This is a genomic window from Thermodesulfomicrobium thermophilum DSM 16697 (assembly GCF_059568695.1).
The window spans coordinates 110,053-223,680 of the sequence record NZ_JCANTW010000012.1 but is presented as its reverse complement, the minus strand read 5'-3'; the positions used below and the strand labels follow the sequence as shown (position 1 = coordinate 223,680).

General features: G+C 63.3%; 108 protein-coding genes and 4 tRNA genes (2 of these 112 cut by a window edge). 54 read left to right on the top strand and 58 right to left on the bottom strand.

Annotated elements, in window-relative coordinates; genetic code table 11:
• Positions 1–510, bottom strand: partial view of a response regulator transcription factor gene (locus tag BR00_RS04715; protein ID WP_496476644.1) — the 5' portion only. The gene continues 189 nt to the left of window position 1, outside the view; the window shows 510 of its 699 coding nt (coding positions 1–510); it begins with the start codon at positions 508–510; the stop codon falls past the left edge of the window.
• A gap of 192 nt (positions 511–702) precedes the next feature.
• Between BR00_RS04715 and BR00_RS04710 the strand changes: the two genes are divergently transcribed.
• Entirely contained in the window at positions 703–2,502 is a 1,800-nt protein-coding gene (locus BR00_RS04710; RefSeq protein ID WP_496476462.1) for a bifunctional diguanylate cyclase/phosphodiesterase, read from the top strand.
• Positions 2,503–2,566: 64 nt separating this feature from the next.
• Here BR00_RS04710 and BR00_RS04705 read toward each other — a convergent pair whose 3' ends face one another.
• Positions 2,567–3,295: a complement resistance protein TraT gene (locus tag BR00_RS04705; RefSeq protein ID WP_496476461.1), complete on the bottom strand. Its 729-nt coding sequence runs from the start codon at positions 3,293–3,295 to the stop codon at positions 2,567–2,569.
• A 209-nt stretch (positions 3,296–3,504) separates the two neighbouring features.
• Between BR00_RS04705 and BR00_RS04700 the strand changes: the two genes are divergently transcribed.
• The 4 genes from BR00_RS04700 (at position 3,505) to BR00_RS04685 (ending at position 8,159) form a co-directional block, all read left to right on the top strand.
• Complete coding sequence (locus BR00_RS04700) at positions 3,505–4,515, top strand: PstS family phosphate ABC transporter substrate-binding protein (RefSeq protein ID WP_496476460.1); 1,011 nt, start codon at positions 3,505–3,507, stop codon at positions 4,513–4,515.
• 49 nt (positions 4,516–4,564) lie between these two features.
• The gene (pstC, locus tag BR00_RS04695; RefSeq protein WP_496476643.1) at positions 4,565–5,797 is read left to right on the top strand and encodes a phosphate ABC transporter permease subunit PstC; all 1,233 of its coding nucleotides are present in this window, start codon (positions 4,565–4,567) and stop codon (positions 5,795–5,797) included.
• A 4-nt stretch (positions 5,798–5,801) separates the two neighbouring features.
• On the top strand, positions 5,802–6,962 hold the full coding sequence (pstA, locus tag BR00_RS04690) for a phosphate ABC transporter permease PstA (protein WP_281750736.1): 1,161 nt from the start codon (positions 5,802–5,804) through the stop codon (positions 6,960–6,962).
• A gap of 231 nt (positions 6,963–7,193) precedes the next feature.
• The gene (locus BR00_RS04685; protein WP_496476459.1) at positions 7,194–8,159 is read left to right on the top strand and encodes a calcium/sodium antiporter; all 966 of its coding nucleotides are present in this window, start codon (positions 7,194–7,196) and stop codon (positions 8,157–8,159) included.
• Positions 8,160–8,244: 85 nt separating this feature from the next.
• Here BR00_RS04685 and BR00_RS04680 read toward each other — a convergent pair whose 3' ends face one another.
• Both BR00_RS04680 and BR00_RS04675 read right to left on the bottom strand, forming a co-directional pair.
• Complete coding sequence (locus BR00_RS04680) at positions 8,245–9,702, bottom strand: catalase (protein WP_496476458.1); 1,458 nt, start codon at positions 9,700–9,702, stop codon at positions 8,245–8,247.
• Positions 9,703–9,747: 45 nt separating this feature from the next.
• Positions 9,748–11,931 carry an amino acid permease gene (locus tag BR00_RS04675; RefSeq protein WP_496476457.1) on the bottom strand — a complete coding sequence of 728 codons (2,184 nt, stop codon included), beginning with the start codon at positions 11,929–11,931 and terminating at the stop codon, positions 9,748–9,750.
• A gap of 172 nt (positions 11,932–12,103) precedes the next feature.
• Here BR00_RS04675 and BR00_RS04670 point away from each other — a divergent pair, with 172 nt between their 5' ends.
• The 6 genes from BR00_RS04670 (at position 12,104) to BR00_RS04645 (ending at position 20,640) form a co-directional block, all read left to right on the top strand.
• Positions 12,104–13,462 carry an alkaline phosphatase family protein gene (locus tag BR00_RS04670; protein WP_496476456.1) on the top strand — a complete coding sequence of 453 codons (1,359 nt, stop codon included), beginning with the start codon at positions 12,104–12,106 and terminating at the stop codon, positions 13,460–13,462.
• A gap of 14 nt (positions 13,463–13,476) precedes the next feature.
• Complete coding sequence (locus tag BR00_RS04665; RefSeq protein ID WP_496476455.1) at positions 13,477–15,564, top strand: ATP-dependent helicase; 2,088 nt, start codon at positions 13,477–13,479, stop codon at positions 15,562–15,564.
• Positions 15,561–16,538, top strand: coding sequence for a TrmO family methyltransferase domain-containing protein (locus BR00_RS04660; RefSeq protein WP_496476454.1), 978 nt, complete (start codon positions 15,561–15,563; stop codon positions 16,536–16,538). The genes BR00_RS04665 and BR00_RS04660 overlap by 4 nt, the downstream gene beginning before the upstream one ends.
• Complete coding sequence (locus BR00_RS04655) at positions 16,535–17,341, top strand: LytR/AlgR family response regulator transcription factor (RefSeq protein ID WP_496476453.1); 807 nt, start codon at positions 16,535–16,537, stop codon at positions 17,339–17,341. Before BR00_RS04660 ends, BR00_RS04655 begins: the two co-directional genes overlap by 4 nt.
• Positions 17,342–17,473: 132 nt before the next feature.
• Entirely contained in the window at positions 17,474–19,225 is a 1,752-nt protein-coding gene (locus tag BR00_RS04650; protein WP_496476452.1) for a LytS/YhcK type 5TM receptor domain-containing protein, read from the top strand.
• Complete coding sequence (locus BR00_RS04645) at positions 19,222–20,640, top strand: carbon starvation CstA family protein (protein WP_496476451.1); 1,419 nt, start codon at positions 19,222–19,224, stop codon at positions 20,638–20,640. The genes BR00_RS04650 and BR00_RS04645 overlap by 4 nt, the downstream gene beginning before the upstream one ends.
• A 70-nt stretch (positions 20,641–20,710) precedes the next feature.
• On the opposite strand, the gene BR00_RS04640 is transcribed toward BR00_RS04645, so the two are convergent.
• Positions 20,711–21,493 (bottom strand): inositol monophosphatase family protein, encoded by a 783-nt coding sequence (locus BR00_RS04640; protein ID WP_496476450.1) that lies wholly within the window; start codon positions 21,491–21,493, stop codon positions 20,711–20,713.
• 117 nt (positions 21,494–21,610) lie between these two features.
• Here BR00_RS04640 and BR00_RS04635 point away from each other — a divergent pair, with 117 nt between their 5' ends.
• The 9 genes from BR00_RS04635 (at position 21,611) to BR00_RS04595 (ending at position 29,440) form a co-directional block, all read left to right on the top strand.
• A complete protein-coding gene (locus BR00_RS04635; protein WP_496476449.1) occupies positions 21,611–22,267 on the top strand; it encodes a lactate utilization protein in 657 nt (218 codons plus the stop codon).
• A 26-nt stretch (positions 22,268–22,293) separates the two neighbouring features.
• Entirely contained in the window at positions 22,294–23,952 is a 1,659-nt protein-coding gene (locus tag BR00_RS04630) for a hydantoinase/oxoprolinase family protein (RefSeq protein WP_496476448.1), read from the top strand.
• A 9-nt stretch (positions 23,953–23,961) separates the two neighbouring features.
• A complete protein-coding gene (locus tag BR00_RS04625; RefSeq protein WP_496476447.1) occupies positions 23,962–25,275 on the top strand; it encodes a histone deacetylase family protein in 1,314 nt (437 codons plus the stop codon).
• Positions 25,276–25,401: 126 nt separating this feature from the next.
• Positions 25,402–25,566 (top strand): hypothetical protein, encoded by a 165-nt coding sequence (locus BR00_RS04620; RefSeq protein ID WP_496476446.1) that lies wholly within the window; start codon positions 25,402–25,404, stop codon positions 25,564–25,566.
• Between the two features lie 106 nt (positions 25,567–25,672).
• A complete protein-coding gene (locus tag BR00_RS04615; RefSeq protein ID WP_496476445.1) occupies positions 25,673–26,485 on the top strand; it encodes a transporter substrate-binding domain-containing protein in 813 nt (270 codons plus the stop codon).
• A gap of 77 nt (positions 26,486–26,562) precedes the next feature.
• Positions 26,563–27,570 carry an amino acid ABC transporter permease gene (locus BR00_RS04610; RefSeq protein WP_496476444.1) on the top strand — a complete coding sequence of 336 codons (1,008 nt, stop codon included), beginning with the start codon at positions 26,563–26,565 and terminating at the stop codon, positions 27,568–27,570.
• A gap of 9 nt (positions 27,571–27,579) precedes the next feature.
• Positions 27,580–28,317 (top strand): amino acid ABC transporter ATP-binding protein, encoded by a 738-nt coding sequence (locus BR00_RS04605; protein ID WP_496476443.1) that lies wholly within the window; start codon positions 27,580–27,582, stop codon positions 28,315–28,317.
• 71 nt (positions 28,318–28,388) lie between these two features.
• A complete protein-coding gene (locus tag BR00_RS04600) occupies positions 28,389–29,138 on the top strand; it encodes an ATP-binding protein (protein WP_496476442.1) in 750 nt (249 codons plus the stop codon).
• 98 nt (positions 29,139–29,236) lie between these two features.
• Positions 29,237–29,440, top strand: a complete 204-nt coding sequence (locus BR00_RS04595) for a hypothetical protein (protein WP_496476441.1) — start codon at positions 29,237–29,239, stop codon at positions 29,438–29,440.
• 12 nt (positions 29,441–29,452) lie between these two features.
• On the opposite strand, the gene BR00_RS04590 is transcribed toward BR00_RS04595, so the two are convergent.
• A complete protein-coding gene (locus tag BR00_RS04590) occupies positions 29,453–30,322 on the bottom strand; it encodes a DMT family transporter (RefSeq protein ID WP_496476440.1) in 870 nt (289 codons plus the stop codon).
• Between the two features lie 145 nt (positions 30,323–30,467).
• On the opposite strand from BR00_RS04590, the gene BR00_RS04585 reads away from it, so the two are divergent.
• Positions 30,468–30,544: transfer RNA gene (locus BR00_RS04585), tRNA-Met, on the top strand.
• 93 nt (positions 30,545–30,637) lie between these two features.
• Here the strand turns inward: BR00_RS04585 and BR00_RS04580 are convergent.
• From BR00_RS04580 to BR00_RS04565, 4 genes are all read right to left on the bottom strand, one after another.
• Positions 30,638–31,297 carry a phosphoadenosine phosphosulfate reductase family protein gene (locus tag BR00_RS04580; protein ID WP_496476439.1) on the bottom strand — a complete coding sequence of 220 codons (660 nt, stop codon included), beginning with the start codon at positions 31,295–31,297 and terminating at the stop codon, positions 30,638–30,640.
• Between the two features lie 3 nt (positions 31,298–31,300).
• Positions 31,301–31,663 (bottom strand): hypothetical protein, encoded by a 363-nt coding sequence (locus tag BR00_RS04575; protein WP_496476438.1) that lies wholly within the window; start codon positions 31,661–31,663, stop codon positions 31,301–31,303.
• Positions 31,664–31,730: 67 nt separating this feature from the next.
• A complete protein-coding gene (locus BR00_RS04570; protein ID WP_496476437.1) occupies positions 31,731–33,104 on the bottom strand; it encodes a PFL family protein in 1,374 nt (457 codons plus the stop codon).
• Positions 33,105–33,188: 84 nt separating this feature from the next.
• Positions 33,189–33,740 (bottom strand): glycine cleavage system transcriptional repressor, encoded by a 552-nt coding sequence (locus tag BR00_RS04565; protein ID WP_496476436.1) that lies wholly within the window; start codon positions 33,738–33,740, stop codon positions 33,189–33,191.
• A gap of 153 nt (positions 33,741–33,893) precedes the next feature.
• Between BR00_RS04565 and BR00_RS04560 the strand changes: the two genes are divergently transcribed.
• Complete coding sequence (locus BR00_RS04560; protein ID WP_496476435.1) at positions 33,894–34,412, top strand: DUF2059 domain-containing protein; 519 nt, start codon at positions 33,894–33,896, stop codon at positions 34,410–34,412.
• 53 nt (positions 34,413–34,465) lie between these two features.
• On the opposite strand, the gene BR00_RS04555 is transcribed toward BR00_RS04560, so the two are convergent.
• The 16 genes from BR00_RS04555 to rimI form a co-directional block, all read right to left on the bottom strand.
• On the bottom strand, positions 34,466–36,154 hold the full coding sequence (locus BR00_RS04555) for a sensor domain-containing diguanylate cyclase (RefSeq protein WP_496476434.1): 1,689 nt from the start codon (positions 36,152–36,154) through the stop codon (positions 34,466–34,468).
• 9 nt (positions 36,155–36,163) lie between these two features.
• On the bottom strand, positions 36,164–37,564 hold the full coding sequence (locus tag BR00_RS04550; protein WP_496476433.1) for a phosphomannomutase: 1,401 nt from the start codon (positions 37,562–37,564) through the stop codon (positions 36,164–36,166).
• A 97-nt stretch (positions 37,565–37,661) separates the two neighbouring features.
• Positions 37,662–38,741, bottom strand: coding sequence for a protein translocase subunit SecF (gene secF, locus BR00_RS04545; protein ID WP_496476432.1), 1,080 nt, complete (start codon positions 38,739–38,741; stop codon positions 37,662–37,664).
• Between the two features lie 13 nt (positions 38,742–38,754).
• The gene (secD, locus tag BR00_RS04540; protein ID WP_496476431.1) at positions 38,755–40,350 is read right to left on the bottom strand and encodes a protein translocase subunit SecD; all 1,596 of its coding nucleotides are present in this window, start codon (positions 40,348–40,350) and stop codon (positions 38,755–38,757) included.
• A gap of 48 nt (positions 40,351–40,398) precedes the next feature.
• On the bottom strand, positions 40,399–40,752 hold the full coding sequence (gene yajC / locus BR00_RS04535) for a preprotein translocase subunit YajC (protein ID WP_496476430.1): 354 nt from the start codon (positions 40,750–40,752) through the stop codon (positions 40,399–40,401).
• Positions 40,753–40,822: 70 nt separating this feature from the next.
• Positions 40,823–42,229, bottom strand: a complete 1,407-nt coding sequence (locus BR00_RS04530) for a beta-barrel assembly-enhancing protease (RefSeq protein WP_496476429.1) — start codon at positions 42,227–42,229, stop codon at positions 40,823–40,825.
• A 2-nt stretch (positions 42,230–42,231) separates the two neighbouring features.
• Entirely contained in the window at positions 42,232–43,116 is an 885-nt protein-coding gene (gene nadE / locus BR00_RS04525; RefSeq protein WP_496476428.1) for an NAD(+) synthase, read from the bottom strand.
• Between the two features lie 14 nt (positions 43,117–43,130).
• Positions 43,131–44,378 (bottom strand): transcription termination factor Rho, encoded by a 1,248-nt coding sequence (gene rho, locus BR00_RS04520; RefSeq protein WP_496476427.1) that lies wholly within the window; start codon positions 44,376–44,378, stop codon positions 43,131–43,133.
• Between the two features lie 119 nt (positions 44,379–44,497).
• Positions 44,498–45,037: a CarD family transcriptional regulator gene (locus tag BR00_RS04515; RefSeq protein ID WP_496476426.1), complete on the bottom strand. Its 540-nt coding sequence runs from the start codon at positions 45,035–45,037 to the stop codon at positions 44,498–44,500.
• An 84-nt stretch (positions 45,038–45,121) separates the two neighbouring features.
• On the bottom strand, positions 45,122–45,715 hold the full coding sequence (gene pth, locus BR00_RS04510; RefSeq protein ID WP_496476425.1) for an aminoacyl-tRNA hydrolase: 594 nt from the start codon (positions 45,713–45,715) through the stop codon (positions 45,122–45,124).
• Positions 45,716–45,736: 21 nt separating this feature from the next.
• Positions 45,737–46,312: a 50S ribosomal protein L25 gene (locus tag BR00_RS04505; RefSeq protein ID WP_496476424.1), complete on the bottom strand. Its 576-nt coding sequence runs from the start codon at positions 46,310–46,312 to the stop codon at positions 45,737–45,739.
• Between the two features lie 32 nt (positions 46,313–46,344).
• Positions 46,345–47,289, bottom strand: a complete 945-nt coding sequence (locus BR00_RS04500) for a ribose-phosphate diphosphokinase (RefSeq protein ID WP_496476423.1) — start codon at positions 47,287–47,289, stop codon at positions 46,345–46,347.
• A gap of 57 nt (positions 47,290–47,346) precedes the next feature.
• Positions 47,347–47,422, bottom strand: a tRNA-Gln gene (locus tag BR00_RS04495).
• A gap of 4 nt (positions 47,423–47,426) precedes the next feature.
• Positions 47,427–48,281, bottom strand: a complete 855-nt coding sequence (ispE, locus tag BR00_RS04490) for a 4-(cytidine 5'-diphospho)-2-C-methyl-D-erythritol kinase (RefSeq protein WP_496476422.1) — start codon at positions 48,279–48,281, stop codon at positions 47,427–47,429.
• A gap of 4 nt (positions 48,282–48,285) precedes the next feature.
• Positions 48,286–49,686, bottom strand: coding sequence for a DegQ family serine endoprotease (locus tag BR00_RS04485; RefSeq protein WP_496476421.1), 1,401 nt, complete (start codon positions 49,684–49,686; stop codon positions 48,286–48,288).
• An 88-nt stretch (positions 49,687–49,774) separates the two neighbouring features.
• A complete protein-coding gene (gene rimI / locus BR00_RS04480; protein ID WP_496476420.1) occupies positions 49,775–50,242 on the bottom strand; it encodes a ribosomal protein S18-alanine N-acetyltransferase in 468 nt (155 codons plus the stop codon).
• Here rimI and BR00_RS04475 point away from each other — a divergent pair.
• Positions 50,234–50,683, top strand: coding sequence for an NUDIX hydrolase (locus BR00_RS04475; RefSeq protein ID WP_496476419.1), 450 nt, complete (start codon positions 50,234–50,236; stop codon positions 50,681–50,683). The two genes, rimI and BR00_RS04475, sit on opposite strands and share 9 nt — an antisense overlap.
• A 324-nt stretch (positions 50,684–51,007) precedes the next feature.
• Here BR00_RS04475 and BR00_RS04470 read toward each other — a convergent pair whose 3' ends face one another.
• Together BR00_RS04470 and BR00_RS04465 are read right to left on the bottom strand one after the other, a co-directional pair.
• Entirely contained in the window at positions 51,008–52,033 is a 1,026-nt protein-coding gene (locus tag BR00_RS04470; protein ID WP_496476418.1) for a rod shape-determining protein, read from the bottom strand.
• Between the two features lie 11 nt (positions 52,034–52,044).
• Entirely contained in the window at positions 52,045–53,028 is a 984-nt protein-coding gene (locus BR00_RS04465) for a GAF domain-containing protein (protein WP_496476417.1), read from the bottom strand.
• Positions 53,029–53,117: 89 nt separating this feature from the next.
• Between BR00_RS04465 and BR00_RS04460 the strand changes: the two genes are divergently transcribed.
• From BR00_RS04460 to BR00_RS04425, 8 genes are read left to right on the top strand one after another with little or no spacing between them, the layout of a single operon-like run.
• Positions 53,118–54,833, top strand: a complete 1,716-nt coding sequence (locus tag BR00_RS04460) for a hypothetical protein (RefSeq protein WP_496476416.1) — start codon at positions 53,118–53,120, stop codon at positions 54,831–54,833.
• Positions 54,834–54,844: 11 nt separating this feature from the next.
• On the top strand, positions 54,845–55,927 hold the full coding sequence (gene gcvT, locus BR00_RS04455; RefSeq protein WP_496476415.1) for a glycine cleavage system aminomethyltransferase GcvT: 1,083 nt from the start codon (positions 54,845–54,847) through the stop codon (positions 55,925–55,927).
• Positions 55,924–56,673 (top strand): RsmE family RNA methyltransferase, encoded by a 750-nt coding sequence (locus BR00_RS04450; RefSeq protein ID WP_496476414.1) that lies wholly within the window; start codon positions 55,924–55,926, stop codon positions 56,671–56,673. Before gcvT ends, BR00_RS04450 begins: the two co-directional genes overlap by 4 nt.
• Positions 56,670–57,074, top strand: a complete 405-nt coding sequence (locus BR00_RS04445; protein WP_496476413.1) for a 4Fe-4S dicluster domain-containing protein — start codon at positions 56,670–56,672, stop codon at positions 57,072–57,074. The genes BR00_RS04450 and BR00_RS04445 overlap by 4 nt, the downstream gene beginning before the upstream one ends.
• Complete coding sequence (locus BR00_RS04440; protein ID WP_496476412.1) at positions 57,071–58,819, top strand: aldehyde ferredoxin oxidoreductase N-terminal domain-containing protein; 1,749 nt, start codon at positions 57,071–57,073, stop codon at positions 58,817–58,819. Before BR00_RS04445 ends, BR00_RS04440 begins: the two co-directional genes overlap by 4 nt.
• Entirely contained in the window at positions 58,816–59,187 is a 372-nt protein-coding gene (crcB, locus tag BR00_RS04435) for a fluoride efflux transporter CrcB (RefSeq protein WP_496476411.1), read from the top strand. The genes BR00_RS04440 and crcB overlap by 4 nt, the downstream gene beginning before the upstream one ends.
• A gap of 30 nt (positions 59,188–59,217) precedes the next feature.
• Complete coding sequence (locus tag BR00_RS04430) at positions 59,218–59,547, top strand: DUF190 domain-containing protein (protein ID WP_496476410.1); 330 nt, start codon at positions 59,218–59,220, stop codon at positions 59,545–59,547.
• A gap of 39 nt (positions 59,548–59,586) precedes the next feature.
• On the top strand, positions 59,587–59,919 hold the full coding sequence (locus tag BR00_RS04425) for a heavy metal-binding domain-containing protein (protein ID WP_496476409.1): 333 nt from the start codon (positions 59,587–59,589) through the stop codon (positions 59,917–59,919).
• Positions 59,920–60,073: 154 nt separating this feature from the next.
• Here the strand turns inward: BR00_RS04425 and BR00_RS04420 are convergent.
• Positions 60,074–60,150 (bottom strand) — tRNA-Met (locus BR00_RS04420).
• Between the two features lie 62 nt (positions 60,151–60,212).
• Between BR00_RS04420 and BR00_RS04415 the strand changes: the two genes are divergently transcribed.
• Positions 60,213–60,956, top strand: a complete 744-nt coding sequence (locus BR00_RS04415; protein ID WP_496476408.1) for a glycosyltransferase family 2 protein — start codon at positions 60,213–60,215, stop codon at positions 60,954–60,956.
• Between the two features lie 6 nt (positions 60,957–60,962).
• Entirely contained in the window at positions 60,963–61,244 is a 282-nt protein-coding gene (locus BR00_RS04410) for a lipid-A-disaccharide synthase N-terminal domain-containing protein (RefSeq protein ID WP_496476407.1), read from the top strand.
• On the opposite strand, the gene BR00_RS04405 is transcribed toward BR00_RS04410, so the two are convergent.
• Positions 61,210–61,791, bottom strand: coding sequence for a phosphatase PAP2 family protein (locus tag BR00_RS04405; RefSeq protein WP_496476406.1), 582 nt, complete (start codon positions 61,789–61,791; stop codon positions 61,210–61,212). The genes BR00_RS04410 and BR00_RS04405 overlap by 35 nt on opposite strands.
• A gap of 186 nt (positions 61,792–61,977) precedes the next feature.
• Here BR00_RS04405 and rpmH point away from each other — a divergent pair, with 186 nt between their 5' ends.
• Genes rpmH through mnmE form a run of 6 tightly spaced genes read left to right on the top strand, consistent with a single transcriptional unit; the run spans position 61,978 to position 66,504 of the window.
• A complete protein-coding gene (rpmH, locus tag BR00_RS04400; RefSeq protein ID WP_281750826.1) occupies positions 61,978–62,112 on the top strand; it encodes a 50S ribosomal protein L34 in 135 nt (44 codons plus the stop codon).
• Positions 62,109–62,528, top strand: coding sequence for a ribonuclease P protein component (gene rnpA, locus BR00_RS04395; protein ID WP_496476405.1), 420 nt, complete (start codon positions 62,109–62,111; stop codon positions 62,526–62,528). The genes rpmH and rnpA overlap by 4 nt, the downstream gene beginning before the upstream one ends.
• Positions 62,477–62,710, top strand: coding sequence for a membrane protein insertion efficiency factor YidD (yidD, locus tag BR00_RS04390; protein WP_496476404.1), 234 nt, complete (start codon positions 62,477–62,479; stop codon positions 62,708–62,710). The genes rnpA and yidD overlap by 52 nt, the downstream gene beginning before the upstream one ends.
• 3 nt (positions 62,711–62,713) lie before the next feature.
• Positions 62,714–64,321, top strand: coding sequence for a membrane protein insertase YidC (yidC, locus tag BR00_RS04385; protein ID WP_496476403.1), 1,608 nt, complete (start codon positions 62,714–62,716; stop codon positions 64,319–64,321).
• A 9-nt stretch (positions 64,322–64,330) separates the two neighbouring features.
• Positions 64,331–65,146, top strand: coding sequence for a Jag family protein (locus BR00_RS04380; RefSeq protein WP_496476402.1), 816 nt, complete (start codon positions 64,331–64,333; stop codon positions 65,144–65,146).
• Positions 65,119–66,504, top strand: coding sequence for a tRNA uridine-5-carboxymethylaminomethyl(34) synthesis GTPase MnmE (mnmE, locus tag BR00_RS04375; RefSeq protein WP_496476401.1), 1,386 nt, complete (start codon positions 65,119–65,121; stop codon positions 66,502–66,504). Before BR00_RS04380 ends, mnmE begins: the two co-directional genes overlap by 28 nt.
• Positions 66,505–66,674: 170 nt before the next feature.
• Here mnmE and BR00_RS04370 read toward each other — a convergent pair whose 3' ends face one another.
• Positions 66,675–67,049, bottom strand: a complete 375-nt coding sequence (locus BR00_RS04370; protein WP_496476400.1) for a type II secretion system protein — start codon at positions 67,047–67,049, stop codon at positions 66,675–66,677.
• Between the two features lie 293 nt (positions 67,050–67,342).
• Between BR00_RS04370 and BR00_RS04365 the strand changes: the two genes are divergently transcribed.
• Genes BR00_RS04365 through BR00_RS04350 form a run of 4 tightly spaced genes read left to right on the top strand, consistent with a single transcriptional unit; the run spans position 67,343 to position 72,491 of the window.
• On the top strand, positions 67,343–68,044 hold the full coding sequence (locus BR00_RS04365) for a Bax inhibitor-1/YccA family protein (RefSeq protein ID WP_496476399.1): 702 nt from the start codon (positions 67,343–67,345) through the stop codon (positions 68,042–68,044).
• A complete protein-coding gene (gene lpxK, locus BR00_RS04360; protein ID WP_496476398.1) occupies positions 68,044–69,096 on the top strand; it encodes a tetraacyldisaccharide 4'-kinase in 1,053 nt (350 codons plus the stop codon). Before BR00_RS04365 ends, lpxK begins: the two co-directional genes overlap by 1 nt.
• Positions 69,093–71,270 (top strand): ribonuclease R family protein, encoded by a 2,178-nt coding sequence (locus BR00_RS04355; RefSeq protein WP_496476397.1) that lies wholly within the window; start codon positions 69,093–69,095, stop codon positions 71,268–71,270. The genes lpxK and BR00_RS04355 overlap by 4 nt, the downstream gene beginning before the upstream one ends.
• An 18-nt stretch (positions 71,271–71,288) precedes the next feature.
• On the top strand, positions 71,289–72,491 hold the full coding sequence (locus BR00_RS04350; RefSeq protein ID WP_496476396.1) for a trypsin-like serine protease: 1,203 nt from the start codon (positions 71,289–71,291) through the stop codon (positions 72,489–72,491).
• Between the two features lie 4 nt (positions 72,492–72,495).
• Here BR00_RS04350 and BR00_RS04345 read toward each other — a convergent pair whose 3' ends face one another.
• The 3 genes from BR00_RS04345 to BR00_RS04335 form a co-directional block, all read right to left on the bottom strand.
• Positions 72,496–73,356 carry a YitT family protein gene (locus BR00_RS04345; RefSeq protein ID WP_496476395.1) on the bottom strand — a complete coding sequence of 287 codons (861 nt, stop codon included), beginning with the start codon at positions 73,354–73,356 and terminating at the stop codon, positions 72,496–72,498.
• Positions 73,357–73,457: 101 nt separating this feature from the next.
• Positions 73,458–75,179 (bottom strand): aldehyde ferredoxin oxidoreductase family protein, encoded by a 1,722-nt coding sequence (locus tag BR00_RS04340; RefSeq protein WP_496476394.1) that lies wholly within the window; start codon positions 75,177–75,179, stop codon positions 73,458–73,460.
• Positions 75,180–75,410: 231 nt separating this feature from the next.
• Complete coding sequence (locus tag BR00_RS04335) at positions 75,411–76,592, bottom strand: iron-containing alcohol dehydrogenase (RefSeq protein ID WP_496476393.1); 1,182 nt, start codon at positions 76,590–76,592, stop codon at positions 75,411–75,413.
• Positions 76,593–77,032: 440 nt separating this feature from the next.
• Here BR00_RS04335 and BR00_RS04330 point away from each other — a divergent pair, with 440 nt between their 5' ends.
• The 3 genes from BR00_RS04330 to BR00_RS04320 are packed head-to-tail and all read left to right on the top strand — an operon-like array spanning position 77,033 to position 80,786.
• Positions 77,033–78,175, top strand: a complete 1,143-nt coding sequence (locus BR00_RS04330) for an iron-containing alcohol dehydrogenase (RefSeq protein ID WP_496476392.1) — start codon at positions 77,033–77,035, stop codon at positions 78,173–78,175.
• A complete protein-coding gene (locus BR00_RS04325) occupies positions 78,175–79,383 on the top strand; it encodes a two-component system sensor histidine kinase NtrB (protein WP_496476391.1) in 1,209 nt (402 codons plus the stop codon). The genes BR00_RS04330 and BR00_RS04325 overlap by 1 nt, the downstream gene beginning before the upstream one ends.
• On the top strand, positions 79,380–80,786 hold the full coding sequence (locus BR00_RS04320; protein ID WP_496476390.1) for a sigma-54-dependent transcriptional regulator: 1,407 nt from the start codon (positions 79,380–79,382) through the stop codon (positions 80,784–80,786). The genes BR00_RS04325 and BR00_RS04320 overlap by 4 nt, the downstream gene beginning before the upstream one ends.
• Positions 80,787–80,839: 53 nt before the next feature.
• Here the strand turns inward: BR00_RS04320 and BR00_RS04315 are convergent, their stop codons facing one another.
• From BR00_RS04315 to BR00_RS04280, 8 genes are all read right to left on the bottom strand, one after another.
• Positions 80,840–81,277: an Hsp20/alpha crystallin family protein gene (locus BR00_RS04315; RefSeq protein ID WP_496476389.1), complete on the bottom strand. Its 438-nt coding sequence runs from the start codon at positions 81,275–81,277 to the stop codon at positions 80,840–80,842.
• Positions 81,278–81,485: 208 nt separating this feature from the next.
• Entirely contained in the window at positions 81,486–82,397 is a 912-nt protein-coding gene (locus BR00_RS04310; protein WP_496476388.1) for a phosphate acyltransferase, read from the bottom strand.
• Complete coding sequence (ilvN, locus tag BR00_RS04305) at positions 82,397–82,876, bottom strand: acetolactate synthase small subunit (RefSeq protein WP_496476387.1); 480 nt, start codon at positions 82,874–82,876, stop codon at positions 82,397–82,399. The genes BR00_RS04310 and ilvN overlap by 1 nt, the downstream gene beginning before the upstream one ends.
• A 93-nt stretch (positions 82,877–82,969) precedes the next feature.
• Complete coding sequence (locus BR00_RS04300) at positions 82,970–84,004, bottom strand: hypothetical protein (protein WP_496476386.1); 1,035 nt, start codon at positions 84,002–84,004, stop codon at positions 82,970–82,972.
• On the bottom strand, positions 84,001–85,098 hold the full coding sequence (locus BR00_RS04295; RefSeq protein ID WP_496476385.1) for a phosphatidylserine decarboxylase: 1,098 nt from the start codon (positions 85,096–85,098) through the stop codon (positions 84,001–84,003). Before BR00_RS04295 ends, BR00_RS04300 begins: the two co-directional genes overlap by 4 nt.
• Positions 85,088–87,385 carry a hypothetical protein gene (locus BR00_RS04290; protein ID WP_496476384.1) on the bottom strand — a complete coding sequence of 766 codons (2,298 nt, stop codon included), beginning with the start codon at positions 87,383–87,385 and terminating at the stop codon, positions 85,088–85,090. The genes BR00_RS04295 and BR00_RS04290 overlap by 11 nt, the downstream gene beginning before the upstream one ends.
• Positions 87,386–87,554: 169 nt before the next feature.
• On the bottom strand, positions 87,555–87,911 hold the full coding sequence (locus tag BR00_RS04285; RefSeq protein ID WP_496476383.1) for a sirohydrochlorin chelatase: 357 nt from the start codon (positions 87,909–87,911) through the stop codon (positions 87,555–87,557).
• A gap of 8 nt (positions 87,912–87,919) precedes the next feature.
• Positions 87,920–90,250 carry an ATP-binding protein gene (locus BR00_RS04280; protein WP_496476382.1) on the bottom strand — a complete coding sequence of 777 codons (2,331 nt, stop codon included), beginning with the start codon at positions 90,248–90,250 and terminating at the stop codon, positions 87,920–87,922.
• 168 nt (positions 90,251–90,418) lie between these two features.
• On the opposite strand from BR00_RS04280, the gene BR00_RS04275 reads away from it, so the two are divergent.
• From BR00_RS04275 to BR00_RS04265, 3 genes are all read left to right on the top strand, one after another.
• Positions 90,419–90,494 (top strand) — tRNA-Asn (locus BR00_RS04275).
• 376 nt (positions 90,495–90,870) lie between these two features.
• On the top strand, positions 90,871–91,170 hold the full coding sequence (locus tag BR00_RS04270; RefSeq protein ID WP_496476381.1) for a hypothetical protein: 300 nt from the start codon (positions 90,871–90,873) through the stop codon (positions 91,168–91,170).
• A gap of 11 nt (positions 91,171–91,181) precedes the next feature.
• Positions 91,182–91,622, top strand: coding sequence for a pyrimidine dimer DNA glycosylase/endonuclease V (locus tag BR00_RS04265; RefSeq protein ID WP_496476380.1), 441 nt, complete (start codon positions 91,182–91,184; stop codon positions 91,620–91,622).
• A gap of 82 nt (positions 91,623–91,704) precedes the next feature.
• Here BR00_RS04265 and BR00_RS04260 read toward each other — a convergent pair whose 3' ends face one another.
• The 3 genes from BR00_RS04260 to BR00_RS04250 form a co-directional block, all read right to left on the bottom strand.
• Positions 91,705–92,433 (bottom strand): amino acid ABC transporter ATP-binding protein, encoded by a 729-nt coding sequence (locus tag BR00_RS04260; protein ID WP_496476379.1) that lies wholly within the window; start codon positions 92,431–92,433, stop codon positions 91,705–91,707.
• Between the two features lie 6 nt (positions 92,434–92,439).
• On the bottom strand, positions 92,440–93,111 hold the full coding sequence (locus BR00_RS04255) for an amino acid ABC transporter permease (RefSeq protein ID WP_496476378.1): 672 nt from the start codon (positions 93,109–93,111) through the stop codon (positions 92,440–92,442).
• Positions 93,112–93,232: 121 nt separating this feature from the next.
• Positions 93,233–93,973, bottom strand: coding sequence for a glutamine ABC transporter substrate-binding protein (locus tag BR00_RS04250; protein ID WP_496476377.1), 741 nt, complete (start codon positions 93,971–93,973; stop codon positions 93,233–93,235).
• Between the two features lie 247 nt (positions 93,974–94,220).
• Here BR00_RS04250 and BR00_RS04245 point away from each other — a divergent pair, with 247 nt between their 5' ends.
• Complete coding sequence (locus BR00_RS04245; protein ID WP_496476376.1) at positions 94,221–94,568, top strand: cupin domain-containing protein; 348 nt, start codon at positions 94,221–94,223, stop codon at positions 94,566–94,568.
• A 52-nt stretch (positions 94,569–94,620) separates the two neighbouring features.
• Here the strand turns inward: BR00_RS04245 and BR00_RS04240 are convergent, their stop codons facing one another.
• The 8 genes from BR00_RS04240 to BR00_RS04205 form a co-directional block, all read right to left on the bottom strand.
• Positions 94,621–95,553, bottom strand: a complete 933-nt coding sequence (locus BR00_RS04240) for a magnesium transporter CorA family protein (protein ID WP_496476375.1) — start codon at positions 95,551–95,553, stop codon at positions 94,621–94,623.
• Positions 95,554–96,161: 608 nt separating this feature from the next.
• Positions 96,162–97,319, bottom strand: coding sequence for an ABC transporter substrate-binding protein (locus BR00_RS04235; RefSeq protein ID WP_496476374.1), 1,158 nt, complete (start codon positions 97,317–97,319; stop codon positions 96,162–96,164).
• 45 nt (positions 97,320–97,364) lie between these two features.
• Positions 97,365–99,449, bottom strand: coding sequence for an ATP-binding cassette domain-containing protein (locus BR00_RS04230; protein WP_496476373.1), 2,085 nt, complete (start codon positions 99,447–99,449; stop codon positions 97,365–97,367).
• Positions 99,449–100,213, bottom strand: a complete 765-nt coding sequence (locus BR00_RS04225) for an ABC transporter ATP-binding protein (protein ID WP_496476372.1) — start codon at positions 100,211–100,213, stop codon at positions 99,449–99,451. Before BR00_RS04225 ends, BR00_RS04230 begins: the two co-directional genes overlap by 1 nt.
• Positions 100,200–101,210, bottom strand: coding sequence for a branched-chain amino acid ABC transporter permease (locus tag BR00_RS04220; protein WP_496476371.1), 1,011 nt, complete (start codon positions 101,208–101,210; stop codon positions 100,200–100,202). The genes BR00_RS04225 and BR00_RS04220 overlap by 14 nt, the downstream gene beginning before the upstream one ends.
• Before the next feature lie 64 nt (positions 101,211–101,274).
• Positions 101,275–102,129 carry a branched-chain amino acid ABC transporter permease gene (locus tag BR00_RS04215; RefSeq protein ID WP_496476370.1) on the bottom strand — a complete coding sequence of 285 codons (855 nt, stop codon included), beginning with the start codon at positions 102,127–102,129 and terminating at the stop codon, positions 101,275–101,277.
• A gap of 61 nt (positions 102,130–102,190) precedes the next feature.
• The gene (locus BR00_RS04210; RefSeq protein WP_496476369.1) at positions 102,191–102,826 is read right to left on the bottom strand and encodes a molybdenum cofactor guanylyltransferase; all 636 of its coding nucleotides are present in this window, start codon (positions 102,824–102,826) and stop codon (positions 102,191–102,193) included.
• On the bottom strand, positions 102,826–103,695 hold the full coding sequence (locus tag BR00_RS04205; RefSeq protein ID WP_496476368.1) for a formate dehydrogenase accessory protein FdhE: 870 nt from the start codon (positions 103,693–103,695) through the stop codon (positions 102,826–102,828). The genes BR00_RS04210 and BR00_RS04205 overlap by 1 nt, the downstream gene beginning before the upstream one ends.
• 130 nt (positions 103,696–103,825) lie before the next feature.
• Here BR00_RS04205 and BR00_RS04200 point away from each other — a divergent pair, with 130 nt between their 5' ends.
• The 3 genes from BR00_RS04200 to BR00_RS04190 are packed head-to-tail and all read left to right on the top strand — an operon-like array spanning position 103,826 to position 107,416.
• Positions 103,826–104,218 carry a winged helix-turn-helix domain-containing protein gene (locus BR00_RS04200; RefSeq protein ID WP_496476367.1) on the top strand — a complete coding sequence of 131 codons (393 nt, stop codon included), beginning with the start codon at positions 103,826–103,828 and terminating at the stop codon, positions 104,216–104,218.
• A 7-nt stretch (positions 104,219–104,225) separates the two neighbouring features.
• Positions 104,226–105,491 carry a molybdopterin molybdotransferase MoeA gene (locus tag BR00_RS04195; protein WP_496476366.1) on the top strand — a complete coding sequence of 422 codons (1,266 nt, stop codon included), beginning with the start codon at positions 104,226–104,228 and terminating at the stop codon, positions 105,489–105,491.
• Complete coding sequence (locus tag BR00_RS04190) at positions 105,488–107,416, top strand: molybdopterin biosynthesis protein (RefSeq protein ID WP_496476365.1); 1,929 nt, start codon at positions 105,488–105,490, stop codon at positions 107,414–107,416. Before BR00_RS04195 ends, BR00_RS04190 begins: the two co-directional genes overlap by 4 nt.
• Positions 107,417–107,569: 153 nt before the next feature.
• On the opposite strand, the gene BR00_RS04185 is transcribed toward BR00_RS04190, so the two are convergent.
• Positions 107,570–108,886, bottom strand: a complete 1,317-nt coding sequence (locus BR00_RS04185) for a M23 family metallopeptidase (RefSeq protein WP_496476364.1) — start codon at positions 108,884–108,886, stop codon at positions 107,570–107,572.
• 166 nt (positions 108,887–109,052) lie between these two features.
• Here BR00_RS04185 and ftsH point away from each other — a divergent pair, with 166 nt between their 5' ends.
• Positions 109,053–110,879, top strand: a complete 1,827-nt coding sequence (gene ftsH, locus BR00_RS04180) for an ATP-dependent zinc metalloprotease FtsH (RefSeq protein WP_496476363.1) — start codon at positions 109,053–109,055, stop codon at positions 110,877–110,879.
• 67 nt (positions 110,880–110,946) lie between these two features.
• Here ftsH and BR00_RS04175 read toward each other — a convergent pair whose 3' ends face one another.
• The 4 genes from BR00_RS04175 to BR00_RS04160 form a co-directional block, all read right to left on the bottom strand.
• Entirely contained in the window at positions 110,947–111,210 is a 264-nt protein-coding gene (locus BR00_RS04175) for a HypC/HybG/HupF family hydrogenase formation chaperone (RefSeq protein WP_496476362.1), read from the bottom strand.
• 8 nt (positions 111,211–111,218) lie between these two features.
• Positions 111,219–111,704 (bottom strand): HyaD/HybD family hydrogenase maturation endopeptidase, encoded by a 486-nt coding sequence (locus tag BR00_RS04170; RefSeq protein ID WP_496476361.1) that lies wholly within the window; start codon positions 111,702–111,704, stop codon positions 111,219–111,221.
• Between the two features lie 77 nt (positions 111,705–111,781).
• Positions 111,782–113,458: a nickel-dependent hydrogenase large subunit gene (locus BR00_RS04165; protein ID WP_496476360.1), complete on the bottom strand. Its 1,677-nt coding sequence runs from the start codon at positions 113,456–113,458 to the stop codon at positions 111,782–111,784.
• 38 nt (positions 113,459–113,496) lie between these two features.
• Positions 113,497–113,628: the end of a hydrogenase small subunit gene (locus tag BR00_RS04160; RefSeq protein WP_496476359.1), read on the bottom strand. 828 nt of this gene lie beyond the right edge of the window; 132 of the gene's 960 nt are visible here — the last part of the coding sequence; its start codon lies off the right edge, out of view; its stop codon occupies positions 113,497–113,499.

Genomic DNA, 113,628 nt, shown 5'->3' with positions numbered 1-113,628 from the left:
GTGCACAAGCTCGGCCAGCAAGGCGAACTCGGTGCGGGTCAGGTGCACATCCTCGCCATCCACGTAGAGGATGTGCGCCTCGAAATCGGCCACCAGCCCGTCGCGCTCCCACCGCTGAGGCGCCCCGGTATGGACAGCACGGCGGCGCAGCACGTTTTTGATGCGCAGCATGAGCTCCCGCGGGCTGAAGGGCTTGACCACATAGTCCTCGGCCCCCAGTTCGAAGCCCAATACCCGGTCCACCTCGTCCCCCCGAGCGGTGAGCATGATGATGGGGATATGATCGGTCTCCGGAGAACTCTTGAGTGTTTTGCACACCTCAAGGCCGCTCATACCCGGAAGCATGAGATCCAAAAGAATGAGACTCGGACGCTCGCTTTGCGCCAGACGCACGCCGGTCTTGCCGTCGCGGGTAACGGTGCACCCATAGCCTGCGGCCTTGATATGGAAAGCCAAGAGGTTGGCGATGTCCGCGTCGTCCTCAATCACCAAAATATTATCGGCCATGATCCTCCCCTATGTGGTTGCGGCCGCTGTGGTGCCATATTCTCGTCACGAACCCGAGGCGGTTTTGTGACAGGCCTGCAACAAAGCACCTTGTGACGCAAGCGTCCTGAGGTCTTCGTGTCCTGAGGTCTTCGCCAAAACGTCACACTCCCTGACCGAAGCACACACGTCATCTTTGCAGGAGGTCTCTTTCCGATGCTCGCATCCACCTTTACCGGTACAAACCAGGCCCTGTCCGTTCAGGTGCACATCCCCCAGCACAGCCTCTTTCGCCGCATCCTTCATGGGCGGCAGATCCACTGCCTGTACCAACCCATCTTCGATCTGCGCACTGGCGCGGTCTTTGCCTGGGAGGCCCTCGCCCGCGGCCCCAAGGACAGCCCCCTCCATTCTCCCATGGAACTCTTCTGCGTTGCAGAAAAATGCGGCCAGCTCTTTGCCCTGGAGCAGGTGTGCCGCGCCCAGGCCATCGCCCAGGTCGGAAGACTGGCCCCCAACCAGAATCTCTTTCTCAACATCCATCCCCGCACCATCGCAGACCCCCAATTCACCCCAGGCACCACGCGGGAACTCTTGGACGCCGCACACATCGCTGCCGAGCAGGTGGTCTTCGAGATCACCGAGCGCCATGCCATCCAGGATGTGGAGCTCCTCCAAAAGACTCTGGAGCACTACCGCAGCCAGGGCTTCCGGGTGGCGGTGGACGACGCCGGCGCCGGACACTCGGGGCTCGCCACCATCGCCGCCTTGCGGCCGGACTTCATCAAGATCGACATGGGGCTGGTGCGCGACGTGGACAAAGATCCAGTGCGCCGCGCCCTCATGGAGACCATGGTCACCTTCGCGGAAAAAATCGGCGCCCACATCGTAGCCGAAGGTATCGAGCGCAAAGGCGAAATCTCGACCCTCATGGACATCGGCGTGGGCTTCGGACAGGGCTATTTTCTCGGCCGCCCCTGCTTTCCCAAAAACGAAGTCGGGATCGACATCCGGGATATGGCTCCGCCGCGGATACGTCTCGCCGCCCGCATGGCGTGCTCCGCGCCCATCGGCCGGATTGTGCAGCCTGTCCTCACCGTCACCCCCGACACCAAGGTGTCCGAGGTGCAGCGTCTTTTGCACCGCACCGCCGCCCATGCCGTGGTCGTGGCGGATCAAGAAAGCCGTCCCGCGGGCCTGGTCATGGCCCATGGCCTGGACCGCCATTTGGCCTCCCTCTACGGCCGCCCCCTCTACGCCGACAAACCCATCACCAGCATCATGGACAAGGCCCCCTTGGTGGCCGACGAACAAGAGCCCGTGGAGATCGTCGCCCAGCGCGCCCACGGCCGCGCCGCCATCAAGGTGTACGACGACGTCATCGTGACCTCGCAAGAGCGGGTGCTGGGCACCGTCACGGTGCACGACATGCTCCAATCCTTGGCCCAGGTGCAGGTGGAGATGGCCAAGGGAGTCAACCCCCTCTCCGGGCTGCCGGGCAACGTGGCCCTGGAAAAAGAGCTGGAGCTGGCCCTGCGCCGAGACAATCGCATCTGCCTCATGTACGCCGACCTGGACAACTTCAAGATCTACAATGATGTCTACGGATTTCAGAAAGGCGACCAGATCATCTTGCTCCTCGCCCGCATCCTGACCTGGGCCATTGGCCGGCATGGCAGCCCAAGGGATTTTCTTGCCCACGTGGGGGGCGACGACTTCGTGGCCATCGTGGACCCTGCCCGGGCGGATCGCATCGGCAAGGCGGTGGTGCGCTGCTTCCGGCGTTTGGCGCCGCTCCACTACACCCCCGAAGACCGGGCCCGCGGCTGGATTTTCGGCAAAGGCCGCGACGGCCAGGAGCGGCAATTTCCCTTGGTATCGGTCTCCATCGCCATTGTGGAACAGCGCTGCCAAGGCTGTACCTTGCAAACCCTAAGCGAGACCGCAGCCCAGGTGAAAGGCTACGCCAAGTCGCTGCCCGGAAGCGTCTGCGTCCGCGACCGGCGCGCGCGATAAAAAATCTCCCCGGCCCGCCCACCGGACCGGGGAGGAGGCTTTGAGCAGTTGCTCCGTTCAGTCTCTAAAAGATGCCTGCAATGGACCGGGCCAAGCCGTCCTGCAAGGCTGGCAAGGCCTCCTCAAATTTGAGGTTCACCTTGTTGGCCGAGGAAGCGATCCGCGTCTGGTACCGCTGGCGGTTGCTCGTCTTCTGGATGGACTGACTCACCGTGGTGCCCTTGCCCTTGGACAAGTTGGCCTGCTGGCTCTCATACACCTTGTCCGAGGTTTTCTCCGAAACCATGACATCGGTGATCACCGAAAAGGTGACATCCTTGACCATGGATCCAGCCACCACTTCCGCCGCCTCGCCCACAAGACCACCGATGACACCACCATACAGCGCCCCGCTGGTCTTTCCCGTAGTGGCGCCAATAGCAGCTCCGGCCAGCCCGCCGGCCAATGCCCCGCCATAGCCGCTATACACCGAAGTGCGCAGGGCCGACGGGTCGGCCTGGCCGACCTGTAAGATATTGGCCTGGAGGATATAGCTTGCTGCGTCCGGATTCTGCACCACGGTATACCCGCGTTGCGTCAGCCTGGCGGTCACCGGACCTAAGAGATCGAAGTCCTTGTCCGAAGAATTGCGGATATCCACATACACCGTGCGCGGCAGGTTCTTTTCCACATCCAAAAAGATGGTGTCCGACATCAAGGTCTCGACCTTGAGATCCTTTTTCTCGATGGCCACCTGCGTGGCCGCGCACCCCCACAAAAGCCCCACCATAATCAGCGACAACACCCAACGCATAGATCGTCCTCCTCTAAAGGAAAAAATTACCAGAAAAGCCTCCGGACGTCTCTTAACAAACCGAGGACTCCTCCCGCAAGTACGGACCGAAACAACAACCGTCGCATCTGTCACCAACTTGTCACCAAGAGACCGCACCGCTGTCACAAGCCCTGCGTACATCCTTCCCCAGCCATTCACCCCAAACCCATGACACGGAGGACAACACGATGCGTGGATTTTGTAAGGTACTTCTTGCCGCGGCCCTCTTCGTGGCCAGCACCGGCCTGGCTCAGGCGCGGGATCAGGTGAAAATCGTGGGATCGTCCACGGTATTTCCCTTTTCCAGCTTTGTGGCCGAAGAGCTCGGCGCCACAGGCAAATTCAAGACCCCGGTGGTGGAATCCACGGGCTCGGGCGGCGGTCACAAGCTCTTTGGCGCGGGCATGGGAGAAAACACCCCGGACATCGCCAACTCCTCGCGCCGCATGAAACGCTCGGAGTTTGAGCGGGCAGAACAAAACGGAGTGACGGACATCTCCGAGGCCCTCATCGGCTTTGACGGCATCGTGATCGCCCAAAACAAGGACGACGCGCCCCTCAAGCTCACCCTGGAGCAGCTCGCCCTGGCCACCATCGCCGAGGTCCCCAAAGACGGCAAGCTCGTCCCCAACCCGTACACATCCTGGGATCAGATCAGCCCGGATCTGCCCAAACGCCCCATCGTCATCTACGGTCCGCCCACGTCTTCGGGCACCCGGGACGCCTTTGAAGAACTGGTGATCGAAAAGGTGGCCCACAAACTGGGCAGCTACGAAAAGGGCTACAAAAAGGTCCGTCAGGACAGCGCCTACGTGCCTGCCGGCGAAAACGACAACCTCATCGTCCAAAAGCTCGCCAAGGACAAAAACGCCGTGGGTATTTTTGGCTACAGCTTCCTTGAGGAAAACCAAGATACCATCCAGGCCGCGACCATCGATGGCGTAACTCCCAGCCTCGATACCATCGCCCAAGGCACCTACCCCATCTCCCGATCCCTGTACTTCTATGTGAAGAACGCCCACTACGATAAGATTCCGGGGCTCAAGGAGTACGTGGAGCTCTTCATGAGCGAGCGCATGATCGGCGACAAAGGGGCCCTCAAGCGCATCGGCCTCGTGCCCCTGCCCGCGGACGTGCGGGAAAAGGCCCGGCAGAAGGTGCTGAACCGGGTGAAGCTGACCAAGGACGAACTCCAGTAACCACACGCAACACGCGGGAAGGCTCGGCCCTTCCCGCGTGCTTGGGGCAATCACCGTGACGCAAACACTGACCATCGTGCTTTTTTTGGGACTCATCCCCTTAGCAGCCTTTGGATACCGACTCGGCCGGGGCAAGCGCCTGGCCCAAAGCGCGACGCCGTCCCCCTTTGCTGGCTCTGCCGGCATTTTTGGTTGGTATGCCGTGCTCGGGGCTGCCAAACCTGCGCTCGCCATCAACCTTGCGGCCCTTGGCCTCTACCTTGCCGGCATCCTCTCCATCCCCATGCCGGTGGTCGCCGCCTCCACCGTGGTCGCCGCAATGGTGGGGCTTTTCCTCGCGCTCCGGGCCATCCAGCCCCACTTTCGGGCCCGGGAAGCCATCGAGAAGACGATTCAGCGTATGCTCTTCGTGGCCTCGCTGATCTCCATCCTCACCACCATAGGCATTGTGGCTTCAGTGATCTTTGAGGCCATCCACTTTTTTCGGCTGGTGTCTTTGTGGGAGTTCATCACCGGCACCCAATGGAATCCGGACGACGCCCTGCGGCCCGACGGCACGGTGGACAGCAGTCTCTTCGGCGCAGTCCCGCTTTTTGCCGGAACGCTGCTCATCACCTGCATTGCCATGAGCGTGGCCATCCCGGTGGGACTTTTTTCCGCCATCTGCATGTCCGAGTACGCCTCGCCGCTCATCCGGCGCATCGCCAAGCCCACCTTGGAAATCTTAGCGGGCATCCCCACCGTGGTGTACGGCTTCTTCGCCGCCATCACCGTGAGCCCATTGGTCGTCGAGACCGCCGGCCGTTTGGGACTGCAGGCGGATTCCACCAATGCCTTGAGCCCCGGACTGGTCATGGGCATCATGATCATCCCCTTGGTTTCCTCCTTGGCCGATGACGTCATCAGCGCTGTACCGCAAAACCTGCGCGAGGGGTCCCTCGCCCTGGGGGCTTTCCCCAGCGAGACCATCAAGCGGGTCGTCCTGCCCGCCGCCCTACCGGGTATTGTCTCCGCATGCCTGCTCGCTGTCTCCCGCGCCGTGGGAGAAACCATGATCGTCGTCATGGCCGCGGGACTGCAGCCCGTGCTCTCGGCCAACCCCCTGCGGGGCATGACCACCGTGAACGTGCGCATCGTGGACGCCTTCACCGGCGATCAGGCCTTCGACAGCCCGGAAACCCTCTCCGCTTTCGGCCTCGGGCTTGCGCTGCTCGTCATCACCCTGGGGCTCAATATCATCTCCCTCACCGTGATCCGCAAATTCCGCCAACGCTACGAGTAATGCCATGACCCTGCCCACCGATCCCGCCCTTCATGCCCGCCGCAAGGCCAAAGAGCGCCGCTTCAAGACGATGTCCTACGCCGCCATCCTCGTGGCCGGCGTGTTTTTGGTCTTCTTTTTCGCCGATATCCTGCGCCAAGGGCTGCCTGCCCTCAAACAGGCGGAAATTTTGGTCCCCATCCACTTTACCCAAGATATTCTCGAGTACCCGGAAAGCGCTCTGCCTCCCGAATACGTGCCTTTGGTCAGCCGCGGAGTGGTGCGGCTTTTCCCCAACGAGCTCCACGCCACGCCGAAACTCTTGGGGAGCACGCAAGAACGCTGGGTGCTGGCCACGGCGGAAGTGGACCAGTTTCTCAAAGGAAAACCCAATCGCTTAAAGGCCAAGGAACAACGCACAGCAGAGCGCCTCCAGAGCGAAGGCCGCCTACGCCTTGCCTGGAATATTGGCTTTTTCACCAACGGCGATTCCAAGCTTCCGGAGATGGCGGGCGTCTTCGCCGCTGCCGTGGGCTCGGTGTATGTGCTTCTCGTCACCCTGGCCTTCAGCTTCCCCATCGGGGTCATGGCGGCAGTCTATCTGGAGGAATTCGCTCCCGATAACCGGCTCATGCAGATCATCGAGGTCAACATCAATAATCTGGCCGCCATCCCCTCTATCCTCTTTGGCCTTCTGGGGCTGGCCATCTTCATCCAATTCTTTGGCATCCCGAGATCTTCCAGCGTGGTGGGGGGGCTGACCTTAGGGCTTATGACGCTCCCGGTGATCATCATCGCCACCCGGGCCGCCATCCGCGCCATCCCCAGCGCCATTCGCGAAGGCGCCATGGCCCTGGGGGCCACCCGCTGGCAGGTGGTGTGGGACCACATCCTGCCGTTGGCGCTCCCCGGCATCCTCACAGGGACCATTATCGGCCTGGCCCGGGCCATTGGCGAGACCGCGCCCCTCATCTTGGTGGGTATGGTGGCCTTCATCCCCCAGCCGGCTGCAAGCTTTCTCGAAGCCACCAGCGTGCTGCCCGCCCAAATCTACACCTGGGCCTCGGACTCCCAGCGGGCCTTCGTGGAGCGCACCGCCGCCGGCATCGTGGTACTGCTCGTGATCCTGCTCTCCATGAACGCCCTGGCCATCTTTCTGCGCACCAAATACGAACGCAAATGGTAGCGCGCCGAAGATCGGAGCGCCATCTCCCCAGCGATAGCCTGACCATCAGGACCACGCGCTGACGCGTTGACGGAACCCGCGCAATCGGGAAACAGGGGGCTTGGGCCGCAAGCGCAATGAGCTGCGGGAAAGCCCCGCGGCGTTTTCCATCCCTACGCGGCGCAAGCGGGCACCACCAACGCCGCACGACACCATTCCCAAGCGGCCCCAGGGCCCTCAGAGACAGCACGCATGATTCCTCTTTTCGCGGTGATCTTCGGCATCGTCCTTTTGGTCTGGAGCGCGGATCGTTTTGTCACCGGAGCTGCGGCCTTGGCGTCGCATTTGGGGATGCCGCCGCTGCTTATCGGTATGCTTGTCATCGGCTTTGGCACCTCCGCCCCGGAAATGGTGGTTTCCGCCATCTCCGCCTGGCAAGGCAACCCAGGCATCGCCCTGGGAAACGCCTACGGCTCCAACATCGCCAACATTGCGTTGATTCTGGGGGTGACTGCACTCATGAGCCCCATCACGGTGCACTCCCAAGTGCTCCGCAAGGAACTGCCCCTACTCACTGCGGCCACGGCCCTGGCCGCGGGGCAACTATGGGACGGCGAGATCTCCCGTTTGGACGCCGGGCTCCTGCTTGCCGCCTTCGGGGGGCTTACGGCCTGGTCCATCTCCCAGGCACGACGATACACCCCAGACGCCCTGGGAGATGAAGTCGAGCAGGAGCTGGCGCACCCCATGCCCCTGCCGCGGGCACTCTTTTGGATCATGGTAGGGCTTTTTCTCCTGGTGGCGAGTTCCCGCGCCCTGGTGTGGGGGGCGGTGACCATCGCCCAAGAGCTCGGAGTCCCGGACTTCGTCATCGGGCTGACCATCGTGGCTCTTGGCACCTCGCTTCCCGAACTCGCCTCCTCCATCGTGGCGGCCCGCAAGCACGAACACGATCTCGCCCTCGGCAACGTGATCGGCTCCAACCTGTTCAACACCCTGGCGGTGGTAGGCATCGCCGGCGTCATCCATCCCCTGACCCCCGGCCCCGAGATCCTCCATCGCGACATGCCCGTCATGGGAGCCCTCACGCTCTCTCTGTTTGCCGTTGGCTATGGGCTACGCGGCCCCGGACGCATCAACCGTATGGAAGCCGCCGCCCTTCTTGGCTCCTACGCGGGGTATATCTTCTTCCTCATCCAGACGACGCTCCACCCCTAAGCGCCATTGCGGCGCACGCTTCTTCCTGGCGAGGATCAAAGCGCACGCCGCACCCGCGACCATAGGTCCCAGCCGCGCAGGGGCTTCATGTTCTTTGCTGCATGCTCGAAGCAATGCGCGCACCGACTTCCGCGTCGATACTCCGCCAATACTCCAAGGCCCGCTGCAAAACCGGGGCAGACACACCCCCTTTCAAGCTCCGCACCACGTTGGCCACCAGCCGCTCCCGCTGGGCGTCATCCATGACATGACGGATGAGCGCCCTGGGCTGGACGAAATCATCGTCCTGAGGGTGCTTGGAATAGGCCGCACGGACGAACTCGCCGCTGGCGCTCCACACGGCCTCTTCCGGATACCGTACGGCGTCGGCCACCGGGCCGCCTTTGGAGTTGGGCGCGTACGCCGGGTCCGCAGCGTTCACAACCCGCATGGCGCCGCCGCGGCCATAGCTGAACACCGGACATTTGGGCCGGTTGACGGGTATTTGCTGGTAGTTCACCCCAAGCCGTGCCCGGTGCGCATCCGCGTAGGCAAAAAGGCGCGCCAGCAGCATCTTGTCCGGACTCGGGCCGATACCCGGCACCAAATTGGCCGGATCAAAAGCCGCCTGCTCGATCTGGGAATGAAAGTCCTCCGGGTTACGGTCCAAAACGAGCTTGCCCACCTCATGCAAAGGATAATCGGCGTGCGGCCATACCTTCGTCAAATCGAATGGATTGAAGCGGTAGGCTGCGGCATCGTCAAAGGGCATGATCTGCACGAAGAGAGTCCAACTCGGGTACTGTTTGCGCGCAATGGCCTCAAAGAGGTCGCGACGGTGATAGTCTGGGTCTTCGCCCGCAATGCGGTCCGCCTCGTCTTGAGTGAGATTTGCGATTCCCTGGTCCGTCTTGAAATGGTACTTGACCCAAAAGCGCTCGCCCTGGGCATTCACCCACATGTAGGTATGGCTGGAATACCCGTTCATATGCCGATAACTCTTGGGGATACCCCGGTCACTGAAAAGAATCGTCACCTGATGAGCGGTTTCCGGAGAAAGGGTCCAGAAGTCCCATTGCATGTCGTTATCCCGCAGCCCATTGTCCACCCGACGCTTTTGCGAGTGGATGAAATCCGGAAACTTCATAGGATCGCGGATAAAAAAGACCGGAGTATTGTTCCCCACCATGTCGTAGTTGCCCTCCGGGGTGTAAAACTTGAGGGCAAACCCCCGCACGTCCCGCCAGGTGTCTGGACTGCCGCTCTCTCCCGCCACAGTGGAAAAGCGGGCGAGGACCTCGGTCCTGGCCCCCGGCTGAAACACCGCGGCCTTGGTGTAGGCGCGAACATCCTGGGTCACGAGAAAATACCCGAACGCTCCGGAGCCCTTGGCATGGGGTTGGCGGTCCGGGATCATCTCTCGGTTGAAACTCGCCAGCTTTTCAAGAAGATAGTAATCGTGCAGCAATACCGGACCATCTGGCCCCACGGTCAGGGAAAACTCATCGCTCGACACAGGAGCGCCGCTGGTCGTGGTCGTCCATTGACGCATCTCCTCGTTCATACCAACCTCACTTTTTCAAAATTCCAAAGAATTCAATCAAATATCCTAAGCCTCCAAAGACACTCCTCCTGCGTTATACACAAAAATAATGTCTCCGCAAAGGGACATGGTTTTATCTCCATCAAAAACACTCCACCTGTTTTCGCCGTCCACGTCTGGATCAAAGCCTTTAAACAATACGGAAGATGCGTGCATATGGGTCTTCACCGCGAAAAATGCATTGTCCGTCGGCACAATGACGACTTCGGCTTCAATGCGTGCTTTTCCCAGCAGGACAGCCATTTCTCGCTCAATGCTTTCCACGTCCGCCTTCCGTGGCACTGGACGAACAATCCGTAGGGGGCAGTCCCGCCACTCCCGGTTCTTTTTGAGCATGAAACAGAGCAGCAGTATCAGCTCACCGTTTTTGACCGAGTCCCACCAAACGGTAATTTCTCCGCCAGGGGACTTTGGGCATTCCTCTTCACATGCAGAAGCAACAACAATGAGACTGCGCCGCATATCTTTGGCGGTAGTGATCACATCCCAAAACATTGCTTCCTTGTCTTGATCTTCGCTCATCCCCAACAGCACGGTATTGGGCTTCATCCCTCCAATGCCATGACATTGAAGAAGACCCTTGAATGCCGAATGAAAATCTTCATCTGCAACCACAACAGGGAATGCGGGAAGATTTTCTTGGATAATGAATTTGCGCAGAATATTTTCCGCTTCTTCCCTATGTTTATGGAGTTGATCCAAATTTCCGGTAATGATTTGCGCGATGGACACAATGCCGCTATCCACCGCGAACCAACATGCATACTCCACGAGACGCAACCGCCGAAATGCCCCACCGCTGAGGACGAGAATGGATGGGCGCCAATTTTTCGGATGATAACGCTCCCGTTCGAGGCGAAGCAGTGCGTTGCGCGCGACCTGAAACGCAAGCCCTCCCGCAAGGTCACCCCACCGGACATTGATCTCGGAGCGAGCAATATAGAAAAAAACCACCGCTCCGAGCACCAGCGCCACTACGGCCCAAAGGGGATTCATCAGGAACATCACGCCAACGCATCCGAGATTACCAACAAAGGCAATGGACCAATGATTATAGCGGAATGTCGGGCGAAAACTGGGGTTATTGGAACGGCCCTCGTAGAAACAGGCCAAATTGACAGCCCCATAGGTAAGGAGGAAAAACATGGTGATGACGGGGGCAATGGCGTTGAGGTCCCCGGCCAAGACCCCAAGCTGGGCGATGAGAAAAGTGAGCACCGTTGCCCGGCGGGGCTCGCCGGCAGGAGCGCTGCCCTGCCCAAACCAGCGCAACCACGGGAAAACGCCATCCCGAGCAAAGGCCTGCAGGATACGGGGGGCGCCCATCATGCTCCCCAGGGCCGAAGACAACGTGGCGCAGAACACCCCGGCGTAGACGAGGGTAGAAGAATAGGCGTATTCTTGCATCACAAACCCTTCGCCCAAAAGCGCCGCACGCGGGACACCTGCCGCCAAGGCCACCGTGATGGCCACATAGATGAAACCGGAAAAACCAATGGCCGCAAAGGTGCCTCTAGGGATAGACCGGGCAGGTTCCTGCAAATCTCCCGACATGTTCACCCCGGTCATGATGCCGGTGACTGCTGGGAAAAAGATGGCGAAGACCGTGAAGAACGAATACGTGTCCGACCACTGCGGGGCCGCGTTGGATGCAAGCGTCTCCAGCGAACACGCTGGAAGCACGCCAGCGAAAAACGAAAGGATGGATACTACGAGAACGGCAAGTATTCCGTATTGGATTTTTATCGTCCACCCGGCACCGATATACACACACAAAAAAACTATAGTATTTGTAATGGTTGCGAATACACGAAAAGAAATCCCAAGATCTGGAAACGCATTGTATACCGCTTCGGTGAAACCAACAACATATAGCGTGACGGCGACGGCTTGCGCGATGAAGAAAAATATGGCGATGGCGCCGCCGAATTCGACGCCCAGGCTACGGCTGATCAGATAATAGGCGCCTCCGCCTTTCACCCGCATATTGGTCGCGATAGAAGATACGGAAAGCGCGGTAATGACGGAAATGGCTTTGGCGGCAGCAAGGATCAACAGCGCATTCCACAGGCCCGCATATCCCACAACCATAGGGAAGCGCAAAAACATGATCACGCCAAGAATGGTCAGCACACTGGGGGTAAACACCCCCCCAAACGTCCCGAACTTATGGGACTGCATGGCACCCATACCCAAGTCGGCCTCCGGTTGCCCACAACGGATCCTGTTTTTCCAATGGCATGCAGACGACTGCCTCCATGCCGCCCCAAATGTTCCCGCGTCCGCCCTGGTCTCTGGCCAAGGGACTTCGACGCCCTCCCTCTAGCGCACTGTTCTGGAACGTGTCTATACGGACTTCTCCATGCTTTGGACAAAAAACTCCATACACTCCCACAACCCATCCATACAGGCGTCCGCTCATGCGCCCCGCCTGGTGGTCCTCGGCCTCGACGGCGTCTCCGTACGCCTGGTGAAACGCTTGGCCGCCACAGGCCGCTTCCCTGCACTGGCGGAACTCGCCGCTCTGGCGCGGCCCATAGAGGCGCATCTCCCGGAACTCTCGCCGGTCAATTGGACGTCCTTCTCCACCGCTGCTCCGCCTGGAGAGCACGGCATCTACGGCTTCACCGACGTCGACCCCGCCACGGGCACGCTCTTCTTTCCCGATGCCCGTCACGTGCGTCGGCCCACCATCTTTGCCCGCCTCGGCGAGGCGGGATTTTTCCCCAAGGTCCTCAACCTGCCCGCCCTGGCCCCGGTGCAGCCGAGCCGTGCCGTCCTCGTAGCCGGATTTCCCGCCCAGGACCTGCGCCAGGCGGTATGGCCCTCACCGCTGGCCAACATCTTCGCCGCCCGAGGCTACCGCATCGAAGCCGACACCGAGCGCGGACTGCACGATCCCGCCGTCCTCCTCGATGACTTGCGAACGACCTTACGCAAACGCCGCGAGGCCCTGGCCCTGCTGTGGGACGATCTTTCCTGGGACCTCTTCGTGGTCGTCTTTACCCTGGTGGACCGCGTCGGTCACTTTCTCTACCCCGCCCTGGAGGAAGAGACGCATCCATGGCGAGGACTGTGTCTCTCGCTCATGGAGGATCTGGACGCAGCCGTCGGCGACGTCCTGGCGCGCTTTGCCGATCTCCAAGGGCCCAAGCGCCTCCTCGCCATGGCCGATCACGGGTTTACCACCCTGACCTGCCAGTGGGATCTCAATGCCTGGCTTGCGCACCAGGGGCTTCTGACCTACCGGCACCCGCCCGCCGGCCCGTGGGACACCGCCGCGGCCCTTACCCCATCCACCGCTGCCTTTGCCCTGGACCCCGGCCGCATCTATCTGCATACTCGGCGCCGCTTCGCCCACGGCAGGCTCTCCGATACCGAGGCGACCTCCCTCGGCCGTGAGATCGCCCACGCCCTACGAAGGGCCACCCACCACGGCCGCCCGCTCATCCAGGAGGTCTTCTTCGGTCCAGACCTCTATGGGCCGCAGGCCGTAGGACTCGTGCCGGACCTGGTGGTCCTGCCCGCCCCCGGGGTGGAGCTGCAGGGCAAAATGGGTGGCACTCAAATCGTGGGGCTAAGCCCCCGCCAGGGAGTACACAGCGCCCACGACGCCCTCTTTGCCGACACCTGGGGCGAGGAAGCGCGCTTCCCCAAGGATGTGGGCGAGTTAGTCGTGCGGCATTTTGGCCTTGCCACGCCGCCTGTACTTTCTCTGTAACCCTTTCGAACCCTATGCCCATCGACTACCACCGCGACCTCAACCCTGCCCAACTGCACGCCGCCACCACCCTGGACGGCCCGCTGCTCGTCATCGCCGGCGCGGGATCCGGCAAAACCCGTACCGTGGTCTACCGCCTGGCCCGGCTGGTGGAAAGCGGCGTGGAGCCGGGACGCATCGTACTGCTCACCTTTACGCGCAAGGCCGCGGCCAACATGCTCCACCGGGCGGCCGGCCTCGTGGGCCACGGCCTTGCCGCGGTACGCGGCGGGACCTTCCATTCCTTTGCCTACGGCATCCTGCGCCGCCACGCCGAACGCCTGGGGTATGCGCGGGGGATCACCATCCTCGATCACTCGGACACGGAAAGCCTCCTGGCCGAGGCCAAAGAACGGGCCAACGTCACCAGCAAAGACAAGCGCTTTCCCAAGCGCGGGACCATGGCGTCGCTCATCTCCCGCTGCCGCAACAAGGAGATCTCCCTGGAAGAAGCCCTGGCTCAGGACTATCACCTGCAGCAATTCCAGGACGACCTCGAGCGCATCTTCGCGGCCTACACCCAGCTCAAGCGCCACTACGGAGTGATGGACTACGATGACCTGCTCTTCGAGCTGGAACGCCTCCTCACCGAGCACGCCGACATCCGGACCCACCTGGCGCAGTCCATCTCGCACGTGATGGTGGACGAGTACCAGGACACCAACCGCGTCCAGGCCCGCCTCACGCGGCTCCTCTTCGCGCCCGAAAACCCGACGCCCAACATCATGGCCGTGGGCGACGACGCCCAGTCCATCTACGCCTTCCGCGGGGCGGACGTGCGCAATATCCTCGAGTTTCCGCGCATCTATCCCGGGGCCACCGTGGTCAAGCTGGAGCAAAACTACCGCTCCACCCAGCCCATCCTGGGGCTCGCCAACCACCTGCTCACCGGGTTCCGCAACGCCTACGCCAAGAACCTCTTTTCCCTGCTGGAGGATTCCCGGCCGCCGCTATGGGTGCGCACCCTCACCGACCGCACCCAGGCGGCCCTGGTGCGGGCCTGCATCCAGGACTGGGCAGGAGAAATCCCCCTGACGGAAATCGCGGTGCTCTTCCGGGCCGGCTACCAGTCCTACCACGTGGAACTGGAGCTCTCCAAGGCCGGGATCCCCTTTCGCAAGTACGGCGGCATGCGCTTTGCCGAGGCCGCCCACATCAAGGATGTGCTCGCCTTCTTGCGTGTAGCCGACAACCCCGCCGACGCCCCGGCCTGGCAGCGCTTGCTGGCATTGATCCCCGGCGTTGGCCCCAAGACTGCAGCGCGCATCACCAACGCCATTCTCACCGCAGACAGCGCCGCCCTGCACAAAATGACCGCCACCCGCCCCATGCTGGCGGAAGTGCTCGCCCTCACCGATGCCCTGCGGGATATGGACGCCCCCGCGCCCGCCCTGGAGCGTATCCTCGCTTTCTACCACCCGGTGCTCCGGGAAACCCACCCTGACGACTACCCCCGTCGCGAGGCCGGCCTGGAAGAATTGCTCCACATCGCCCAAGGCTACACGTCCCGGACCGATTTTTTGAGCGATGTCACCCTGGAGACTCCTGAACCCCACGAGGCCGACGACGAGGCCGTGACCCTTTCCACCGTGCACTCGGCCAAAGGGCTGGAATGGGACGCGGTCATCATCATCGACCTGGTGGAAGACCGGTTCCCGTCGCGCCACGCCCTGCTGGACGCCGACGCCCTGGAAGAAGAACGCCGCTTGCTCTACGTGGCCTGCACCCGGGCGCGACGCCGACTTGCACTCTTCTCGCCGGAGGCCGTCACCACCCAGACAGGCACCATGCCCGCCCGGCCCTGCGCCTTCCTCGAAGACGCCCCGGAAGCCATCCTGGCCCGCACCCGTGAACGCCTTGCGCCTGCGCCCCCAGCGCCCGAGGAGTCTTCGCCGTCCGCCTCGCCCGCAGGCGCCATCCCCAAGGACGGCGGCTTTTGCCGACACAAAATCTTTGGCCGCGGCAAGATCGTCGCCGTGGTGCCGCCGGACAAGTACCGCATCCTCTTTCCTGGATTCGGCCTCAAACTCATCCTGCAAAACTACGTGGAGCTGGAAGCATGATCACGTGCCACTCTGTCGCCACCGTGCGCTCGCCCTACACCAGCCGCGAGCACACCCCACGCGCCGCAGGCCCGGATACCGCTGCGGCCTGGATCGAGCTCTCCTCCGAACTGGCCCCCGCCGCCCAGGAGATCACCCCCGGAGACCGGCTCATCCTCCTCACCTGGCTCCACCAGGCAGACCGTACGGTGCTTCGCTGCCACCCCATGGCCGATCCGAACATCCCGGAGCGCGGCGTCTTTCTCACCCGCTCTCCAGACCGGCCCAACCCCATCGGCATCCACCCGGTGACCGTGCTCCAGCGCCACGGCCTGCGCATCCTCGTGCATCCCTTGGAAGCCCTGGATGGCACCCCGATCCTGGACATCAAAAACGCCGACCGCCCCGGCCGCCGCGCCTTCGACCCCGCGCAGGCCATCATGGAATCCGGCCGCCGTGGCTGGCAGAGGGGACTTTTTCCCGGAGTCAGCGGCAATATCTCACTGCGCCTGGACCCCTCCACGGTGATGGTGACCGCCAGCGGCCGCGCCAAGGGCTTTCTCGCGCCCGAAGACCTCGCCGTGGTCGACCTTGCCACAGGAGCGCCCCGACGCGGCACTCCGTCCTCGGAGACCCCGGCCCACCTGGCCGTGTACCAACAGGTGCCCGAGGCCCGGGCCATCGTCCACACCCACCCGCCACGACTCACGGCCCTGATGCTCCAGGGAGGCTCCCCCACGGACCTGCCCCTCTTCGAGACCGAGCGCATCCGTTTGGAAGCCGTGCCCGCCCTGCCTCCGGGAAGCCCCCAGCTCGCCACGGCCGTGGCGCAAGCCGCCCAAGCTGCACCCGCCGTATTCCTCCACCAGCATGGGCTGCTGTGCTGGGGGGAGAGTCTTGATGCGGCCATGGCGCTGACGGAAGAGCTCGAACACCTGGCGCAGGTGGCCTTGGACGTGCGGCGCGTGCATCCAACTTTTCCGACAGCACCATGACGAACGAACCGTCCACTCTCCTGCGCTGCCTGGTGGCTGACGACGAACCCCCCGCCCGGGACGAACTGGTCTGGGTGCTTTCGCGCATCCCCGGCGTGGAGGTGGTCGGCGCCGCGGCCTCGGCCGCCGAGACCATACAGCTGGTCCAATCCACCACCCCAGACGCCATCTTTCTCGACATCCACATGCCCGGGGCCCATGGTCTGGACCTTTGCCAGACACTGCGCCAGCTTCCCCACGCTCCGGCGGTGGTGCTGGTCACGGCCTACAGCCAATTCGCGGTAGAGGCATTTGCAACAGAAGCCGTGGACTACGTGCTCAAACCCTTTGCCGAAGAGCGCATCGCCCAGGCAGTGGCCCGCATCCGCGCCCGGCGCGGCACTCCGACCTCCACACCCGACGCCCTGGGGCGCATCCTGGCCGCCTTGGAGGCCACCCGCCAGGAGATCTGCCGCAGCGGCGCGCGCGTCCCGGTGGAAAGCGGGGGGCGCATCCTGCTGCTTGCCCCCCAGGAGATCCTTTTTTGCCGCTGCGCGGACAAACGCATCATCATCCACGACCGCGACGACGCCTACCCGGCCTATGGAGCCGTCTCCCTGGACCGGCTGGAAACCCAGCTTACGCCCTACGGGTTCTTCCGCGCCCACCGCACCTTTCTCGTCAACCTGCAGCATGTACGCGCCTACTCCCCGTGGAAGGGAGGCCGCTACGTGCTCGTCATGGACGACGAAGCCCGGACCGAAATCACCGTGAGCCGTCTGCAGGCCCAAGAGTTCAAACGCCGTCTCCAGGTGCTCATCTAAAAAGACGACTCGTTCAACAGCGGCCGTCCATCCCTGAAGAACGACAGTTCAGCCTCCAAAAACGCCCTCTCGTCCACGCCCCCTTGTTTTTGTCCCCATCACTGCGCACAGACGCGCCATCGGAAGCACACTATGGACGCCATCCTCACCCTCTTTCCTCGTCTGGCCATGGCTGCCGGGCTCATCGCCTCGGCCGCCTTCGTGGTCTTTTCCTTGGGACCACTGCGCCGCCTGGGACTCAAGCCCCATAGCCCACTGTCCACCCTCACCTGGATTGGAGTGTTTGGCGTTTTCGGCATCCTCGGCACCTACGTGGGAGACCCGGTACAGCGCTCCTACGCCAATCTGCGCGCCATGAGCATCATCACCGCCGGCCTCTTCGGCGGTCCACTCGTGGGTTTGGGTGCTGGCGTGGTGGCCGGGGCGCACCGCATCCTCATCGATATCGGCGGATTTTCCGCTCTCCCGTGCGCCATCGCCACCATCGTGGAAGGCCTTGGGGCAGGGCTGCTCGCCCGCCGGGAACCTCGCCTGAGCGCCGGCCTCGCCATCGTCGCCGCCATGGCCGGCGAATCCCTGCATATGGGCTTGGTGCTGCTCCTCTCCCGCCCCTTGGACGAAGCCATAGCGCTGGTGCGCATCATCGCGGCCCCCATGATCCTGCTCAACGCCGCAGGCGCCGGAGTGCTCACCCACCTCATCGCCGTCCTCTTCCAGCTCTGCGAGCGGCGCGACGCCCACCAGGCCCACACCATCCTCGCCTTGGCCGACCGCACGGTGGCCCATCTACGCCATGGGCTCACCCCGGAGTCGGCCGCGGCCACGGCCCGCATCCTTTGGCAGGAGCTCGGCGTGGCCGCAGCGGCCATCACCGACACCACCTGTGTCCTCGCCCACGTGGGCGACGGCGCGGACCACCACCGCGTGCATGAACCCATCCGCACCCAGGCCACCCGTCAGGTACTCGAAAGCGGGCAGGCCGTGTTCTTGCGCTCGGCGAAAGACATCGGCTGTGACCACCCGAAATGCCCGTTTACCGCCGCCATTCTCGTGCCGCTCCAAAAAGGAGAGCATGTGGTGGGGTCCCTCAAACTCTACGGGACCCGCCCCCACCCGTTGGATGCAGTCTTTTTCCAGCTCGCCCAAGGACTTGGAAGGCTCTTCTCCTCTCAGCTGGAGCTCGAAGACATCCACCGCGGCCAAGAACTCCTGGCGCAGGCGGAAATCCGACGCCTCCAGGCCCAGATGAATCCCCATTTTCTCTTCAACGCCTTGGGGGCCGTGGCCTCGTTCTGCCGCACCGACCCCGGCCGGGCGCGGGAGCTTCTCCTCGACCTCTCCCAATATCTGCGGGGCAGCATCGCCGACGACCGACCGGCCGTGCCGCTTTCCGAAGAACTCGAACGCGTCGAAGCCTATCTGGCCATCGAACGCGCCCGCTTTGGAGATCGCATCCACACCCAGTTTACCATTGACCCGGCGTGCCGAGCCTGCCGCGTGCCGCCGCTCGTCATCCAGCCTTTGGTGGAAAACGCCATCCAGCACGGCCTGCGGCATGTGGAAGCCGGCGGCGTGGTCCAGGTGACCGCCTCCATGGACGACGTAGGCATGCGCATCACCATCGAAGACAACGGCTGCGGTATGGACGCCGCCACCCTTGCGGCGGTCACCACCCATCGCACGACCCACCATCTGGGTCTTGCCAACTGCGACGAACGACTGCGACTGCTCTACGGCCCAACATTCGGGCTTCGCATCACCAGCCATCCTGGCCAGGGGACCCGCGTGGAGTTCTGCATCCCCCTTGAGGACGGCGACTGTCCCGAAATATCACAGGCCGTGCATCATCCCAGGAAAACTACTTTCAAGGAGGTTTTGGTATGACTGTCTTTTTTGGCTGTGTCGCGTTACTGCTCATCGGCTACTTCACGTACGGGGCCTTTGTGGAAAAGGTCTTCGGCGTGGAGCCGGACCGTCCCACGCCCTGCTGCCAGCTGGCCGACGGCGTGGACTATGTGGAAATGCCCACCTGGCGGGTATTCTTCATCCAGCTTCTCGATATCGCCGGCCTGGGTCCGGTGTTCGGCCCCATTCTCGCAGCCCTGTACGGGCCGGTGGCCCTGGTGTGGATCGTACTCGGCTGCATCTTTGCCGGCGCGGTACACGACTACTTCAGCGGTATGCTCTCGGTGCGCAACCAGGGAGCAAGCATTCCGGAGGTGGTGGGCAACTACCTGGGCATGACGGCCCGGCAGATCATGCGGCTGTTCTCCGTGATTTTGCTCCTCTTGGTGGGCGTGGTCTTCATCCTCGGCCCGGCCAAGCTGCTCGCCAACATGAGCGGCATGAACGTGCAGCTCTGGGTGGGACTCATCTTCGCCTACTATTTTCTGGCCACCATCCTGCCCATCGACAAGATCATCGGTCAGCTCTACCCCATCTTCGGCGCCCTGCTCCTCTTCATGAGCATCGGCGTCATGGGCGGGCTCGTATACCATGGTTATGACATCCTGCCCAACCTCGACGTCATGACCAATACCCATCCGGAAGGATTGCCCATCTGGCCGCTCATCTTCATCACCTTGTCCTGCGGCGCCATCTCGGGCTTCCACTCCACCCAGTCGCCGCTCATGGCCCGTTGTATTCAGAATGAACGTCACGGCCGCCTGGTGTTCTACGGGGCCATGATCGTGGAAGGCATCATCGCCCTCATCTGGGCCACGGCAGCCATGAGCTTCTTTGCCGATGCCCCGGCCCTGCAGGCGGTCATCAAGAGCGGCACTCCCTCCCTGGTGGTGAAGGAAGTCTGCACCTCCGTGCTCGGTCCTGTAGGCGGCGCCTTGGCCATCCTCGGCGTGGTGGTGCTGCCCATCACCTCCGGAGACACCGCCTTCCGCGCCACCCGGCTCATCATCGCCGAGACCCTGGGCATGGAGCAAAAGGCCGTTGCCAAGCGTCTCATGCTCGCCCTGCCGCTCTTTGCCGTGGCCTTCATCCTGACCAATGTGCAGTTCGGCATCATCTGGCGCTACTTCGGTTGGGCCAACCAGATGCTCTCCATGCTCATGCTCTGGTCTGCAGCCTGCTATCTGGCGCAGCAAAAGAAATTCCACTGGATCTGCTCCATCCCGGCCACGTTCATGACCGCGGTGGACGCCTCCTTCATCCTGCAGGCCAAGATCGGCTTCAACCTGCCTGCGGACATCTCCAACATGGCCGGCGTCGGCATCGCCCTGGCCATCTTCGCCATCTTCCTGGTGTACGCCAATCGCCAGCGTTGTTGCGAAACCCCTGCCTAACGCATACGCCGCTCTCGAAAAAAAGCCCTGGAGCACACCGCCCCAGGGCTTTTTTTCGGACCTCAAGCGTTCACGCTCCCCCGCCTGCCACCAGAGATACGAGGTCCGCGTGCACCCGGCCATTGGTGGCCACAATCCATGGGGCTTCAAAACAGAAGGGCGACCCCGCGGCGTCGGTCACCCGGCCGCCGGCCTCCTCCACCAGGAGCCAGCCAGCGGCCACGTCCCACGGCTTGAGCCCGGACTCATAAAACCCTTCGAAACGGCCGCAAGCCACGTACGCCAAGTCCGTGGCCGCCGACCCCAAACGCCGGATGCCCTGGCAGCGGGGGAGCACCCGGCCCAAGACCTGAATTTGCTCCTGAACCCGGTCGGCCACGGTGTAGGGGAACCCCGTGGCCACCAGGGAGTGCTCCAAGCGGTCGGTCGCGCTCACCGTGATACGGGTCTGCCCCAAGTACGCCCCACCGCCGGCGACCGCCCAAAAGAGTTCGTCCAACACCGGCAGATACACCACGCCAAAGACCGGGCGTCCCCCCTGCCACAACGCCACGGACACCGCCACGTGCTGAAGTCCGTGGGCATAATTGGTGGTGCCGTCCAGCGGATCCACGACCCAACAGGTCTGCTGCGGGAGCGCGCCGCTGGCCGACTCCTCGCCGTAGAACGCCGCTTCCGGGAGGATGCGCAAAAGGCTCTCCCGCAGGGCGGCCTCCACCGCCTCATCCGTCTCGGTCACCAAGTCGATGGGCCCTTTGAAGCGCACCGATTTGGCCGCACCGATGCCCTGGCGAATCCGCTCTCCTGCCCCACGCACCGCAGCCAAAGCCGCATCAACCCATTTTTCCCGCATTCCATCCTCCCTGCTCATGCCAAAGACCGAAAGGAATCAACCTCTGGCGGATTTTTCCCTTGCGTATCCATGACCTCCGGGGCAAAGTCCTCATAAATCCCCAGTCGAGGAGAGCCTATGACGACCGCCCCCCGCGACGCCTTCTACCAGCTGCGCCTTGAAGCCGTGGCCAAGAAGCTCCGGAAAAACGGTTTTGCCGTGCATCTGGCCCCAAACGCCGACGAGGCCAAATCCATCATCCTGGACACGCTCATCCCGACCCTAGCGCCCCGGTCCATCGCCTTCGGCGGCTCCATGAGCCTTGTGGATACCGGCATCTACGCCGCGGTCAAAGCGCAGACACCGGCGGCCATGATCGATACTCTTGACCGATCCATTCCCCCCAGTGACCTTTATGAACGCCGGCGCCAGGCCTTGCTGGCCGATCTCTTTCTCATGGGCACCAACGCCGTGACCGAGGCCGGTCATCTCGTCAACCTGGATATGCTGGGAAACCGGGTGGCGGCCCTGCACTTTGGCCCCCGCAACGTCATCGTACTCGCAGGGCGCAACAAACTGGTGCCCGACGTGGACGCAGCGCAAAGCCGCATCAAATATCTGGCCGCCCCGGCCAACGCCCTGCGTCTGGCCATGCCCACGCCGTGCACCACCACGGGCAAATGCGCCGAGTGCGCCAGCCCGCAACGCATCTGCAACGTCTGGACCATCACCGAGCGCTGTTATCCCGAAGGCCGCATCCACGTGGTCCTCACCAACGCCGACCTGGGGCTCTAGCCAGGCACACTCTCAAGGAGGCATCCATGCATATCGGCATTGACGTGGGCGGAACCCATACCGATGGCGTGCTCATCGAGGAAGGGCGGGTGGTGGCCGCGGCCAAGGAGCCCACGGACGGAGATCTCCTGACCACCATCACCTCGGTGTTGCGCAAGCTCATCGCCGCAGCCCAAGGCCGCCCCATCAGCGCGGTCAACCTGAGCACCACCCTGTCCACCAACGCCATCGTCACCGGCGCCACCGAGCCCGTGGCCGTGTTTGTCATCCCCGGCCCCGGCATCCGCGCGGAAAACTACCGCATCGGCGATCCCTTCATCGTACTCCCCGGCGCCATCGACCACCGCGGCACGGTGACCGGGAGGCTGCGGGAGCGGGACGTGACCCCCCATCTTGCCGCCTGCAAGGCAGCCAACATCACCGCCTACGCCGTGGTGGGGAAATTCAGCACCCGCAACCCCGAGCATGAACTCTTCGTGGCCGACATGCTGCGCCCTCAAGCCCAAGCCATCAGTCTCGGGCACCGGATGGCCGAACAGCTCAACTTCGGCCGCCGTGTGGCCACGGCCTACTTCAATTCCGCCGCCTGGCGCGCATTCCACCGTTTTGCCCACGCCTTGGAAGGGGCGCTCGCCGAGCTGGGGGTGCGGACCGAGGTCAATATCGTCAAGGCCGACGGCGGCACCATGCCGCTTACCCTGGCCCGCGAGATCCCGGTACAGTCCATCTTCTCCGGCCCGGCAGCTTCGGTCATGGGCATCCTGGCCGCCGCCCCCCAGAGCGAAGACGCCATCGTCCTCGATATCGGCGGCACCACCACGGACATCGCCCTGCTGCTCGACGGCACTCCGCTTTTGGAGCGCGACGGCATCACCCTCGCCGGGCATCCCACCTTGGTACGCGCCCTGCAGGTAACCTCCATCGCCCTGGGCGGCGACTCCGTCGTGCGCTTCGAAGGCGGCGCCTTCCGCGTCGGCCCGGACCGTCTGGGGCCGTGTATGGCCGCCGGCGGTCCTGCGCCAGCGCTCATGGACGCCGTCAATGTGCTGGGCTACGCCCACTACGCGGACACGGAGCGCTCCATGGCGGGCATCCGCGAGCTGGCCATGCGGCAAGGCTCCTCGGTGCGGGAATGCGCCCGCCAGATCGTGGACACCGCCATGGGGATCCTCTCCCGCGCCGTGGGGGAATTTCTCGCCTTGGTGAACTCGCGCCCGGTGTACACCATCCAGGAAATCCTCCAGGAGCGGCGCCTTACCCCCAAACGTGTGCTGCTCATCGGCGGCCCGGCAAAGGCCCTGGCCCCGCTGGTGGAAACAGCCTTGGAACTGCCCGCCCTGGTACCTCCCCATAGCCCGGTGGCCAATGCCATCGGCGCCTGCCTCACCCGTCCCACCCAGGGGGTGGTGCTCACCGTGGACACGGCCCGAGGCCGCTTCACGGCACCAGGACTGGGCATCATGAAAACCGTGCCCCGCACGTACACCGTGGAACAAGCCGTGGCCGAGGCCCGAGAACTTCTTTCCGCAGAACTCGCCCGCCAAGGCATCCACGCCCATACCGACGACATCCAGGTGCTCCAGGCCGAAAGCTTCAACATGGTGGAAAACAACGTCACCATCGGCCGCAACATCCGCGTGCGCTGTCAGTTGCGTCCAGGTGTCCTGACCACCCTTGCCGCATAAGGAGACCATATGCTCCGCGCTTCCCATAGTCTCGGCGTCATCTTCTTTCCCGCCTATGATTGGTCCATCTCCCCCACCCACCCGGAGCGGGAAGAGCGCCTCCTCTACACCCAGGACCAATTCCGCGAGGAAGGGGTGTTCGATATCGAGGGCGTCGGCGAATACCGGCCGTTGGTCGCCAGCCCCGAGGACATCGCCCGGGTGCATTTCTGCTTCCCTTCCGTGGAGGCCGTCACCACCCACTCCCACCACATCTCCGCCGGCGGGGCCATCCGCGCCGCTGGCTTGGTGCTCGACAAGGAGCGGGAGCGGGCCTTTGCCATCGTGCGCCCCCCAGGGCACCACGCCATGCGCTGCGTCCACGGCAGCCGCGGGTTTTGTAATATCAACATCGAGGCCATCATGGTGGAATGGATCCGCGAACGCATGGGCAACGTGCGCGTGGCCATCGTGGACACCGACTGCCACCACGGCGACGGCACCCAAGACATCTACTGGCACGACCCGGACACGCTCTTCATCTCTCTGCACCAGGACGGCCGCACCCTGTACCCGGGCACCGGATTTCCCTCCGAATGCGGTGGCCCCAAGGCCCTGGGCCGCACCATCAACATCCCGCTGCCGCCGCGCACCTCGGACGCGGGCTATCTCCTGGCCGTGGAAGGCATCGTGAAGCCCATCCTCGACCATTTCAAACCCGACATCGTCATCAACTCCGCCGGCCAGGACAACCACTACTCCGACCCCATCACCAACATGAATTTCACGGCCCAAGGCTATGCGCGGCTCACAGAACTCTTGGGGCCGCACATCGCCGTGCTCGAAGGCGGCTACGCCATCAAAGGGGCGCTGCCCTACGTCAACCTGGGTATCGCCCTGGCACTGGCCGGGGTGGACTACTCGACGGTGCGCGAGCCCGACCTGGACCCCGAACGCATTCGAGAACACCAATCCACCCTCGACTACATCAAGGCCCTGTGCGACCATTTGCCGCAAGTGTACTTCGAGCCCACCCAGCGGGAAGAGGTGGAGCGCGAAGGCAGATTCTTCATCCGGCGGCGCTCCATTTACTACGATACCGACGGCATCACGGAAAACCAGATCGAACGCCTGCGTGACTGCCCGTATTGCCCAGGCTGGCTCCATGTGGAAAGCGCCTCGGACCGCGTGCCCAAAAGCCTCGGCATCCACGTGCCCATCCAAGGCTGCGACAATTGTGTGGACGAAGCCGACGCCCTGTTCCGCAAGGCCCAGGCCGACACCAGCTTCGCCCACGTGCAGCTCATCGACCGGGTCCGCAAGCGCATCCGCCAGGCGCGGTAGACGCCCCTACGCAGCGCACCGCCCCCGAAATACCCCACCATACGGGGCCGTCTCTCGACGTGCCCCGCTCTTGAGCTTTGCGCCGCTTTGCCCTAGAAAGGTTCTTCCTTTTTCGGAGGAATTACCATGGATCTCCTCAAAGATCGATATTCTCGGGAATTCGTGGAGGTGGTTTGCCCCAAGTGCCGGCAGACCCGGATCATCTGCCTCCCCGAGGAACCCATGCCTCAATGTGAAATCTGCAAGGTCACCATGGTGATCAAAGAAGTGCTGACCGAAGGCAAGTATTAAGCAGGATCACAGGGGCCTTGTCCACCCAGGCGGCCCTGGTGATCAAAGAAGTGTTGACCGAAGGCAAGCACTCCGTCCCGAAACCTCTAGCCCATTGGAGCTCGTCATGCGCCGTATTCTTCTCTCCCTGCTTGTGCTCGTCGTCTGGGGCGCGCAGGCCCTGGCCGCGGACCACGAACTGGCCGAAAAATCCACGCTCAACGCCATCATCAAACGCGGTGAGCTGCGCGTGGGCCTCGACGCCGGCTACATGCCCTTCGAGATGACGACCAAGCAGGGTGAAATCGTCGGATTCGACGTAGACCTCGCCAAAGAGATGGCCAAAGCCATGGGGGTGAAGCTCACCATCGTGAACACCGACTTCGACGGCATCATCCCGGCGCTCATGGCCGACAAATTCGACATCATCATCAGTGGCATCACCGTCACCCAGGAACGCAATCTCAAGATCAACTTCGCCGATCCCTACATCGTCGTGGGCCAGACGGTGCTGGTGGCCAAGAAACATGCCGGCACCGTGAAGTCCTACAAAGACCTCAACGATCCCAAATATGTCGTGGCTTCGCGTATCGGCACCACCGGCGAGCAGGCGGTCAAACGCCTCATGCCCAAAGCCCAGTACAAGAGCTTTGAAAAGGAATCCGACGGCGCCATGGAAGTGATCAACGGCAATGCCGACGCCTTCGTGTACGATCTGCCCTTCTGTGTCGTGTTCATGGCCCAGCAGGGTGCGGACAAGCTCGTCTTCCTGGACGAGCCGTTCACCTACGAGCCCTTGGGATTTGGCATCAAGCCCGGCGATCCGGACTTTCTCAACTGGCTCAACAACTTCCTGCGCCAGATCAAGGCCGACGGCCGTTACGACCGCATTTACACCAAGTGGATCAAAGGCACGGAGTGGCTGAAAGAAGTTCAGTAATCCCCAAAAAGTATCTTTTATACCGCCACATCCGGTCTCTGAGGCCGGATGTGGCATTTTGATTCTCCGGAGGTCCCATGCATTTTTCTTCGGCCTTGGACCGTCCCAAAGGCAAAAGCTATTTTCTTCTGTGGCGCGCCGTCTTCGTGGCAGGGCTGTTTCTGGTGCTGTGGAGCATGTACGCGGCCTCCACGTCCGTGGACTATATCTGGCGCTGGAACCGCATTCCCCAGTATTTTTGGTACATAGAAGTCAAGGACATCCGTGCTTCCCTGGAAGGAGAGGTCCGCGCCGTGGAGCGCAGCGGTGCCACCGCCACCGTGATCATCGAAGGCCCTGGAGGCGAAGAAGAACGCTATGACGTTCCCGCCGCTACTCTACGCGTCCGCAAAGGCGATTTCATCTCCCCGGGGGACAGCCTCGCCACCGAGTCCCACAGCCGTCCCGGCCTGCTCCTCGAAGGCCTCTGGATCACGCTCAAGGTAAGCGCTCTCGCCATTATTGGCGGCATTGTCCTCGGGCTCTTCACGGGGCTGGCGCGCCTCAGCGTCAATCCCGCGCTGCGCTGGAGCGCGGTGACCTATATCGAAATCATCCGCGGCTCTCCTTTGCTGGTGCAGATTTTTCTATGGTATTTCGTTGTCGGCACATTGATCAACCAAATCCTCAGCAAGTGGGGATCCAACCCCATTGACCCCCTGTGGTACGGGATTGTGGCCCTGGCCATCTTCACCGGCGCCTACGTGGCGGAGATCGTGCGCGCCGGCATCCAGTCCGTGCACCGCGGCCAGATGGAAGCCGCCCGCTCCCTGGGGCTCACCTATGCCCAGGCCATGCGCCGCGTCATCCTGCCGCAGGCCATGCGCCGCATCCTGCCGCCTTTGGCCGGGCAGTTCATCAGCCTCATCAAAGACTCTTCGCTCCTCGGAGTCATCTCCATCCGCGAGCTCACCAAGGCATCGCGAGAGGTGGTGTCGTCCTCCCTGCAGCCCTTTGAGATTTGGATCGTCTGCGCCGTACTCTATCTGGTGCTGACCTTTACTCTCTCCCTGTTTGTCCAACACCTGGAGCGCAAGGCCATCTGAGGAGAACCCATGCCCATCATCAGTGTCCGCAACATTTCCAAGACCTTCTATCTTCCCCATCCCGTGCACGCCGTACGGGAAGTCTCCCTGGACATCGAACCCGGGGAAACGGTGGTCGTCATCGGCCCGTCCGGCTCCGGCAAGTCTACTTTCCTGCGCTGCTTAAACCGCCTGGAATACGCCGACAGCGGCAGTATCATCGTGGACGGCGTGGACATCCTGGACCCGGACTGCGACATCAACGCCATCCGCGCTGAAGTGGGGATGGTGTTTCAGTCCTTCAACCTCTTTCCCCACATGACGGTGCTGGAAAACCTCAACCTCGCCCAACAGGTGGTGCGGAAGCGTTCCCGGACAGAGGCGGAAAAGCGCTCCATGGAGCTCCTGCACAAAGTGGGCATCGCCGACAAGCACGCCGTGCGGCCAGACCAGCTCTCCGGCGGCCAGCAGCAACGCGTGGCCATCGCCCGCGCGCTCGCCATGGACCCGAAAATCATGCTCTTCGACGAGCCCACCTCCGCCCTGGACCCGGAAATGGTGGGCGAAGTCCTGGATGTCATGAAGCAGCTCGCCCGCGAAGGCATGACCATGGTGGTGGTCACCCACGAGATGGGTTTTGCCCGCGAAGTGGCGGACCGGGTGCTGTTCATGGACCACGGTGTCGTGCTCGAGGAAGGCACGCCGGAGCATTTCTTCACCAATCCGCAGCACGAACGCACCCAGGAGTTTTTGAGCCAAATCCTCTGATTTGACATCCATCAAGGCACGCAGTCGGCGGACAGGGCAGGACGAAGGCACACCAACCAAGGAGGAACCTTATGCCCACCCGAACCATCATCCATATCGATGAAGCAAAATGCACCGGCTGCGGCGCCTGCATCGTCAACTGCGCCGAAGGGGCCTTGGCCATCGTGGACGGCAAGGCGCGTATCGTGCGCGATAGCTTTTGCGACGGCCTTGGCGCATGCCTGGGCCACTGCCCCGAAGGGGCGCTGACCCTCATCGAACGCGAGGCCGATCCCTTCGACGAAGAAGCGGCCCTGGCGCACGCGGCCAAGGCCAAGGCCGCTGCACCGCTTGCCTGCGGCTGCCCTGGATCCCATGCCATGACCCTGCGCGCCCCTGCGGCAGCGCCCGAGGCGTCCGCCCCCGCAGCGTCCAATACCGCACCTGCGGCCTCCGCCCTCGGCCACTGGCCGGTCAAACTCCGGCTCATTCCGGAAAGCGCCCCGTTTCTTCACGGCGCCTCCCTGCTGCTTCTTGCCGACTGCGCCGCAGCCGCCAGCCCTGCCCTACACCGACAGTTTCTGCCTGGCCGCGTCGTGGCCCTGGCGTGCCCCAAGTTTGAAGAGCGCGGCGCCAACGCGGAAAAACTCGCCCGCATCCTCGGCGGGGCAGGCATCCGCGACCTCACGGTGCTGGAGATGGAAGTACCCTGCTGCGCCGGACTTTCCAGTCTCGCAGCCCAGGCCATGGGCCAAGCGCAATGTTCCATCCCGGCCCGCCGCGTCATCCTCGCCCGGGACGGGAGCGTCCTACGCGAAGAACCCCTCGCCCGCGGCCTGTAGCCTCTGCCCACGCCCCCGACACCGGGGGCTTTTGCCCCTCCAAGGAACGGTTCCTGCATAGTTTCTTTGCAGCAGGCACCGCATCCTGGAGGTGGATCATGAACCTGTGGCGTGTCACCCAAACCCCTGGCACGGTCCATTTCGGCTCCATCACCGCCGTGGCCCTCAACCCCTCGGGCTGCAACCAGCCGTTTTGTGGTCGATTTTGGTGTCCCCGCAAGGGATGGTTCGTGGATCGCCCCTGTCCGTTTCGCGACCGGGGCGAATGCGACACCTTCCGGCGTATGACAGGGGCAGTCTAACGACGACGTGCGTCAGCCTCGGCGTTGGGTGAGTCCCACACCGAGGCAGACCGCGACAATGCCCGCCACATGAGACACCGTCACGGTCTCGTCGAGAAACGCCCAACCCAAAACCAAGGCGAACACGGGGATGAGGTTCGTATAGGCGCTCGCCTGCCAGGCCGGCAGCCGACTCACCCCCAAATTGTAGAGCCCGTACGCCCCCACCGAGACGGCAACTCCCAAGTACAGCACCGCCAGCACCGGTCCCCACGAGGGGCTTTCGGGAAACGGCACCCACGGGGTTGCCACCAGGATCCCGAAGAACCCTAGACCGCCCACGGTCTGGGCTGCGGTCAGAAACCACGGCGAGTACTTCCGGCAGAGCGCCTTGAGACAAAGCGTATAGCCGGCGGCGCACACCATGGCGGCAAACTCCAAAACATTGCCCAAGAGCGGATTGGGGGCAGACTCTGTGGCCGGCGCGAGCCAGCTCACCCACCCCACTCCCGCCATGGCCAGCACCAGCCCCCCCCACGAACGCAGCCCGGGCCGCTCCCCGAGAAATCCCGAGGCCAAGGCCACGAGCGCCGGCAGCACCGCCGAGACCATCCCGGCCTGAGATGCGGTGGTGTACTTGAGGGCAGCGCCCTCGAGCACGAAATAGAGGCACGGCTCACAGAGGATCATCCCTGCTAGCAGGGGCAAATCCTGACGGGCCACCCGCACGCGGCGGCTGGAGGGCAAAAACACGAAAAAAAGGCCCGCCGCCAAAAGGAGGCGGACAAAGACCACTACCACAGGATGAAAGGAGGCCACGGCATATTTGAAGGCCACGAACGAACTGCCCCAAAGGAGCATGGCGGAAAGCAGAGCCAGGGGAGCGACCCAGAGTGCAGGCATAACGACGATCCTCAAAAAGTGTTGCGTAGTGGAAGCCGCGGGCCTTTCCACATCCCGCCCGCGCCGGCAAGCCCGAACAGGCCGCAAAAAAATGCTTGCGTTTTTGGGCCAGCCTCACTAAAGGCGAACTTCGCTTTACGGCAGTGGCGAGGTAGCTCAGTCGGTCAGAGCATGCGGCTCATATCCGCAGAGTCGGGGGTTCAAGTCCCTCCCTCGCTACCAAATCCAAGATATTCCTGGCCCCGCAAGAATGCGGGGTTTTTCTTTAGGCTCCCTCAAACGCACCAGGCAGCGGAAGCCGCTTTTCCAGACAGCTCAAAAATACCCAAGGCTGCGCAGGCTGGCCATGTGGGTCTCTTTGCGCAGGTCCCGGCCCGAACGCTCGGCCAGGTCATGGGAGCGGGAAGTACAGGGCACGCACCCCAAGGAGCGGTAGCCCTGATCGTACAGGGTGCACCACGGGATCTGCGCCCAGGCGTGATAGGTCCAGATATCCACCTCGGACCACTCCAAAAGCGGGGCGATGCGAACGTGGCCGTCCACCTCCCACTGCCAGCCAGTGGCGGCGCGCTCCGGATGCTCGTCAGCCCGCACCCCGATGATGAGTGCGGAAAGCCCCAATTCCTCGACTGCGCGACGAAGCGGCAGCACCTTGCGCGCCGCGCAGCACTGCACGGGATCTGCAGCCACCGGCACGCAACTCTTCTGCGGGGTAACCACACGCAGATCCACCTCCCAGGCTGCGGCCAGCCGCTGGCGAAACTCCCGAATTTCCGGGAATTTCCACCCCGTGTCGATGGTCACCGCCAGAGGCCGCGCCCCAGCGGCCGCGACCACCTCGCGCCACAGATGCAGCGCCACCGTGGAGTCCTTGCCCGCAGTCCAGCACACCGCCACCCGCGGCCCCCATTCTTCCCAGGCCCTATGCAGGCGCTGCCGCGCCGTGGCCAGCAGGGTGTCCCAACGATGAGGCATGAGCTACGGCGCAGTCTGGAGATCGTTTCGAATTTCTTCGAGCAAGAGGCGCACGGCCTCGAGCTTGTCCCGGTGCTTGGCGCCCACCGTGGCCTGCAGATCTTCGGCCGCCGCGGCCATGGCGCCCACCTGGGTTTCCGCAGCCATGGTCCGGGTCTTTCGCGGCAGGCTTGCCAGCTCCGTGGCGGAACGCTCCACGGCAAGGGCGCGGTCCTCAAGCTGGGACACCTTTGCCGAAACGGCCCGCAGCGCCGCAATCTCTGCGGAAATCCCTTCCATGCGACGGTCAACGGCGTAGAAAAGGACCATGGCGAGCAGAAAGGCCGCCACTGCCATGGCCATAATGCTCCGATCGTGCAACCTCATGGGCTCCTCCACTATGAAAACAAGCCCCCAAACCGCCGACCGCACGCCAACGGCCTGGAAACTCCCGCTAGTTGATCAGCGACTGCAGCGGCGCGGGGATGAAGCCGCCGCGGCGGATGAACGCCTCGCAGCAAGGATTGGGGTGCACCGGCATGATGGTGGCCTCTCCCAAGAGCCCGCCAAACACCGCCCGCTCGCCGGCCTCTTTGCCGGGCACCGGAATGATCCGGGCCGCCGTGGTCTTCTTGTTGATCACGCCGATGGCCATCTCGTCGGCGATGATGGCGGACAAGGTCTCGGCGCTGGTGGATCCAGGGATGGCCACCATGTCCAGCCCCACCGAGCAGACCGCAGTCATGGCCTCCAGTTTGGAGAGCGAGAGGAAGCCGTCCGCTGCAGCCTGCGCGATGGTGCTGTCTTCGCTCACCGGGATAAACGCGCCGCTCAAGCCCCCCACCCGGGTACTGGCAAAAGCGCCGCCCTTTTTCACCGCGTCGTTGAGCATGGCGAGGGCCGCTGTGGAGCCCGGCATGCCGATGGCGCCCAGTCCCAAGGACTGAAAGATCTCGCCCACACTGTCGCCCACGTTGGGAGTCGGGGCGAGGGAAAGGTCCACGATGCCAAATTCCACGCCCAAAAGGCGCGCCACTTCGCGGCCAATGATCTCGCCGACCCGAGTGACCTTGAAGGCCGTACGTTTGATGACCTCGGCGAGCTCGCCCAAATGGATGCCCGGATTTTCGGCCACAGCGCGGTCGATGGCCTTACGCACCACCCCCGGCCCGCTGACCCCCACGTTGATGACCGAACTGGGCTCGCCCACCCCAAGATAGGCACCGGCCATGAAGGGCACATCCTCGGGGATGTTGGCAAACACCACCAACTTGGCGCAGCCGAGGCCGTCCCGCTCCCGGGTGGCCTCGGCCGTGGCCTTGATGGTGCGCCCCATGAGAGCCACGGCGTCCATGTTGATGCCTGCCCGGGTGGTGGCCACATTCACTGAAGAGCACAGGCGCTCGGTACGCGCGAGGGCCTCAGGGATGGCTTCGATCAAGGCCAAATCACCTTTGGCCATGCCCTTTTCCACCAAGGCGGAAAAGCCGCCGATAAAGTCCACCCCTACCTCCCGGGCGGCGGCATCCAAAGCGCGGGCCACCTCCACCATGCCACGGGCATCGAACGGAGCGGCGGCCACGGCCACGGGGCTCACGCTGATGCGTTTGTTGACCACCGGAATGCCAAAACGCTCCCCCACCTCGTCGCACACGGCCACCAGATCCCGGGCCTGGGTGGTGATGCGCGCATGCACGGCATCCACGAACGCGCTCAAACTCTCTCGCGCACAGTCCAAAAGGCTGACGCCCAAAGTCACGGTACGTACATCCAAGTGCTCGTTTTTCACCATGGACAGGGTGGACAGAACTTCACGATCCGAAAGCATAGATATTCCTCATATTGCGCTGCGATGGGTATTGGAGGTCTGTTTTTTCGCACGTTCCGAGGGACAAAAATTCCCTCGGACGCGTTAGACCCGATGAATATTTTCGAACACATCCCGGTGCTGGAGGGATACCTCCATGCCCAAGGGCTGGCACGCCTGAACCAGCGCAGCACGAACCACGCGGTGATGCACCCCCTGGGGGACATCGATCTCCAGGATCATCACCATCTCCTCACCCTCCTGGGCTGGGGCGAGCAGCACGGCCCGAAATTGGGTGACGTTGCAGCCCAGGTGCGCCAGGGCGCGGGTCACTGCAGCGATGTTTCCCGGTTGATCCTTGCCGCGCGTAGTGAGCACAAAGGGCTCTCCAGGGGTGGGAGGCTGCCACCCCTCGTCCAAAGGACGTACGAACACCCCGAGATCCATGGGGGCAAGGCGCTCCCGCAAGGCGGTGTCCACCTGCGCAAGCGACACTTCCGGCGGCCGGGCGACAATCATGATGGCCGCAAACTCCCCCTGAAGAATGGTTTGGGTGACGTCTTCGATATTACAGCCCAGACCAAAGACGGTCTCGGACACCGCGGCCAGGATGCCCGGCCGGTCATGGCCCATGACGGATACGGCAAATTTTCCCATACTTCCTCCTTGCAAAGGAATGCCTCTTGGCCGTGGAGGGGCCTGGCGTCAAGTTCGCCGGCCCCGCTTTTCCGTTGCCTTCCCCTGGCAGGCGCACTAGGAGAGACGCAGCCCGCATGGAGCGGGCCCAACTACTTGTGGAGGAATACCATCATGCACCGTCTTTGTGTCATCCTTGTGGCCCTGGTCCTTGCGGCATCTCCGGTGTTTGCCGCCTCGGAAAAACATCAAAAATTGGCGGAAGAGCTCATCTCGCTCACGGAAGGGGACAAGATCCTCGACTCCATGAAAAGCCAGATGGCCATGATCTTTGCCCAGTTCAAGGCCCATCTCGAGGTCCCTGAGGCCGAGAAGGCCAAACTGGAAGCCTACGACAAAAAGTTTCAGGCCATCATCGACGATGATCTGGATTGGAAAAAGATCCGCAGCAAATACATTGACCTTTATACGTCCACCTTCTCCGAGGAAGAAACCAAGGCCATCGTGGATTTCTACAAGTCTCCGGCCGGCAAGAAGCTGACCGCGTCCATGCCCAACCTCATGCAACAAAGCCTCAACATCGCCCGCACCCATGTGCAGGCCGTGATCCCGAAGCTCGAGGAAATCACCTCGGCCATGGAAAAAGAATTTGCCCCGCAGAACGCCACTCAAGAAACCGCCCCGAAAAAGTAACCTTCCACAGGGTCGCCGCACGCCTTCCGGCCGTGCGGCGGCTGCCTGACCGACTACTGCTCGTCGGCGCCTCTGGCCACCTGCACCTGATTTCTCCCGGCGGCCTTGGCTGCGTACAAGGCATCGTCCGCCCGCGAAAGCAGCTCCTCTCCGGATTCCCCTGACTGGCGCTGGGCCACTCCACAACTCACCGTCACCGAAAAAGACCCCTCGCCTGCGGTCATTTTCTCGGCCGCCACGGCCTCTCGGATGCGTTCCAGGATGGCGGCCGCAGCCTCCACCCTGGTTTCCGGAAACAGGATGGCAAACTCCTCGCCGCCGACCCGAGCCACACGGTCCACCGCACGCACACTGTCTCGGAGAGTCTGCGCCACTGCCGCCAGCACCCTGTCGCCGACGCCATGGCCATAGGTGTCGTTCACTTTCTTGAAATGATCCACATCCACCATGGCGACGCACAGCGGCCGCCCGAAACGCTCTGCCCGCCGCGCTTCATCCTCGAGCCACGCAAAAAATTGGCGGCGATTGGAGAGCCCCGTGAGCTGATCCGTGGAGGCCAGCTCCTCCAGACGCAGCTCCGCCAGACGGCGTTCGGTGATGTCCGCCACGGCAAAGTGGATGCGGACCACCGCCCCACCATCGCCCTTGTCGAACGCACACGCCACCGAAGCCCAGCGATCCTCCCCTTGTTGCGTGCGCAGGCGCACATCCAAGTGGAAGGGATTCCCCACGGCTTGGGCTTCGGTAAGCGTCCGCACGAACTGCGTCCGGTCTTCGGGATGAATGTGCTCGATGAACCGCTCCATATCGGCGTGGACTTCTCCGGGCTGATACCCAAGGATGCGGAAAAGCTCATCAGACCACGACTCGCTTCCAGAATCCACGTCCCGTTCCAGGCTTCCCACATGTGCCAAGGCCTGGGTCTCGGCCAGGAGGGTAGCGGTGCGGCGCACCTGGTCTTCCAGCACACGGCGCTCGGTGACGTCCTGGGCGGACACCACGGCACCGGAAATGGAGCCGTCCATTTCCTGACACGGATAGTAGGTCACCTGCATACACCGCCGCCCCATGCCCGCCATGGAAAACCAGGCTTCGTATTGGAACGTCTCGCCGGCAAAGCAGCGCTCCAATTGCGGACGGACCACTCGAGCAAATGCCTTTTCCCCCATGACCTCGGCCACACTACGGCCTTCGATGTCTTCCCGGCGGCGGGCATGATAGCGTAGATACGTATCGTTGACGAGGACGTAGCGAAAATCTCGATCAACGATACTCACCAGAGACGGTGAAGACGCAATGGCCCGCTCGTAGCGTTGCAACGCGTATTCCACTTCTTTATGCTGGGTAATCATGGTGTGGGATATGACCGCGCCCGCAAGCTCATCCTCGACGAACCACGGACGAACATACACCAAAAACCAATGTTTTTTTGAGGAAATAGTGCAGGAATACTCCATATGGAACCCTGTGAGTATCCCTGAGAGCACTTTTTCCAATCCTTGGGCCAGCACGATTCCTTCCGAGCTGCCGGCCTGAATCGTCGGACAAGCCAGCACGTACGCGCTCCCCAGCAACGATGCAGCGTCGCGACCGCTGTCCTCCACAAAACGGCGCCACGCGGTGTTGGCATCGACGATGATCCCCTGCGCGTCCAACACCACCACGTGCTCGGCAAGGCTATCGAACACCGCCCGCAGGGCTGCCAACTCTTGGCTGACATCCAAACATACGGCGTCGTCCATCCTTCCTCCCTACCCGTCCGCCCAACGGGCCACTGCCGCCAACGTCCCCGCGACCAAGGCTTCGGCCCGGTCGGAAGTAGCGGCCTCGCTGTAGCAGCGCAGCTCCGGGGCATTGCCCGAAGGCCGCAGGTGGATGATCTCACCGCTGGCAAAGATCAGGCGCAGGCCATCGGTGCGGTCCACATGGGAAAGTTCGCCCTGGGCCGCAGCGCAGATGCGCTGGCGCAGGGCGGCGTCCGCATCCACCAGACGCAGGAGCTCGCGGCTCCTCGCGGTGGGGAAATCGGTCAGGCGCTGGCTCGCTGTGGGCCGCTGGGGCAACGCCTCCCGCAGCACCGAAAGGCGCACACCCTGGCGCGCGGCGCTGCACAAAACGGCCAGAATCGGCAAGGCGGCGTCCCGCGTGGGCAGGCGCCGCACGGGCCGGCCATCCAGCACTAGGTCGCTGGCCAGCATGAATCCGCCATTGGCTTCAAACCCGGCCACAGGCCCTGGACAGGTGGCACGCAATCCCTCCATGGCGGCCACCACGTACGGTGACCCGATGCGGGTACGAACCACCTGGGAGCACAACCCACTGCGCTCAATGGCCGTGGTGCAGGACACAGGCGTCGCCACGCAGGCCACACCCAAGGCAGCGACCACCGCCAAGCCGAGGAAATCGCCGCGCCACCAGACGCCGGTTTCATCGGCAAGCATGGGTCGGTCGCCGTCTCCGTCCGTGGAGATGAGCGCGTGCAGCTCGTGCTCCGCCACCGCCTGCCGGGCAAGGGCGTGGTCTTCCGGGGATAGGGCCTCCGTATCCAAAGGCACGAAGGCGTCGCTGCGCCCGAAAGCAATCACCGTGGCTCCGCAATCTTCCAGGATCCGGCGCAGCACGTCGCGGGACGCGCTTGAATGCTCATAGAGCCCTACCCGCCACCCGGAAAGGCTTCCTGCTCCAAAGGCATCGACAGCGCGCTGGCGGTAGAGCTCCAAGGCATCGCGCCTGGGCTCCGGCAGCGGCAGGGAGACGTCCGCCTCTCCTGGCTCCAAAGCCTTGGTCATGGAGGACTCGTGCGCCTTGGTGATCTCTCCCTGCGGAGTGTAGAACTTGATGCCGTTGCGATCGAAGGGAATGTGGCTGCCCGTCACCATGATGGCGGCCATGCCGCGCTCCTGGGCGAAGAAGGCCAAGGCCGGGGTGGGCAGGACCCCGCAAAAGATCGCCTCCCGCCCTTCGGCCACCAGCGCCTCAAAGCAGAAGCGCGCAATCTGCGGGCTCGATGGCCGCAAATCCATACCCAAAAGCACCGGGACATCAGGGGCCACGATGTGGCGCACAAAGGCCCGCACATACGCATGACACACCTCGCGGGAAAGCTCCTCCACCAGGCCCCGCACCCCGCTGGTCCCAAAACGAACAGCCATTGCTTCCCCCCGAAAAGACATCAGCGCGGACAGGCCGCGCTGATGGATTGATCAAGACACCAGCTGGCCACCATCGCCAGCGCACACCGCTCCGAGCTCACGCCGCCTTGGCCTGCGCCGCGGTCGGCCCTTCCTCTTCCGGAAGGTTCGGCCCGAACTCCAAGAGGATGGGCGCCGCCACGAAGATGGACGAATACGTCCCCACGCCGATACCCACCAAAAGGGCGAACGCAAAGTCGTGGATCACCCCGCCGCCCAGGACGAACAGACTCGCCGTCACCAGCAAGGTCGTACCGGAAGTGAGCACCGTACGCGACAAGTTCTGGTTGATGGCGGCATTGATGGTCACGGGCAGGTGCGGCGATATCTTGGCGCGCAGGTTCTCGCGGATACGGTCGAACACGATGATGGTGTCGTTGAGGGAGTAGCCGATGATGGTGAGCAGGGCCGCCACGATGGAAAGGTCGATCTCCTTGTTGAGGAGCGAAAAGACCCCCACGGTGATGAGGGTGTCGTGGATCAGGGCCACGATGGCGCCCAGGGCATAGAAGAGCTTGAGCTTCCAGCACACCACAAGGGTTACGGCAAGCGCCCCCAAGATGAGCACTTCCTTGGAGACACCCAAAAGGCCCAGGCCGTAGACCGCAGCGCCCAAGCACGCGGCCATGAGCGCGGCGATCATCCATTTTTGCTCGAAACGCCCGGAGATATAGATGGAGATGAGCAGCACCGCATAGAACAAGGCCTCCAGGGCCTGGGCCCGCAAATCCGAGCTCACCTTGGCTCCCACCATGTCCACCCGCTGGATTTCAAAGTGCGCATCCGGAATCTGGGCAAGGGCCTTGGTAATGGCGGTGCGGGCTGCCGCAGCCTCTTCTTCCTTCGCAGCCACACGAATCAGCACCTCGTTGTCCGAAGCGGCCCCGAACTCCTGCACCACCAGACCGGCAAGGCCTGCCGGAGCCAAGGCCTGTTCCACGGCGCGGGCGTCCACCTTCACTGCGGATTTTGCCTGCACTACCATGCCGCCGGCAAAGTCGATGCCGTAACGTGGACCGCCCTTCACCACCAAGGACAGCACCCCCAAGAGCAGCAGCAGGGCGGAGAGCACGTAGGCCTTGCGGCGGTTCCCGATAAAATCAAATCGAGGCGTTTGCGAAAACAATGTTAGTGGCACAACAGGCCTCCCTTCAAATGCTGATCGCGGCCCCGGGGGCACGCCGGCGCAGCCAGAGATCGAAAATGATACGTGAGACGAAAATGGCCGTAAACATGGAGGCAAGGATGCCCAGACTCAAGGTCACCGCAAAGCCCCGCACCGGGCCTGTGCCAAACTGGTACAAGATGATGGCAGCGATGATCGTGGTAAGGTTGGCGTCCACGATGGTGAGGGTGGCGCGGGCAAAGCCTTCGTCCACAGCAGCCATGGGTGAGAGCCCGCGGCGCAACTCCTCGCGAATGCGTTCAAAGATGAGCACATTGGCGTCCACTGCCATGCCGAGGGTGAGGATAATGCCGGCAATGCCCGGAAGCGTCAGCGTCGCGCCAAAGAGAGCCATGCCAGCCAAGATGAGCCCCACGTCAAGGATGACCGCGATATCGGCGATCACACCACTCCAACCGTAATAGAGGGCCATGAAGAGCATCAACAGCGCGCCCCCCACCACGGCGGCCTGCACACCTTTTTCGATGGACTCCTGTCCGAGAGACGGCCCCACGGTGCGCTCTTCCAGCACCCGCACCGGCGCAGGCAGGGATCCGGCGCGCAGGACCACGGCCAAGTCATGGGCCTCTTCTGGAGTAAATTGCCCGGTGATGGAGGCTCTGCCCCCGCCGATGCGCTCTTGGATGACCGGCGCCGAATACACGGAGCCATCCAGCACGATGGCCATACGCTTTTTGACGTTGGCGGCAGTAAGCTCCTCAAAGATCCGGGCCCCGCGGGCGTTGAAGGTCATGCCCACGTACGGCTGCCCGAAAGAGTCGAATTGTACCGAGGCATCGGTGATGTATTCGCCGGTAAGCGCCACATCCCGACGCACGACGATAGGCGTCTTCACCTCCGACCCATCCGCACCGCGGCGCACCATATACAAGAGCTCGTCGTCCGGAGGGATGACTCCGCGCATGGCCGCTTCCGGGTCGGCGGCCTCGTCCACCAGGCGGAATTCCAGGTGCGCGGTGCGACCGAGCAAGGCCACCGCCCGGGCCGTATCGCTCAGGCCCGGCAGCTGCACCTGAATACGGCCGCCCTGTTGCTTGCGGATATCCGGCTCCGCCACACCAAAGGCGTCCACCCGGTTGCGGATGGTCTTCACCGCCTGGTCCACGGTGAGGTCATGAATCTGCTTGCGGTAGGCATCGGTGGGCATAAGCACGTAACGCACGCCGCCCTCCACAGGTTCTTTGCTCTCGACCCGCAGCGAGCGAAAACGGGATTTCAAGAGCGCGTCCATGTCCGCCGCATGCTCTGCCCCCAGGACGGTGCACTCCAGGGTCTCTCCCCCCACCAACCGTGGGCGAAGCACCGTAAAGCCTTTTTCCCGGGCCTCCACACGCAAATCCTGCCCCGCCTGTCCCAAGGCGTGCCGCACGGCAGCCCCGAGATCCACCTCCATGGTGAGGTGGATACCGCCACGCAAATCAAGCCCCATATTGATGCGGCTCTCCGGCAAAAAACGCCCCAAAGACGACTCCGCCACCCCCGGAAGGGACGGCGCAAGATAAACGAAAGCCGCAAGGATGATGGCCGCAGCCAATCCCAGCCTCCAACGTAGTGCACCCATGGATGTCCCCAAAAAGAAAAAGTCGGGCAGCAGGCCTGCCCGGTCACGTTACTTGGATTCCTTGGCAGCCTGATCCTTGGCGTCCTTCTGCACCACCGCAGCTACAGACCCGCGGGAAAGCTGCACCTGTACGTCTTTGGCAAGCTCCACGGTGAGCACGTCGTCACGCACCTCCACAATGCGGCCATAGATGCCGCCTGCGGTAACGATGCGATCCCCACGCTTCAGGTTTTCCAGCATGGTGCGGTGTTCTTTTTGTTTCTTCTGCTGCGGCCGGATGAGCAGAAAATAGAAGATGACGAACATCAAGATGAGCGGCACGAACGACATAATGGGATTGGGCTGCTGCCCCGCAGCCTGCCCTGCGACGTCTCCCATGGCATAAGCGAGTGTTGGAAACATGCGATTCCTCCAATGTGATTTTTCAGGTACGGAAAGCGGCATGTAGCCCCTTCCCTTTGAGAACACAAGTTCAGCCTGTCTGACGTACGAGCTGTTGCAGCTCCTCCACCTCGGCTTCCAGGCGGGAGACGGCCTCCCTTTCTGCCGGCCCTTGGGCCAGGGCCTTGGCCCGCTGCAGGTGCCAAGCATATTTCTCCCAGCGCCGGGCAAAGGCAAAGGCCCGGGCAAAGGCCAAGTGCGCAGCACTCTCCTTGCCCCGGGCCGCCTCGATGCGTCCAGAAAGCTGCCACAGGTCCGAGTCGTGCGGAAAACGCTCGAGGGCCGGCTGCACCAGGGTCCACGCTTGGGCAGGATCCCCCAAGTCCAAAAAGGCCTGGGCGAGAAGCACTCCCGTGGTTACGTCACCGGGGAGCCCCTGCTGGGCCGTGCGCAAGAAGTCCACCGCCTGGGAAACCCGTCCGAGGGAGAGCAAAAGCCGGCCCATCTCCCGCGCCGCCACCGGCCGGGTCTGCGGGCACGCCATGGCCTGCGACAACTCGGCTTCGGCCTCCGCCGTCTGGTGGAGTCTCGCTGAAGCCATACCCAGCCCCAAGGCGGCCTGGCACGGATCCGTCGCCTCCTGAGGGCGAAAAACCGCCTTGGCGCTCTGGGGCGGGGTAAACTCGGCGCGCACGAGGGTCTGCACCAAGGCAAACCGCGACGCCGCAGCATGGAGCGGACGCTGGCGTTTTACGGCGATCTCCCGCGCACGCGCCTCCAAGGCAGTGATGCGCTCTTCCAATCCAGGATGGGTGGAGAGGTAGGGCGGAATATTTCCCCCGCCGCCGAGCCATTGCAAACGCCGCATGCGGGCAAAGGCACGGGGCATGGCCTCGGGATCAAAGCCGGAGTCCACCAGGGTGGCAAAGCCCAATTGGTCGGCGGCGCGTTCATTTTCCCGGGAAAACTTGAAGGTCAAAGAAGATGCCCCGGCTGCAGAGCCCAACATGAGCGCCTTCCCGCTTTCCGGCTTGCCCCCCGCCCCCAGCAAGGCGCCGGCGAGCATGCCGATGAGCGTGCCGACACTCAAGTACTGACTCCGCTCGATGCCCTGGGCCACGTGACGCTCGGAGACATGCGCCAATTCATGGGCGAGCACACTCGCCAACTCGTCCTCGGATTCCAACTGGGCGATAAGACCGGTAAACACCGTCACCCTGCCACCCGGAGACGCAAAGGCGTTGAGGGCCGGATGGTCCACCACCGTCACCCGCACCGGAAACGGCTGCGGCGGCATGACCGCCAGCAGACGGTCCACAATCCCCTGCACATAATCCAGCACCACAGTGTCCTGGACCGGGGGAAAGCGTGTTTCGATGATGAGGTCGAACTTCCGGGCGAGCTCCGCCTCGTCGCTCAACGTAAAAGAGCCCCAGCCCGCGCCTGCCGGCGCAGCCCAAAGCGTGAGTACCAACAGCCACACCAGTGCGCGGGACATGGCTATGCTCGCGGATCCAACAAGGCCGGCCCCCGCCGTTTATGTGCGGAGGCCAGAAAGCGGCGCACCGGGCCTGTGGCTTCCAATTCCTGAATACGGACGGCCCCGGAAGCATCCAGGGCGCCACGAGCCGCGTCCCGACGCAGGGTGAAATACTCGTAAAACAGGCGTTCCACCTCGGCATACGAAGGCACCCCCAATTGGTCCAAGTCCGAAGCGGAAATGCCCAGACCATCGGTAGGTACCGCGGCCATGGCCGCCCGCAGCGGTGCCGGGTCGTCGAGATACTGGCAGAGGATCTCCGCCAAGCCGTATTCCACGGTCTTGGGGATCAACTGGATGGGGCTCACGTCCCCCACATCGCCGTGCAAAGTCCAAAACCCGGTCAAAAGCTCGTCCACCTGATCGGTGGAGAGCACGCAGCCACCCGAGAGCTGCGCCACGTGGTAGAGAAAGAGCATGCGCAGCCGCGCCTTGAGATTGCCCTCAGCCAACGGCGTGGTACGCCCCAGACGCTGGGTAAAGGCTGCGGACAGAGCACGGTACTGGTCGGAAAAATCCACCACCATCTCTTCCAGGGGCCGCGGCGGCCACGCATACGCCTGGGCCACGGCCTGCGCCCGCGCCACCTCCTCCGGAGCGTTGGTGACCAGCGGCAGGCAAAACCCCTGATACGGGATGCGGCGCCACCACAAGACTGCCGCAAGGAACGAAGAATCAATGCCCCCAGAGAGCCCCAGCACGTAGCACTGGAGACGATGCTCGCGCAGATACTCTTCCAAGAATCGGCCGATGCGCTCCAGGAGCGCTGCGGAAGGCTCAAGGGTCAAAAGATCCAACCAGGCCTGAAAATCCGCATCCGCAGGACACGCCGCCAAAGGGAGCATGGGAGCCTCCAGGGTCAAGAATTCATGGCATCGAGAAATTCTTGGTTGCTCTTGGTGCCGCGCATCTTGTCGAGCAGAAAGGTCATGCTGTCCACCGAATTCATGGGGGCGAGCACCCGGCGCAGGATCCACACCTTGTTGAGCACGTCCGGCGGCAAGAGCAGATCTTCCTTTCGGGTCCCGGAACGGTTGAGATCAATGGCCGGGAAGATGCGTTTGTCCGCCAAATGGCGATCCAGGTAGATGTCGGCGTTGCCCGTGCCTTTGAACTCCTCAAAGATCACTTCGTCCATACGCGAGCCGGTATCGATGAGGGCCGTGGAAATGATGGTCAGGCTGCCGCCTTCCTCCAGATTGCGGGCCGCGCCGAAAAAGCGTTTGGGCCGCTGCAGGGCGTTGGCCTCGAGGCCGCCCGAAAGGACCCGGCCCGAAGACGGCGTGATGGTATTATAGGCGCGACCCAGACGCGTGATGGAGTCGAGCAGGATGACCACATCGAACTTGCGCTCCACCAAGCGCTTGGCCTTCTCCAGCACCATCTCCGCCACCTGGACGTGCCGTTGGGGCGGCTCGTCGAAGGTGGAGCTCACCACCTCGCCGCGCACGGTGCGTTCCATGTCCGTGACCTCTTCCGGCCGCTCGTCGATAAGCAGCACGATGAGGTAGACTTCGGGATGATTGGCGCTGATGGCATTGGCGATGGCCTGCAAAAGCATCGTCTTGCCGGTACGCGGCGGGGCGACGATGAGGCCGCGCTGGCCTTTGCCAATGGGGGTCATGAGATCGAGGATGCGCGTGGAGTAGTTTTTATCCCCGTTTTCCAGGCGAAACTGCTGGTTGGGATAGATGGGCTTGAGATTGTCGAACAGGACGACTTTTTTCGTCTCTTCCGGCGGCCGAAAGCAGATCTCCTTGACCTTGAGCAGCGCGAAATACTTTTCTCCATCCTTGGGTTGGCGGATCTGCCCCGAGATCACATCTCCGGTACGCAGACCCAGACGCCGAATCTGCGACGGAGAGACATAGATATCGTCCGGGCCAGGCATGTAACTGTACATGGGGGAGCGCAAAAATCCATATCCTTCCGGAAGGATCTCCAAGACGCCTTCACTGAAGATGGCGCCGTTTTGGGCGCAACATGCTTGGAGAATCGCAAAAATGAGCTCCTGCTTGCGCATGCCGCCCATGTTGTCGATATTGTACCGGCGTGCGATGTCCGCCAACTCAGACATGGATTTGGTTTTGAGTTCCGAAAGATTCATGCTGGCCTCATGCGCCACACGGCGCCCCTTACGGGGCGCTGGGGCATCAGCGTGAAATTGGGAAGAAGAGGGACGTGACAAAGAAAAAAATCGTGGAGAGGTGCAAAAACAAGAAAGGACTAATCCGCGACGTCGTCGTCTTCCACAGGCTCGTCTTTGCCTGCCTGCAGAATATCGGCAAACAATTCCTCAATAGCTCTTTTAATCTCGGACTGCTCTTTGCCCAAGGCAAAAGCGAGTTCCAAAGACACAAGGTTCATGGCCTGCTCCAGAAGGCGGCGCTCACCAAAGGAGAGTTCCTTGTCCTTGCTGATCAGGATCAATTCTTTGAGCACGTAGGCCACGTCCTGCAGGACACTACTCTTGAGCTTTTCCGAGTATTCCCGATAACGACGATTCCAATTCTGTCCCATGTACCCAGTAAAGTCCGAACGATCCCGCAGGAAATCGAAGATGGCCTCGGCCTGCTCCGCGGAATACACTTCTCGCAACCCCACGTTGGCGGCATTCTTCACCGGCACCATGAGGGTGACGTTGTTACTCAAAATGCGCACAATGATGAGTTCGGTGGGTACCCCCCCGATCTCCTGCGTCTCAATGCGCTCCACCCGCCCCACACCCTGGGCGGGATATACAACGAATTCACCAACGCCAAACACAGGCACCTCCACACGGGATGGCTTACCGGAAAACACACGATGTGTATTTTTGATATCCTAAACAGCAGGCGGAGTCTACCGCCTTCAGCGACTATGCAGCCAACGGGTCGCTGCCTCAAGGCCATCGGCGCAGTACCGCAGCACCGCGTCCCGCGCCAAGGCGACACTTTCCTGGAGCACCTCTCGCTCCCCAGGGGAAAACGTCTGCAGCACGTAATCCGCCCCAGACATCCCCGCAGGCGGTCGGCCGATGCCGATACGAAGCCGGATAAAATCGCGACTGCCCAGGGTCTCGGCCACGGATTTGAGGCCATTATGTCCGGCCAGTCCTCCGCCGGCCTTGAAGCGCACCGTCCCCAAAGGCAGATCGAGTTCGTCGTGAAGCACGAGGACCTGCTGCGGGGAAACTCCATGTTTGCGCACTGGACGGGCAAGAGCCTGACCACTCAAATTCATGTAGGTCATGGGCTTGAGAACCAGCCACCGCCGAGCACCATGATCCTCGCTGACGTCCCATGCCTGCGCAAGCTGCCCATCCCGGAAGGCACACGACGTCCCTGGGGCATGGAGCCAGTAGGCAACCAGCGCGTCCACCACCAAGAAACCGCAGTTGTGACGCGTCGATTCATAGCGGACTCCGGGATTCCCGAGGCCCGCTATGACGCCATCATAAGCCATAACGGCAATGCGAAGGAAGGATTACGCCGCTTCTTCCTTGGCCCCACGACCACCGGTGATGGCCAAGACGGCGAAAGAACGGTCAAAGAGCACCTGCACGCCTTCCGGCACAGGCAATTGGTCCACCATGAGTTTATCACCGATATTCATTTCCGTGACATCCACCGTGATGACGTCAGGGATGAGATGGGGCAGACAACGAACAGCCACTTTCTCCCGGTACACGGCCAGCTTACCGCCCAACACCACACCTTTGGCACGGCCCACCACGACCAGCGGCACCATCACATCCACCGGCTTGTCCAGGTCAATACCCCAAAGATCCACATGGACATAAACCCGCTTATAGGGATGCGTCTTGAGCTCCTTGATGATCACCGGCCGCTCCGTGCCATCCTCCAGGGTCATGGCCAACGGTTTGGAATAACGCACCGCCTCAAACGCCTTGGCCAGGGCCTTGGCATCCACCACCAGGGGGATATTCTCCCCAGAAGGAGAGTAAAACACCCCAGGAACTGCCCCCTGAGCCCGCAGTCGGGCACACGCACCCTTCCCCAACTCGGTGCGGCGGGCGACCTGCAAACGTGTAAGTTCCATTGATAAGCTCCTTGATTAGCTCTTCCCCAAGCCTACTGAAAAAGCACGCTCACCGACGATTCCGAGTGGATGTTATGGATCGCCTTGGCGAGCAGGCTCCCCACGGAGACCACGACGAATTTGTCGCTCTCAGCGGCCTTGGGATTGAGCGGAATGGTATCCGTAACAATGACTTTGGAAAACGAAGAGGCCAGCAAGCGGTCCACGGCCGGACCAGAGAGCACGGGATGGGTCGCACATGCCACCACATCCTCGGCCCCTTGCTCCGCCAAAAGACTCCCAGCCTCGGTCATGGTGCCCGCGGTGTCGATCATGTCGTCAAGCACCACGGCGATTTTCCCTTTGACGTCACCGATGACGTGCATGGCATGGGCCTGGTTGGGAGAGTCACGGCGCTTGTCCACGATGGCCAGCCCCACGCCCAAACGCTTGGCATACGCCCGAGCACGCTCGGTCCCGCCGGCATCCGGGGAAACGATGACCAAGTTGGGCCCAAGACCCCGCAGGGTCTCCAACAGCACCTGGGCGGCGTAGAGATTGTCCACTGGGCAATCGAAAAACCCCTGGATCTGACCGGAATGAAGGTCCACGGTGAGCACCCGATGCACCCCAGCCACAGAGATGAAGTCCGCCACCATCTTGGCGCTGATGGGCACCCGAGGGACCACCTTGCGGTCCTGGCGGGCATACCCGAAATAAGGAATCACCGCGGTCACCCGGCTCGCGCTGGCACGCTTCAACGCGTCCAGCATGAGACAGAGCTCCATGAGGTTGTGATTCACCGGCGAACAGGTGGGCTGCACCACGTACACGTCGTCACCGCGGACGTTGTCGCTGATCTCCACCCGAATCTCGCCGTCACTGAAGGTACTCACCAGCGCCGGCGTCAACTTGCATCCAAGATGGTCACAAATCTTTTCCGCCAAGGCCGGATTGGCCGTACCGGTGAGGATTTTGAGCTCGCCTCGATGCGGCATAGGACGTTTCCTTGAAAATATCGGCTAAGTGTGCATGCAGAAGAGCGAAAAAATAATTGGCTGGGGCGGGAGGATTCGAACCTCCGAATGACGGACCCAAAACCCGTTGCCTTGCCAGCTTGGCGACACCCCAGCACCTATGTATATGCCGACGCCCCCGGAGGCACCTCGTGCCACCCTGCCTGCCACTTCTCCACCCAGCGCCGCGCCGCAGCGCTGGCCTTGGCAGAGGCAAACAGGGCAAAAAGGTTGGAGCCCGACCCGCTCATGACGCAGGAGATCGCTCCAGACTCCAGCACCGCCGCCTTGATGCGGCCGATGACCGGGAAGCGCGCAAAGACCACCTCCTCGAAGTCATTCCACAAGACAGGTGGCTTGGCCAAGGCGGCCTCTTTATCGGGGGCGGACCTGGGTGTCAAGAGCGAAGCCGCCTCGTCCCAGCGCCGGTAGGCCCAAGCGGTATTGACCCGCACCCGGGGGCTGATGATCACCCGCGCATAATCATCCAAGTGCAGATCCACCGGCTCCATGCACTCGCCGATTCCCGTGACCCATGCAGGCCGCCCCAAAAGAAAAAATGGCACGTCCGCGCCCACTTGAGCGGCCACACTCCGTAGCCGCTGCGGACCAAGGGCCTGGGTCTGCTGGTCAAGCCAGGAAAGGAGCGCCGCCGCATTGCTGCTCCCGCCGCCGAGACCCGCTCCCACCGGGATCCGCTTTTCCAGACGCACCGCGAGCCCCGGAGCGCTACCTGCGGCAGCCACGTAGGCATGGTACGCTTTGGCCAAGATGTTCTTCTGCCCCCGCAAGAACGGAAGACGGCAGGAGACCGTAATGCCGGGCTCCCGCCGTACTTCCACATGCAGCGTGTCTGCGGGCACGGGCATGGGGTAGAAGAGGCTCTCGATGGTATGCATGCCATCGGGGCGTCTCCCGGTAATACGCAGATAGAGATTGACCTTGCAGCCGACCCGCAGCGTTGCCGTCGTCATGTCTTTACGAGAGCGGGATGGTGTGCAGGACCACGCGGCGCCCGCGCTGCACCAAGAGCATGAGCACTCCCTTGTCTTGGCTTTGCGCAGCAATGACCTGAGCCAAGTCCTCCACTGAGGTGAGCGCCTGGCCGTTGGCTTCCAAGAGTACGTCACCAGGACGGATCCCGGCCTGGGCCGCCACGGACCTGCGGGCGACTTCTTCCACGATGAGTCCGCTGCTCCCCTGCAGCCCCTTGACCTCCCGACGGGTCACAGGGCGGACCTTCATGCCCAGGGTCTCTTCCACGTTTGCGCCGTCACTGGCGGCCACACGCCGGGCGTTGCGCTCCTCCAAGGTCACGGTGACTTTTTCCACCTTGCCCTTGCGCCACAGCGAGACCTCCACTTTCTCGCCCGGGGCCATGGCCCCCACCCGGCGGGTGAGGTCCGACGAACTGGAGATCGGCTCCCCGTCCAGGGCAATGATTACGTCCCCGGCATGAATCCCCGCCTTATCCGCCGGATCCCCGGGCGTCACCGAGGCCACCAGCGCACCTGCGGCCTTGGAGAGCCCCAAGGTGCGGGCGACCTTCTCATCCACGTCCTGAATGGAGACCCCCAGCCAGCCGCGGCGCACGGTTTTGTACTGCCGCAATTGGTCGATCACCTGACGGGCCCAATTGCTGGGGATGGCAAAACCGATGCCTTGGCCAGAGGCGATAATGGCCGTGTTGATGCCAATCACCTCGCCGCTTCCGTTGATGAGCGGCCCCCCGCTGTTGCCCGGGTTGATGGAGGCGTCGGTCTGGATGAAACTGTCGTACGGCCCGGAGCCGATGTTCCGCCCCTTGGCGCTGACAATGCCGGCCGTGACTGTATGGTCCAGCCCAAAGGGATTGCCGATGGCCATCACCCATTCCCCCACCCGCAGGCGGTCGGAATCGCCAAACTCAAGGACCGGCAACGGTGCCGTGGCGTTGATCTTGATCAGGGCCAAATCCGTCTCCGGATCCGTCCCGACCACTTCAGCGTCGTAACTCTCTTCTTTGCCTTCCCGGCGCTGGATGTTCACGGTGATGGAGTCCGCGCCCTCCACGACGTGATTATTGGTCACGATATAACCGTCTGCAGAGATGATGAAGCCCGATCCCAAGGAACGCTGCTCCCGGTTGGGCATCTGATCCCCGAAAAACCGCTCAAACTGATCGAAAAAATCCTGGAAAGGATCGCCCTGTCCTCCCCGGGGAAGGCGGCGTAAAAATTGCCCCATAGGATTTTCCACCACCTTGCGGGTGCTGATGTTCACCACCGCAGGTCCGGCCTTCTCCGCCAAACGCACAAAGTCCGGCACGTCCGCCGCGATGGCCGCCACAGCCCAGATCCAGCACACCAAAAAGCCCAGGCCGTATCTCCATGCACGCATATCCGGTCCTCCTTCGGTTATTTCGGTACGGACGAACGATGGAACCACCTCTAACCATTTTCCGCCGCCTGGCAACCACAAGCCCTGCTTACCCGCAGCGCTGCTGCGCCTCGCCCCATATCAGCACCAAGGCGTCTTCCACAGGATCGGTATAGTACCGAGGCCGGCGGCCGCACGGCACAAATCCGCAGCGCGCATACAGCCCAAGCGCCGCGGCGTTGCCTTCCCGCACCTCGAGCATCACCCGCACCACCCCCGAGCGCCCCCACGCCTCCAGGGCCGCCTGCACCAACGCCCCACCGATGCCGCGACGCCGCCAGGAAGGATGCACCGCCAGATTGACGATTTCCGCCTCCTGCCCCAAAACCGTGCCCACCACGAAGCCCACGAGCTCACGGACCACCGCCCCGGCGGCCCATGAGCTGGGCTGGGCTAAAAACCGACCGTAGGTATCCGCACTCCAGGCCGAGGGGAACACCATCTGCTCCAGCGCGGCCACCGCCGCCGCCTCGTCCTCCCGGAGCCGGACGATACGCCAGGAATCCCTATGCCCCATACTCTTGTCCTTGTCGTGGATACTGCGGACCGCCCCTTGGCCGCCCTGCCCGCCGACGCCGTGCTCGCCCAGGGGCTCCTTCACCGCCGGGTCCTCGCGGTCTCCATCCAGGCGGACGGCCGCCTCCTTTTGCGCCGACATCAGGGTGTTTGGTTCCCCGCCGCAGCAGGCATGGTCAAGGCCATGGAGGGCGCAGAAGAGGCCGTGGAGCGGCTTCTCCACGCCACGGATGCGCCCATCCACCTGCTCACCATACTTCCACCCTCCGCAAGTCTGCGAGCTTTTGTCTGGGTCTTTGTGGTCCACGCAGAAGCCGCCGTGGCGGACGCCGTGGCCGTGGACCATGAGGAAATGACTGCTCTGGTGGAACGCTACCCGGACCAGGTGGCTCCAGAACTCAAGCATGCCTGGGAGGCCGGAGCCCTGCTCCTCAAGGCCTAATCGGAGCGCTTCGTCTCCTCCAATGGCCGGAAAAAGATGCCCACGCGCTCCTCGTGAAGGCCTCAAGCACCTGGCCCAAACGCCATCGACCCGCGGTGCCGCTTCCGGGCTCAGATCGAGCAGCGCCGCCAACAAACCGGAATCCTGTAACGCGGCCGCATGAGCGGCACAACGTTACAGTGTTGCCGTAAATTTCGAATTACGACAATGTAAAATGCGGAGTATCGATTCTTCAGTATCGGAAGACCTCTGTGCCAAGGACCCGGAAAATAGAGACAACGCCGCTTGCCCCCGCCGGGCATCCCAGCGCACGACCGTTTCCTTCTAACTGATAAACACCTGCCCGAACCGGGACATCGATTCCAAGGCCCGGCCCGTGCCCCGCACCACGGTGGTGAGCGGATCCTCGTCCACGTGCACGGCCAGGGCGCTTTGCTGGGAGATGAGGGTGGCAAGGCCCTTGAGGAGGGCGCCGCCGCCGGCCAAAAGGAGTCCATTGGTCGCGATATCCGCCACCAACTCCGGCGGAGTCTTTTCCAGTGCCCGACGCACCGCGGCCACAATGGCCCCCACCGGCTCCCGGATGGCCTCCCGCACGTGGCTGTCCGTGAGCACTATGGACTTGGGCGTCCCGTCCACCATGTTCTTGCCCGTGACGCGGTACTCCAACGGCTCCGGCAAAGGCACGGCCGAGGCAATGGCGATCTTGGCGGCCTCAGCCATGTTTTCGCCGATGAGGACCTGGAATTGGTCCTGCACGTAGCGCTGGATGGCATCGTTAATCTCATCGCCGGCAATGCGCACACTCTCGGCATAGGCCACGGCGCTGAGGGAGATGACCGCCACCTCGGTGGTGCCGCCGCCGATGTCCACCACCATGTTTCCTTGGGGCTCCTCGATGGGAAGCCCTGCGCCGATGGCGGCGGCCATGGGCTCTTCGATGAGGAACACCTCCCGCACCCCGGCCTGCACGGCGGATTCCACCACCGCCCGTTTCTCCACCTGCGTGATGCCTGCAGGCACACAAATGGCCATGCGGGGCTTGCGCAGCCGCATACCGGTGGTCACTTTGCGAATGAAGTAGGCGATCATGGCGCGGGTGACTTCAAAATCCGCGATGACACCGTCTTTGAGGGGACGCACCGCCCGGATGCGCTCCGGCGTGCGGCCCAAATATTCCTTGGCTTCGCGCCCTACGGCCAAAATGGCGTCAGTACGGGCATCGAGGGCCACCACGGAAGGCTCGTTGAGGACGATGCCTTGCCGCGGCGAGTAGAGCAGGGTGTTGGCCGTCCCCAGGTCCATGGCCAACTCGTTGGTGCGCAAGAAAGAAAACAGCGAAAAAAACACGTCCCAAATCCTTATGCAGGTGTTGACGGCGCAGGAGCCTGCCGAGCGCCCATCCGGTTGCGCAGATAGAGATTTTCCAAAAGCAAGGCCAAATAGTCCGCCGCGGCGCGCATGAACCCATGCTGCGCCGGACGCACCGGGCGGCTCTCCACATGCCCGGCAGCAAGGACGCCGCGGCACCGGCGATGCACCTTGAGGGGAAAGGCCATGAGGGTCCGAAGTTCCACCGCTGGGGTTTGTCGGCCAAAAAGCGGCATACTTGCCATTTCCCCGCACTCCTGGCCATATACCACCGGCTGGTTTTTCTTGAAGACCCAGCCGAGGATGCCACTGCCCGCATCAAAGACCTTGCCTTCCCACACAGGGTTACGAAACAGCGGGGCGGTCGATGCCTCCAGAAGATATCCCTTGCCCCACTCGTCGCTCACTACCAAAAAGGCATGGGTGGCATCCAAGCCTTGGGCCAAATCCCGCAAGAAACAGCCCAGAAACTCCGACCACCGAGGGTGCTGCTCCCGCAAGGCCAAAAGCCGTTGCAAGCACACCGCCAAGCGGGCCTCTTCATCCACCGTGCGACTGGCCGCGGTCTCCTGATCCATGGCCGCAAGGGTACGGGCAAAAAGCTCAAGGATTTTTTGTTCTTTGACACTGAAGGCGTAGGCTTTTTTACTCGTCACACACAGCGCTCCACGGCCACCGGGCACAGGGCAGCCATAGAAGGCCTTCAGACCATGGGGTGCAGAGCCATAGCCCAAGTGGGAGGCCGTGCGCTCCAAATGGTCTACCAGCAGCGGGGCCTCGTTTTTGAGCACCCATCCCGCAAGCCCCTGGCCCACAGGCACCTGGACACCTCGCGGCACGTCACCTGCGAGGCAGAAACCTGCCTGCACCGCGTATCCGCTGGTGTCTGGGCCCACCCACACCACCTCGTAGGCGTCCAGGACCGAAGCTGCGGCTTCCAAAAGATGTTCTATCGCGACAGAGTGCACGGACATCCACATACTTCCCTGGCATCCGTCTTTACGCCAAGGTAAAAACATGCCATTTTTCTTTTTCAGCGACCGCGACGGATATTCGAGGCTCCATGCATTGGCAATCGCTTTTTTCCCACGCTTCTGAGGTGCGCTGCCTGGAAGACGGCATGCTCGTACCAGCTCGTCCGCTAAGCACACTGGCGGACCTTGCCCGCTTCATCGAGCTGGTGCACATGAAGTTTTGCTTGGCCAAGCCCTACGCCGAGACCCCGGACTATCCCTTGGTGGACCCCCGCGAGCTGCTTCCTTCCTTCGAACCTAACCTTTTCGAATACGCAGCGCTCCCGGGATTTTCCATGGTCATCTTCGATCGTCCCTTAAGCCCGTTGGATGAGGTCTTTCAATACGACATCCTTCGCACCTGCCACGACCCCGACGCCGCACCAGCAGGAGATTTCTGCCTCCTGGAAGAAAACATCCACCGCCACAACCAAGAGACCTTCGAACGCCACCTGCCCAAACACCAGCGGGAAGCCTTCCGCGAGGCCACGTCCGCACTCAGCATCGCCGACCCTGCGGCCTACTCCACCCTCATCCAGTTCTTGGGACACATGGACCGGGCACACGTCTTCTCCCGTGATAGCCGCGGGGAATTCTACCTTTCCGGAATCTATGCCTCGTTTCCTTCAGACCTGGACACGGAGCTCAAGCGCTTCGGCCTCAAGATCAAAAAATTCCAGCCCGGCAACAACCGCCTCTACGTGGCCAACCGGGAATTCGTGTACCAATTTCTCATGGAGCTCTACGGCTATCCCATCTCTTCGGAGCGCAAGACCTCGGCTGCCATCTTCGCCCGCCGCCTCCACAAGATGGGCGAGCGCTTTTGCATCAAGGTCCTCGGGCAATCGGACCGTACCATCACCACCCTCATGAGCGACGAGCCCGGCCGCCCCTATCCCCAAGTCACCAAAGCTTGCCTCGTACGCCTCGAAAGCCGCAGCGCCGAAGTCCTCAACCCGCTGGAGCAGGGCGGATATTTCCTCGACCCCCAACGCCGGGTGCTTTTGGTGCGCATCACCTACCGCCAGCACAAATACGACCCCAACAACGTACGCCAAGAGCGCGCCATCTCCGTCTTGCGTCAGGAGATCATCCACCCGCACACCGGGCAAGCCCTCACGGGAATCAACATTATCAAGGACTCGTATACCATGGTCCTCAAGCTCAACGACATCGTGCGCGGAGAGTTCATGGGCCGAGTCCTCTACAAGGGGCGGGAATTGGTGGAAAACACCGAAACCCACGAGAAGCGGCTCAAATTTCTCCACGCCTGGCTCACCAAGCATCAACGCCGCATGGTGGGCTATTCCGACGAGTTCTACGCCTCCATCACCAAGGTCCTTGACTCCTACCTCTTCAACAAAGACTACCTCGATATTTTTTCGACACAACTCAACGCAGTTTACCAAGAGGTCTGGAAACTCTACAGTTTCATCCAGCAAGCACGGCGCGTCAAACAGCTCCAGGATCTCAAAGAAAGAATTTACCGTGGGAAAAAAATTTCCTACAAAGAAATGATCACCTTGGTCGTCAAAATCATCACGGAGTTCAAATTCGAAGCGGTCAACTATTTCCCAGAACTCATGGATAAAACCATTCATTTTGCAGAGCAGATTCTCGCGGACCGCTACCTGATCAAGCGATATATCGCTCCCAAAGACGATGATTTGACGGCAAGCGGACTGCACATCAAAAAATATTACGGCAGGTTGGTTGGCCTCGTAGACGAGCTCAAAGCAATCCGTCGCATCCGCACCACTACATAAAGGAGATTTTTATGGCTGATCTGCATACTTCGCCACTGACTTCCTGGCACCACGCCCACGGCGCCCGCATGGCCCCTTTTGCCGGCTGGGACATGCCCATCCAATACACCAGCATCCTGGAAGAACATCAGCACACCCGCACCCAAGCCAGCATCTTCGACATCTGCCACATGGGGGAATTCTTCCTCTCCGGCCCCGGGGCCACCGACGCCCTGGCGCGCATCGTCACCCACAACCTGGAGACCTTGAAGCCCGGGCGCTGCCGCTACGGCTTCATGCTCAACGACAACGGCGGCGTGCTCGACGACCTCATCGTCTATCGTTTGGCTGCCGACGACTATATGCTCGTGGTCAACGCCGCCACCACGGCCTCGGATTTGGCGTGGATCCGCGAGCATCTGCCACGCGGGCTCACCCTGGAAGACCGCAGCAGCCTCACGGCCAAGATCGACCTCCAGGGCCCCCAGTCCTTTGCCGTGCTCGCGCAGGTCATCCCCGGCACCTGGACGGACCTCGCCTACTTCGCCTTCCGCCCGGTCACCTGGCGCGGAATGGAACTTTTGGTGAGCCGCACCGGCTACACCGGCGAGCTGGGTGTCGAGCTCTACGCCCCCTGGGACCGCGCCCTGGAACTTTGGGAGGCGCTCCTTGAGCACCCCCTGGTGAAGCCCGCAGGGCTCGGGGCCCGGGACACCTTGCGCCTGGAGATGGGCCTCCCTCTCTACGGCCAGGACCTGGACACCGCCCACACCCCGGTGGAGGCAGGCTACGGCGCACTCCTCACCTCGCCGGCGGAGTTCATCGGCAAAAGCGCGCTGCCTTTGGTGCGTGAGCGCCTCGTGGGTCTGGCCCTGGAAGGCCGGCGCAGCGCCCGGCACGGCGACGGCGTGTTGCTGGGCGACCGGGTCGTGGGCCGGGTGACGAGCGGATCATTCGCCCCAAGCTTGGGTCACGCCATCGCCTTGGCCTACGTGACGGCCGAGGCCGCCGATGCGGACGCCTTCACCATCCAAGCAGCTAAGACGCTGCTTTCCGCCCGCAAAGTGGAGCTTCCCTTCTACACCCAAGGAACCGCACGGACCAAGTTGGCATGAACCGCACCCCCTGGGCCTACGCCCCAGCCCACGCCTGGGGAGACACGGTGGAGCTTTGCCCGGACGAAGCCCGGCATCTGGTCGCAGTGCTGCGCCTGCGGCCCGGGGCGATGGTGACGCTCTTTGACGGCGAGGGAAGGAGCGGCCCCTTTGTGCTTGCCCAAACCACCAAAAAGCGCGTCCTGCTTCGTGCGCACGCCGCGCCGACGCTGCACCCACGGCCCCAGGGGCTCATCCTGGCGACAGCCTGGACCAAAGGCGGCCGCCGTGGTTTCATCGTGGAAAAGGCCGTGGAGTTGGGGGGCCAGGGCATCTGGTTTTGGCAGGCCCGTTTCTCCCAAGGGAACATCCCGGAAGACGGGCCCGCCGTCTGGCTGCGCCAGGCCGTGGCCGCAGCCAAGCAGAGCATGACCCCCTGGCTGCCGGAGCTGCGCGCCTTCACCTCCCTGCCCGCATTGCTGGCTGCAGGGGCCGACAGGGCCCGACGTGTACTGCTGTGGGAAAAGGCCCCGGCCTCGGCGGGGATCCGCCTTGCGGATCTCGCCGCGCCGTGCGTGGTGGCCGTGGGGCCCGAAGGCGGACTCGACGACGAGGAAGTGGCGGCCTTCATCCAACACGGGTGGCTCCCCCGCTCCCTCGGCAGCCGAATTCTGCGCGCCGAAACCGCAGGTGTATACGCCGCGGCCCTTGCGCACTATCAGACGGAAAAATCTTCCCTGCCCCCAACCGTCCAGGAGGAATCATGAAACGTCTCGTTGCCGCCCGCATGGATCGATGTATCGGCTGCCACAGCTGCTCGCTGGCCTGCGCCCGCTTGGTCCACAAGCTCCTTTCCTGGGAGCATGCCGGCATCCGCATTTCCTCTTCCGGAGGGCTCACCACGGGCTTCCAGGCGGAAGTCTGTCTGGCCTGCGACCCGCCGCCCTGCGCCGCGGCCTGTCCCACCGGCAGTCTCAAGGCCCGCCCGGGCGGTGGCGTTGTGCGCAACAAAAACCTATGCATCCAGTGTGGCCAATGCGTGCCCGCCTGCCCGGTGGGGGCCATCGCTCAGGACCGCGCGGGCGATATTTACGTGTGCATTCACTGCGGCCAATGCGTGCCGTTCTGTCCGCACGACTGCTTGGAGCTTGCGGAGGTGGAGTCATGAATCCCGTGGTCATCCTCGAAGTACACCTGGACACCGGCACGGCGCGGCTGCGCCGACTGCCCGAGGCCCGCGCCGCCCTCGGCGGATCCGGGCTCGCCGCCACCTTGTTCTCCCAGTACGCCCGGCCCACCGAAGCCTGGGACCATCCGGATCAACCCATCATCTTCGCCATCGGCCCGCTCACCGGCTATTTCCCGCTCATGAGCAAGACTGTGTGCGCCTTCGTCTCCCCGCGCCATGGTGGCTACGCCGAGTCCCATGCCGGCGGCCGCTCGGCCCTGGCGCTGCGCTTTGCCGGCCTGGACGCCCTGGTGCTCGTGGGCCGCGCCCCGCGCCCCAGTGTGGTACACGTGGGAGCGCACCACGTCAGCGTCCAAGACGCCGGCTATCTCTGGGGCATGGACGCCCTTTCCTGCGCCAAGCTCATCCGCCGCCAGCTCTCCGGCTCCGGGCACCGCAGCATCTGGCGCATCGGCGTGGCCGGCGAGCGGAAATCCCCCATGGCCTGCATCAATGTGGATACCTTCCGTCACTTCGGCCGGCTGGGGTGCGGCGCGGCCCTGGGGGCCAAAAACATCAAGGCGGTAGCCGTCACCGGCGAAGACCATCAACCGCTTCCCACAGGCAAAAAGTACGCCGCGCTCTACGCCGACATCTTCCGCGACCTCACGGACACGGAAATGATGCACAAGTACCACAACCTCGGCACGCCGGAAAACCTGGAGCCCTTGGACGCCCTGCAGGCCCTGCCCTGGCGCAACCTCCAAGCCACCTCCAACCCCGAAGCCATCGGCACCATGAGCGGCCAGCACTTCGCGGACACGGCCTTGCTGCGCAACGCCGCCTGCGCGGGATGTCCGGTGGGCTGCGTACACATCGGTTTCGTGCGGGAAAAATTCCTGCCCCAGGACAACCGCTACCTCTACCGCCAGGTGTCCTACGACTATGAACCCATCTTCGCCCTGGGCACCATGCTCGACGTGCGCGTACCCACCGAGGTGCTTGCACTCCTCGACGACGTGGAAAAGGCCGGTCTTGATGCCATGAGTGCCGGCGTGGCCCTGGCCTGGGCCACGGAGGCCATGGAACGCGGCATCATCACCGAGGCGCACACCGGCCTGCACCTGGCCTTCGGCGCGACCCACGCCTACCGGGAGGCCATCGCCCGCATGGCCGAGGCGCGCCAAGAGTTTTGGGCCCACCTGGCCCAAGGTGCCGACGCCGCCGCCCAGGTGTACGGGGGTGCGGACTTCGCCTGCGTACTCGGCCAAGAGATGGCGGGCTACGCCACTGGAGAGACCTTCTTCGTGAGCCAGGCGCTGGGCCTGCGCCACTCGCATCTGGATACCGGCGCCTACAGCTACGACCAGACCAATCCCCCCAAGGACACCGCGGCCGCCGTGCGTTTTCTCGTGGAGGACGAGGCCGAGCGGGTGCTGCTCACCTCCATGGTGGCCTGCCTCTTTGCCCGCAAGGTATACAGCCGCGAACGTCTGGCCGAGTGCCTTGCCGCCACCGGGCAGGAGGATCTGGCGGGCGGTCTGGCCGCCACGGCCCGCACCCTGCAGGCGCGGCGCTGGCAGCAGCGCCTGGCTTTTGGCTTTGATCCCGCGGCCGTCTCCATCCCTCGGCGCTTCACCGAGGTGGTCACCTGGCGCGGCCCCATGGACACCCACTATCTGGCAGAACTCCAAAAGGCCTATGCCCAGGCCATCCGCGCATTGGCCGCGGAGGCGTCGGCATGAAGTATCTCGTCATCGCCCTGGCCGGGGCCTTGGGGGCGCTCAGCCGTTGGGCCCTGGCCGGGGCGGTGCAAGCGCGCTGGACAGGGGCGTTCCCTGTGGGCACCGCGGTGGTGAACGTGTTCGGGTGCTTTCTCTTTGGGCTCATCGCCACATTGCTCGACGAGCGCATGGCGCTTCCCCCGGAAACCCGCCTTGCGCTGCTTACCGGCTTTCTCGGCGCCTTTACCACGTTCTCCACCTTCACCTTCGAAACCATGGCCCTGGTGCGTACCGGCGCGGTGGGGCTCGCTGCCTGCAACGCCGTCGGCCAGGTGATCGCAGGGTTTTTTGGTCTCTACCTGGGCATAGTGCTGGCGCGCATCCTGTAGCGCACCCACCCCGCCCCCCGGAGGTACCGCATGCGCGGTCAGCGAATCCGCATCTATTTCAGTGAAACCGATCGGCATCAGGGCAAACGGCTCTCGGACGTCATCGTGCGCCGGGCCATGGAACACGGGCTCAAGGGCGCGACTCTCTTTCGAGGGCTCATGGGCTTCGGCTCCCGCGGGGTGCGCAACGCCTCCATCCTGCGGCTCTCGGAGAGTCTGCCCTTGGTGCTGGAAGTCGTGGATGCCATCGAGCCCTCGGAGGCCTTTCTCAAGGACATCATCCACCTGGCGCCCCATGTGCTCATCACCCGCGAGGAAGTGGATATCCTGGACTTACGCGCCTTGGTGCCGCAAACCTAGGGCGCGTCCCGTTTCTTCTCCACCATCCGGAGGTCTGTGATGATCCTCACCACCACACCCACTGTGGAAGGCTCCACCATCACCACGTATCACGGCATCGTCACCGGCGAGGCCGTTTTGGGGGCCAACATCTTTCGCGATCTCTTTGCCGGCATCCGCGATATCGTCGGCGGCCGGGCGGCATCGTACGAAAAAGAATTGGACAAGGCGCGCCGCATCGCCCTGGAAGAACTCCACGAAAAAGCCCGCCAACTGGGGGCCAACGCCGTGGTGGGCATCGACATCGACTACGAGACTGTGGGCGCCAAAGGCAGCATGCTCATGGTAAGCGTCAGCGGCACGGCGGTCACCATCCAGGCCAGGGAGCGGTGACGGGTTGGGCGACCTGATCCTCAAAGGATTACGGAAGTCCGTGTCTTGGCCGAGAATGGTCGGTCCCAAAGCCAACGCACTCCCCCCAATCCGGCCCAGATATGCCCCCAAAAGCAAAGGGCCCTGCCCAGCGGCAAGGCCCTTATGATTTTCTTGGTTGCGGAGGGAGGATTTGAACCTCCGACCTTCGGGTTATGAGCCCGACGAGCTACCATGCTGCTCCACCCCGCGTCACGAGAAAGGCATTTAAACATGTTTACAGCGGATGTCAAACCCTTTAGACAAGTTTTTCTATGCACACCGACATTCACACCATTTCTCTTGTGATTCCAGTCTATAACGAGGAAGACAACCTCCCGGAGCTCTACCGGCAATGCCGGGAAGCCCTGGAGGACCTCCCGTATGCATGGGAAATCCTCATGGTGGACGACGGCAGCACCGACGCCAGCCTTGCCAACATCAAGGCCCTTGCCGCAGCCGACCCCAGAGTGCGCTACCTGGCCTTCGACCGTAACCACGGCCAATCTGCGGCCTTTGCCGCAGGCTTTGCCCATGCTGGAGGCGAGGTCATCGTCACCTTGGATGCAGACCTGCAAAACGACCCGGCAGACATCCCCCGGCTTTTGGCGCGCTACGCCGAGGGTGGCGTGGACATGGTCATCGGCTGGCGGGAAAAACGGCAGGACACCTGGGTGCGGCGGAGCGCCTCGAGGCTTGCCAACGCCATCCGCAACGCCCTCACCGGAGAGACCGTGCGCGATACGGGCTGCTCCCTCAAGGTACTGCGCACGGACCTCGCCCGGCGGATCCCCGTATTCACGGGCATGCACCGATTTCTGCCCACACTCATGAAGATGCACGGCGCCCGGGTGGCGGAGATGCCGGTCCACCACCGGCCGCGCACCCGCGGGGTGTCCAAGTACGGCATCTTGGATCGGGCCTGGACCGCCTGGTGGGACCTCTTGGCCGTGCGATGGATGCAGCGCCGCCACGTCTCCTGGCGTATCCGCGAAACCAACCTTCCACCGACGCCCTGATACTCTATGAACTTTTCCACCGAATGGTGGCTTTTGGCCATCGGCTTCACCGGGCAGGCGTGCTTTTTTCTGCGTTTTTTCTGGCAATGGCTGGCGTCCGAACGCCAGAAAAAAAGCATCATCCCGCTGGAATTCTGGTATCTTTCCCTCTTGGGCAGCCTTTTTCTCTTGATCTACGCCGTGCTTCGCCGCGACATCGTCTTCATCGTCGGCCAGTCCACGGGGTTCATCATCTATATCCGCAATCTCGTTCTCATCCGCCGGGAGAAGCGGCTCCACGCGACCTAAAAGACTGCACGAGGACCGAAATCACCAGGCCCACGGCCAGGCCCACGGCAAACCCCGCCAGCACGTCCGTCGGATAGTGCTTGCCAAGGTAGATGCGCGAATAGCCCACAACCCCAGGTAGCCATAGCACGCGCCGCCGCCAGCCGGCCACCGCAAGCAACACCACGGCTGCGGCAGCGGCGTTGGCCGCGTGGGCGGAAGGGAACGACGACTTGCCCGCTCCCGGTGGATTTTCCCAACGCTGCCACCCTTCGTCGCCGTGGGCCCAAACCCCGTGCTCCACGGCGAGCGGCCGGGGGCGATGGGCGATCTTTTTCAGCACCCCGGCGGTCACATCACTCACGCCCACGGCAACGGCCAAGGTGAGCGCCACAACCCCGGCCTGACGCAGACCGCTTCGCCGAAGCGTCCACACCACCGCAGCCACCGCCAAACCCAAGAGCACCACATGGCTGGAGACAAGAGGCATGAGCCAATCCAGCAGCACGAAACGTGCGCCATTGATGGTCCAAAAAAGGGACTGGTCCCAGGAGGCGGAAACGAACATGCAAAACTCCTTCGAGAAATGGCTCTCAAGGCATCAGCCTAAAAAAAAACCGGCCGCCTGACCAGAAGCATACGGCGCCCCCAACACACCGAAGGCGCGCCCCAATCCGCTGGCGCACGCCTTTCTTGACGCATCCGTATTTTGCGGCTAATTTTCCCGTTTACTTTTTTCCAAAGGAGAACTGCGATGAAAAGAACATACCAGCCCAGCACTACCCGCCGGAAACGGACGCATGGCTTTCTCGTGCGCATGCGCACCAAAAATGGACGCGCTGTCATCAACCGCCGCCGGGCCAAAGGCCGTAAACGTTTGGCGGTTTGAGTCTTCCGGCCCGTTTCCGCCTCAAGCGGCGGCCGGACTTTCGCCGGTGCTACGCCCATGGCCGCCGCTTCGTCACGTCGCAATGGGTACTGGTCGTGGTGGTACGGGGTGACACTGGCCCCTGGCGTTTGGGGCTTTCCATCAGCCGAAAGCATGGCGGCGCTGTCGAGCGTAACCGCGCCAAACGCGTGCTGCGGGAGTTTTTCCGCATCCACACCGACGTCATCCCGCGAGGACTCGATATCGTGGTCATCGCCCGGCGTGGCGCGTCACTACGCCAGGTGGATCTGACGGAAGTGCGCCAGGAGCTCCTTCCCGTACTGCCCCGTATCCGCCGTTTTGCAAATCAACAGGACGCATCCGTATGCACCTCGGCCGCGCAGCCGCTCGTATCCTCACCGCGTACCAACGCCTGATCTCTCCCTGGTACGCCCCGTGCTGCCGCTTTATCCCCTCATGCTCCCAATACGCCAAAGAAGCCCTGGAAATCCACGGCCTTGGGCGCGGCAGCCTGCTTGCCGTCCGGCGGCTCTTGCGATGCCATCCCTTGTGCGCCGGAGGAGTCGATCCGGTGCCATCACCCCAAAAGAGAGTGTAAATCATGGACACCCCTCGCGTCATTCTGGCTATTGCCCTATCTCTGGCCGTTCTGGTGGGTTGGAACATCCTTTTTCCTCCCGCACCGCAGACGCCGATCGTCGCCGAAAACCAAACCGCCGCACAGGCGCCTCAAACCGCTGCGAAAACACCGGCGCCGCAGGCGCCCGCCCCAGACGCCCCGATTCCGGCATTCACTGCTGCGGGCAAACGCCTCACCGTGGATACCCCTCGCTACCGGGCGGTGATCAACACCGCAGGCGGTATTCTGGAAAGCTTTACCCTCAAGCACTACACCACCACCATCGCGCCCGACGCACCGGACATCGACCTCGTTTCCCAGGCCTCCCTGGCCAAAGCGCCCCTCGGCATCCTCTGGGACTTGGCCCCCACGTGGACCGGCGCGTGGCAGGTGCAGGGAGGTGATCTCACCCTGAACGCCGCCCAATCGGGCAGCATCCAGCTCTCCACGCGTCGAGGGGACCTCGAGGTCGTGCGCATCCTGCGCTTCCAGGGCGACTCCTACGCCATCCAAGAGGAGATTCGCGTCACCAATCAGGGCAAGGCCCAGGTCAAGGGGCAGCTTTCCGCCACGCTCGCCAGCGCGGGGCTCAGCGCTCCGGACGACCGCTATAACCACACCAAGATCGCCTATTGGACGAACGCCTTGGAGCAAGAAGGCGACGCCAAAGACCTGCAAACCGGCATCGCCTCGGAGCAGCCCGTGCGCTGGGGAAGCATCGACAGCAACTACTTTCTCATGGCAATGGTGCCCACCAGCGGCGACATGTTCCTGCGGGCGAAGCTGGAAGACGGGGTGTACCGCGTGGCCGTGACCGACACCCTGATCGTGGACCCCGGGGTGAGTCAGGTGCGCACCCTCACCTACTACCTCGGCCCCAAGACCGAGGCGGATCTGGCCGCCATGCCCGGAGGGCTTGCCCAGGCCATCCACTACGGATTCTTCGACGTCATCGCCAAGCCCCTCAAGCGCTTCCTGGTCTTTCTCGCGGCCCACACCGGCGGCAACTACGGGGTGGCCATCATCATCCTCACGGTGATCATCAAGATCCTCTTCTGGCCGCTGTCGCACAAGAGCTACAAGTCCATGGAGCAGATGCGCCGCATCCAGCCCCTCATGGCCAAGATCCGGGAAAAGTACGCCGACGACCGCGAAAAGATGAATGCCGAGATCATGCAGCTCTACAAGACCTACAAGGTCAACCCCGCAGGCGGATGCCTGCCCATGCTGCTCCAGATCCCGGTATTCTTTGCGCTGTATCAAGCGCTTTTGGGCGCCATCGAATTGCGGCACGCGCCCTTCATCCCCCATCTGCCGGGGACCGACATCGTATGGCTGGCGGATCTCTCGGCCAAAGACCCGCTCTACATCACGCCGTTGGTCATGGGCGCCACCATGTTCCTCCAGCAGCGCATGACGCCTTCGGCCGCGGACCCCACCCAGGCCAAGATCATGATGGCCATGCCCGTGATCTTCACCTTCCTCTTCTTGAGCTTCCCCTCGGGGCTCGTGGTCTACTGGCTGGTGAACAACGTGCTCTCCATCTTCCAGCAATGGCTGCTCACCCGTTCCGCCAAGCCCGCCAACTAAGGAGCCGCCATGCACCCCTTTCGCGAGTTTCGAGGCAAAAACGTGGATGAGGCCATCCTCCTGGCCTGCCAGGCCTTGGGGGTGGAGCGGGAAGACCTGGAAATCGACATCGTCAGCATGGGGTCCTCAGGCATCTTCGGCCTGGGGGCCAAAAAGGCCGTCGTCCTCGCCCGGCGGCGGCCGCCCGCGGTGCTCGAATCCCTCCACGCAGACGAAGAAGCCACGCCGTCTCTTCAGGATCCCAAACACCCTGAAGACAGTGAAGACGCCTTGGAAGAAGCGCCCGCAGACGAAAGCGAAGACGACGAAGGCGACGAAACCGCTCCCCAAGGCCGTGCGCACTCCCCCGAAGAGATGGAGCGGCTCACCGCCGAGGTAACGCGACTCCTTGCGCCGCTGCTCACCCCCATCTGCGGCACGGCGCCTGCCATCACCGTGCGTCAGGACGACGACGGCATCATCGCGCGCATCGACGACGAAGCGCACAACGGCCTCATCATCGGCCGCGAAGGCCAGACCATCCTGGCCCTGCAATACATCCTCAACCGCATGCTCACCAAGGCATGGCGCGACGCCCCGCGGGTGCAGCTCGACGCCGGGGACTTCCGAGCGCGGCAGATCCAGCGCCTGCGCTCCCTGGCCCAGAACCTGGCGGCGCGGGCCAAGCGTTCCGGCCGCATCCAGAGCACCGGTCCGCTGTCCTCCTTCCACCGCCGCATGGTGCATCTCGCCCTGCGTGACGACACCGAAGTGCGCACCGTGAGCAAAGGCAGCGGCCCCCTGAAACGCGTGCTGGTATGTCCCAACCGACGCCGCACCCCCTAGGCACCGTGGCGGCCATCGCCACCGCGCCGGGTCCGGGGGCCATCGGCATCGTCCGCCTCTCCGGACCCCAGGCGCACGCCATCGGCCGCGCCCTGTTCGAGCCCCAAAGCCGCACCTTCACCGACTTCGAAACGGCCCGGCTCCACCTCGGGCACATCCGCGACCCACGCACCCACGCCGTGCTCGACCAGGCCTTGGTGGTGCTCTTTCGGGCTCCCCATTCCTTTACCGGTGAGGACGTGCTCGAAATCCACGCCCACGGCGGGCCCTTGGTGCTGCGCCACATCCTTGGCGCCTGTCTGGCCCTGGGGGCCGAGCCCGCAGGCCCGGGCGAATTCTCTCGGCGGGCCTTTCTCCATGGCAAGCTGGATCTCGCCCAGGCCGAGGCCATCCAGGAGACCATCGCCGCCACCTCGCCCCTGGCCCTCGCCCAGGCGGAAGACCGCCTCCACGGGCATCTCTCCCAGGCGGTGGGCGCCCTGCGGGACGCGGTCCTTGCCCTGCGGGCCGAGCTCTTGGTGGCGGTGGACTTTCCCGAAGAAGACCTGCCGGAACTGGAGCCGGAGCAGATTCGCCAGCGCGTCCAGGCCGTCCTCGCCCCCATCGACCGGCTTTTGGCCGGGGCGCGGCGCGGGGCCCTGGCCCGAAACGGCGCCCTGGTGGTGCTCGCCGGACGGGTCAACGCCGGCAAATCGAGCCTCATGAACGCCCTCCTCGGCCGGGAGCGGGCCATTGTCAGCGCCCTGCCCGGAACCACCCGGGACGTCTTGGAAGAACCCCTCCTCGTGGCCGGCTTTCCCGTGCGCCTCACCGACACCGCAGGCCTGCGGGCCCAAACCCAGGACCCCATCGAGCACGAAGGCATCCGCCGCACCCAAGACATGCTGCGCGCCGCGGACGTCGTGCTCGTGGTGCTGGACGCCACCTCCACCCCGGACGCCGAAGACCTGTGCCTCATGACCCTGGACAAGCCAAAGCTCGTGGTGGTGACCAAAATGGACCTGGTCTCCCAAGTTCCAGCCTGGGTCCAGGGTCCCCCCTGGAACAGCGCCCCGCAGGTCATGGTCTCCGCCCACACCGGAGCAGGTCTGGATACCCTGGAAGCGGCCCTTGGCCAAATCCTGGAAGCCGAGGCCCCGGAAGGCACGGGGCTCACCCCCAACGAACGCCAGGCCCAACTGCTGCACGCCGCGAGGAACGAACTCACCGAACTCTGCGCCGCCGCAAACGCCCTGCCCGCGGACCTCCTTGCCGTGCACCTGGACGCCGCCGCAGCCCACCTGGCGGCCATCACCGGAGTAGTCACCACGGACGAGCTGCTGGACGCGGTGTTTGCGCGCTTCTGCATCGGCAAATAGTGCAGATACAGGTACAGCTGCCAGGGACCACGAGCTGCCGCAGCCGCGGATGCAAAGCCCCTGGGCTTCCCAACAGCACGCACCTCCAAGCCGTCCGAGCTCAGCGGCCATAGGCAGGCACAAAAAAAAGCCGGGCAGAGCCCGGCATCAGGTTCGCAAAGAGACTTTGTTTACGGCAACGTACAATTGGCCTGATTGTCGGTAATGTTGTAGTTTACAGTGATGCCAGACCAGTTGGCGCTACTACCAGCTACGGTAATTGCACCCGTCGACCCATTCACCGTGAAATCAATATTATTATCCGCAAAATAATTCCCCGTCAAATTCGAACAATTCTGGGTTGTCGACGAGTTAGGATCCTGGGAATATTGCGCCATGACCTCAGACATGCAGCTGCGCAGATCCGATTCACACGCGCTCTTGGCCGCATTTCTTTTGTACTTGGTGAACTGCGGGATGGCGATGGCCGCCAGGATGCCGATAATGGCCACGACGATGAGCAATTCCACCAGGGTAAAACCCTTTTCGCCTCGACGAATCTTCATAGGTCAATACCTCCTCGAAAAAAATGGTGCATCTGGGCGCAGGGGGCGCCGCTTGGGCCACTTTCCTATCCAGAATCGTGCCACAAGCAAAACCCGTTGTTTTTTGAAGCCCATGGACGCGCGGCCCGGTGGCGAATGGGCTCGCGCCCTGGCGGCATCCGCCCATTTTGGGCAGACAAGTGCCCATTTTGGTCCATCCATCCCCCCATCCCTTGACTTCCCCGGTCCATGCTCTACAACGGGGCACCATCGGGACTGACTTTCGCAACCCCTACTCCAAAAGGAGACCTTCCATGGCCTACCGTACCATGAGTTCCGCACCCAGCGTGGCCGCCACCAACGCCTTTTTGCGTGGCGTGTATCATTGGATGACCGCAGGCCTGCTCGTGACCGCCTTGGTGGCCTACGGTGTTGTCACCAGTCCGGCCGTCGCCGGCATCATCTTTGGCTCGCCCCTGGTGTTCTGGGGCCTGGTGCTCGGCGAATTGGGCCTGGTTTTGGCCATTTCCGGCGCAGTGCACCGCATGAGCGCCGGCACAGCCACCGGACTCTTTCTCCTCTACAGCGCCCTCAACGGCGCCACCTTGTCCGTCGTGCTGCTTGCCTACTCCGGGGCAGCGGTGTTCAAGGCCTTTCTCGTCACCGCCGGCACCTTCGGGGTCATGAGCATCTACGGCGCCACCACCCAGCGGGACCTCTCCGGCATGGGGAGCTTTCTCTTCATGGGGCTTGTGGGCATCATCCTGGCCTCGGTGGTGAATATCTTCATGGCCAGCCCCGCGGTGGACTTCGTCATCAGCGCGGTCGGGGTGCTCGTGTTCACCGGGCTGACGGCCTACGACACCCAGATGCTGCGCCAGATGGGCGAGACCGCACCCATGGACGACGCCCTGGCCGTCCGCCGCGGCACCATCCTCGGCGCTCTGCGGCTCTACTTGGATTTCATCAACCTGTTCCTCATGCTGCTGCGCTTCTTTGGCGGTTCGCGCGACTGATGTCCCGCTGGCAGCAGGCTTTCTTGGCGCTGGCGCATCCTGCAAGCCAGGCGTACGGCGCTGCCCTACGTATCCGGGCCCAGGCGTATCGCCGGGGCCTTCTTCGTTCCTGGCGGCCGCCGGTGCCCTGCATCAGCGTGGGCAATATCCGCCTGGGCGGCACCGGCAAGACGCCGATGGTGGCCTGGTTGCTCACCTGGGCCAAGGAGCAGGGCCTTACGCCACTGGTGCTCACCCGCGGGTACCGCTCCCGACCGCCGTTTCTCCCCTACCCCGTCACTCCTGCCAGCCCGGTGGACGAGGCCGGCGACGAACCCCTGCTCCTTGCCCAGCACGCGCCCTGGGCGCGCATCATGGTGGATCCCAACCGGGTACGGGCCGGACGCAAGGCCCTGGCGGAAAGCCCCTTCGACCTCATCATCCTCGATGACGGGTTCCAACACCTCCGCGTCCAGCGCGACGTCGACCTTTGTCTGCTGGCTCCCAGCGATCTGGATGCGGATTGGAACCGGGTGCTGCCTGCCGGCCCCTGGCGGGAAGACGCCTCGGCCCTCGCCCGGGCCCACGCCTTTCTCGTGGGCTGTGAGGCCGTGGACGAAGAGATGCTCGACGTACTCTCCCGCCTGCGCCTGGGGACCCAGCGCCCCATCTACCGCGTGGAGTTCCGCATCCCCGCCGCCCGCCAGATGCACGGTACGGAAAAACGCACCCGTCTCCACAACACCCGCGCCCTCTTGGTCACCGGCGTGGCCCGGCCTGGACGGGTGTGGCGCCTTTTGCAGCGGGACTTGGGCGTCCACCCCTTGGGACACCTCACTTTTCCGGACCATCACCCCTTTTCAGCCTCGGACTGGCAGTATATCCAGGAAACCGCCACCCGCCTGCACGCGGAGATCATCCTCGCCACCGGCAAAGACGCCGTGAAACTGGCGCCCCTTGCGGACGAGCGGCTCTGGATCTTGGACCTTACCGTGGATTTTTCCCCCATTACCGCACACCCGCCCTTTCCCCAATGGATCACCGAGCGCTGGCGTGCGCAGGAGCATACGTGACCTTGAAACTGACGAAAAAGACGCTTCTTGCCTGGATCAAAGAGCAAAAAACACCGGTGCGGCGGCGCCATATGGCGGAGTTCTTCACCGCCGGCCTGACCGGCAAAGCCGCGGCCGCCCGCAAGGACCTTCTTCGCACCCTGCTTACCCAACTGACGGAGGAAGGGTCGGTGGTGCCTGTAGGCCGAAGCTACCTGGCTGCCGAAACCTTGCCGAGCTTTGTAGCGGTCCTGGAGATCCGCCGCAGCGGCCACGGCGTGGTCCGCCACCCCGAGGAAGGGACCATCTCCATCATGCCTGAAGACTTGGGCGACGCCTGGCCCGGAGACCTGGTGGAGGTGATCCTGCTTGCCGAGCGCCGGGAGCTGCGCGGCCGGGTGCGCCGGGTCATGGAGCGGCGGCAAACCCAGGTTCCCCTGGTGTTGGAGCGCAAGCTCTCCTTCGGCCTGTGGCTCGCCCGGCCCACGGACCCGCGCATGCCCTTTGTGGCCCATGTGCGCACCGCGCACGTGTCCGCCGCTGCCGGCGACATGGTCCTGGGCGAGGAACCCGCCCCTTTGGGCCCGCGACTGTGGCGCTTTGACGCCACCACCGTACTCGGCGCCGAAGCGCGGCTTTCCACCCAAGAGGCCATGGTGAAGCTCGTGCACGCCATCCCGCAGTCCTGGCCCGAAGCGGCCCTCACCGAGGCCGAGGCCTTGCCGGAAAACCCCAGCGACTGGGAGGGACGCACCGACCTGCGCGGGCTTTCCCTGGTCACCATCGACGACGAGCGCGCCCGGGATTTCGATGACGCCATCTTCGTGGAAGAAACTGCAAACGGTTTCCGCCTCGTGGTGGCCATTGCCGACGTGGCCCACTACGTGCGCCCCGGCTCCGCCCTGGACACCGAGGCGCAAGAGCGCGGCAATTCCTACTACTTTCCCTTGTCCGTGGAGCCCATGCTCCCCGAACGCCTCTCCAACGGCCTGTGTTCCCTGCGGCCAGGGGTCCCCCGTCTGGCCATGGCCGTGGATCTTACCATCAGCCGCGACGGCGAGCTCATGGCCGCGCACCCGCTGGAGGCGGTCATCCAAAGCGCGGCCCGGCTCACCTACACGGCGGTGCAGCGCTTCGTGGACGGCGAAAAGGACGCCGTGCCGCCCCAACTCCACCCCATGATCTCCGCGGCCGCCCGCCTCACCCAGGTGCTCTGGCGCCAGCGTCTCTCCCGCGGCACCCTGGATCTGGACATCCCCGAAGCGGTCATCCGCGAGGCCGAAGACGGCACCGTCACTGTGGCCAGCCGCCCCCGGCTCTTTGCCCACCGCATCGTGGAAGAGTGCATGATCGCCGCCAACGAGGCCGTGGCCCGCATGCTCGAAGACCACCACCGGGTCTTTCCCTACCGCATCCATCCGGCCCCGGACCCGGCCAAACTGGAGGCCCTCTTCACCCACCTGGTGGGAAGCGGCATCATCGCCGAGGTCCCACGCGTCCTCGACCTGCGCGCCCTGCAAAATCTCCTGGCCGCCGTGCGCGATACCCCCCACGAAGACCTGGTACACCGGCTGGTTCTGCGCTCCCTCATGCAGGCCGCCTACGCCCCCACCAACGAGGGCCACTTCGGTCTGGCCTCGGCCGCCTATTGCCACTTCACCTCTCCTATCCGGCGCTACGCCGACCTCCTCACCCACCGCGCCCTCAAGGCCCTCATCCACAATAGACCCGACCCCTTTGCCGTGGAGAGTCTTGCGCGCCAATGCGAGGCCCTGGGCGGGTGCGAACGCCGCGCCACCGAAGCAGAGCGGGACATGGCCAAACGCGCCGCCATCTTGGCCCTGCAGGGCCGCGAAGGAGAGGTCTTCGAGGCCGTGGTCTCGGGTGTAGCGGAATTCGGCTTTTGGGTGGAGCTGGCGGGCATCCCCGTGGACGGCATGGTGCGCCTGGCCACCCTCTCGGAATTTTGGAGCTTCGATGCAACGCGCCACGAGCTCCTCGGCACCCGCTCGGGCCGGCGCATCGGCCTGGGAGAGCGCCTCCAAGTGGCCCTGGTGGAGGCAAACCTCGCCCGGGCGGAGCTCAATTTCACCCTGGCCCACGAAGGCCCCCGCGCGGCGTCTTCACGCCCAAGACCCCAAGGGCCCAAAGGCCCGCGCCCCAAACGGAAAACACCCCGGCGCCGCCGGCGCTAGCCCCATCCGGAGGATCCCATGCCATCGCTTGCCGTCACCGACCCCAATGCCCTGTGGAATTTTGCCGTCACCCCCGGCATGGGGTTTGACGGAGTCGTGGAGGTCCACGCTGGGGGATACAAGGGCACCGGCGCCCTTTTGCCAGACGGCCGCCACGTGCTCACCGCCGCCCACGTGGTGGAAGAAAACGGCGAGATCCTGTGGCCCATCCACATCGAGGTGGACACCCTGTGGGGCGGCACATCCATCGAGGTCCACGGCGTGGCCGTGCACCCCCTGCTCGATCTCACCAACGAAAACCACGATCTGGCCATCCTGGAGCTCTCCAGCCCCGCACCGGTGACGGCCGAGCGCTACCCCATCTACCGGGAGGGCGACGAACTGGGCCGCACCTTCACCCTGGTGGGCTACGGCAATCCCGGCACCGGGCTGACAGGGGAAATCAATAGCGGCCCCGAGAAACTCTGGGGCCTGAACCGCTTCGACGCAGACGTGGCCGCGTTGAGCGCCAAGGGACTCGTGGCCTGGACCCCCAAGCCCGGGGTGCAGCTCGCCGCGGACATGGACAGCGGAAGTGCTCTGCGCGACGCCTTGGGGCGACTGCTCGGCGTCTCGCATCTGGGCCTGGGGGACTTGGAAGCCATCATCACCCCAGGAGACAGCGGCGGGCCGGCCTTCGTGGACGGGAAGATCGCCGGCGTTGCCAGCTACGGGGCAAGTCTTTGGACAAGCTCGGCGCACCCGGACATCGACCATACGGCCAACGGCTCCTTTGGGGAGGTGGCGGGCTGGCAGCGGGTCTCCGCCCACCAGCAATGGATCGACCAAACGCTGCGCGCCACCTGCCACGACGCCCCCACCCGGCCGGAAGAGGTGGTCCAAAGCGTTGCCGAGGGCGACCATGGCACGACGCTCGTATATTTTCTCGTCCAGTTCTTGGGCGAGCGCCAAGATCCGCAAAGCTGGGTGAGCGTGGACTTCGCCACGCGGGACGGCTCGGCCACGGCCTTCGAGGATTACCTGCCCGTGTCCGGACGTTTGGTGCTCTACCCGGGCGAGGACCACGCCGTGATCCCGGTGGAAGTCATCGGCGATACGGTCCCCGAAGGCTCGGAAACCTTGTACCTCGACGTATTCAATCCCCAGGGGGGCAGCTTCGGTCCCGGAGTGGTGCAGCTCACGGCCATGCGCACCATCCTCGACGATGACTTTTGGGCCTGACCCTCTAATACACCTTGCGCTGAGAAAACCCTCGGCCGAGCACGTTCAACGTGTTCTCCACGATGACAAAGGCGTTGGGATCCACGGAAAAGATGATCTCTTCCAGGCGCTTTTGCTGCACGGTATTCACCACGGTCAAAATGACCTTCTTGGGCGCCCCGCTATAGCCACCTGCGCCTTCGAGCAATGTCAGGCCCCGATGGATGTTTTGGAGGATGGCTTGGGCAATAGCCTGATGATGATCGGAAATGACAATGACCAGCTTGCGCTGGTTGAACATGCCCACCACCGCATCCACGGACTGAGCGCTCACGAACACCATGACCAGAGAGTAGAGGATGCGGTCCAGGTCGCCCAACAGCAGCCACCCCAAGGTGAATACGGCGAGATTGCTGGCAAAGCTCACCTGGCCGATGCGCAGACCAAAACGCTGATGCAGGATCACGGCGATGATATCCACCCCGCCCGAAGAGCCCAAGGAGCGCAGACAGAGCCCAGAGCCCACGCCTAAAAGCGCCCCTCCGGCGATGGCCGCCAGCATGGGGTCCTGAATGGGAAAGGGCCGGTGGAACACTTCCAAAAGCACCGTGGTGGCGAGCATGCCATACATGGTGTAGAGGATGAAACGACGGCTCACCCAGAACCATCCTGCCAAGGCAATGGGAATATTGAGCAGGAACAACCATTGCCCTGGAGTCACCCCAGGAAAAAGGTAAAAGAAAATCAGGCTGAGGCCGGAAATCCCCCCAGTAATGAGCCCATGGGGGACCGCCGCTCCTTGCACAGCCAATGCAATACCCAGGGCCCCCAGGGTGAGCAGCATCAAATTCCACCAGACCGAATATGTAACATGGCGTACTTGCATGATGACAACCTACCAGCACCGCACACGAAAGTCCAATACTCCTGAGAAAAGAATACCCCGGGCATGCCCGGGGTATCCTCGGTCAAGGGCGAATGCGCCAGTTAGACCTTGGCGCCCTGAAGCTCTTCCACGGTGTAGCCCCAGCCCACGTTATGGGGCGGCAGGGTCTCGGTCTGGAAGAAACGCGGCAACTGATCGTCCTCAGGGGTGAAACCCGCCCGACGGTTGAAGTCCAGCTCGTCCTTGAGGCAATTGGCGCCCAAGGCGATGAGGTCGTCCACGGAGAAGGTCTTTCCCGTGAAGGTCTCCACCATCTTGGCCATGCAGGGCACGCCGCGGGCGTCGTCGAGCACGGCAAAGGCCACGAACAGGCACATGCCCAAGGAGTCGATGGCAGCGGTCGCCACCTGGAGGTTCTTGGAGATTTCCACGTTGCCTTCCTTCTGGTGACCGTCCACGTCGCCGCCCACCTTCAGGACGTTCTGCGCCACGCCGTATCCGGCGGTGTGATCTGCGCCCTGAGGGCTCGTGGCATAGGTGACGCCAACAGCCTTGACCGCCCGCGGGTCATAGGCCGGCAGGGCCTGATTCTTCACCACCGGCACCCGGTCCACGCCAAAGGCCTTGGCCGTAAAGGCCGTGCCATTGCCGTAGATGCGGCCCAGGGGGTCGTCGGTACCCACCTTGTTGAGCTCGCGGATGACCGCCTTGCCGTCCCCCCAGTTGATGATGCCCGCTTCCATGGCCATGGCCATGGTGTTGGCCATCTCGATGGTGTCCATGCCCACTTCGTCGCAGGTACGGTCCATCATGGCAATGTCGTCGAGATCGTCCACCATGAGGTCCGCGCCAAAACCCCAGATGGTCTCATACTCAAACCCCGTGGTGAGGAACTTGCCGTCCTTGTCGTTGTACACCTGGGAGCACTGGATCACGCAGCCCGAATGGCAGCCATGCTTGGTCTTGCCGCCGCGCTTGGTGATGGTCTCGGCCATGGTCTCGCCGGAGATCTTCTCCGCGCCATCGAAATGACCGGAGCGGAAGTTCTTGGTGGGCAGGGCCCCGGCTGCATTGATGACGTTCACCAGCACCGCCGTGCCAAAACCCGGCAAGCCCTGACTGGTCACCGGATGGTTGCGCAGCACATCCACCCATTCCTTACGCGCCGCCTTGAACCCTTCTTCATCGGCGTAGTCCACCTTCTGGTTGGCCGTACCATCCAAAAGCAGCGCCTTGACCCGCTTGGAGCCCATAACCGCGCCCATGCCGCCGCGACCCGCAGACCGAGTGGGCAATCCCTCAGGGTCGGAAAACTGCACCGTGGCCGCAGCCAGGCATTGCTCTCCCGCAGGGCCCACCAGGGCGGTGACCATGTCTTTCCCATAGGCGGCAAGCAGCTTTTCCTGGGCCGCATACGTGCGCATACCTGCGGCCACACTGTCGCGGAACTCCACGCTGTCCGGCCTGATAATGATGTCCATCATCGGGGCCCCGGCCTCGGGCTTGTCCTCCAGGACAATGGCCAACAGCCCCAGCTTGGGCAGGGTATTGGCAAACTGACCGCCGGAATTGCTCTCCTTGATGCCGCCGGTAAGCGGCGACTTGGCGCCCACGGACACCCGGCCCGAGTTGGCGGCCGTCGTGGGAGCAAGCAGCCCCGCGGCGATGACCAATTTGTTCTCTGCGGACAAAGGATGGCAATCCGCCGGCACCTCACGGTTCACGATACGCGAGGTGAGCGCCCGACCGCCCAGGCCGGCATACTCGCCCAGATCCTCGAAGCGGTAAGTACGGGTACGGGTGTTGATGCGTAGAATCTTCATAGTTCCTCCATGGCTATACTGTCCATTTGAGCATAATCACTCCAAAACACCAACAGGGCCGGCAGAACCGACCCTGTTGGGATACGTTCATCGTAGTGCAGGACCTAGCATGCGCCATCCCCCGCCATATCCTCCGCAACCCCGGCAAGCACCTCCTCGGCGTAGAGGGTAGCGCCGGCATCGACTGTGATCAAGGCAATGTCCGCATCGTCGTCCCACATACGTCCTCCCCTAGAAGGCGGCCTCGTAAATGGCGGCCACGTCGGCGTCCTTGAGGCAACGGGGGTTGGTAAGACCACAAGCGTCCTTCTGGGCGTTGGCGGTCATGATGGCGATATCCTTGCGGTCCACCTGCTTGCCGTAGCGTTTGGCCAGCTCGGTGATGGTGGGCGGGATGCCCACGTCGGTGGACAACTGCTGGATCGCATCGATGGCCTTTTCCGCCGCAGCGCGCAAAGACATACCGTCCACGGCTTCACCCATAAAGCGGGCGATGTCAACAAAACGCTCCAATTTGGCGTTCATGTTGGCGCGGGAAACATGCGGCAGGAGGATGGCGTTGCACTCGCCGTGCGGCAGATCGTAAAACCCGCCCAGCTGATGCGCCATGGCATGGACGTGGCCGAGGCTTGCGTTGTTGAAGGCCATGCCCGCCAGGTACTGCGCAAAACACATGCCTTCGCGGGCCTCCAAATCCTTACCGTTGGCCACGGCCTTGCGCAGGTATTTGGCAATGAGTTCGATGGCCTTCTGGGCACAGGCATCGGTCATGGGAGTGGCGATGGTGGAGACATACGCTTCCACCGCGTGCGTCAAGGCGTCCATGCCGGTGGCCGCAGTCAGCGCCGGCGGCATGCCCACCATGAGCATGGGATCGTCGATGGCCATGCCCGGAGTCACCCGCCAGTCCACGATGGCCATCTTCACCTTGCGGCTGGTGTCGGTGATGATGCAAAACCGGGTCATTTCCGAGGCCGTGCCCGCAGTGGTGTTCACCGCGAGGTACGGCGGCAGGGGCTTGGAAGACTTGTCGATACCTTCATAGTCATGGATCTTGCCGCCATTGGAGACCACCAGGCCGATGCCCTTGCCGCAATCATGGGACGAACCACCGCCCAGGGAGATGAGGGAGTCACACCCCTTGCCCTTGAAGACCTCCACACCGGCGTGAACATTGTTGTCCGTAGGATTGGGCACGGTTTCGTCATACACCGCGTATTCCATGCCGGCGGCATCGAGAAGATCCGTGATCTGCTTGGTCAGCCCGCAGGCCGTAATCCCCTTGTCCGTCACCACGAGCGGCTTCTTTCCGCCCAATGCCTTGATCTTCTCAGGGATGTACTTGGATGCACCGATGCCGATGAGCGTCACGCTGGGGATGAAAAAACCATACACCATTTCCTGAACAGCCATGAGAACACCTCGCTCTGGTTGCGCCACCACAAGATAACTCCTTGCGGCAGCAGTTCACACTCCAATGCCTCGATGTCCTCATACAGAGCAAACCTCAGGCCAGGTTGGCTCGACTTGGGCCAAGACTCTAAAAAATGCAACAACATACTGAAATCGTAGATGTATTTCTTCGTTCGCCGCGCATAGCTCCGCACTTTTCCGTATGCACCGCACACATATGAGTCATTTCGACACAAACCCGCCCCACAGCGCTGTTCCCTCTGGGGGCACCCCAAGACACCACGCCACACCACGACATCCCGTTGCCCACACCATCTATTTGTATCATAATGACCCAAACATACCTGCGCTCCACCCCCAATCCCCGCTTTCCCAGCCACACTCCTCACGGGCATGTTCTTTGCTAAAACCGCCTCTTTGAAACCAAGGGGAAGGCACACATGGACATCCGCAAATTTTCCCTCCCGGAAATCATCTTCGGCCATGGCAGTATCCGCTACGCCGGATCCTACGCCCTGCAACTGGGCGGCAAACGGGTATTTCTCGTGAGCGACCAGGGGCTCGAGCGCAGCGGCTGGGTGGACCGCCTGCTCACGGTACTCGAAGAGGCCGGGCTCGAAACCGTCTACTTCGACCAAGTCTATTCCAACCCGCGGGACACCCACATCGAAGCCGGGGCCGCCCTCTACCGGGAAAGCCAGGCCGATGTCATCCTGGCCTTGGGCGGCGGCAGCCCCATGGACACGGCCAAGGGTATCGCCGCACTCGCGGGCTGCGGCGGCCGCATTCACGACTACGAAGGCGCCAATCGCATCTCCCGGCCCTTGCCGCCCCTCATCCTGCTTCCATCCACCGCCGGCAGTGGCTCGGACGTGTCGCAATTTGCCATCATCACCGACACCGCCCGCCGGGTGAAGATGTCCATCATCAGCCGCTCCCTCACCCCCAACGTCTCCATCATCGACCCGGACTTGCTCGATACCGTGGACGACCATCTCCTCATTACGTCCGCGGTGGACGCCCTGGCCCACGCCGTCGAGTCCTACCTCTCACCCTTGGCCCACGCCCTCACAGAAACCCAGGCGCTGACCGCCATCCGCCTCATCACCCGGCATTTGCCCCGGGCGCTGCGTTCCCGCGATCCCGACGACATGGAACAGCTCTCCCTGGCCAGCACCGCCGCAGGCATCAGCTTCAGCAACGCCAGCCTCGGCGCCTGCCATGCCATCGCCCACTCCTTGGGCGGAGTTTTCGACACGCCGCACGGGGAGGTGCATCCCGTGCTTCTGCCCCATGTCATGCGCTTCAACCTCCCGGCCTGCACTGCCCGCATGGCGGACATCGGCGAGGTCATCCTCGGCGGCCGCCTCGCCACGGACGAAGAGACCGCCGCGGCAGGCATCGCCTGGTTGGAGGACTTTTTTGAAAATCTCGGAGCTGCCTCACGGCTTTCCCACATCGTCCCCCACGCCGACGACTTTGCCCAAATCTGTCACATGGCGGCCCAAGACGCATGCCTGCTCACCAACCCCCGGCCCGCCACGGCAGCGGACCTCTTGGCCATCTGCACGGAGGCCTGGTAATGCCCCCATCGCTCATGGACATCGTTGGCCCGGAATACACCAAGCTCGGCTTCTTCCGGGACGTGCAGGACAAAATGGCGCAACTGCGCGCCTACACCGAAGAACTCGAACGCAAAAAGCAGGAGATTCAAAGCATCCTGGATGGGATCGTGGATGTCCTGGCGGTCATCACCCCGGACCTTTCCATCCAATATGTCAATCCGGTGTTCTTTCGGTATTTCGACGACCCGAACCCCGGAGGCAAACGCTGCCACGAAGTCTTTCGGGGCAGTGCCGAGCCGTGCGTCGGGTGCCCAGTACAAACGACGCTCGCCACCGGCCGCCCGGACCGCCTCACCTATCTGGACCGGCGTGGGGATCGCACCGTCCACTTCGAGTTGGTGAGCGCCCCCATCCGCGACGAGCACGGAGACACCCGCGCCGTGCTCCTCACCAAGCGCGACATCACCCTGGAGAAGGAGTACCAAGCCAAATACTATCAGGCGGAAAAGATGGCCACCATCGGCATGCTGGCCGCCGGCGTGGCCCACGAGATCAACAATCCTCTGGCCTCCATCAGCGGCTTTGCCGAGGCCCTGCGCCGCAGACTCCCGCAACTGCGCCAGCGCCTCGGAGAAACCGATCCTCTGGTGCAGGACTTCAACGAATATATCGGCATCATCTCCGAGGAATGCGCCCGCTGCCGGGATATCGTCCTGGGGCTGCTCTCCTTCAGCCGCCAGCGCGCCTACGCCGGCCAGCGCCTCGACCTCGTCCAATTGGTGCGCGACACCCTCAAGATCCTCTCGCACAAGATCAAAGAAGCGCCAGCAGTCCAGCTCGTCCAAGACCTCTCCCCCACGGCGGTGCCCATCTGCGGCGACCCCAGCGAACTCAAACAGGTCCTGGTGAACCTCGTGCTCAACGCCATGGACGCGGTGCTCCCCCAAGGCACCATCACGGTGCGCGCCCATGCCCAGGGGGAACACGCCTTTTTGATCGTGGAGGACACCGGCCACGGCATTGCCCCGGAACACATGGACAAACTCTTTTTGCCCTTCTTTTCCACCAAAACCCAAGGGCACAGCATCGGCATTGGTCTTTCCATCTGCTACGGCATCATCCAACAGCATGGCGGAGAGATCACCGTGTGCAGCGAGCCCGGACGCGGGGCCACCTTCCGCGTGCGTCTCCCCCTCGAACACCCCACATCCTGCGAGAACCTATGAGCATCTTCAATTCCATCGAAATCCTCGTGGTGGATGACGAACCCAACATCCAAAAACTCTTCGTGCGCGAGCTGGCCAACCCTGGGCGCACCATCCATGCCGCCGGCACAGCGGCTCAGGCACGAGAAATCCTCCGCTCCACACTCATCGATGTGGCGATCCTCGACATCCGCCTGCCCGATGCCAGCGGCCTTGCCCTCATGGAGCATATTCAGGAGGCCCATCCGCACACCGCCGTCGTGCTCATCACCGGCTACGCCGACGTGGACACCGCCGTGGAGGCCATGAAGGCCGGGGCCTACGACTACATCACCAAGCCGTTTTCTTTGGAGCGCATCGAACAGGTCATCGAACGGGCCTACCAGCGGGTGCGGCTCACCCGGGAGAACGAACTGCTACGCCACGGGGCAGGTAGTGGCGCTCCCACACCCAAATTCATCGGCCACAGCGCCGCGGTGCAGCGGGTGCGCTACCTCATCGAACGCGTGGCGCCCACGGACACCCCGGTGCTTTTGACCGGCGAGTCCGGCACCGGCAAAAACGTGGCCGCAGCCGCCATCCACGCCCAAAGCCTGCGCGCCGATCAGCCCTTCATCGTCACCAATTGCGCCAACTTCGACAAGGAACTGCTCCGCAGCGAACTCTTTGGCTACTGCAAAGGGGCCTTCACCGGTGCGGAGCGCAGCCACGAAGGGCTGCTGCCCCTGGCCCACAAAGGCACCCTCTTTTTCGACGAAGTGGGCGAGCTTTCCTTGGATCTCCAGGCGGCGCTCTTGCGGGTACTGGAAACCCAGCGCTTCCGCCGTGTGGGCGACAAGGAAGAACGCCACGTGGACGTGCGCTTCATCTTCGCCACCAACCGTAATCTTGCCCGGGAAGTGGAAGCCGGCCGCTTCCACGACGCCTTTTTCCACCGCATCAATGTCTTCACCATCGAGCTGCCCCCATTGCGGGAACGGCGCGAAGACATCCCGGCCCTGGTGGAATACTTCCTCCACATCCTGGCCAAAAACGGCCAAACGTACCACATTTCCCCTGCGGCCATGGAGCAACTCATGACCAACCCCTGGCCTGGCAACGTGCGGGAACTGCGCAACGTCATCGAGCGCGGCATGATCCTTGCCGAAGGAGGCATCATCGGCGTCAATGCCCTGCCTTTCTGCCAAAAGACCTGCCGCACCCCACGCGAAAACGGCTTTGCCACCCTGGAGGAACTGGAGCGGGCGCACATCATCCTGGCGCTGCACGCCGCAGGCGGCAACAAGTCCAAGGCCGCCCAGATGCTCGGCATCGGCCGCAAAACCCTGTACCGAAAACTTGCCGACTACGGCCTCAGCGATACCCCCTCCGCCACAACGCCCTTTCTGGAGCAGACCGAAAAAGACAGCGAAAGCGCGGCGTAAAAAAAGACCGGCTCGTCGCCGGTCTTTGGTGGGAGTCGCCGCTCATGGGAGACTCATTCCACGTGGATGTCGATGGCCTTGGGTTTGGCCTTTTCGGTCTTGGGCAAATGCAAGGTGAGGATGCCGTCCTTGAACACCGCCCGGATGCCCGCCGTGTCCACATTGTCCGGCAAGGTGAACTGGCGGGTGAAGGTCCCCGTGAAGCGCTCCACCCGGTGGAACTTCTTGCCCTTCTCCTCCACCTCGCGCTTGCGTTCGCCCTTCAGGGTGAGCACGCCGTTTTCCACGGTCACATGGACGTTGTCCTTGTCCACACCCGGGATGTCCGCCTGGATGAGGAACTCCTCTTCCAACTCGACAATGTCCACACGAGGCGACCAATCGCCTGCAGTAAGAGCCTCCTGTCCTCCACGAGGAAGTCCCATGGCCCGAGTGTACCGATCAAAGAGTTCTTCCATTTCTCTCCAAGGATCCCATTTGACGAGTGCCATAGACAACACCTCCTTCCATATGCAATATTTGTATTGCATCCGTGGAGCATTGTCCTGCTCTCCACGTTTTTCGAGAGCATGAATAAATCAAAAAAAGAACCTGTCAAGGGCATACTAAAGAAAAAAAGATGCCCTTGAGCGCCTGCGCGCCCCCCAGGAGGGGCCCAAGATTTCGGAGTATTCTTCGGAAAGACGCCGCGGCCGAGAACTACTGCCCCGCCAAATAGGCGGCGAGGGCCAAGGCGTAGAGTTTGGACGGGCCGTCATCGGCCCGAGACGGGACCACCAGCGGCCTGGCAGCCCCCACCACCACCCCGGCGATGGGACGGGCCATCAGCGTGCTCAGCGCCTTGTAGAGGATGTTCCCGGCCTCGATATCCGGGGCACACAGGATATCCGCCGCCCCGGCCACGGCCCCTTCGACACCTTTATGCCGGGCCTTGTGCCGCGACACGGCGATGTCCAGGGCAAACGGCCCGCCCACCACGGCGTCCCCGAACACGCCCATGCGGCAGAGTTTGGCCAGCACGTCGGCGTCTTTGGTGGACGGCATGGCCTGGTAGGCGATGCGCTCGGTGGCCGAGAGCACCGCCACTTTGGGGACGCTGATCCCCAGGGCCTTGGCCACGGCCACGGCATTGGCGATGATGTCGATCTTGCGGTGCAGGCTCGGGGCCACATTGACCGCCGCGTCGGTGAGCAGCAAAAGGCGCGGCTCCAGAGGATGATCCGTCACCGCCACGTGGCTGAGCAGCCCCCGCACCCCCAAGTCCTCTTTGCGATCCAAAACCGCCCGCAAGAGCACGTCGGTCTTGACCGCGCCCTTCATGAGGAAGTCCGCCTCCCCACGCACCACCAAGTCCAAGCTTCGCCCCACCGCACGCACGGCATCGGGTTCGTGAAGAACGACAGCGCCCTCCAGCTCGGGCCACTGCGCCAAGGCGTCCCGCAGCGCCGGGGCATCCCCCACCAGCACCGGTTCCGCCACGCCCAAGCGCCGGGCCTCCATCACGGCGGCCAGGGCAGGGGCGTCAGCAGCAGCGGCCACCACGACCCGCACGGGCACTCCGCGCCGGGCCACCGCTGCGGGGAGATCGTCAAGCGATCGGAGGGCAGCCATCAATCGTCCCCCCGTTTGACGGCGATGACCCCGGTGCGGCTCACCGAAACGATGCCATGGGGGATGAGGGCGCGCAGAAACCCGGCCACCTTACCTGGGGTAGCCACCAATTCCGCCACCAATGTCGTGTTGCCCATATCCACCACATTGGCCCGGAAGACCTCGATGATCTGCAGGAGCTGGCTTACGGTGTCTTTAGCGACCCGCACCTTGATGAGCAGCAGCTCCCGGTCGATGAGTTCGTGGGAGGCGAGGTCTTCCAGCCCCAGCACGAAGGGCAGCCCGGCCAACTGTGCGGTCGCCGCGGCCACGCGCTCGCCATCGTGATCCACGCAAATGACGATGCGCGACACATCGGCCCGCTCCGTCTCTCCTGCGGAAATGGAAAAGATATTCAGTCCATGCTGCTGGAACACCGCGGCCATGGAGGCCAGGACTCCGGGTTGATTGTAGACCAAGGCAGAGATGGTGTGGCGCATGAAGACCTCCTCTGGGTGTTCCCGTATCCGGTGTCCGTGAGGCAGGCAAGGCGCCCGCCGAACGCGTCCAATTGCCAGCGAAATCTGTTGCCCCTAGATGCGCTCCGGCCGCACCCGCAGGTGGACGCAGGCAGCCGTCACCCGGCTGATGCCCGTATAGGCCAAGCTCACGACGAACACACCCAAGAGCGCCAACAGCGTACCTGGATGCGAAAGAGCGCCAAGGGCCGCCGAACCGTCGAAACGGATCTCCGTCGCAGGCACGAGCCCAAGGATCCCCCCGATCCAGACCATACCCACCACGGCCATCCACTGATAGGCGGAAAATCGGGCATTGCCGCGAAAATCCGCCCGCAAGAACTCCGAGACCACCCGCCAGGCCAAGGGCACTATCCCCGCCCATGCCAGGGCCAAATCCACGTCTCCTGCCGCCAAGGCTTCCGCCCCCATCCAGGCGGCCAGCCCATGCACCACGGTGGCCATACCCTGCACCGGGACCAAGGCCACGCCTTCCAAGCCGCTGGCGTAGGCCGCCTTTTTGGTGGCCCCCCAAAAGCGCACCGCCAGCGGCGTAGCGAGCCGTCGCCACGGGGCAGGCAACTCCTCCACCCTCCGGCCATAGCAGCAGCCAAAACTGCAGCACGCCAGCCGCCCCACGCCCTCGCCCAGGGCGTAGGCCACGGCGGAGGCCGCCAGCACCTGGGGCCACGGGGGAAGGCCGCCCCAGTACTGCCGCACCCCCCAAGCCACCACCGGAACCAGCCACAAGGCGACGAACACGGCCCCGCCCACGGTGAGGGTGGCGCTTTTGCCCTCCACCCAGGCCGCCACCAAGCGGGAGGCCGGCATGCATACCGCAAGCACCGCCGCCACCATGGCCAGCAGGGAACCCAGCGCCGCCCCGAGACCAGCCCCCAAGAAAACCAGCGCCGCCACCGCCAGGCTATAGGCTACGGCGCTCACAATACCGTACCACGTAAGATTCACCGCCTGCCACGATCCATCGGCATCTTGGCGCACCGGGATGCACGCCGCCACCTGCCAGCGGGCCTGAGCCAGCACCCGCGAAAGCCACCACATGGCCGCCAAGACCGTCACGGCCGCCCCCCGCAGCACCCAGATAGTCATGATCCCTCCTTCAGCATGCACCGCCGGCGTGCGCCCTTGTGGGCGCGGGCGATGGTGGAGCGCACGCGCACATCCACCTCCACCCAGGGGCTGCCCAGCCAGGCGGAGAAGCGGCTGCGCACATCGGCGCGCAATTGATGGCGCAACAACTCCTCGGCAAAGGTCACGCGTCCCGGCTCGAACACCAGCACGTCCACCGAGCTTCCCGGCAAAAACAGGCTCTTGGGCTGGCCCCGGCGCAGCCAGAGATCCGGGGCCATGGGCTGGTAGGGCTGGTAGCCGCGGGGCGCGTAACGCTGTTCGATGCGACCGATCATGAGCGCCGCAACTTCCACCATGGCCACCATGCCGCAGCAGCTGCCGCCGGGCACGTCGGTATCGATGATGGTCACGGCGCGGCGGTTTTGCGAATACGGCGTGGCCATGGCCACCACTGCCGAAGGGTTGCAGGAATGAAACGCCCCTTCCAACTCGTAGAAGTCCACCACCACCCCTTCCACCGGCACGTGGTTGTAGTGGTATTTTTCCGGGGTCAGCCGGAAAATGGCAAATTGCCCGCCGGTAAAACGCCGCGCCCAGGCAGGGCCCACAAGCTCCGACAACGAAAAAAACTTGTCCTTGACCCACAAGTGCGAGGCTGCATCGAGAGAGCCCACCAGCACCCGGGCATCGGCGGGAGACACCACTGCCTGCGGATCCGGCTCCATGGGCCGGCACGCTTCGTAGCGGATCCGGCGTTCGAAGATGCGGCGGGCAGTGGTATAGAACTCCGGCGGCTCCACGCATTCCTCAAGATCGATGCCGAGGCGCTCCACCAAGCGCCGGGCCCCCGAAAGCCGCGCCCCCAAGGGCAGGTCGTAGTTGAAGAACCCCAAAAGCCGGGTCATGCGGCCCGAAGCCAAGGCGCGCACCACGCTTGGGGCATGCTCCCGCACCCGGTCGTAGAGATAGGTAATGACCCGGTCGCAAAAGAGTTCTTCGGCCTGCACCCGGCCTGTATCCCTCCAGACGAACTCATGAGGCTGCGAGCGCAAAGACGACGACTCCATGCGCGACGCCCCTGCAGCCGGCAGCATCTCCGGTTCACGCAGCATGGCGGCACTCCTTGGCAGCAGGATTCCACACCGTCACCGCCACCAGCACGGGCAGGAGCTGGCGACAGATATCCTGCGGGATACGGCCGTGCTGGCGTAAGGCCTCCCGCGCCTTTTGCGCCACCCAGTCCACGGCCCGACCGTCGGGCAGCCCAAGCCCCATACGCCGACAGGTGGCCTCGAGGAAATCCAGCGCTTCCACTAAATGCTCCACGCGGAGCTCTTCCCGGTAGCACGCCTCCGCCGCGCGGTTGAAGGTCTCGGCGTCCACCTCCAAGGGCGAGCGCGCCCCCAGCCGCGCCAGCACCCGATCCGTCAAGCGCGAGGCGGCCCGCGCCTCGGGATGTTCCAAGCGCCGGCGCAAATCCGCCAACACCGGTTGTGCACCCATGGCCTCCACCACACAGGCGGCCTCGGTTTCTTCGAGGAAATCCACCAGCGCCGCACGCAGCTCGGGCAAACGGACGCGCGTATATCCCGGGTAGCGCCGACTGGGACGCAGGCGCGCCGCGCGGCCCACCAAATCGGTCAGCAACCGGTTGGGGCTGTCGTGACGCACGAACACCGTGGGCACCTCCAAGGCCATGGCGAAAAACGCCTGGCGCCGCTCGCTCTCCCAGGTGGGCGCATCCGGGATGGCGCCGTGGTCCACCCGCCGGGAGAGCACCATCCACCACGCCACGGCGGTGAGCACAAGCTGCATGTCCACCGCCCGGGCCATGTCCTCGCCGTAGGAAGGAAACAGGCTGTAAAAACGGCCTTCGAAACCGCTAAACCCCATGCGGGAAAAGAGGCGCGGCTTGTAGAGGAGATAGGTGGACATGGCGGCGTGAAAGACCCCGTGCGCCGCCAATTCGGCCTTGAGGCGCTCGTCGCTCCCCAGGCTTCCGTCCAAACAGGCGGCCTCGTGGGTGCTCATGAGACACGTCATGTAGTCCACCAGGCGGAAGTCGGGCACATGGTCGCCGCGCAGGCCAAAGATCCGCGCCAGAGTTCGATCCAAAGCCGGAGGTCCAAACGGCGTGATGGGACGCCCCAAGATCTTGAGCCTGGCCTTCTTCTTCCAGCGGCGCCACAGCATGCGCAGATGGGTGAAATCCAACTCGTGGGGCAAAAATCCCAAGGCGGTCTCAGGGTGAAAATCCGCAAACCCCAATCGGTACGGGGCGGCGCTGTACACCCCCACGAAAAGTGGCAGAAAATGCTCCACTATCTTGACCACCAGGTCCGCGGCCCACTTTTCCTCCGCCGGGCCAAGACCGCCACTGGCAAGAAGGGCGCTCAAACGACGGCTGCCCAAGGAAACATGGATGCCGTTATTGGCCAGACACGTGCTCGAGGTATTGGGCAGCACCACCAGGTTGCGGTTCAAGAGTCCGGCCTCCCGCAGCTTGCCCAGGGCATTGAGCTGGCTGCGAGAAAGGGTCTCGTGGCACAGGTGCATGTAGGCCTTCTTCTCCTCGCCCCGCTCCCAGCCGCTCAGGCACGGATTGACGAAGAGCTCGCGGTAGAAGGCATCGGGCACCAACGCGTTGAGGGCCTTTTGCCGCCACGGCGGCAGGGGCGAAGCATAGACCACCACCCGCTGGCCGCTGGCCTCCAGCCCCAAGGCATGGTTGGCACACTCCACCAGGACTTCGCACAAGAGCTGGCGCATACAGGTCTCCCGCGCCACGGCCAGGCCGCCTTCATGACAGGGCAGGGGCGCGAAGGACACCGTCTCCGGCGAAGTATTGTCATTGGAAAAGAGAGGAAAAAGCCTGCGAGCCACATGGGCCTCGCCGCGCAAGGGGCCGTCCATGGCCTGGGCGAGGGAAAGCTTCAAGAGATAGCTCACCGGGATGCGCAGCCAGGTCTCTCCGGCCTCCTCCACGAAAAAGTCGGCGCTGTCGCTGCGCCGCGGGCCATGGAGTGCCGACTTGTCCGCCGCCAGGTCCGCATCCAGCACCTTGCGGGCAACGGCCGAAAGCCGCGCCATGGGCACCCGCACCCAGCTGTTCTCCCACACCTCTCCCGGGCCTGGCTCCAGCACCGCCTCGAGGCGTTCCAGCACCCGGGCCGGATACTCCCCCGTGGCCGCCCGGCGCTTGAGCCCCTGCACGTAGCGCGAGGCCATCACCGTGCGCGGCAGATCCATCCGCTCCCGCGGCCCGATGACCGCGGTTTGGAGCTCCGTCTCCGACCCGGCGGTGGCGTCTGCCGCAAGAAAAGGCAAATCCCCGATGCCGCCATAGCCCAGCGCCGCCTGCAGCCGCGCCACCATGTCTTTGCTCGCTGTCGATACCATGCGCCCTCCCTACGGTTGTCGTGGAAGGGTGATGTCAGAAAAAAACGGCAGCATGATGCCGCACGAGTCACAAGGCAGTGACAGGCGGCAGGCATCGGGCCAAGGAGGCGAGGCCCACGGGCATCAGCGAAAAAAACTGCGAAAGAATATCCAGAAAGGGAGACGATCCCTACCCACGCAGGCGCTGGGCAAGGAGCGCCAAGAGGCCCGGATCGTCGTGCAGGCCCGGCTCCAGGCGCACCTCCACCGCAGGCCAGCGCTGGGCGAGCTCCGCCACCAAGGCAGGGATATCACGGCGCAGATGCACACCGTCCAAGAGAAAAAGCGGCAGGATGCGGATATGCCGCACCCCGGCCGCGGCCAGGGCTCCCACCTGGGTCGGCAGGTCCGGCTCGCCGAGGGAAAAGTAGGCCGGCACCACGGTACAGTCCGGCACCATGGTCCCCAAGCGGGCCACAAGCCGCTCGAAAGACTCCCGCGCCCGAGGCTCCCGACTGCCATGGGCCAGCACAATCCATCCGTGCATATCCCCTCCTACTCGTGCTTGAGGACCCGCGCCAAGGTCGCCGCCAAGGTCGGAAAATCCACCGGTTTGGCCAAATAGGCATTCATGCCCGCTGCTAAAAAACGCTCGGGATCCCCCGGCATGGCGAAGGCCGTGAGGGCCACCAAAGGCGGGCCGCCGCCGGCATGCCGGGCGCGGATGCGGCGGGCCACTTCCACGCCGTCCATATCCGGCAATTGAATGTCCAAAAGCACCGCGTCCACCGCTTCGGCAGCCTCCACCGCCACGCCGTCAGCGCCGGTGGCCGCGGTGAGCACCTCATACCCCAGGCGGGAGAGGAGATGGGTGGCGGCCATGCGGTTGATGGGGTCGTCTTCCACCACCAGCACGCGGCCCGAGGCCCCATACGGCAGGGCCGGATCCGCCGCTGCCTCCACCGCCCGACGCGCCGGCCGCAAGGGGAGCACGAAGTGCACGGTCGTGCCCTCACCCGGCTCGCTCTCCACACTCAGCACCCCCTGCATGCGGCGAACGAGCTCCTTGACGATGGCAAGCCCAAGGCCCGCTCCCTGAAAGGGCCGGGTCATGGAGCCGTCGGCCTGGAAAAAGGGGGTAAAGAGCCGCGGCAGCACCTCGGGGGCAATCCCCACCCCGGTATCCTGCACGGAAAAATAGACGCGCTCGGCCTCACCCAGCGGCACCGGCAGGCGGCGGACCTCCACCTGCACCGCACCATGCTGGGTGAACTTCACCGCATTGCCCACCAGGTTGGAGAGGATCTGCTGCAGCCGCGCGCCGTCACCCTCCACCTGCCGGGGCACGGCCGGATCCACATGCCAGTGCAGGGTGATGCCTTTCATGCGGGCGCTAAAGGCAAAGAGGCGGCAGACATCGTCCACGGCCTGGTGCAGGTCAAACGGCGCAGTGCGCAGGGTAAAGCCGCCGAACTCCAGGCGGGAAAGGTCCAGGATGTCCGAAAGGAGCCGGGTGAGCCGCTGACAGGACTCCATGCCGGTACGCACGAACTCGGCCTGTTCGTCGGAGAGATCGGTCATGAGCAAGAGCTGCAGCATGCCCATCATGCCGTTGAGGGGCGTGCGGATCTCGTGGCTCATGTTGGCGAGAAACTCGCTTTTGGCGCGGCTGGCGGCCTCGGCGGCTTCACGGGCATCCAGCAGGGCTTGGCGCGCCTGCATGCGCTCGGTCATGTCCGTGTGTACGCCGATGGCGCGCACGGGTCTGCCGTCATCGAACTCCACCACCCGACCGCGGCCCTCGATCCATTTCCACTGCCCGTCCTTGGTGCGGCAGCGAAATTCCACCCGAAATCCCAGGCCCGCGGCAATGGCGGCCTCGATGCGGCGCTGCGTGGGCTCCAGGTCGTCTGGGTGTACGAGCCGCTTCCAGGACGCATAGTTCGCGGGAAACTCCCCTGGCTGGTAGCCGAGCATGGTGTAGTACCGGGGGCTGAAATAGGCCTCGTTGGTCACCAGGTTCCAATCCCACAGACCGTCTTCCACAGCGTCCAAAGCCAGGGCGAGACGCTCCTCACTCTGCCGGAGTTCCTGCTGCATGCGCACCTGCGCCGTGACATCCTGACGCAGGAGAATGCCCCCTTCGATACGGCCGTCACGCACATACGGCACGGCCCACATGCTCTGGTAGCCGGAGCGGCCGTCGGCAAAGCGCGGCACCCGCACTTCCAACAGCTCTACAGGATCTCCCGAAAGCACCCGAAGCAATTGGGTGCCCACGCCGGCAGAGCGGATGGCCTCCAAGGCATCGATGCGCCGGCCCAAAAAGTGGGACGCCGGCAGTCCCCCGGCAAAATGGGCCAGATGCCAGCGGTTGACGAAGTGCACCACCCCCTGGGCATCGAATTGCATCACCGAAAGAGGCATGAATTCCACCAGGGTGCGGAAACGATCCTCCGCCAGAGCAAGCCGCTCCCGAAGCGGACTCGTGAGGAAGTCCCCTGGCTGCTGCTGGCCCGCCACGTGTTCTCCGCCGCTTCCCGACAGCTCCCGCAACACTTCCACCACCAGGGTACGGCCCTCGGCATCGGTGACGGGGATCGCCTCGCAATGGAAATACCGCCCCAAGGCCGGCTCGAAGCGCGTCAGACATACGGATTGCCCGGTGGTCAGCGCCGCCTCCACCGGACAATCGGCACACGGGGTGCTTTTGCCGATGAGTTCAAAACAGCGCCGCCCCAAAACCCGAGACGGCTCCGACTCTTCAACAAGGCGCATGCCCGCGGCGTTGTAGACGAGAATACGGTGGTCACTGTCCATGACCCCGATCACATACGGCAGGCTATCGAGAGCTAAGCGCAAGAGCTGGTACGAAGCGGCATCCAATGGAAGAACCTCCCGAAACAGATACCCCTGCCCTAGACCAAGCGCTCCTGCCAACGCAAGGCTCGTCTTCCCCTCCACGCGGCTTCGACTTTGCAGCCGATTGTTGGCGCAAGTTTTTGCTTGACATCTGACTCCCCATGCCCATAGAGGGGCTCTCGCCACGAGCACTCCCTGGTAGCTCAATCGGCAGAGCGGGTGGCTGTTAACCACTAGGTTGGCGGTTCAAGTCCGTCCCAGGGAGCCAGATGACAATCCGCTGCGTACAGCGGTTCATAACGCAAGACCCCGCAGAGTGATCTCTCCGGGGTCTTTGTATATCTGCACGCGCCACCCCGCCCCCTGCCCACTGCCTTTGTTGCCTCGGCGCTATGGGGTCCACGTGGCCACCCAGGCACACCAGGCGACGGATTTCACTGCACGCACCGCCTCCCAACCAAAGACACTCCCACACAAGGGTAGATTCGCCCATGCCTCAAGCGCGGCTCAAGGGGCGAGCAGAGTCTAGTGACACCAACTGCCGCTCACTATAACATTACGCCAAAAGGCATAACAATGCACGAGGAGAGGATTCCTCTGGGATAGGGTTTTCTTGGACACCCGCCGGGCCGCCTTTTCATGGCGTGCCGCCTGAGCTCGAAACCTCCCGAGCGCGGGGACATCGCCGCCTGGATGCCCGGACCTACGATACCCAGTGCGCCACCTGCATCTGGGGTTGCCGCATGCCGGTGGAGATGATCATCGATCAGTGGAATCCGTCCAAAAAGCAGTACCGGTTCGAGACCTTTTGCTACGGCCCCAAAAGCTGCCCCGTTTACCGGTCTGGCCCCGCACGCAAAGCCCCTGGGCGCAGAGGCTTGTGGTATACCGAGGAGGACTGGGTGGACGAGGATGCCACCGCCCACCGCGGGCCGGATGATTGAGGGAGGACTCCATGCGACTGTGGTCCGTGCATCCCCAATATCTCGACGCCAAAGGTCTGGTGGCCTTGTGGCGCGAAGGGCTCTTGGCCAAGGCCGTGCTCTCCGGAAAGACCCAAGGCTACCGGGCCCACCCGCAGCTTCTGCGTTTCCGAGAGCACCCCACGCCGCTTCTGGCCATCAACCACTACCTCGCTGCGGTGCTCATCGAGGCCCAGGCCCGCGGCTACCGATTCGATGCCCGCAAGATCGATCCCAAAGCCGCGGCCTCACCCATCCCGGTCACCTTAGGCCAACTCCACTATGAATGGGCGCACTTGCTGCGCAAGCTGCACGCCCGCGCCCCAGAAAAGGCGCGCCTCTGCGCTAGCGTGAAGCACCCAGAGCCGCACCCGCTTTTCTTCCTCGTGGACGGGCCCATTGCCCCGTGGGAAGTGGTGCCGACCGAAACATAGCGGCAGCCCCCTTGCCCTGCGTCCAGGCGCAGGAGGCATCGCACGCACGGCGAATCCCGCGCCAAGCCATCATGAAGGGAGTCTAATGAGCAATGACCTTGCCGAGAAAGTCACGCAGCCGCGGATTTTGCGGATTGGCGAAAAAGGTTTCCGGCGCCCCTTCCTCCTGAATGCGGCCGCCGTCGATAAAGATCACCCGGTCGGCGACTTCCTTGGCAAACCCCATCTCATGGGTCACCACCACCATGGTCATGCCTTCCCGGGCAAGCTGCTTCATGACCTCGAGCACTTCCCCCACCAGCTCGGGATCCAAGGCCGACGTGGGTTCGTCAAAGAGAATCACCTTGGGCTGCAAGGCCAAGGCCCGGGCGATGGCCACCCGCTGCTTCTGCCCGCCGGAAAGCTGCTCCGGGTAGTTGTGCGCCTTTTCCGCCAGCCCCACCTTGGCCAAAAGCTCCAGCCCAAGCTTCTCCGCCTGGGCCGAATCCATGCCGCGCACCTTCACCGGCCCCAAAGTCACGTTGTGCAGCACCGTCATATGGGGAAAAAGATTGAATTGCTGGAAGACCATGGTGGCTTCCGCGCGCACCAGGTTCATATTGGTCTTGGGGTCCGTGACGTCGTGGCCGTCCACAATGATCCGGCCCGAAGTCGGCTGCTCCAGACGGTTGATACACCGAAGCACCGTGGACTTTCCCGATCCGGACGGGCCGATGATGCACACCACTTCCCCAGGCCGCACGTGGAGATCGATCCCCTTGATGACTTCCAGATCGCCAAACGATTTGTGCAGATTTTCAATACGTATCATATCCACCTACTTTCCCGGCACCACACGCAAATGCCGCTCCAAGGCCCGCAAAGCCCGGGCGATGCCCAGGGTCATCACCAAATACACGACGCCCACCGCCAGATAGACTTCAAAGGCGCGGAAATTGACCGCCACGATCTCTTGACCAGTGCGCAAAAGTTCTCCCACGCCAATGACCATGAGCAGCGACGTATCTTTGAGGCTGATGATGAACTGGTTCCCCAAAGGGGGAATCATCCGCCGAAATGCCTGAGGCCAAATGATATAGCGCATGGTCTGGGTACGCGTGAGCCCAATGGAGCGCCCGGCCTCCATCTGTCCAGGGTTGATGGACTGGATGGCGCCACGGACGATTTCCGCAATATAGGCTCCGGAATTGACAGCGATAACGATGATCCCTGCCACGAGCGGCGGGATACGGACCCCCGAGGCCATAGGCACGCCATAATAGAGAAACATCGCCTGAACGAGCATCGGAGTGCCGCGAATGGTTTCAATGTATATTCCGGCAAGATTACGAAAGAACCCGTTGCGGGAAATCTTCATGAGTCCGGCGATAGCCCCCAGGACAAAGCCCACCGCAAGGCCGCCAATGGTGATGGCGACTGTATATTTGAGCCCCCGCAGGAGCATGGGAAAGGTTTCCAGCACCACGCTGGGTTCAAATTGAAAAGCCATGGAATCGTATCCTTTGCAGGCAGCGCCACACCCGTGCCCTGGGCTTGGCGGCCGAGGTTGAGGGACCCTGGCTGCAGGCCCCATGCCTGCAACCAGGAGCGATCAAGAGATCAGAGAGAGGTTATTTGGGTTCCGTGTTGAACCACTTGAGGTACAGATCGCGGTACGCGCCGCTCTCTTTGAGCTTTTTCAAGGCAGCGTTCACTTTGGACACCAGCGGGCTCCCCTTGGGGAAGGCAATGCCGTAGGACTGTCCCATGTACAGGGGGCCAACGACCTTCACCACGCCCTTTCCACGCTTGTTCATGAAATCGGCGATGACCGGCGAATCGAACACCACTGCGTCGGCGCCGCCGCTCAAAAGCTCCATGAACATGGCGTCATTGTTGGGGTACAGCTTCACTTCCTTGGCCTGGGCATTTTTTTTCACGAAGTCTTCGGAAGTTGTCCCCAGCTTAGTGGCCACGATTTTTCCTTTCAAATCTTCGATGGCATTGATGTCGGTGGCGTCTGCACGCACCAAGATCAAAAGACCAGCGTTGTAGTACGGGTCGGAAAAATCAACGACCTTGGCCCGCTCTGGCTTAATGGTGATGCCGGCAATCCCCACGTCCAACTGCCCGGACTGCAATCCAGGAATAATTCCATTGAAGTCCATGGGCTGCAGGTCATACTCCGCGCCAATCTCTTTGGCGATGGCAGCCCAAAGCTCCACATCAAAGCCCGTATGCACGCCGGTTTGCGGATCCTTGAATTCAAAGGGCGGAAAATTGGTATCCGTGGCCACCGTCAGCTTCTGCGCAAAAGCAGTCCCGACAAACAGCAGGCTCGCCGCCACCAGCATCAGTGACAATTTTTTCATGTACCCTCCTTTAGTTTTGGTTCACGTTTCCTTCTACGGGTTCTCCCCGCAGCGGTGCACACCCTGTGCTTTTTCCGAAAAAAACGGCCCAACTCAAGAAAATTTCCCACTCCACCCTGCAGAAGGCGTCCCGAGCTCCCCGCGTCTGCTTGCTTTTCCGCGCTTTTTCCAGAAAAAGACAGCTGTCTCCAACGCGGCCCCTGAAACGCCGCGCTCCGCAACCTCATTCCCCCGGAGGAGGAAAGGTATGAGCCCAGAGACCCCTGCCGCCGCATCCCTGGCCCCAGCCGCCGTGGTCACCCTTGCCGATCTCGTGACCTACGCCGAAGGGAGCATCGTCAGCCGGACCTTGGTCAAGAGCACCGCAGGCACCATCACCCTTTTTGCCTTTGATGCCGGACAAAATCTCAGCGAACACACCGCCCCCTTCGACGCCTTGGTGCAGGTACTCGACGGCGAAGGGGAGTTCACCGTGGGCGGCACCCCGCACCGGGTAGGCGCGGGGCAGGCGATCCTCATGCCGGCCCATGTTCCCCATGCGGTGGGCGCTCCCCAACCATTCAAGATGCTCCTGACCATGCTCCGCGCCCAATAAGACGCATCACCGCACATCCATCGCCCCGCGTCTCTTCGGGGCGATGGCCGCACTAAAGCCAGCGCTTACGGGCAAACCACCACCACGTCGCCGCGACACCTCCTACGGCAAGCGCCGAAAGAATGGCAAACGCATGCGGCCAGTCCTGCATGGGAAGCGCGATGTTCATCCCATAAATCCCGGAAATGATGTTCGGGACCATGAGGATAATGGTAAACCCGGCCAAAAACTTCATCACCATGTTCATATTATTGGAGATGATGGAGGCAAAAGCGTCCATGGTCCCGGAGAGGATATCACTATAGATATTGGCCATGCCGATGGCTTGGCGGTTCTCCGTGATGGCGTCCTCCAGCAAATCCACTTCTTCTTCCGAAAGCTGCACCGCCCGGAGACGAAGCACTTTATCCATGATGATGTCGTTGGCCTTGAGCGATGTGGTAAAATATACCAGGCTCTTTTCAATCCCCAAAAGATCAATGAGCTCCTGATTACGCATGGATTCTTGCAACGCCTGCTCAATGGTGTCCGAACGCCGATTGATGTCTTTCAAACAACGCAAATAGGCGAGCGCCGAACGTTGCATCAAGGTGATGGCAAAGCGCAGCCGGTGGGTAGTATCCACCTGGCGGGCGCGACCGTTCAAGATCTCGGTCACCAAGTCTTGCTGCGCCCGGCACACGGTGATCACCGCCGTCGGCGTGATCACCACACCGATGGGCATGGTGATATACGGCACGCGAGGATCCGCAGTGTTTTCCACAGGCACGCGCAGCACCAAAAGGATCACCCCGTCTTCCACCTCGAGGCGGGCGCGCTCATCCGCATCCAAGGGGTCCACCAGGAAATCCAGCGGCACGCCCTGGAGCAAGGCCACGCGCTGCACCTCTTCTTCCGATGGATTGACCAGGTTGATCCAGCTATCGGGCTCCAGGTGATCCAAGGTCACCAGGGTATCGTACATTGTCTTGCGAATAAGAATCATCGGCTTTCCCTCCCAGCGGTGGAATGAACGTTCATGAACCCAGAAACGCACATGCCACATGGGTAGGGATCGGCCTTGGAGCCCATATGCGCCCAAAAGTAGCGCACCAACGGCGTCGAAAAAAAGAGAAACATGCGGCTGCCCTCCAGAGCCCTCGGCCCCTCCGGCAGCCCAACGGGAGATCAGAAGGGTGCGGCGGAGCCGAAGAGCGAAGCGGTGATGTCCCGGTGGGACTGGCTACTGTGACCAGCCCTATCGCCAGAATCCACGGAAAGCTCCTCGGTTACAGGTTGAGACACCAGGGGCCATTTGCCCTGCAAAGACGTGTTTTCTTATGCCACAATGCAACACAAATCAACCCTCGAGGGGGCTGTGTGTTACCGGACAATGATATTGTCACCCCTGTCTGGGACAATAGAAATGTCATCCCATGAAGACACGTGGTGACGTACTCATGAAGGCAGAGGAAGCGCGGCGGGTTGGGATGCCCCCACAGGCAGCGGCCGAAGCGGCCACGCGCTGAAGGGACCGCCCGAGGTTGGCCCGGAGCAGCCCCCTGCACACCAGGTCGCTGCCCCGGGCACGCCGAACGAAAGCGGGACGCTTTGCTACTGAGCCAGCACAAAGCGGCCGTCTTTGACCTCCACCATCACCATGGAATCCACGCCCAGGCCGTTATGGTCTTCGGGCGACAGATTGTAGACGCCCGAGACACCCACATAGCCTTTTGTGGTCTCGATGGCGCTGCGCAAGGCTTCAGGGTCCGTACCCACCCGTTCCATGGCTTTGACGATGAGCATGATGGCGTCCCACGCGTAGCCCGAATGGGTGTTGATGGGAAACTGCTTGGCGTATCCGCGCTCGGTGTAGCGGCGCACGAACTCCTGGATCACGGATTTTTGCGGGTCTGAATCCGGAAGTTCGTCCACCACCAAGAGTTTGGTGGCCGGCATACGCGTGCCTTCGCTCGCCGGGCCGGCAAGCTCGATATACTTGGGATCCGGCAGACCATGGCTTTGGAACAGCGGGATGGTCATCCCCAATTGCTGGCGGTTCTTGGCCACGATGGCCCCGGCCGGACCGATGGTCCACACCACGAGGGCCTGGGGGTTGGCGTTCTTGATGGAAACCAGTTGCGCGGTCACGTCCGTGTCGCGGGCGCCAAAGGCCTCCTTGGCCACGAACTCGATACCAAAACGCGGGGCCAGGGCCTCCATCCAACGCAATCCGTCCTTACCAAAGCCGTCGTCCGCCGTGAGCAAGGCCACCCGCGTGAGGCCCTTGTCCTTGAGGTAGGTAAAGAGCCGTTCCACGGCCGTGGACGAGCGCTGCGGCGACTTGAACACCCAGTGCGCGGGGCCGAACTTCCCGCCGTCCATGATCACCGGGTCCCCGCCCACGGTCATGACAATGGGGGTACGCCCGGTGTGCACGATCTTCTTCACGTTCATCCCCGTGTCCGTGAGGGTGGGCCCCACGATGGCCGCCACTTTGTCCTTGTAGATGAACTTGGTGGCGATGGAGGCCGCCTTGGCTGGATCGCCTTCGGTGTCGGCGACGACGAGTTCCACCGGCGTGCCGTTGACACCGCCTGCGGCATTGATGGCGTCCACCACCATCTCGGCAACCAGCTTGGTGGGCGTGCCGATGAAGGCCGCCCGGCCGGAAAGGTCGAAAAAGGCGCCGATCTTGATGACGTCCTCGGCAAACGCCGGAGCCGCCCCCAAACAGAAAAACATCAACAGCCACACCACTCTCTTCGCCATATTTCCTCCTCGTGGTTTTGCAGACGTGCGCCGTCCGTGAGACCGCTAGACGATCTCGTCCTGAATGCGCGTATCGAAAATGCGCTTACTCTTGCGCTCGGAGCGCGGCAGCAGGCCATAATCCACCACTTCCGCCCGCACCGAGACCAAAAGCTGCTTCTTCACCTGGTGTTCCAGCTCCTTGGCCAAGTCGATGGAGCGCTCGGCCGGCACCCCTTCGCCCCGCTCCACCACCAGGCGCATATGGTCGCGGCCGGCCTCGTCGCGGGTGAGATGGATCTGGTATTCGGAACCAAGCCCCGGCACCACGGAAATGATGGCGTCCACGGAGCTGGGGTAGATGTTCACCCCGCGGAACTTGAGGGTGTCGTCGGTGCGGCCCTTGATGCGCGAGTGCCGCGGCAGCATCGACCCGCAGGTGCACGGTCCGGGGATGATGCGGGTGATGTCACGGGTGCGGTAGCGGATGAGGGGCGCGCCTTCCTTGCTCAAGGTGGTGATGACCATCTCCCCCCATTCACCATCCGGCAGGGGTTGCAGGGTTTCGGGATCGAGGATTTCCAGAATGTAGTAGTCGGCCCAGTAGTGGATGCAGTCGTGGTGCGGACATTCGATGCCCATGCCGGGGCCGTAGAGTTCCGTGAGCCCGGTGATGTCAAAGAGTTCGGCTCCGCCGAAGAGTTCGCTGATCTTGGCGCGCATGGAGCGGCTGGAGCGCTCGGAGCCGTAAATGATCTTGCGCACCGCGATCTTGTCCGCAACGCCGCGGCGGTGGATCTCCTCGGCCATGAGCAGGGCCATGGACGCGGTGGAGCAAAACACCGTGGACTGGAAATCCAGCAAAAACTGGATCTGCATGTCGATATTGCCCGGCCCCACGGGCACGGCCAAGGCCCCGAGTTTTTCGCACCCCAGTTGGAAGCCCATGCCCGCGGTCCAAACCCCGTAGCCCACGGCGATCTGCACCCGGTCCAGGGGCGTGATCCCGGCCATCTGGTAACAGCGGGCAAAGAGGTGGATCCAATCGTCCAGGTCTTTTTGCGTGTAGCACAATACCTTACGCTTGCCCGTGGTGCCGGAGCTGGCATGGATGCGCACCAGCTGCTCAAAGGGCACGGCGCGCAAGGGGAAGGGGTAGCCGTCGCGCAAGTCCTCGGCGGTGGTCAACGGCAAACGGCGCAGGTCCGCCAGGCTGTGGATGTCTTCCGGACGGATCCCTGCGGCATCGAGTTTTTCCCGGTAGGCGCTGCAACCTTCATAGGCGTGGCGCACCGTCCATTGCAGCCCCCGCAGCTGATGTGCCGCAAGTTCTTCGGGGCTCTGAAACGAAGGCATGAAGTCGCTCTGCATGGGTGGTTTCTCCAGACGGATATTGGTGAGTCCTGCAGCGCCCAGGCGGCTGGCCGCAGGATTGTGATCACTGGCCGCGCCGAGGAAAGCCTGGCGCAAGGCCGGGTCCACGAGCAAGCGGCTGCTTTCGCCGTGCTCCACCACCCGCCCCCCGGCCATGAGGTAGGCGCGGGTGGATGCCGCAAGGGCCCGGGCGGCGTTTTGCTCCACCAGCAAGATGGCCGTGCCGGAACGCGAAAGCGCGTGGATGATGGCAAAAATCTCGTCAGTGACCTTGGGCGCAAGACCGAGGCTCGGCTCATCGAGCAGGAGCAGCCGCGGCCGGGCCATGAGGGCGCGTCCCATGGCCAGCATCTGCTGCTCGCCCCCGGACAGGGTGCCGGCCGCCTGCCGGCGGCGCTCGGCCAGACGCGGAAAGCGCGCAAAGACCTCCTCCATGCGCCGCGCCTCTTCCTCACGGGAAAGACGCAGCACGAGGCTTCCCAGGCGCAGGTTTTCCTCCACGCTCAAATGGGCAAACACCTCCCGGCCTTCAGGGGAAAGGGCCAGGCCCAAACGGACCATGGCGGCCGGCGAAGCCCCCAACACCTCGCGGCCATCCACCCGCACGCTGCCGCCGCTTGCCCGCACCAACCCCATGATGGCGCGCAGGGTGGTGGTCTTGCCCGCGCCATTGGCGCCCACCAAGGCCACGGTCTCTCCGGCGCCCACGGTGAAATCCACGCCGCGCACTGCTTCCGCGGCGCCAAAATGCACGCTCAGGCCGCGAACTTCCAGCATCAGGCCACCACCTCCATCTGGCCAAGGTACGCCTCCAGTACCAAGGGATTGCGCTGCACTTCCGCCGGAGTCCCCACCGCGATGCGCCGACCGCCGTCCAAAACGACGACGTGATCCGCCAGACGCATGACCATGTCCATGTCGTGCTCCACCAGCAGCACCGTACGGCCGGCCCGCCGCAGACGCACCAGTTCCGCTTCCACGGTCTCGGTCTCCGCGCGGTTGAGCCCCGCCACCGGCTCGTCGAGCACCAGCACGCGGGGAGCGGCCACCAGGGCGCGGGCAAGCTCCAGTCGCTTTTTGTCCCCGAAGGAGAGCACCCCGGCGGGCCACCGGGCCTTGGCGGCCAAACCCAAACGATCCAATGCCTCCAGGGCGGCCAGGCGGCAGGCGCGCTCCGCATGCCGGGCTGCAGGCAAGCGGAGGATCGCCGCGGTGAACGAAAAGGGCGTGCGCGTCACCAGCCCGGCCAAGACATTGTCGAGCACCGTCTCATGCGGGGCAAGACGCAGGTTCTGAAAGGTGCGGGCAAGTCCCAGACGGACGATGGCATGGGTGGGGAGCATGGTGAGTTCGTGCTCCCCCAGGCGAATGGAGCCGGTATCCACCCGGCACACGCCAAAGAGGCAATCGAGCAAGGTGCTCTTGCCGGCGCCGTTGGGCCCGATGAGGGCGGTAATGCTCCCAGGAGTCACGGCAAAGCCCACGCCATCCAAGGCCGTGAGGCCGCCGAAGCGCTTGGTCACCCCTTCAAGCTGCAGCATCGCTTCTCCCCTGCTGCGCCCGCCACCAGGCCAAGGCGACAGCCTGGCGGATGCCCCGGATCATCCCCTGCGGGGCCACCAGCAACATGGCCACCAAGAGGCCGCCATGGACGAACTCTTTGTAGGCCTCCGCCAGCTCGGAAAATTCCGGCAACAGCACGATCACCGCAGCCCCCAGCACCGAGCCCCACACCGAGCCCATGCCGCCCAAGACCACCATGATGGCCAAATCCGTGGACACGAAGATGCCAAAGGAGTCCGGGCTCACGAAGCCGTAGGTATGGGCGAAAAGCGAACCCGCCACCGCGGCGAGCACCGCGGACAAGGTCCACAACACCACCTTGGCGCGCGCCACCGGCACCCCCAGGCAGGCGGCGCAAACCTCGTCGGCCGCAAGCACCATGAGCCCCCGGCCAGGTAGGCTCCGTACCAGATTGAGCCCCCCAAACATGACCACAAGCACCACGAACCACAGAAAAAAATGGAGCCGCACCGGATCGTCCACGGCCCATCCCGCCGCGGTCAAAGGCGGAATCCCCGCCAAGCCGCTGGGGCCTCCGGTCCACCGGTCCTCCTGCAAGAGCACGTGATGGACCACCACGTTGCAGGCCAAGGTGGCCATGGCCAAGGCATGGCCGGAGAGGCGCAAGAGCGGGACACCTATCGCCAGGGAAAACCCGGCCGCGGCCGCCACCGCCACCACCAAGGCCAGCCACGGCGACCAGCCGGCATGCACCGTAAGGATGCCCGAGATATATGCCCCCACAGCCATAAAGGCAGCGTGCCCCAGGGAGATCTGCCCCGTGCATCCCATGAAGAGGTTGAGCCCCACCACCGCCACACTCATCAGCGCGATACGGTTGGTCAGCCCCAAGGTGTAGGGGTTGTCCGTGTACCACGGAAAAAGCAGCACCGCGCCGGCAGCCGCAAGCACCCCCAACCCCAGCCGATGGGACCAGAAAAAATGCAGCCACCGGGACCGCGTCAAGCCGTCCACCCAAACCTCCTGCCGCCAGAGCGATACGACACCCATAAATCCATAATCGATTCCAAACCTATTGTCATTGCCGCACGATCCCGCTCGGCCGCCAGCAGAGCACCAGCACCAGCACCACAAACGCCAAGGCGTCCTTGTAGGCGCTGGAGACGTACGCCGCGGCCAGAGACTCCACCAATCCAAGCAGCACGCCTCCCGCCACCGCGCCAGGAAAAGAGCCAAAACCGCCCAAGATGGCGGCGGCAAAGCCCTTGAGCCCCAAGAGGACGCCCACATCGGCGCTCAAGGTGGTCACCGGAGTCACCAAGGCCCCGGCAAGCCCTCCGCACGCCCCGGCCACGGCAAAGGCCGCCATGCGTACTCTCCCGGCAGGGATCCCCACCACCGCCGCAGCCCGAGGGTTGGAGGCCACGGCGCGCATGGCGAGCCCCAGGTTCGTGCCCCGAAAAAACCACACGAGGCCGCCGATGGCGGTCACGGTCAGGACCATCATCCACAGGGTTTGCGGCAGGACCATGGCCCCCCACAGACGCACGGGCACGTCTTCGGCAATGGGCGGAACCGCCATGCGGTTTTTACCCCACACCATCTGGATGGCGCCCCGGAGCACGATGGAGATTCCCACCGTCAAAAAGACGAGCACCAAAGGATGGTCGGTGCGCGCGGGCCGAAGCCCCAGGCGCTCCACGAGCATGGCCACCAAAGCCGTTCCCACCACGGCGGCCAGAAGCCCCACCGGCACCGGCAGCCCCGCCAGGACAGATGCCGAATACAGAAACATCCCGCCCAAGGTCACCAGGTCGACCTGAACGAAGTTGACGATGCCCATGGCCCCGTGCACCACACAGAACCCGAGGGCAATGAGGGCATAGATGGCGCCGTTTCCCAGCCCCGCCCATACGAATTGCATGAAATCCATGATACTCTCCCGCGCCTGGAAAGCAGGCGCCCAGCGGGGATACGGAAAAACGCCGCGCTGCTCAAGGCAGATGCGGCGAAGCCTCTTGAGAGCCGTGCCCCCGCGCCTGCAGGCCACACGCTTCGTGCAATTGCGCCAGGTCTTCCGGGGTATTCACATTGAAGAACCAATGGGCCTCGGCCTCGGTATAGGGCAGGTGATGGCGGTGTGATGCCGGAATGAGCCGAGAGAGCTGATACACCCCCATGGCCAGGCCCTGACGCAAGGGCGCGGCTGCCGCAGGCTCATACACCGCGGCCAGGGCCTCGATATACGGTGTACCGTGCCGAGCCCACGCGGTCATGAGGGCATGAGCGGGGCGAGCCCGCCGGGCGGCGAGCAGCCGCACGAGCGCTTCCTCCTCCATACGCGGCATATCGCACGCCAAAACCAGCACCGGCCGCTGCCACGCTTCCAAGGCCGTCAGGATCCCCCCCAAGGGGCCCACACGCTCCGTGGCGTCCAAAAGGACGGGCAGCCCCGGCAGCATGCGCCGCGAAGACACCGCCACGCGCGGACACACCCGGGAAAGGAGGGCCACCGCCCGTTCCACCAGGGGCACCCCGCGGAAAGGGAGCAAGGCCTTGTCCCGGCCGAGGCGCGACGAAAGCCCCCCGGCCAGGACCAAACCCCAGACTGCCTCATGGGAGGAGCGCACTAAAAGCCCCACGCCGAAAGGGTCGGGCGGCGCCAGCCCTGCTCCATGGCAGCCAGATCCAGGGACATGGACTCCAGGTCATCCATGGCCGGCCAACTCGTGCGGTCCATCTCCCGAAAATCCGTGACTTTGATGTACATGCGGCAGGTGGAACAGGTGAGCAGCCGAAACCCCGGCAGCTCCGGACTATCCACAAACCCCAACTGGCCCTGCGCCGTCTCCAGGCAAAAGGGGCATTGCAGGCGCGGCGCCCGGTACGGGGTATGGCAAAAGCTGCAGGTATGGATGCGATGGCCTTCCTTGCCCCGCAAGTCTCCCACCACCGGCAGGGCCCCGCACACCGGACAGTGGCCGTGGGGCCACACGGTCTCTGGAGTGGTCAAATCCTTCTCACCCAAGGCCGCCCGCGCCACGGCCTCCGCCCACGGCGTCACGGCGCTGCCCACCGCGAAGGGCACCAGCCGCGGGGCATCGGGAAACTGCGCGGCGTACGGGGCAAAAAAGGCCTCATCCCCCAAAAGAGCCGCCCGCACCGCGGCAGAAAGATCGAGCTCACCGCGCTGCACACGCCCCATCATGGCGGAAACCGTCTCGCCCAGCGGAGAATCCGCCAATGCCTCCATGAGGCTTTCCACCCGCGCCGCGCCGTCTTCCGGCACCGGAAACACCGCCCGGGGCAGCAGGGGCACGCCCTGCCGGTGCCGATCGGCATCCGTCAGCTCCACGGCGGGGACCGAGACGGGGTCCACCGGGTGCTCCCATTGCCACAAGGCCACCCGCTCCACCACGCGGAGCATGGCCTCCGGGACATTGGATTTGGCACGGCAGGACTGCATGTACTGTTCAAGCTTCTCTGGGGTCTGCTGCATAAAAACCTCGCTCACAAGAGGGGTTGAGGAAAATGATGGCCGCGGCTATCATGCCTTTTATGGCATAGCAAGACCGGAGTCGAAGCAAGGCTCCTTCTCGTCTTGAGGCACGCAACCCCAAGGAGGGCTTATGGGCGACGCCATGCGCCTGCGGGTGCACATCTGGATGGAAGACCATGGAGAGACCGCCATGGGCATGGGCCGGGCGCTGCTTCTGGCCAAGATCCGCGAGCATGGATCGCTCCGCCAGGCGGCGGCGGACATGCGCATGTCCTACCGGGCCGCCTGGGGCAAACTCAAAGCCACGGAGGCGCGCCTGGGCACGGCCCTGGTGCGCAAGGCCAAAGGCCAACGCTTCGAGCTCACCGAAGAAGGCGAACGCATCTGCGACGCCTTTCTTGCGCTGCACCGCGAAGTGGAGTCCTTTGCCAGCGTGCGGGCCCAGAACCTGCTGGGGATTGCGGTCACCTGCACTGCATTCGAGGATCCCAGCACCCCCTCAACCGCATCCACCCCCAAGTGACATCCCTATGGAACGTGCGTTTTTCCGTGTGGTTTCCGTGGAGGCAATGCGCCAGATGCTCATGGCGTTTGCACCGCTCACGGAGACCGAAAACGTCCCTTTGGAAGAGGCCCTCGGCCGCGTCTGCGCCCACGACGTCACGGCCCCCGAAGATTTGCCTGCCCGCAGCCGCTCGGCCATGGACGGCTACGCCGTCTGCGCCCAGGATACGTTTGGCGCCAGCGAGTCGCTGCCCGCCTACCTGGAGCTTGCCGGGACCGTATCCATCGACGCCCAGGACATCCCGGCCCTTGCCCCGGGGACCTGTATGGCGCTTCCTACCGGCGCGAGCCTTCCCGCCGGCGCCGACGCGGTGGTCATGGTGGAGCATACGCAAAGCCTGGGAAGCGATACCGTGGAGATCCGCCGCTCGGTGGCCCCCGGCGACAACGTGCTCCTCGCCGGCGAAGACGTGCGCATGGGCGCGCAGGCCATTTCCCGTGGCACCCGCCTGCGGGCCCAAGATCTGGGACTCCTGGCCGCCCTCGGTGTGCACACGGTGCCGGTGGTGCGGCGTCCGCGCGTGGCGGTGCTCTCCACCGGTGACGAATTGGTGCCCATAACCGCCGCCCCCCGGCCCGGGCAGATCCGGGACGTCAACGGCCCGGTCATCCGAACCCTCGCCCGCCAGCACGGCGGCCTTCCCCTGGACCTGGGATTGGTGCGCGACGACGAGACCGCGCTGCGGGACGCCTTGTGCCGGGGGCTCGATGCCGGAGCGGACCTCCTGTGCATTTCCGGCGGCAGCTCCGTAGGGGTACGCGACCTGACCGTCGGCGTGCTCGAAGCGCTCGGAGCGCAGATCCTCGCCCACGGGGTGGCCATGGCCCCCGGCAAACCCACCATCGTCGCCCGCTGGCAGGACCGGCCGGTGCTCGGGCTGCCGGGGCAGATGGCCTCGGCCTTCGTGGTGCTCTGGGTCTTGGGGATCCCGCTGCTGCGGCACCTCTCCGGCGAAGCGCAGGCCTTTGCCCCGCCCCCGTGGACCTTGGCCCGGCTCACCCACAATATCGCCTCCAAACCCGGACGCGAGGAATACGTGCGGGTGCGCCTGGTGCGCCGGGGAAACGATCTGTGGGCCCAGCCGGTGAACGCCAAGTCGGGGCTGCTGCGCTCGCTCCTCGACGCCCACGGTCTGGTACGGGTGGACGACAATCTCGAAGGCATGGAGGCCGGGGCCACGGTGCCGGTCATACTCTGGGACGCACGCCCCTTCGGCGAGGAGGAATCATGAAACGCAATGTCTATCTCCACATGCTCTCCGTGGAGGACGCCCTGCACCGCGTGCAGGCCGCCCTGGACCGCGACGCCATCATCGGCACCGAGACCGTTCCCAGCCACGAAGCCTTGGGACGGGTGCTCGCAGAGCCGGTGTTCGCCCGCTTTTCCAGCCCCACCTTCCACGGCGCGGCCATGGACGGCTACGCCGTGCGCGCCGCCGACACCTTCACCGCCCGGCCGGGAGCCCCCGTGCGCCTGACCAAGGGAGAAAACGCCTTTGCCGTCAATACCGGCAACCCGCTGCCCCCCGGCACCGATGCCGTGCTCATGATCGAACACGTGGTGCAGGACACCGGCGACGCCCTGGAAACGGAAACCGCGGTCTTTCCCATGCAGCACGTGCGCCGCATCGGCGAAGACATCGTGGCTACGGAGCTGCTGCTCCCCCGCGGCCGTCACCTGGGCGCCGCCGACGTGGCGGCCGTGCTCACCGCCGGCATCTGGGAAGTGACGGTATGGCAGCGCCCGCGGCTCTGCTTCATTCCCACCGGCGATGAGGTCCTCGACTTCCGCGCCCGGCCGAACCCCGCCGCAGGCCAGGTCGTCGAGAGCAACTCCCAGCTCGTGGCCGGCCTCTTGCGCCCCCTGGGCATCGAAGTCACGGTGACCCCGCCGGTACCCGACAACCCCGATGCCTTGGCCGAGGCCGTGGGGCGCGCCTTACAGGAATTCCACGCCGTGGCCATCGGCGCCGGTTCCTCCGCCGGGGCCAAGGACTACTCGCGCATGGTCATGGAGCGCCTTGGCGAAGTGCTGGTGCACGGCATGAACATCATGCCCGGCAAACCCACCTTGCTGGGGGTCGCCGGGGGCAGACTCCTCATCGGCGTCCCCGGCTACCCGGTATCCGCTGCGGTATGTGTGGAGGAAGCAGTGGTGCCGCTTCTGTGCTGGCTCGGGCACATGCCCCAACCGGAGCGGCCGGAGGTGGAAGTGGAACTGGCGCGGGCCACGCCCTCCAAGCTCGGCACCAATGAGTACCTCCGCCTGGCCATCGGCCGGGTGGGCGAACGCCTGGTGGGCATGCCCCTGGGCCGCGGGGCGGGCCTCATCTCCACCATGGTCCGCGCCCAGGGCGTGACCATCATCCCGGCGGAAAGCGAAGGCATCGAGGCCGGCGCCGTGGTGCGGGCAAGACTCTTGGGACCGCGGGCGGAGCTCGATCGCACCGTCATCATCGTCGGCAGCCACGACAACCTGCTGGACCTCCTGGCGGACGAACTCATGGGGCAGGAGGAACCCCTGCGTGTGGCCTCGAGCCATGTGGGCTCCATGGGCGGCATCACCGCCCTGCGCGACGGCCGGACGCTTCTGGCGGGCATGCACCTCTTCGATCCGGAAAGCGGGGATTTCAACTTCCCATTTCTGGCCAAGTACCTCCCCCAGGTGGCGGTGACCTGCGTGAACCTCGCCATCCGCCAGCAAGGCCTCATGGTGGCCAAGGGCAACCCCCTCAAGATCACCGGCGTGGCGGATCTGGCCCGGCCGGAAGTCCGCTTCGTCAACCGCCAGCGGGGGGCAGGCACCCGCATCCTCCTCGACCACGCCCTGCGGCAGGCAGGCATAGCGCCTGCCCAAGTGCGCGGCTACGAGCACGAGGAATTCACCCACATGGCTGTAGCCGCCAACGTACGCACCGGGGCGGCGGACTGCGGCCTGGGGATCCTCGCCGCGGCCCGGGCCCTGGATCTGGACTTCATCCCCCTGGCCCGGGAACGCTACGACCTCGTCTTCCGCGAGGACGCCGCGGACGCACGCATCGAGCGCATCCTCGCCGTGCTCCAACACCCGGACTTCCACAAACGCATCCAGGGCCTAGGCGGCTACGAGACCACCCTCACCGGCCGGGTCATGCGCCCAGGCATGGGGCTTGGCTAAGGAGCCTTGGGGACTCCGCGCCACCTCCGTGCATCGCCCAGCCAGCACAATAGAATATCCCCCGAGGAAGGCCCCTCAAGCACGTGCACAAACTCCGTGATTTCAGGGCCAACCGAGGGGGATATCTTCAAGATGCCGAAGTACGGCGGCAGGCTATTGCAGTTTTTCCGTAATATTGTCGTGGATCCAATGGCCATCCCACCACTCGATGGGCTGGACCTCCACCCCGCCGACGAGCATGCCGAAATGGAGATGGTCGCCTCCAGCCATGCCCGTGGCGCCGGTCTTGCCGATGATCTGGCCGCGCTGCACCACATCCCCCACCTGCACGTGGATCTCGCTTAAGTGCGAATAAAGGGAGTGCACGCCAAAGCCATGATCCAGCATCACCATATTGCCGTAGATCCCCAAAAAGCCGGCAAAGACCACCCGGCCTGTATTCCCCGCCGGAACCGGCGCATTGATAATGGACGCGAGATCGATGCCCATATGCGTTTGGGTATCAATGGCCTTGCCACCATAGAGATATGTGCGGGTATCTCCAAATTGGGCCATGGTAGCGCTTTTGGGAAGACGCATGAACGTCCCACTCCAAAGCATCTGGGGGACGGTGTTGACCGCAATTTCCTTGAGCTGAGAGATGTTTTGGCGACGCAACTCGCTATTTACCTTGATGAAAATATCCACGAGTCCTGTCCCAGGAGGGTACAGCGCGGCAAATTGCGGCATTTTGCTCTGGAGAAAGGCATCGGAGACATTGATACTGTCTTTCCGAAACTTCTTCGCAATAACGTACACATTGATGGGAACGCGCATCTCGTTACCTGCCTCGTCCGTCGCAAGCACTACGGGGCGGACCGAAGACGGATCCACGGCAAAGGGCAGGGCAAAGAAGCAAAGATACCGGCCCGGACGCTCCAGGTATCCAGGGAAAAAGTACTCTCCCACCTCGACGCCGGTGCGCGCCAAAGGCTCGTTTGCAGTATACACCACCAACCCGGAGCCACCATGGGCCACATTGTGTTGGCGCGAGACGACGGACACGATGGGCGGGGTGGAATCCAGCGTCAGCGGCAGTTCCAGACGGGCGGTATTGCCCATGCCCAGCCGGTGCCACGAGGCGTCAGTCACCGCCACCTTGAGGGTGAGCTTGCCGCTTTTGACCGGGAGCGCCGCGAGAGAAAACTCTTCGACAATCGCGCCCTGCGGGGCATCGTAGGTCTTTTTCAGAATCTCCACCGGCGCTCCGCTGGGAAGATCCGCGCTCACCACCACCTGGCGGATTCCGGAATCCGCGTCCTGCGCCTCCAGGCGAAACACCGTGGCGGTACTCACCGTGGCCTGCTGCGGACTCAACCGCAGCAGCGGCTTATGCCATTCCGCCTTGAGGGCATAGAGCGCACCCACACCTGCCGCCAGGATGAGCGCTGCCAAAAACACCAGTATACCAGAAGAACGACGAGGGGGCATAGAGTCCTCCTTGAGTATCACCGTACAACCCAACGTCCAAACACCCCGTGGGGATAGAGAGGGGCGCTTCTTTTGGCAAGGCACTTGACGCGAGCCTCCATCCCCCTTAAAAAAGGAAAAATAACCATCGTAAAACCGCCGGTCATTTGCAGCCTGAGGAGATCCTATGGAAAATCGACATTGGCACGTGGGGTATTGGATCATCGCCATCATGCTCCTGCTCCTTTTTCAGGAGATGCTCCAGACCTACCGCAGCGTGGAGACCGTCCCCTACTCGGCCTTCGAACAGGCCCTGGCCCAAGGCAAAGTGGCCGAGGTCACCATTGGCGAGCAGGTGATCACCGGCAAGCTCAAGGCCCCGGAAGGCCGCACCATCGCCATCGCCGCGGCGCGCGTGGAGCCGGATCTCGCCGAACGCCTCGATCGCTACGGGGTCCCATATACCCGCGTGGTGGAAAACACCTTTCTGCGCGATCTCATCTCCTGGGTGGCGCCGGCCCTGGTCTTCTTTGCGGTGTGGTATTTCCTCTTCCGCCGTTTTGCCGAAAAGCAGAGCATGGGCAGCTTCATGTCCATCGGCAAAAGCCGGGCCAAAGTGTTGGTGGAAAAAGATACCGGAGTCACCTTTTCCGACGTGGCGGGCGTGGATGAAGCCAAAGCCGAGCTGCAAGAGACCGTCGCCTTCCTCAAGGACCCCAAGTCCTACGGCCGCCTCGGGGCGCGCATGCCCAAAGGCGTGCTGCTGGTAGGCCCTCCGGGAACGGGCAAGACCCTCCTTGCCAAGGCCGTGGCCGGCGAGGCCGGGGTGCCGTTCTTTTTCATCTCCGGCTCGGACTTCGTGGAGATGTTCGTGGGCGTCGGCGCGGCCCGGGTGCGGGACCTCTTTGATCAAGCGCGAAATCAAGCGCCCTGCATCATCTTCATCGACGAATTGGACGCCCTGGGACGGGCACGCGGGGCCTTTCCGGGCATGGGCGGCCATGACGAAAAAGAGCAAACCTTGAACCAATTGCTCGTGGAGATGGACGGCTTTGATTCCTCCGCAGGCATCGTCATCCTGGCCGCCACCAACCGCCCCGAGATCCTCGACCCGGCGCTGCTGCGACCTGGCCGCTTCGACCGTCAGGTGGTGGTGGACCGACCGGACAAGATCGGCCGGCGCCAGATCCTCGAAGTGCACGCCCGGCGCATCACCTTGGGCGAAGACGTGGACCTGGACAAAGTGGCGGCCATGACCACGGGATTTGCAGGCGCGGATCTGGCCAACCTGGTGAACGAAGCCGCCCTCTTTGCCACCCGCCGTGGTGCCGACGCCGTGGCCATGGAAGACTTTACCGCCGCCTTCGAACGCATCGTGGCTGGCGCGGAAAAGCGTAGCCGAGTGCTATCTTCGGAAGAGCGGCGCGTGGTGGCCTACCACGAAATCGGCCACGCCCTGGTGGCCCGCGCCGTGCCTGGGGCAGACCCGGTGCACAAGATCTCGATCATCCCCCGCGGCATCGGCGCCCTGGGCTACACCTTGCAGCGGCCCTCGGAAGACCGGTACCTGACGACCAAAGAAGACCTCATGCGCCGCATCATGGTGCTTCTGGGCGGACGCGCCGCAGAAGTTCTCGTTTTTGGGCACCTGTCCACCGGGGCCGCCGACGACCTGGCCCGGGCCACACAAATTGCTCGAGACATGGTCACCCGCTACGGCATGGACGAAAAACTGGGCTTCGTGGCCTTTGCCGGCCAGCGCTCCCGCTTTCTGGATAGCCAGCTCTCCCCCGATGAACTGGGCGCGGTTTCGGAAGAAGTACGGCGCAGGATCGACACCGCGGTGCGGGAGATCGTCATGGACGCCTTTGCCTGCGCCCGACGCATCCTCGAAACCAATCAGGATGCCCTGGAAGCCGCAGCCAGCGCGCTCCTGGCCCAGGAAACCTTGGAAGAAGCCGATGTGGAGCGCCTCCTCTCGGCGCTCTCCACCCCCGAGTGCGCGAAGGCATAAGCGGCCACCCAACACGCCCCACGGCATCATGGCCCGGACGTAATCTCTACGGCCGGGCCATTTTCGTTTATGCGGTGGGCTGGGCGTAACGGGCCTGTTCGCGTTCGTAGGCCTCGGCGAGCTCGCGCAGGATGGTCAAAGATTCCTGCGCTTCTTGGAGATCCAATTTACGGATGGCAAACCCCGCATGGATGATGAGGTAGTCGCCCACCTCCGCCGGTTCCGGCAAGAGCATGAGCGAGGCCTGCACAAAGGTCTCGCCCTCTCCCACGCGGCAGGTGGCGACGCCATTGTCGATACGTTCAATGCGGGCAGGAATGGCCAAACACATAGGACACCTCACTGGGCTTGGGGAGAAAAAGTACCACCAGCGGCGGCGACTTCCTGCAACACCGCCTGCACCATGGCCGGCATGGCGGCCTGCGCCACCGAGGAAAGCTCCACGGCCATGGTCTGATAGTCGGCCGGCTCCATGCCAATCACCACGGCATGGGGCCGTTTGCCTGCAAGCCCGCACATGGTCAAGGTATCCACCAAATCGGTTTGGTGCATGGAGTCCCGAAAGGCCAGACTCTTGCGCAAGTCATCTCCCTCAAGACGATAGACAGAGCCTGGCGGGCCGTCGCCCAGCACTGCATCGCACACGACCACGAAATCCGCTTCCATGAGCGGTCCCATGAGTTTCGTCCCCAGAGTGCCGCCATCCATGAGCGTCACATTGTCGGAAAAGCGGTACTGCTGCTGCAGGATTTCCACGCACCGCACGCCGATCCCCTCATCCGTAAAGAGGATGTTCCCCACCCCCAACACGAGTATTTGCGTCACAATACCTCCTGACTGCAACGGCAAAACGGCGGGCCAGGTTCTCCCAGCCCGCCGCGCGACCTCATACGAGTGCAGAATTAGAGTACACGGAAGACCCGCACCTGATTGGTTCGGGAATCAATGACGTGCACGCCGCAGGCAATACACGGGTCAAAGGAGTGTACGGTGCGCAGGATTTCCACCGGACGCTCGGGATCCGCAATAGGCGTGCCGATCAGGGCCTCTTCCACGGCGGAGAGCTGGCCCTTGGCGCAGCGCGGCCCCAAGTTCCACGTGGACGGCACCACCAGCTGGAAGTTCTCGATCTTGCCGCCCTTGATACGGATCCAATGGCTCAGCCCACCACGCGGGGCGTTCACGAAGCCCACGCCCTCGGCCTCGTCGGGCATCTTCCATTCCTGATAGATCTTGGTGTTGCCCTGTTTGATGTTGGCGGACAGCGCGCCCACCCAATCCATCAGCTTGTCGGCGATGACCTTGGTCTCGATGGCCCGGGCAGCGGTGCGGCCCAGCGTGGAGAACAGGGCTTCGGGGCCCACGCCCAAATGCTTGAGCACGGCATCCACCTGCGCCTTCACCTCGGGATGGCCCTTGGCATAGGCCACGAGCACCGTGGCGAGCGGACCGGTTTCCACCGCGGTCTCGTTGTAGCGCGGCGCCTTCATCCAGGAATAGCGGTCTCGGTCCTCGTAGGAAGTGTATTTGGGTTCGGTCACGCCCTGGAAAGGATGCAGGGCCTTGTCGCCTTCGTACCAGCTATGGCGCACATGCTCGGTAATGAGTTTGGGATCAAAGGCCTGCACCTTGGCGAGATCACGCTTGTAGATGACGCCCGGAGGCAGCCAGCGGCTGTTGAGATCGCTCTCGATGGCCGGGAACTCGCCAAAGCTCATGAAATTGGTGGTCCCGCCGATGCCCGCCCAATCTTTGTAGAAAGAGGCCACGGCCAAGAGGTCCGGGATGTAGCATTCGTCGATGAACTGCTTGGTCTCTTTGAACAGACTCACGAACTCGCTGATACGGGCTTCGGTGAGGCCGTCGTAGCAGGTGACGCCGCCCACCACGGTGAACTGGGTGTGCGGGTTCTTGGCGCCGAACACCGCCATGGCCCGAGCCGCCTTCACCTGCAGGTGCAGGGCCTCCAAGTAGTGGGCCGTGGCGATGAGGTTCACTTCCGGGGGCAGGTAGTAGGCGTCGTGGCCCCCCAGGAAGTAGGCATTGGTGAAGATGCCCAGCTGCCCGGAATCCACCAGGGCCTTGACCTTGTCCTGCACGGCCTTGAGGTCTTCGGCCTTGGTTTTGCGCGGTGAGATGGAGTTGGCGATGTCCGCGGCCTTCTTGGGATCCGCCTTGAGGGCCGAAGCCACATCCACCCAGTCTAGGGCATGGAGATGATAGAAATGCACCACATGGTCATGGAGGAACTGCGCTGCCAGCACCAAGTTGCGGATGAGGCGGGCGTTGTCCGGGAGTTTTTTATCGACGCCCACGGCGTTGTCCACACAGCGGGTGGAGGCCAGGGCATGCACGTAGGTACATACGCCGCAGGAACGCTGCGTGAAGTGCTGGGCATCGCGCGGGTCACGGCCTTTGAGGATGAGCTCCAAGCCGCGGAAAAGCTGGGAGCTGGACCAGGCATTGACCACCTTCCCCTTGTCCACCTCCACCTCGATCTTGAGATGGCCCTCGATACGGGTCACGGGATCGACCACGATGGGGCCTTTGAAATTGGTATTCATCGGCGTGTTGGCCATAGGTATTCTCCTTTTCGTGCGCGATCAGCGTTCAAGGGTTAGGCTTCCTGGTAGAAGGGGCTCATCTGATCCCAGAAGTTGGGCTCGCTGCAGCCAATACAAGGATGCCCCGCTTCCACGGGCCAGTTGGTCTGATTGAATTTGATCTTGGGGCAGTTGTTATAGGTCAT

Bases quoted from the DNA above. Each gene is read 5' to 3' on its own strand.
- BR00_RS04710 (WP_496476462.1), top strand. From the start codon at position 703: ATGCTCGCATCCACCTTTACCGGTACAAACCAGGCCCTGTCCGTTCAG.
- BR00_RS04705 (WP_496476461.1), bottom strand. From the start codon at position 3,295: ATGCGTTGGGTGTTGTCGCTGATTATGGTGGGGCTTTTGTGGGGGTGC.
- BR00_RS04700 (WP_496476460.1), top strand. From the start codon at position 3,505: ATGCGTGGATTTTGTAAGGTACTTCTTGCCGCGGCCCTCTTCGTGGCC.
- pstA (WP_281750736.1), top strand. From the start codon at position 5,802: ATGACCCTGCCCACCGATCCCGCCCTTCATGCCCGCCGCAAGGCCAAA.
- BR00_RS04685 (WP_496476459.1), top strand. From the start codon at position 7,194: ATGATTCCTCTTTTCGCGGTGATCTTCGGCATCGTCCTTTTGGTCTGG.
- BR00_RS04680 (WP_496476458.1), bottom strand. From the start codon at position 9,702: ATGAACGAGGAGATGCGTCAATGGACGACCACGACCAGCGGCGCTCCT.
- BR00_RS04675 (WP_496476457.1), bottom strand. From the start codon at position 11,931: ATGGGTGCCATGCAGTCCCATAAGTTCGGGACGTTTGGGGGGGTGTTT.
- BR00_RS04670 (WP_496476456.1), top strand. From the start codon at position 12,104: ATGCTTTGGACAAAAAACTCCATACACTCCCACAACCCATCCATACAG.
- BR00_RS04665 (WP_496476455.1), top strand. From the start codon at position 13,477: ATGCCCATCGACTACCACCGCGACCTCAACCCTGCCCAACTGCACGCC.
- BR00_RS04660 (WP_496476454.1), top strand. From the start codon at position 15,561: ATGATCACGTGCCACTCTGTCGCCACCGTGCGCTCGCCCTACACCAGC.
- BR00_RS04655 (WP_496476453.1), top strand. From the start codon at position 16,535: ATGACGAACGAACCGTCCACTCTCCTGCGCTGCCTGGTGGCTGACGAC.
- BR00_RS04650 (WP_496476452.1), top strand. From the start codon at position 17,474: ATGGACGCCATCCTCACCCTCTTTCCTCGTCTGGCCATGGCTGCCGGG.
- BR00_RS04645 (WP_496476451.1), top strand. From the start codon at position 19,222: ATGACTGTCTTTTTTGGCTGTGTCGCGTTACTGCTCATCGGCTACTTC.
- BR00_RS04640 (WP_496476450.1), bottom strand. From the start codon at position 21,493: ATGCGGGAAAAATGGGTTGATGCGGCTTTGGCTGCGGTGCGTGGGGCA.
- BR00_RS04635 (WP_496476449.1), top strand. From the start codon at position 21,611: ATGACGACCGCCCCCCGCGACGCCTTCTACCAGCTGCGCCTTGAAGCC.
- BR00_RS04630 (WP_496476448.1), top strand. From the start codon at position 22,294: ATGCATATCGGCATTGACGTGGGCGGAACCCATACCGATGGCGTGCTC.
- BR00_RS04625 (WP_496476447.1), top strand. From the start codon at position 23,962: ATGCTCCGCGCTTCCCATAGTCTCGGCGTCATCTTCTTTCCCGCCTAT.
- BR00_RS04620 (WP_496476446.1), top strand. From the start codon at position 25,402: ATGGATCTCCTCAAAGATCGATATTCTCGGGAATTCGTGGAGGTGGTT.
- BR00_RS04615 (WP_496476445.1), top strand. From the start codon at position 25,673: ATGCGCCGTATTCTTCTCTCCCTGCTTGTGCTCGTCGTCTGGGGCGCG.
- BR00_RS04610 (WP_496476444.1), top strand. From the start codon at position 26,563: ATGCATTTTTCTTCGGCCTTGGACCGTCCCAAAGGCAAAAGCTATTTT.
- BR00_RS04605 (WP_496476443.1), top strand. From the start codon at position 27,580: ATGCCCATCATCAGTGTCCGCAACATTTCCAAGACCTTCTATCTTCCC.
- BR00_RS04600 (WP_496476442.1), top strand. From the start codon at position 28,389: ATGCCCACCCGAACCATCATCCATATCGATGAAGCAAAATGCACCGGC.
- BR00_RS04595 (WP_496476441.1), top strand. From the start codon at position 29,237: ATGAACCTGTGGCGTGTCACCCAAACCCCTGGCACGGTCCATTTCGGC.
- BR00_RS04590 (WP_496476440.1), bottom strand. From the start codon at position 30,322: ATGCCTGCACTCTGGGTCGCTCCCCTGGCTCTGCTTTCCGCCATGCTC.
- BR00_RS04580 (WP_496476439.1), bottom strand. From the start codon at position 31,297: ATGCCTCATCGTTGGGACACCCTGCTGGCCACGGCGCGGCAGCGCCTG.
- BR00_RS04575 (WP_496476438.1), bottom strand. From the start codon at position 31,663: ATGAGGTTGCACGATCGGAGCATTATGGCCATGGCAGTGGCGGCCTTT.
- BR00_RS04570 (WP_496476437.1), bottom strand. From the start codon at position 33,104: ATGCTTTCGGATCGTGAAGTTCTGTCCACCCTGTCCATGGTGAAAAAC.
- BR00_RS04565 (WP_496476436.1), bottom strand. From the start codon at position 33,740: ATGGGAAAATTTGCCGTATCCGTCATGGGCCATGACCGGCCGGGCATC.
- BR00_RS04560 (WP_496476435.1), top strand. From the start codon at position 33,894: ATGCACCGTCTTTGTGTCATCCTTGTGGCCCTGGTCCTTGCGGCATCT.
- BR00_RS04555 (WP_496476434.1), bottom strand. From the start codon at position 36,154: ATGGACGACGCCGTATGTTTGGATGTCAGCCAAGAGTTGGCAGCCCTG.
- BR00_RS04550 (WP_496476433.1), bottom strand. From the start codon at position 37,564: ATGGCTGTTCGTTTTGGGACCAGCGGGGTGCGGGGCCTGGTGGAGGAG.
- secD (WP_496476431.1), bottom strand. From the start codon at position 40,350: ATGGGTGCACTACGTTGGAGGCTGGGATTGGCTGCGGCCATCATCCTT.
- yajC (WP_496476430.1), bottom strand. From the start codon at position 40,752: ATGTTTCCAACACTCGCTTATGCCATGGGAGACGTCGCAGGGCAGGCT.
- BR00_RS04530 (WP_496476429.1), bottom strand. From the start codon at position 42,229: ATGTCCCGCGCACTGGTGTGGCTGTTGGTACTCACGCTTTGGGCTGCG.
- nadE (WP_496476428.1), bottom strand. From the start codon at position 43,116: ATGCTCCCTTTGGCGGCGTGTCCTGCGGATGCGGATTTTCAGGCCTGG.
- rho (WP_496476427.1), bottom strand. From the start codon at position 44,378: ATGAATCTTTCGGAACTCAAAACCAAATCCATGTCTGAGTTGGCGGAC.
- pth (WP_496476425.1), bottom strand. From the start codon at position 45,715: ATGGCTTATGATGGCGTCATAGCGGGCCTCGGGAATCCCGGAGTCCGC.
- BR00_RS04505 (WP_496476424.1), bottom strand. From the start codon at position 46,312: ATGGAACTTACACGTTTGCAGGTCGCCCGCCGCACCGAGTTGGGGAAG.
- BR00_RS04500 (WP_496476423.1), bottom strand. From the start codon at position 47,289: ATGCCGCATCGAGGCGAGCTCAAAATCCTCACCGGTACGGCCAATCCG.
- ispE (WP_496476422.1), bottom strand. From the start codon at position 48,281: ATGACGACGGCAACGCTGCGGGTCGGCTGCAAGGTCAATCTCTATCTG.
- BR00_RS04485 (WP_496476421.1), bottom strand. From the start codon at position 49,686: ATGCGTGCATGGAGATACGGCCTGGGCTTTTTGGTGTGCTGGATCTGG.
- BR00_RS04475 (WP_496476419.1), top strand. From the start codon at position 50,234: ATGCCCCATACTCTTGTCCTTGTCGTGGATACTGCGGACCGCCCCTTG.
- rimI (WP_496476420.1), bottom strand. From the start codon at position 50,242: ATGGGGCATAGGGATTCCTGGCGTATCGTCCGGCTCCGGGAGGACGAG.
- BR00_RS04465 (WP_496476417.1), bottom strand. From the start codon at position 53,028: ATGTCCGTGCACTCTGTCGCGATAGAACATCTTTTGGAAGCCGCAGCT.
- BR00_RS04460 (WP_496476416.1), top strand. From the start codon at position 53,118: ATGCATTGGCAATCGCTTTTTTCCCACGCTTCTGAGGTGCGCTGCCTG.
- gcvT (WP_496476415.1), top strand. From the start codon at position 54,845: ATGGCTGATCTGCATACTTCGCCACTGACTTCCTGGCACCACGCCCAC.
- BR00_RS04450 (WP_496476414.1), top strand. From the start codon at position 55,924: ATGAACCGCACCCCCTGGGCCTACGCCCCAGCCCACGCCTGGGGAGAC.
- BR00_RS04445 (WP_496476413.1), top strand. From the start codon at position 56,670: ATGAAACGTCTCGTTGCCGCCCGCATGGATCGATGTATCGGCTGCCAC.
- BR00_RS04440 (WP_496476412.1), top strand. From the start codon at position 57,071: ATGAATCCCGTGGTCATCCTCGAAGTACACCTGGACACCGGCACGGCG.
- crcB (WP_496476411.1), top strand. From the start codon at position 58,816: ATGAAGTATCTCGTCATCGCCCTGGCCGGGGCCTTGGGGGCGCTCAGC.
- BR00_RS04430 (WP_496476410.1), top strand. From the start codon at position 59,218: ATGCGCGGTCAGCGAATCCGCATCTATTTCAGTGAAACCGATCGGCAT.
- BR00_RS04425 (WP_496476409.1), top strand. From the start codon at position 59,587: ATGATCCTCACCACCACACCCACTGTGGAAGGCTCCACCATCACCACG.
- BR00_RS04415 (WP_496476408.1), top strand. From the start codon at position 60,213: ATGCACACCGACATTCACACCATTTCTCTTGTGATTCCAGTCTATAAC.
- BR00_RS04410 (WP_496476407.1), top strand. From the start codon at position 60,963: ATGAACTTTTCCACCGAATGGTGGCTTTTGGCCATCGGCTTCACCGGG.
- BR00_RS04405 (WP_496476406.1), bottom strand. From the start codon at position 61,791: ATGTTCGTTTCCGCCTCCTGGGACCAGTCCCTTTTTTGGACCATCAAT.
- rpmH (WP_281750826.1), top strand. From the start codon at position 61,978: ATGAAAAGAACATACCAGCCCAGCACTACCCGCCGGAAACGGACGCAT.
- yidD (WP_496476404.1), top strand. From the start codon at position 62,477: ATGCACCTCGGCCGCGCAGCCGCTCGTATCCTCACCGCGTACCAACGC.
- yidC (WP_496476403.1), top strand. From the start codon at position 62,714: ATGGACACCCCTCGCGTCATTCTGGCTATTGCCCTATCTCTGGCCGTT.
- BR00_RS04380 (WP_496476402.1), top strand. From the start codon at position 64,331: ATGCACCCCTTTCGCGAGTTTCGAGGCAAAAACGTGGATGAGGCCATC.
- mnmE (WP_496476401.1), top strand. From the start codon at position 65,119: ATGTCCCAACCGACGCCGCACCCCCTAGGCACCGTGGCGGCCATCGCC.
- BR00_RS04370 (WP_496476400.1), bottom strand. From the start codon at position 67,049: ATGAAGATTCGTCGAGGCGAAAAGGGTTTTACCCTGGTGGAATTGCTC.
- BR00_RS04365 (WP_496476399.1), top strand. From the start codon at position 67,343: ATGGCCTACCGTACCATGAGTTCCGCACCCAGCGTGGCCGCCACCAAC.
- lpxK (WP_496476398.1), top strand. From the start codon at position 68,044: ATGTCCCGCTGGCAGCAGGCTTTCTTGGCGCTGGCGCATCCTGCAAGC.
- BR00_RS04350 (WP_496476396.1), top strand. From the start codon at position 71,289: ATGCCATCGCTTGCCGTCACCGACCCCAATGCCCTGTGGAATTTTGCC.
- BR00_RS04345 (WP_496476395.1), bottom strand. From the start codon at position 73,356: ATGCAAGTACGCCATGTTACATATTCGGTCTGGTGGAATTTGATGCTG.
- BR00_RS04340 (WP_496476394.1), bottom strand. From the start codon at position 75,179: ATGAAGATTCTACGCATCAACACCCGTACCCGTACTTACCGCTTCGAG.
- BR00_RS04335 (WP_496476393.1), bottom strand. From the start codon at position 76,592: ATGGCTGTTCAGGAAATGGTGTATGGTTTTTTCATCCCCAGCGTGACG.
- BR00_RS04330 (WP_496476392.1), top strand. From the start codon at position 77,033: ATGGACATCCGCAAATTTTCCCTCCCGGAAATCATCTTCGGCCATGGC.
- BR00_RS04325 (WP_496476391.1), top strand. From the start codon at position 78,175: ATGCCCCCATCGCTCATGGACATCGTTGGCCCGGAATACACCAAGCTC.
- BR00_RS04320 (WP_496476390.1), top strand. From the start codon at position 79,380: ATGAGCATCTTCAATTCCATCGAAATCCTCGTGGTGGATGACGAACCC.
- BR00_RS04315 (WP_496476389.1), bottom strand. From the start codon at position 81,277: ATGGCACTCGTCAAATGGGATCCTTGGAGAGAAATGGAAGAACTCTTT.
- BR00_RS04310 (WP_496476388.1), bottom strand. From the start codon at position 82,397: ATGGCTGCCCTCCGATCGCTTGACGATCTCCCCGCAGCGGTGGCCCGG.
- ilvN (WP_496476387.1), bottom strand. From the start codon at position 82,876: ATGCGCCACACCATCTCTGCCTTGGTCTACAATCAACCCGGAGTCCTG.
- BR00_RS04300 (WP_496476386.1), bottom strand. From the start codon at position 84,004: ATGACTATCTGGGTGCTGCGGGGGGCGGCCGTGACGGTCTTGGCGGCC.
- BR00_RS04295 (WP_496476385.1), bottom strand. From the start codon at position 85,098: ATGCTGCGTGAACCGGAGATGCTGCCGGCTGCAGGGGCGTCGCGCATG.
- BR00_RS04290 (WP_496476384.1), bottom strand. From the start codon at position 87,385: ATGGTATCGACAGCGAGCAAAGACATGGTGGCGCGGCTGCAGGCGGCG.
- BR00_RS04285 (WP_496476383.1), bottom strand. From the start codon at position 87,911: ATGCACGGATGGATTGTGCTGGCCCATGGCAGTCGGGAGCCTCGGGCG.
- BR00_RS04265 (WP_496476380.1), top strand. From the start codon at position 91,182: ATGCGACTGTGGTCCGTGCATCCCCAATATCTCGACGCCAAAGGTCTG.
- BR00_RS04260 (WP_496476379.1), bottom strand. From the start codon at position 92,433: ATGATACGTATTGAAAATCTGCACAAATCGTTTGGCGATCTGGAAGTC.
- BR00_RS04255 (WP_496476378.1), bottom strand. From the start codon at position 93,111: ATGGCTTTTCAATTTGAACCCAGCGTGGTGCTGGAAACCTTTCCCATG.
- BR00_RS04250 (WP_496476377.1), bottom strand. From the start codon at position 93,973: ATGAAAAAATTGTCACTGATGCTGGTGGCGGCGAGCCTGCTGTTTGTC.
- BR00_RS04245 (WP_496476376.1), top strand. From the start codon at position 94,221: ATGAGCCCAGAGACCCCTGCCGCCGCATCCCTGGCCCCAGCCGCCGTG.
- BR00_RS04240 (WP_496476375.1), bottom strand. From the start codon at position 95,553: ATGATTCTTATTCGCAAGACAATGTACGATACCCTGGTGACCTTGGAT.
- BR00_RS04235 (WP_496476374.1), bottom strand. From the start codon at position 97,319: ATGGCGAAGAGAGTGGTGTGGCTGTTGATGTTTTTCTGTTTGGGGGCG.
- BR00_RS04230 (WP_496476373.1), bottom strand. From the start codon at position 99,449: ATGCTGGAAGTTCGCGGCCTGAGCGTGCATTTTGGCGCCGCGGAAGCA.
- BR00_RS04225 (WP_496476372.1), bottom strand. From the start codon at position 100,213: ATGCTGCAGCTTGAAGGGGTGACCAAGCGCTTCGGCGGCCTCACGGCC.
- BR00_RS04215 (WP_496476370.1), bottom strand. From the start codon at position 102,129: ATGGATTTCATGCAATTCGTATGGGCGGGGCTGGGAAACGGCGCCATC.
- BR00_RS04205 (WP_496476368.1), bottom strand. From the start codon at position 103,695: ATGCAGCAGACCCCAGAGAAGCTTGAACAGTACATGCAGTCCTGCCGT.
- BR00_RS04200 (WP_496476367.1), top strand. From the start codon at position 103,826: ATGGGCGACGCCATGCGCCTGCGGGTGCACATCTGGATGGAAGACCAT.
- BR00_RS04195 (WP_496476366.1), top strand. From the start codon at position 104,226: ATGGAACGTGCGTTTTTCCGTGTGGTTTCCGTGGAGGCAATGCGCCAG.
- BR00_RS04190 (WP_496476365.1), top strand. From the start codon at position 105,488: ATGAAACGCAATGTCTATCTCCACATGCTCTCCGTGGAGGACGCCCTG.
- BR00_RS04185 (WP_496476364.1), bottom strand. From the start codon at position 108,886: ATGCCCCCTCGTCGTTCTTCTGGTATACTGGTGTTTTTGGCAGCGCTC.
- ftsH (WP_496476363.1), top strand. From the start codon at position 109,053: ATGGAAAATCGACATTGGCACGTGGGGTATTGGATCATCGCCATCATG.
- BR00_RS04175 (WP_496476362.1), bottom strand. From the start codon at position 111,210: ATGTGTTTGGCCATTCCTGCCCGCATTGAACGTATCGACAATGGCGTC.
- BR00_RS04165 (WP_496476360.1), bottom strand. From the start codon at position 113,458: ATGGCCAACACGCCGATGAATACCAATTTCAAAGGCCCCATCGTGGTC.